Annotated in this window: 153 protein-coding genes, 4 tRNA genes and 9 pseudogenes (1 of these 166 cut by a window edge); 94 read left to right on the top strand and 72 right to left on the bottom strand. The window is 25.2% G+C overall.

Annotation, left to right across the window (positions count from 1 at the left end; translation table 4 throughout):
• On the top strand, positions 1–393 hold the 3' portion of the coding sequence (locus ACQH23_RS07535) for an acetyltransferase (RefSeq protein ID WP_425377841.1). 285 nt of this gene lie to the left of the window's left edge; the window shows 393 of its 678 coding nt (coding positions 286–678); the start codon falls outside the window, past its left edge; it ends in the stop codon at positions 391–393.
• A 95-nt stretch (positions 394–488) separates the two neighbouring features.
• Here ACQH23_RS07535 and ACQH23_RS07530 read toward each other — a convergent pair whose 3' ends face one another.
• Both ACQH23_RS07530 and ACQH23_RS07525 read right to left on the bottom strand, forming a co-directional pair.
• A complete protein-coding gene (locus ACQH23_RS07530; protein WP_425379327.1) occupies positions 489–989 on the bottom strand; it encodes an IS30 family transposase in 501 nt (166 codons plus the stop codon).
• 327 nt (positions 990–1,316) lie between these two features.
• Entirely contained in the window at positions 1,317–1,439 is a 123-nt protein-coding gene (locus tag ACQH23_RS07525) for a helix-turn-helix domain-containing protein (protein WP_425377840.1), read from the bottom strand.
• A 186-nt stretch (positions 1,440–1,625) separates the two neighbouring features.
• On the opposite strand from ACQH23_RS07525, the pseudogene ACQH23_RS07520 reads away from it, so the two are divergent.
• Positions 1,626–2,198, top strand: a pseudogene (locus ACQH23_RS07520) (aminoacyl--tRNA ligase-related protein); the annotation flags it as partial.
• 498 nt (positions 2,199–2,696) lie between these two features.
• Positions 2,697–4,187, top strand: a complete 1,491-nt coding sequence (locus ACQH23_RS07515) for a uracil-xanthine permease family protein (RefSeq protein ID WP_425377839.1) — start codon at positions 2,697–2,699, stop codon at positions 4,185–4,187.
• Between the two features lie 94 nt (positions 4,188–4,281).
• Here the strand turns inward: ACQH23_RS07515 and ACQH23_RS07510 are convergent, their stop codons facing one another.
• The 4 genes and pseudogenes from ACQH23_RS07510 to ACQH23_RS07495 form a co-directional block, all read right to left on the bottom strand.
• Positions 4,282–4,407 (bottom strand): hypothetical protein, encoded by a 126-nt coding sequence (locus tag ACQH23_RS07510; RefSeq protein WP_425377838.1) that lies wholly within the window; start codon positions 4,405–4,407, stop codon positions 4,282–4,284.
• A gap of 81 nt (positions 4,408–4,488) precedes the next feature.
• Positions 4,489–5,085, bottom strand: a complete 597-nt coding sequence (locus ACQH23_RS07505; RefSeq protein WP_425377837.1) for a DDE-type integrase/transposase/recombinase — start codon at positions 5,083–5,085, stop codon at positions 4,489–4,491.
• 21 nt (positions 5,086–5,106) lie between these two features.
• Positions 5,107–5,172: pseudogene (locus tag ACQH23_RS07500) on the bottom strand (hypothetical protein); the annotation flags it as partial.
• A gap of 173 nt (positions 5,173–5,345) precedes the next feature.
• Complete coding sequence (locus tag ACQH23_RS07495) at positions 5,346–5,609, bottom strand: hypothetical protein (RefSeq protein WP_425377836.1); 264 nt, start codon at positions 5,607–5,609, stop codon at positions 5,346–5,348.
• A gap of 57 nt (positions 5,610–5,666) precedes the next feature.
• Here ACQH23_RS07495 and ACQH23_RS07490 point away from each other — a divergent pair, with 57 nt between their 5' ends.
• The 12 genes from ACQH23_RS07490 (at position 5,667) to ACQH23_RS07435 (ending at position 14,937) form a co-directional block, all read left to right on the top strand.
• Complete coding sequence (locus ACQH23_RS07490) at positions 5,667–6,872, top strand: Mbov_0401 family ICE element transposase-like protein (RefSeq protein ID WP_425377835.1); 1,206 nt, start codon at positions 5,667–5,669, stop codon at positions 6,870–6,872.
• A gap of 130 nt (positions 6,873–7,002) precedes the next feature.
• Complete coding sequence (locus ACQH23_RS07485) at positions 7,003–7,350, top strand: transposase (protein ID WP_425377834.1); 348 nt, start codon at positions 7,003–7,005, stop codon at positions 7,348–7,350.
• Positions 7,351–7,685: 335 nt separating this feature from the next.
• Positions 7,686–7,826, top strand: a complete 141-nt coding sequence (locus ACQH23_RS07480) for a transposase family protein (RefSeq protein ID WP_425377833.1) — start codon at positions 7,686–7,688, stop codon at positions 7,824–7,826.
• A gap of 320 nt (positions 7,827–8,146) precedes the next feature.
• A complete protein-coding gene (locus ACQH23_RS07475) occupies positions 8,147–8,290 on the top strand; it encodes an IS3 family transposase (protein WP_425379326.1) in 144 nt (47 codons plus the stop codon).
• A 175-nt stretch (positions 8,291–8,465) separates the two neighbouring features.
• The gene (locus ACQH23_RS07470; protein ID WP_425377832.1) at positions 8,466–9,296 is read left to right on the top strand and encodes a hypothetical protein; all 831 of its coding nucleotides are present in this window, start codon (positions 8,466–8,468) and stop codon (positions 9,294–9,296) included.
• A gap of 3 nt (positions 9,297–9,299) precedes the next feature.
• On the top strand, positions 9,300–9,497 hold the full coding sequence (locus ACQH23_RS07465; protein ID WP_425377831.1) for a hypothetical protein: 198 nt from the start codon (positions 9,300–9,302) through the stop codon (positions 9,495–9,497).
• Positions 9,498–9,512: 15 nt separating this feature from the next.
• The gene (locus tag ACQH23_RS07460) at positions 9,513–10,406 is read left to right on the top strand and encodes a hypothetical protein (RefSeq protein WP_425377830.1); all 894 of its coding nucleotides are present in this window, start codon (positions 9,513–9,515) and stop codon (positions 10,404–10,406) included.
• An 89-nt stretch (positions 10,407–10,495) separates the two neighbouring features.
• Complete coding sequence (locus ACQH23_RS07455; RefSeq protein WP_425377829.1) at positions 10,496–10,678, top strand: helix-turn-helix domain-containing protein; 183 nt, start codon at positions 10,496–10,498, stop codon at positions 10,676–10,678.
• Positions 10,679–10,696: 18 nt separating this feature from the next.
• Positions 10,697–11,446 carry an IS30 family transposase gene (locus tag ACQH23_RS07450; protein ID WP_425379325.1) on the top strand — a complete coding sequence of 250 codons (750 nt, stop codon included), beginning with the start codon at positions 10,697–10,699 and terminating at the stop codon, positions 11,444–11,446.
• The gene (locus ACQH23_RS07445) at positions 11,447–13,615 is read left to right on the top strand and encodes a hypothetical protein (RefSeq protein WP_425377828.1); all 2,169 of its coding nucleotides are present in this window, start codon (positions 11,447–11,449) and stop codon (positions 13,613–13,615) included.
• A gap of 103 nt (positions 13,616–13,718) precedes the next feature.
• Entirely contained in the window at positions 13,719–14,294 is a 576-nt protein-coding gene (locus ACQH23_RS07440; RefSeq protein WP_425377816.1) for a transposase, read from the top strand.
• 1 nt (position 14,295) lies between these two features.
• Positions 14,296–14,937 carry an IS3 family transposase gene (locus ACQH23_RS07435; RefSeq protein ID WP_425377815.1) on the top strand — a complete coding sequence of 214 codons (642 nt, stop codon included), beginning with the start codon at positions 14,296–14,298 and terminating at the stop codon, positions 14,935–14,937.
• A 57-nt stretch (positions 14,938–14,994) separates the two neighbouring features.
• Here the strand turns inward: ACQH23_RS07435 and ACQH23_RS07430 are convergent, their stop codons facing one another.
• From ACQH23_RS07430 to ACQH23_RS07405, 6 genes are all read right to left on the bottom strand, one after another.
• Positions 14,995–15,555, bottom strand: a complete 561-nt coding sequence (locus tag ACQH23_RS07430; RefSeq protein WP_425377814.1) for a lipoprotein — start codon at positions 15,553–15,555, stop codon at positions 14,995–14,997.
• 106 nt (positions 15,556–15,661) lie between these two features.
• A complete protein-coding gene (locus tag ACQH23_RS07425) occupies positions 15,662–16,087 on the bottom strand; it encodes a hypothetical protein (protein ID WP_425377813.1) in 426 nt (141 codons plus the stop codon).
• Between the two features lie 150 nt (positions 16,088–16,237).
• Complete coding sequence (locus tag ACQH23_RS07420) at positions 16,238–16,381, bottom strand: hypothetical protein (protein ID WP_425377812.1); 144 nt, start codon at positions 16,379–16,381, stop codon at positions 16,238–16,240.
• Positions 16,382–16,505: 124 nt separating this feature from the next.
• A complete protein-coding gene (locus ACQH23_RS07415; RefSeq protein WP_425377811.1) occupies positions 16,506–17,456 on the bottom strand; it encodes an IS30 family transposase in 951 nt (316 codons plus the stop codon).
• A 79-nt stretch (positions 17,457–17,535) separates the two neighbouring features.
• Complete coding sequence (locus tag ACQH23_RS07410) at positions 17,536–17,874, bottom strand: hypothetical protein (protein ID WP_425377827.1); 339 nt, start codon at positions 17,872–17,874, stop codon at positions 17,536–17,538.
• Positions 17,875–18,134: 260 nt separating this feature from the next.
• On the bottom strand, positions 18,135–18,398 hold the full coding sequence (locus ACQH23_RS07405) for a hypothetical protein (RefSeq protein ID WP_425377809.1): 264 nt from the start codon (positions 18,396–18,398) through the stop codon (positions 18,135–18,137).
• A gap of 59 nt (positions 18,399–18,457) precedes the next feature.
• Between ACQH23_RS07405 and ACQH23_RS07400 the strand changes: the two genes are divergently transcribed.
• From ACQH23_RS07400 to ACQH23_RS07375, 6 genes are all read left to right on the top strand, one after another.
• Positions 18,458–18,652 carry a hypothetical protein gene (locus ACQH23_RS07400; protein WP_425377808.1) on the top strand — a complete coding sequence of 65 codons (195 nt, stop codon included), beginning with the start codon at positions 18,458–18,460 and terminating at the stop codon, positions 18,650–18,652.
• Positions 18,598–18,942 (top strand): hypothetical protein, encoded by a 345-nt coding sequence (locus ACQH23_RS07395; protein ID WP_425377807.1) that lies wholly within the window; start codon positions 18,598–18,600, stop codon positions 18,940–18,942. Before ACQH23_RS07400 ends, ACQH23_RS07395 begins: the two co-directional genes overlap by 55 nt.
• A 13-nt stretch (positions 18,943–18,955) precedes the next feature.
• Entirely contained in the window at positions 18,956–19,222 is a 267-nt protein-coding gene (locus ACQH23_RS07390) for a hypothetical protein (RefSeq protein ID WP_425377806.1), read from the top strand.
• Between the two features lie 96 nt (positions 19,223–19,318).
• Complete coding sequence (locus ACQH23_RS07385; RefSeq protein ID WP_425377805.1) at positions 19,319–19,894, top strand: hypothetical protein; 576 nt, start codon at positions 19,319–19,321, stop codon at positions 19,892–19,894.
• On the top strand, positions 19,884–20,504 hold the full coding sequence (locus ACQH23_RS07380; RefSeq protein WP_425377826.1) for a hypothetical protein: 621 nt from the start codon (positions 19,884–19,886) through the stop codon (positions 20,502–20,504). Before ACQH23_RS07385 ends, ACQH23_RS07380 begins: the two co-directional genes overlap by 11 nt.
• Before the next feature lie 163 nt (positions 20,505–20,667).
• Positions 20,668–21,321, top strand: a complete 654-nt coding sequence (locus ACQH23_RS07375) for a hypothetical protein (protein ID WP_425377803.1) — start codon at positions 20,668–20,670, stop codon at positions 21,319–21,321.
• A gap of 311 nt (positions 21,322–21,632) precedes the next feature.
• Here ACQH23_RS07375 and plsY (ACQH23_RS07370) read toward each other — a convergent pair whose 3' ends face one another.
• Positions 21,633–22,409, bottom strand: coding sequence for a glycerol-3-phosphate 1-O-acyltransferase PlsY (gene plsY, locus ACQH23_RS07370; RefSeq protein WP_425377802.1), 777 nt, complete (start codon positions 22,407–22,409; stop codon positions 21,633–21,635).
• Positions 22,410–22,527: 118 nt separating this feature from the next.
• A complete protein-coding gene (locus ACQH23_RS07365; RefSeq protein ID WP_425377801.1) occupies positions 22,528–22,743 on the bottom strand; it encodes a transposase in 216 nt (71 codons plus the stop codon).
• A gap of 191 nt (positions 22,744–22,934) precedes the next feature.
• Here ACQH23_RS07365 and ACQH23_RS07360 point away from each other — a divergent pair, with 191 nt between their 5' ends.
• From ACQH23_RS07360 to ACQH23_RS07310, 11 genes are all read left to right on the top strand, one after another.
• Entirely contained in the window at positions 22,935–23,198 is a 264-nt protein-coding gene (locus tag ACQH23_RS07360; protein ID WP_425377654.1) for a hypothetical protein, read from the top strand.
• Positions 23,199–23,371: 173 nt separating this feature from the next.
• Positions 23,372–23,563 (top strand): IS3 family transposase, encoded by a 192-nt coding sequence (locus ACQH23_RS07355; RefSeq protein WP_425377825.1) that lies wholly within the window; start codon positions 23,372–23,374, stop codon positions 23,561–23,563.
• A gap of 266 nt (positions 23,564–23,829) precedes the next feature.
• Entirely contained in the window at positions 23,830–24,069 is a 240-nt protein-coding gene (locus tag ACQH23_RS07350; protein ID WP_338955090.1) for a hypothetical protein, read from the top strand.
• A gap of 516 nt (positions 24,070–24,585) precedes the next feature.
• Positions 24,586–24,903 (top strand): hypothetical protein, encoded by a 318-nt coding sequence (locus ACQH23_RS07345; RefSeq protein ID WP_425377632.1) that lies wholly within the window; start codon positions 24,586–24,588, stop codon positions 24,901–24,903.
• A gap of 9 nt (positions 24,904–24,912) precedes the next feature.
• Complete coding sequence (locus ACQH23_RS07340; protein ID WP_425377633.1) at positions 24,913–25,080, top strand: hypothetical protein; 168 nt, start codon at positions 24,913–24,915, stop codon at positions 25,078–25,080.
• A 13-nt stretch (positions 25,081–25,093) separates the two neighbouring features.
• Positions 25,094–25,384, top strand: coding sequence for a hypothetical protein (locus tag ACQH23_RS07335; RefSeq protein WP_425377634.1), 291 nt, complete (start codon positions 25,094–25,096; stop codon positions 25,382–25,384).
• The gene (locus ACQH23_RS07330) at positions 25,377–25,523 is read left to right on the top strand and encodes a hypothetical protein (RefSeq protein ID WP_425377635.1); all 147 of its coding nucleotides are present in this window, start codon (positions 25,377–25,379) and stop codon (positions 25,521–25,523) included. Before ACQH23_RS07335 ends, ACQH23_RS07330 begins: the two co-directional genes overlap by 8 nt.
• 2 nt (positions 25,524–25,525) lie before the next feature.
• Entirely contained in the window at positions 25,526–26,302 is a 777-nt protein-coding gene (locus tag ACQH23_RS07325; protein ID WP_425377636.1) for a hypothetical protein, read from the top strand.
• 2 nt (positions 26,303–26,304) lie between these two features.
• A complete protein-coding gene (locus tag ACQH23_RS07320; protein ID WP_425377637.1) occupies positions 26,305–27,171 on the top strand; it encodes a recombinase RecT in 867 nt (288 codons plus the stop codon).
• Positions 27,156–27,626 (top strand): hypothetical protein, encoded by a 471-nt coding sequence (locus ACQH23_RS07315; RefSeq protein ID WP_425377671.1) that lies wholly within the window; start codon positions 27,156–27,158, stop codon positions 27,624–27,626. Before ACQH23_RS07320 ends, ACQH23_RS07315 begins: the two co-directional genes overlap by 16 nt.
• 4 nt (positions 27,627–27,630) lie before the next feature.
• A complete protein-coding gene (locus ACQH23_RS07310) occupies positions 27,631–27,810 on the top strand; it encodes a hypothetical protein (protein ID WP_425377672.1) in 180 nt (59 codons plus the stop codon).
• Between the two features lie 25 nt (positions 27,811–27,835).
• On the opposite strand, the gene ACQH23_RS07305 is transcribed toward ACQH23_RS07310, so the two are convergent.
• From ACQH23_RS07305 to ACQH23_RS07280, 6 genes are all read right to left on the bottom strand, one after another.
• Positions 27,836–28,168 (bottom strand): hypothetical protein, encoded by a 333-nt coding sequence (locus ACQH23_RS07305; protein ID WP_425377640.1) that lies wholly within the window; start codon positions 28,166–28,168, stop codon positions 27,836–27,838.
• Between the two features lie 87 nt (positions 28,169–28,255).
• Positions 28,256–28,909, bottom strand: coding sequence for a hypothetical protein (locus ACQH23_RS07300; protein WP_425377824.1), 654 nt, complete (start codon positions 28,907–28,909; stop codon positions 28,256–28,258).
• A 15-nt stretch (positions 28,910–28,924) separates the two neighbouring features.
• Positions 28,925–29,947: a hypothetical protein gene (locus tag ACQH23_RS07295; RefSeq protein WP_425377823.1), complete on the bottom strand. Its 1,023-nt coding sequence runs from the start codon at positions 29,945–29,947 to the stop codon at positions 28,925–28,927.
• The gene (locus ACQH23_RS07290) at positions 29,937–30,854 is read right to left on the bottom strand and encodes a hypothetical protein (RefSeq protein WP_425377643.1); all 918 of its coding nucleotides are present in this window, start codon (positions 30,852–30,854) and stop codon (positions 29,937–29,939) included. Before ACQH23_RS07290 ends, ACQH23_RS07295 begins: the two co-directional genes overlap by 11 nt.
• 6 nt (positions 30,855–30,860) lie before the next feature.
• Positions 30,861–32,267 carry a hypothetical protein gene (locus tag ACQH23_RS07285; protein ID WP_425377644.1) on the bottom strand — a complete coding sequence of 469 codons (1,407 nt, stop codon included), beginning with the start codon at positions 32,265–32,267 and terminating at the stop codon, positions 30,861–30,863.
• A gap of 16 nt (positions 32,268–32,283) precedes the next feature.
• Entirely contained in the window at positions 32,284–32,745 is a 462-nt protein-coding gene (locus ACQH23_RS07280) for a hypothetical protein (RefSeq protein ID WP_425377645.1), read from the bottom strand.
• 316 nt (positions 32,746–33,061) lie between these two features.
• On the opposite strand from ACQH23_RS07280, the gene ACQH23_RS07275 reads away from it, so the two are divergent.
• On the top strand, positions 33,062–34,006 hold the full coding sequence (locus tag ACQH23_RS07275) for a hypothetical protein (protein WP_425377822.1): 945 nt from the start codon (positions 33,062–33,064) through the stop codon (positions 34,004–34,006).
• A 72-nt stretch (positions 34,007–34,078) separates the two neighbouring features.
• Positions 34,079–34,534, top strand: coding sequence for a hypothetical protein (locus tag ACQH23_RS07270; RefSeq protein WP_425377821.1), 456 nt, complete (start codon positions 34,079–34,081; stop codon positions 34,532–34,534).
• 68 nt (positions 34,535–34,602) lie between these two features.
• Here ACQH23_RS07270 and ACQH23_RS07265 read toward each other — a convergent pair whose 3' ends face one another.
• Genes ACQH23_RS07265 through ACQH23_RS07245 form a run of 5 tightly spaced genes read right to left on the bottom strand, consistent with a single transcriptional unit; the run spans position 34,603 to position 41,344 of the window.
• Complete coding sequence (locus ACQH23_RS07265; protein WP_425377820.1) at positions 34,603–37,827, bottom strand: hypothetical protein; 3,225 nt, start codon at positions 37,825–37,827, stop codon at positions 34,603–34,605.
• A gap of 3 nt (positions 37,828–37,830) precedes the next feature.
• Positions 37,831–39,222 carry a hypothetical protein gene (locus ACQH23_RS07260; protein ID WP_425377819.1) on the bottom strand — a complete coding sequence of 464 codons (1,392 nt, stop codon included), beginning with the start codon at positions 39,220–39,222 and terminating at the stop codon, positions 37,831–37,833.
• Entirely contained in the window at positions 39,215–39,493 is a 279-nt protein-coding gene (locus tag ACQH23_RS07255; protein WP_253301740.1) for a hypothetical protein, read from the bottom strand. Before ACQH23_RS07255 ends, ACQH23_RS07260 begins: the two co-directional genes overlap by 8 nt.
• Positions 39,493–40,953, bottom strand: coding sequence for a PBSX family phage terminase large subunit (locus tag ACQH23_RS07250; RefSeq protein WP_425377650.1), 1,461 nt, complete (start codon positions 40,951–40,953; stop codon positions 39,493–39,495). Before ACQH23_RS07250 ends, ACQH23_RS07255 begins: the two co-directional genes overlap by 1 nt.
• A complete protein-coding gene (locus ACQH23_RS07245) occupies positions 40,946–41,344 on the bottom strand; it encodes a hypothetical protein (protein ID WP_425377651.1) in 399 nt (132 codons plus the stop codon). The genes ACQH23_RS07250 and ACQH23_RS07245 overlap by 8 nt, the downstream gene beginning before the upstream one ends.
• A gap of 302 nt (positions 41,345–41,646) precedes the next feature.
• Between ACQH23_RS07245 and ACQH23_RS07240 the strand changes: the two genes are divergently transcribed.
• Both ACQH23_RS07240 and ACQH23_RS07235 read left to right on the top strand, forming a co-directional pair.
• Complete coding sequence (locus ACQH23_RS07240) at positions 41,647–42,627, top strand: IS30 family transposase (RefSeq protein ID WP_425377652.1); 981 nt, start codon at positions 41,647–41,649, stop codon at positions 42,625–42,627.
• A 155-nt stretch (positions 42,628–42,782) separates the two neighbouring features.
• Complete coding sequence (locus ACQH23_RS07235; protein WP_425377818.1) at positions 42,783–43,337, top strand: DDE-type integrase/transposase/recombinase; 555 nt, start codon at positions 42,783–42,785, stop codon at positions 43,335–43,337.
• A gap of 9 nt (positions 43,338–43,346) precedes the next feature.
• On the opposite strand, the gene ACQH23_RS07230 is transcribed toward ACQH23_RS07235, so the two are convergent.
• Both ACQH23_RS07230 and uvrC (ACQH23_RS07225) read right to left on the bottom strand, forming a co-directional pair.
• Entirely contained in the window at positions 43,347–43,994 is a 648-nt protein-coding gene (locus tag ACQH23_RS07230; RefSeq protein ID WP_425377817.1) for an IS30 family transposase, read from the bottom strand.
• 166 nt (positions 43,995–44,160) lie between these two features.
• Positions 44,161–45,942 (bottom strand): excinuclease ABC subunit UvrC, encoded by a 1,782-nt coding sequence (gene uvrC / locus ACQH23_RS07225; RefSeq protein ID WP_425377798.1) that lies wholly within the window; start codon positions 45,940–45,942, stop codon positions 44,161–44,163.
• Between the two features lie 240 nt (positions 45,943–46,182).
• On the opposite strand from uvrC (ACQH23_RS07225), the gene ACQH23_RS07220 reads away from it, so the two are divergent.
• From ACQH23_RS07220 to ACQH23_RS07205, 4 genes are all read left to right on the top strand, one after another.
• Positions 46,183–46,259 (top strand) — tRNA-Ile (locus ACQH23_RS07220).
• Positions 46,260–46,276: 17 nt separating this feature from the next.
• Positions 46,277–46,352: transfer RNA gene (locus tag ACQH23_RS07215), tRNA-Ala, on the top strand.
• A 132-nt stretch (positions 46,353–46,484) separates the two neighbouring features.
• Entirely contained in the window at positions 46,485–47,060 is a 576-nt protein-coding gene (locus ACQH23_RS07210) for a transposase (protein ID WP_425377816.1), read from the top strand.
• A 1-nt stretch (position 47,061) separates the two neighbouring features.
• Complete coding sequence (locus ACQH23_RS07205; protein ID WP_425377815.1) at positions 47,062–47,703, top strand: IS3 family transposase; 642 nt, start codon at positions 47,062–47,064, stop codon at positions 47,701–47,703.
• Positions 47,704–47,760: 57 nt separating this feature from the next.
• Here ACQH23_RS07205 and ACQH23_RS07200 read toward each other — a convergent pair whose 3' ends face one another.
• The 6 genes from ACQH23_RS07200 to ACQH23_RS07175 all read right to left on the bottom strand — a co-directional run bounded on the left by ACQH23_RS07200 (position 47,761) and on the right by ACQH23_RS07175 (position 51,174).
• Complete coding sequence (locus tag ACQH23_RS07200) at positions 47,761–48,321, bottom strand: lipoprotein (protein ID WP_425377814.1); 561 nt, start codon at positions 48,319–48,321, stop codon at positions 47,761–47,763.
• A 106-nt stretch (positions 48,322–48,427) separates the two neighbouring features.
• Positions 48,428–48,853, bottom strand: a complete 426-nt coding sequence (locus ACQH23_RS07195) for a hypothetical protein (RefSeq protein WP_425377813.1) — start codon at positions 48,851–48,853, stop codon at positions 48,428–48,430.
• Positions 48,854–49,003: 150 nt separating this feature from the next.
• Positions 49,004–49,147: a hypothetical protein gene (locus tag ACQH23_RS07190; RefSeq protein WP_425377812.1), complete on the bottom strand. Its 144-nt coding sequence runs from the start codon at positions 49,145–49,147 to the stop codon at positions 49,004–49,006.
• Between the two features lie 134 nt (positions 49,148–49,281).
• On the bottom strand, positions 49,282–50,232 hold the full coding sequence (locus tag ACQH23_RS07185) for an IS30 family transposase (protein ID WP_425377811.1): 951 nt from the start codon (positions 50,230–50,232) through the stop codon (positions 49,282–49,284).
• A gap of 79 nt (positions 50,233–50,311) precedes the next feature.
• Positions 50,312–50,650, bottom strand: a complete 339-nt coding sequence (locus ACQH23_RS07180) for a hypothetical protein (RefSeq protein WP_425377810.1) — start codon at positions 50,648–50,650, stop codon at positions 50,312–50,314.
• 260 nt (positions 50,651–50,910) lie between these two features.
• On the bottom strand, positions 50,911–51,174 hold the full coding sequence (locus tag ACQH23_RS07175) for a hypothetical protein (protein ID WP_425377809.1): 264 nt from the start codon (positions 51,172–51,174) through the stop codon (positions 50,911–50,913).
• A 59-nt stretch (positions 51,175–51,233) separates the two neighbouring features.
• Between ACQH23_RS07175 and ACQH23_RS07170 the strand changes: the two genes are divergently transcribed.
• The 6 genes from ACQH23_RS07170 (at position 51,234) to ACQH23_RS07145 (ending at position 54,097) form a co-directional block, all read left to right on the top strand.
• Positions 51,234–51,428 carry a hypothetical protein gene (locus tag ACQH23_RS07170; protein ID WP_425377808.1) on the top strand — a complete coding sequence of 65 codons (195 nt, stop codon included), beginning with the start codon at positions 51,234–51,236 and terminating at the stop codon, positions 51,426–51,428.
• The gene (locus tag ACQH23_RS07165) at positions 51,374–51,718 is read left to right on the top strand and encodes a hypothetical protein (protein ID WP_425377807.1); all 345 of its coding nucleotides are present in this window, start codon (positions 51,374–51,376) and stop codon (positions 51,716–51,718) included. The genes ACQH23_RS07170 and ACQH23_RS07165 overlap by 55 nt, the downstream gene beginning before the upstream one ends.
• Positions 51,719–51,731: 13 nt before the next feature.
• On the top strand, positions 51,732–51,998 hold the full coding sequence (locus ACQH23_RS07160; protein WP_425377806.1) for a hypothetical protein: 267 nt from the start codon (positions 51,732–51,734) through the stop codon (positions 51,996–51,998).
• Between the two features lie 96 nt (positions 51,999–52,094).
• Positions 52,095–52,670 carry a hypothetical protein gene (locus tag ACQH23_RS07155; protein ID WP_425377805.1) on the top strand — a complete coding sequence of 192 codons (576 nt, stop codon included), beginning with the start codon at positions 52,095–52,097 and terminating at the stop codon, positions 52,668–52,670.
• Positions 52,660–53,280: a hypothetical protein gene (locus ACQH23_RS07150; protein ID WP_425377804.1), complete on the top strand. Its 621-nt coding sequence runs from the start codon at positions 52,660–52,662 to the stop codon at positions 53,278–53,280. The genes ACQH23_RS07155 and ACQH23_RS07150 overlap by 11 nt, the downstream gene beginning before the upstream one ends.
• A 163-nt stretch (positions 53,281–53,443) precedes the next feature.
• Positions 53,444–54,097 (top strand): hypothetical protein, encoded by a 654-nt coding sequence (locus ACQH23_RS07145; protein WP_425377803.1) that lies wholly within the window; start codon positions 53,444–53,446, stop codon positions 54,095–54,097.
• Between the two features lie 311 nt (positions 54,098–54,408).
• Here the strand turns inward: ACQH23_RS07145 and plsY (ACQH23_RS07140) are convergent, their stop codons facing one another.
• Both plsY (ACQH23_RS07140) and ACQH23_RS07135 read right to left on the bottom strand, forming a co-directional pair.
• Positions 54,409–55,185 (bottom strand): glycerol-3-phosphate 1-O-acyltransferase PlsY, encoded by a 777-nt coding sequence (gene plsY / locus ACQH23_RS07140; RefSeq protein ID WP_425377802.1) that lies wholly within the window; start codon positions 55,183–55,185, stop codon positions 54,409–54,411.
• 118 nt (positions 55,186–55,303) lie between these two features.
• Positions 55,304–55,519 (bottom strand): transposase, encoded by a 216-nt coding sequence (locus ACQH23_RS07135; RefSeq protein WP_425377801.1) that lies wholly within the window; start codon positions 55,517–55,519, stop codon positions 55,304–55,306.
• 191 nt (positions 55,520–55,710) lie between these two features.
• Between ACQH23_RS07135 and ACQH23_RS07130 the strand changes: the two genes are divergently transcribed.
• Both ACQH23_RS07130 and ACQH23_RS07125 read left to right on the top strand, forming a co-directional pair.
• Complete coding sequence (locus ACQH23_RS07130; RefSeq protein WP_425377654.1) at positions 55,711–55,974, top strand: hypothetical protein; 264 nt, start codon at positions 55,711–55,713, stop codon at positions 55,972–55,974.
• Positions 55,975–56,147: 173 nt separating this feature from the next.
• Positions 56,148–56,831 carry an IS3 family transposase gene (locus ACQH23_RS07125; RefSeq protein ID WP_425377800.1) on the top strand — a complete coding sequence of 228 codons (684 nt, stop codon included), beginning with the start codon at positions 56,148–56,150 and terminating at the stop codon, positions 56,829–56,831.
• 9 nt (positions 56,832–56,840) lie between these two features.
• Here ACQH23_RS07125 and ACQH23_RS07120 read toward each other — a convergent pair whose 3' ends face one another.
• Positions 56,841–57,488 (bottom strand): IS30 family transposase, encoded by a 648-nt coding sequence (locus ACQH23_RS07120; protein WP_425377799.1) that lies wholly within the window; start codon positions 57,486–57,488, stop codon positions 56,841–56,843.
• 166 nt (positions 57,489–57,654) lie between these two features.
• Positions 57,655–59,436, bottom strand: coding sequence for an excinuclease ABC subunit UvrC (gene uvrC / locus ACQH23_RS07115; RefSeq protein WP_425377798.1), 1,782 nt, complete (start codon positions 59,434–59,436; stop codon positions 57,655–57,657).
• 240 nt (positions 59,437–59,676) lie between these two features.
• Between uvrC (ACQH23_RS07115) and ACQH23_RS07110 the strand changes: the two genes are divergently transcribed.
• The 3 genes from ACQH23_RS07110 to ACQH23_RS07100 all read left to right on the top strand — a co-directional run bounded on the left by ACQH23_RS07110 (position 59,677) and on the right by ACQH23_RS07100 (position 60,119).
• Positions 59,677–59,753 (top strand) — tRNA-Ile (locus ACQH23_RS07110).
• Positions 59,754–59,770: 17 nt separating this feature from the next.
• Positions 59,771–59,846 (top strand) — tRNA-Ala (locus ACQH23_RS07105).
• 132 nt (positions 59,847–59,978) lie between these two features.
• A complete protein-coding gene (locus tag ACQH23_RS07100) occupies positions 59,979–60,119 on the top strand; it encodes a hypothetical protein (RefSeq protein ID WP_425377797.1) in 141 nt (46 codons plus the stop codon).
• A 9-nt stretch (positions 60,120–60,128) separates the two neighbouring features.
• On the opposite strand, the gene ACQH23_RS07095 is transcribed toward ACQH23_RS07100, so the two are convergent.
• Positions 60,129–61,001: an IS3 family transposase gene (locus tag ACQH23_RS07095; RefSeq protein ID WP_425377796.1), complete on the bottom strand. Its 873-nt coding sequence runs from the start codon at positions 60,999–61,001 to the stop codon at positions 60,129–60,131.
• Positions 60,970–61,113 carry a hypothetical protein gene (locus ACQH23_RS07090; RefSeq protein WP_425377795.1) on the bottom strand — a complete coding sequence of 48 codons (144 nt, stop codon included), beginning with the start codon at positions 61,111–61,113 and terminating at the stop codon, positions 60,970–60,972. Before ACQH23_RS07090 ends, ACQH23_RS07095 begins: the two co-directional genes overlap by 32 nt.
• Positions 61,114–61,446: 333 nt before the next feature.
• Here ACQH23_RS07090 and ACQH23_RS07085 point away from each other — a divergent pair, with 333 nt between their 5' ends.
• Complete coding sequence (locus tag ACQH23_RS07085; protein ID WP_425377794.1) at positions 61,447–62,250, top strand: IS3 family transposase; 804 nt, start codon at positions 61,447–61,449, stop codon at positions 62,248–62,250.
• Positions 62,251–62,387: 137 nt separating this feature from the next.
• Here the strand turns inward: ACQH23_RS07085 and rny are convergent, their stop codons facing one another.
• The gene (rny, locus tag ACQH23_RS07080) at positions 62,388–63,881 is read right to left on the bottom strand and encodes a ribonuclease Y (RefSeq protein WP_425377793.1); all 1,494 of its coding nucleotides are present in this window, start codon (positions 63,879–63,881) and stop codon (positions 62,388–62,390) included.
• A 326-nt stretch (positions 63,882–64,207) separates the two neighbouring features.
• On the opposite strand from rny, the gene ACQH23_RS07075 reads away from it, so the two are divergent.
• On the top strand, positions 64,208–64,888 hold the full coding sequence (locus tag ACQH23_RS07075) for an IS30 family transposase (RefSeq protein WP_425377792.1): 681 nt from the start codon (positions 64,208–64,210) through the stop codon (positions 64,886–64,888).
• A gap of 19 nt (positions 64,889–64,907) precedes the next feature.
• Here the strand turns inward: ACQH23_RS07075 and ACQH23_RS07070 are convergent, their stop codons facing one another.
• Together ACQH23_RS07070 and ACQH23_RS07065 are read right to left on the bottom strand one after the other, a co-directional pair.
• On the bottom strand, positions 64,908–65,504 hold the full coding sequence (locus ACQH23_RS07070) for a DDE-type integrase/transposase/recombinase (RefSeq protein ID WP_425377791.1): 597 nt from the start codon (positions 65,502–65,504) through the stop codon (positions 64,908–64,910).
• Between the two features lie 260 nt (positions 65,505–65,764).
• Positions 65,765–66,028: a hypothetical protein gene (locus ACQH23_RS07065; RefSeq protein WP_425377790.1), complete on the bottom strand. Its 264-nt coding sequence runs from the start codon at positions 66,026–66,028 to the stop codon at positions 65,765–65,767.
• Positions 66,029–66,369: 341 nt separating this feature from the next.
• On the opposite strand from ACQH23_RS07065, the gene rplI reads away from it, so the two are divergent.
• The 3 genes from rplI to ACQH23_RS07050 all read left to right on the top strand — a co-directional run bounded on the left by rplI (position 66,370) and on the right by ACQH23_RS07050 (position 69,638).
• Positions 66,370–66,819 carry a 50S ribosomal protein L9 gene (gene rplI / locus ACQH23_RS07060; protein WP_425377789.1) on the top strand — a complete coding sequence of 150 codons (450 nt, stop codon included), beginning with the start codon at positions 66,370–66,372 and terminating at the stop codon, positions 66,817–66,819.
• A gap of 3 nt (positions 66,820–66,822) precedes the next feature.
• Positions 66,823–68,208, top strand: coding sequence for a replicative DNA helicase (gene dnaB / locus ACQH23_RS07055; protein ID WP_425377788.1), 1,386 nt, complete (start codon positions 66,823–66,825; stop codon positions 68,206–68,208).
• A gap of 203 nt (positions 68,209–68,411) precedes the next feature.
• The gene (locus tag ACQH23_RS07050) at positions 68,412–69,638 is read left to right on the top strand and encodes a lipoprotein (protein ID WP_425377787.1); all 1,227 of its coding nucleotides are present in this window, start codon (positions 68,412–68,414) and stop codon (positions 69,636–69,638) included.
• A gap of 251 nt (positions 69,639–69,889) precedes the next feature.
• On the opposite strand, the pseudogene ACQH23_RS07045 reads toward ACQH23_RS07050, so the two are convergent.
• Positions 69,890–69,997, bottom strand: a pseudogene (locus ACQH23_RS07045) (IS5/IS1182 family transposase); the annotation flags it as partial.
• A gap of 362 nt (positions 69,998–70,359) precedes the next feature.
• Positions 70,360–70,560, bottom strand: coding sequence for a hypothetical protein (locus tag ACQH23_RS07040; RefSeq protein WP_425377786.1), 201 nt, complete (start codon positions 70,558–70,560; stop codon positions 70,360–70,362).
• 554 nt (positions 70,561–71,114) lie between these two features.
• Between ACQH23_RS07040 and ACQH23_RS07035 the strand changes: the two genes are divergently transcribed.
• From ACQH23_RS07035 to ACQH23_RS07015, 5 genes are all read left to right on the top strand, one after another.
• On the top strand, positions 71,115–71,474 hold the full coding sequence (locus ACQH23_RS07035; RefSeq protein ID WP_425377785.1) for a hypothetical protein: 360 nt from the start codon (positions 71,115–71,117) through the stop codon (positions 71,472–71,474).
• A 97-nt stretch (positions 71,475–71,571) separates the two neighbouring features.
• The gene (locus ACQH23_RS07030; protein WP_425377784.1) at positions 71,572–71,772 is read left to right on the top strand and encodes a hypothetical protein; all 201 of its coding nucleotides are present in this window, start codon (positions 71,572–71,574) and stop codon (positions 71,770–71,772) included.
• A 162-nt stretch (positions 71,773–71,934) separates the two neighbouring features.
• Positions 71,935–72,384 carry a hypothetical protein gene (locus ACQH23_RS07025; protein WP_425377783.1) on the top strand — a complete coding sequence of 150 codons (450 nt, stop codon included), beginning with the start codon at positions 71,935–71,937 and terminating at the stop codon, positions 72,382–72,384.
• A gap of 128 nt (positions 72,385–72,512) precedes the next feature.
• Positions 72,513–73,046 (top strand): lipoprotein, encoded by a 534-nt coding sequence (locus ACQH23_RS07020; protein WP_425377782.1) that lies wholly within the window; start codon positions 72,513–72,515, stop codon positions 73,044–73,046.
• A 612-nt stretch (positions 73,047–73,658) separates the two neighbouring features.
• A complete protein-coding gene (locus ACQH23_RS07015; protein ID WP_425377776.1) occupies positions 73,659–73,841 on the top strand; it encodes a hypothetical protein in 183 nt (60 codons plus the stop codon).
• A 19-nt stretch (positions 73,842–73,860) separates the two neighbouring features.
• On the opposite strand, the gene ACQH23_RS07010 is transcribed toward ACQH23_RS07015, so the two are convergent.
• Entirely contained in the window at positions 73,861–74,103 is a 243-nt protein-coding gene (locus ACQH23_RS07010) for an IS3 family transposase (protein ID WP_425377781.1), read from the bottom strand.
• A gap of 41 nt (positions 74,104–74,144) precedes the next feature.
• Positions 74,145–74,324 (bottom strand): transposase, encoded by a 180-nt coding sequence (locus ACQH23_RS07005; protein WP_425377780.1) that lies wholly within the window; start codon positions 74,322–74,324, stop codon positions 74,145–74,147.
• A 334-nt stretch (positions 74,325–74,658) separates the two neighbouring features.
• Here ACQH23_RS07005 and hisS point away from each other — a divergent pair, with 334 nt between their 5' ends.
• The 8 genes and pseudogenes from hisS (at position 74,659) to ACQH23_RS06965 (ending at position 80,745) form a co-directional block, all read left to right on the top strand.
• A complete protein-coding gene (gene hisS / locus ACQH23_RS07000; RefSeq protein ID WP_425377779.1) occupies positions 74,659–75,915 on the top strand; it encodes a histidine--tRNA ligase in 1,257 nt (418 codons plus the stop codon).
• A 240-nt stretch (positions 75,916–76,155) separates the two neighbouring features.
• The gene (locus ACQH23_RS06995) at positions 76,156–76,305 is read left to right on the top strand and encodes an OB-fold nucleic acid binding domain-containing protein (RefSeq protein ID WP_425377778.1); all 150 of its coding nucleotides are present in this window, start codon (positions 76,156–76,158) and stop codon (positions 76,303–76,305) included.
• Positions 76,306–76,517: 212 nt separating this feature from the next.
• A pseudogene (locus ACQH23_RS06990) lies at positions 76,518–76,910 on the top strand (transposase family protein).
• Between the two features lie 294 nt (positions 76,911–77,204).
• Entirely contained in the window at positions 77,205–78,161 is a 957-nt protein-coding gene (locus ACQH23_RS06985; protein ID WP_425377777.1) for a CPBP family glutamic-type intramembrane protease, read from the top strand.
• A 634-nt stretch (positions 78,162–78,795) separates the two neighbouring features.
• Positions 78,796–78,978 (top strand): hypothetical protein, encoded by a 183-nt coding sequence (locus ACQH23_RS06980; protein ID WP_425377776.1) that lies wholly within the window; start codon positions 78,796–78,798, stop codon positions 78,976–78,978.
• A 103-nt stretch (positions 78,979–79,081) separates the two neighbouring features.
• A complete protein-coding gene (locus ACQH23_RS06975; RefSeq protein WP_425377775.1) occupies positions 79,082–79,993 on the top strand; it encodes a hypothetical protein in 912 nt (303 codons plus the stop codon).
• 137 nt (positions 79,994–80,130) lie between these two features.
• A complete protein-coding gene (locus ACQH23_RS06970) occupies positions 80,131–80,409 on the top strand; it encodes a helix-turn-helix domain-containing protein (protein WP_425377774.1) in 279 nt (92 codons plus the stop codon).
• 69 nt (positions 80,410–80,478) lie between these two features.
• Positions 80,479–80,745, top strand: a complete 267-nt coding sequence (locus tag ACQH23_RS06965; protein ID WP_425377773.1) for a hypothetical protein — start codon at positions 80,479–80,481, stop codon at positions 80,743–80,745.
• Between the two features lie 77 nt (positions 80,746–80,822).
• Here ACQH23_RS06965 and ACQH23_RS06960 read toward each other — a convergent pair whose 3' ends face one another.
• Both ACQH23_RS06960 and ACQH23_RS06955 read right to left on the bottom strand, forming a co-directional pair.
• Positions 80,823–81,752 (bottom strand): UPF0236 family transposase-like protein, encoded by a 930-nt coding sequence (locus ACQH23_RS06960; protein ID WP_425377772.1) that lies wholly within the window; start codon positions 81,750–81,752, stop codon positions 80,823–80,825.
• A gap of 5 nt (positions 81,753–81,757) precedes the next feature.
• The gene (locus tag ACQH23_RS06955; RefSeq protein WP_425377771.1) at positions 81,758–82,276 is read right to left on the bottom strand and encodes a hypothetical protein; all 519 of its coding nucleotides are present in this window, start codon (positions 82,274–82,276) and stop codon (positions 81,758–81,760) included.
• A 229-nt stretch (positions 82,277–82,505) separates the two neighbouring features.
• Between ACQH23_RS06955 and ACQH23_RS06950 the strand changes: the two are divergent.
• The 5 genes and pseudogenes from ACQH23_RS06950 to ACQH23_RS06930 all read left to right on the top strand — a co-directional run.
• A pseudogene (locus tag ACQH23_RS06950) lies at positions 82,506–82,577 on the top strand (hypothetical protein); the annotation flags it as partial.
• A gap of 15 nt (positions 82,578–82,592) precedes the next feature.
• Entirely contained in the window at positions 82,593–83,126 is a 534-nt protein-coding gene (locus ACQH23_RS06945) for a DDE-type integrase/transposase/recombinase (RefSeq protein ID WP_425377770.1), read from the top strand.
• Positions 83,127–83,305: 179 nt separating this feature from the next.
• Entirely contained in the window at positions 83,306–84,268 is a 963-nt protein-coding gene (locus ACQH23_RS06940) for a Cof-type HAD-IIB family hydrolase (protein ID WP_425377769.1), read from the top strand.
• A gap of 54 nt (positions 84,269–84,322) precedes the next feature.
• Complete coding sequence (trxA, locus tag ACQH23_RS06935; protein ID WP_425377768.1) at positions 84,323–84,640, top strand: thioredoxin; 318 nt, start codon at positions 84,323–84,325, stop codon at positions 84,638–84,640.
• A gap of 272 nt (positions 84,641–84,912) precedes the next feature.
• Positions 84,913–85,176 (top strand): transposase family protein, encoded by a 264-nt coding sequence (locus ACQH23_RS06930; protein WP_425377767.1) that lies wholly within the window; start codon positions 84,913–84,915, stop codon positions 85,174–85,176.
• Positions 85,177–85,406: 230 nt separating this feature from the next.
• On the opposite strand, the gene ACQH23_RS06925 is transcribed toward ACQH23_RS06930, so the two are convergent.
• Together ACQH23_RS06925 and ACQH23_RS06920 are read right to left on the bottom strand one after the other, a co-directional pair.
• Positions 85,407–85,907: an IS30 family transposase gene (locus ACQH23_RS06925; protein WP_425379324.1), complete on the bottom strand. Its 501-nt coding sequence runs from the start codon at positions 85,905–85,907 to the stop codon at positions 85,407–85,409.
• Between the two features lie 27 nt (positions 85,908–85,934).
• The gene (locus ACQH23_RS06920; RefSeq protein WP_425377766.1) at positions 85,935–86,357 is read right to left on the bottom strand and encodes a transposase; all 423 of its coding nucleotides are present in this window, start codon (positions 86,355–86,357) and stop codon (positions 85,935–85,937) included.
• 143 nt (positions 86,358–86,500) lie between these two features.
• Between ACQH23_RS06920 and ACQH23_RS06915 the strand changes: the two are divergent.
• The 3 genes and pseudogenes from ACQH23_RS06915 to ACQH23_RS06905 all read left to right on the top strand — a co-directional run bounded on the left by ACQH23_RS06915 (position 86,501) and on the right by ACQH23_RS06905 (position 88,553).
• Positions 86,501–87,328, top strand: a pseudogene (locus ACQH23_RS06915) (IS5 family transposase).
• A gap of 249 nt (positions 87,329–87,577) precedes the next feature.
• Positions 87,578–88,036, top strand: a complete 459-nt coding sequence (gene ybeY / locus ACQH23_RS06910; RefSeq protein WP_425377765.1) for an rRNA maturation RNase YbeY — start codon at positions 87,578–87,580, stop codon at positions 88,034–88,036.
• 208 nt (positions 88,037–88,244) lie between these two features.
• Positions 88,245–88,553 carry an IS1/IS1595 family N-terminal zinc-binding domain-containing protein gene (locus tag ACQH23_RS06905; RefSeq protein ID WP_425377764.1) on the top strand — a complete coding sequence of 103 codons (309 nt, stop codon included), beginning with the start codon at positions 88,245–88,247 and terminating at the stop codon, positions 88,551–88,553.
• Between the two features lie 191 nt (positions 88,554–88,744).
• Here ACQH23_RS06905 and ACQH23_RS06900 read toward each other — a convergent pair.
• Positions 88,745–89,572 (bottom strand): annotated as a pseudogene (locus tag ACQH23_RS06900) (IS5 family transposase).
• Positions 89,573–89,839: 267 nt separating this feature from the next.
• Between ACQH23_RS06900 and ACQH23_RS06895 the strand changes: the two are divergent.
• Positions 89,840–90,145: a hypothetical protein gene (locus ACQH23_RS06895; RefSeq protein ID WP_425377763.1), complete on the top strand. Its 306-nt coding sequence runs from the start codon at positions 89,840–89,842 to the stop codon at positions 90,143–90,145.
• 103 nt (positions 90,146–90,248) lie between these two features.
• On the opposite strand, the gene ACQH23_RS06890 is transcribed toward ACQH23_RS06895, so the two are convergent.
• Positions 90,249–90,575 (bottom strand): DivIVA domain-containing protein, encoded by a 327-nt coding sequence (locus tag ACQH23_RS06890; RefSeq protein ID WP_425377762.1) that lies wholly within the window; start codon positions 90,573–90,575, stop codon positions 90,249–90,251.
• A gap of 508 nt (positions 90,576–91,083) precedes the next feature.
• On the opposite strand from ACQH23_RS06890, the gene ACQH23_RS06885 reads away from it, so the two are divergent.
• The gene (locus tag ACQH23_RS06885; protein ID WP_425377761.1) at positions 91,084–91,266 is read left to right on the top strand and encodes a hypothetical protein; all 183 of its coding nucleotides are present in this window, start codon (positions 91,084–91,086) and stop codon (positions 91,264–91,266) included.
• Between the two features lie 74 nt (positions 91,267–91,340).
• Positions 91,341–91,478, top strand: coding sequence for a YebC/PmpR family DNA-binding transcriptional regulator (locus ACQH23_RS06880; protein WP_425377760.1), 138 nt, complete (start codon positions 91,341–91,343; stop codon positions 91,476–91,478).
• Positions 91,479–91,549: 71 nt separating this feature from the next.
• Here the strand turns inward: ACQH23_RS06880 and ACQH23_RS06875 are convergent, their stop codons facing one another.
• From ACQH23_RS06875 to ACQH23_RS06865, 3 genes are read right to left on the bottom strand one after another with little or no spacing between them, the layout of a single operon-like run.
• Positions 91,550–92,479, bottom strand: a complete 930-nt coding sequence (locus ACQH23_RS06875; RefSeq protein ID WP_425377759.1) for a UPF0236 family transposase-like protein — start codon at positions 92,477–92,479, stop codon at positions 91,550–91,552.
• A 5-nt stretch (positions 92,480–92,484) separates the two neighbouring features.
• A complete protein-coding gene (locus ACQH23_RS06870; protein ID WP_425377758.1) occupies positions 92,485–92,697 on the bottom strand; it encodes a hypothetical protein in 213 nt (70 codons plus the stop codon).
• A gap of 6 nt (positions 92,698–92,703) precedes the next feature.
• The gene (locus tag ACQH23_RS06865) at positions 92,704–93,003 is read right to left on the bottom strand and encodes a hypothetical protein (RefSeq protein ID WP_425377757.1); all 300 of its coding nucleotides are present in this window, start codon (positions 93,001–93,003) and stop codon (positions 92,704–92,706) included.
• 171 nt (positions 93,004–93,174) lie between these two features.
• Here ACQH23_RS06865 and ACQH23_RS06860 point away from each other — a divergent pair, with 171 nt between their 5' ends.
• The 3 genes from ACQH23_RS06860 (at position 93,175) to fmt (ending at position 96,800) form a co-directional block, all read left to right on the top strand.
• Positions 93,175–93,783, top strand: coding sequence for a hypothetical protein (locus ACQH23_RS06860; RefSeq protein WP_425377756.1), 609 nt, complete (start codon positions 93,175–93,177; stop codon positions 93,781–93,783).
• A 64-nt stretch (positions 93,784–93,847) separates the two neighbouring features.
• Positions 93,848–95,854 carry a DUF2779 domain-containing protein gene (locus tag ACQH23_RS06855; RefSeq protein WP_425377755.1) on the top strand — a complete coding sequence of 669 codons (2,007 nt, stop codon included), beginning with the start codon at positions 93,848–93,850 and terminating at the stop codon, positions 95,852–95,854.
• Positions 95,841–96,800, top strand: coding sequence for a methionyl-tRNA formyltransferase (gene fmt / locus ACQH23_RS06850; RefSeq protein WP_425377754.1), 960 nt, complete (start codon positions 95,841–95,843; stop codon positions 96,798–96,800). Before ACQH23_RS06855 ends, fmt begins: the two co-directional genes overlap by 14 nt.
• 137 nt (positions 96,801–96,937) lie before the next feature.
• Here the strand turns inward: fmt and ACQH23_RS06845 are convergent, their stop codons facing one another.
• The 5 genes from ACQH23_RS06845 to deoD all read right to left on the bottom strand — a co-directional run bounded on the left by ACQH23_RS06845 (position 96,938) and on the right by deoD (position 101,574).
• Positions 96,938–97,297, bottom strand: coding sequence for an IS30 family transposase (locus ACQH23_RS06845; protein WP_425379323.1), 360 nt, complete (start codon positions 97,295–97,297; stop codon positions 96,938–96,940).
• Between the two features lie 91 nt (positions 97,298–97,388).
• Positions 97,389–97,889 (bottom strand): IS30 family transposase, encoded by a 501-nt coding sequence (locus ACQH23_RS06840; protein WP_425377753.1) that lies wholly within the window; start codon positions 97,887–97,889, stop codon positions 97,389–97,391.
• A gap of 202 nt (positions 97,890–98,091) precedes the next feature.
• A protein-coding gene (locus ACQH23_RS06835) for an IS3 family transposase (RefSeq protein ID WP_425377752.1) occupies positions 98,092–99,200 on the bottom strand; the annotation gives its coding sequence in 2 pieces (ribosomal slippage) (positions 98,092–98,960 and positions 98,960–99,200; 1,110 coding nt in all).
• 275 nt (positions 99,201–99,475) lie between these two features.
• Positions 99,476–100,843: an asparagine--tRNA ligase gene (gene asnS, locus ACQH23_RS06830; RefSeq protein WP_425377751.1), complete on the bottom strand. Its 1,368-nt coding sequence runs from the start codon at positions 100,841–100,843 to the stop codon at positions 99,476–99,478.
• A 20-nt stretch (positions 100,844–100,863) separates the two neighbouring features.
• Positions 100,864–101,574, bottom strand: coding sequence for a purine-nucleoside phosphorylase (deoD, locus tag ACQH23_RS06825; RefSeq protein ID WP_425377750.1), 711 nt, complete (start codon positions 101,572–101,574; stop codon positions 100,864–100,866).
• Between the two features lie 371 nt (positions 101,575–101,945).
• Here deoD and ACQH23_RS06820 point away from each other — a divergent pair, with 371 nt between their 5' ends.
• Entirely contained in the window at positions 101,946–102,479 is a 534-nt protein-coding gene (locus ACQH23_RS06820) for an IS30 family transposase (protein WP_425377749.1), read from the top strand.
• Between the two features lie 13 nt (positions 102,480–102,492).
• Positions 102,493–102,897, top strand: coding sequence for an IS30 family transposase (locus ACQH23_RS06815; RefSeq protein WP_425379322.1), 405 nt, complete (start codon positions 102,493–102,495; stop codon positions 102,895–102,897).
• Between the two features lie 568 nt (positions 102,898–103,465).
• Here ACQH23_RS06815 and ACQH23_RS06810 read toward each other — a convergent pair.
• Together ACQH23_RS06810 and ACQH23_RS06805 are read right to left on the bottom strand one after the other, a co-directional pair.
• Positions 103,466–104,395: an ISNCY family transposase gene (locus tag ACQH23_RS06810; protein ID WP_425377748.1), complete on the bottom strand. Its 930-nt coding sequence runs from the start codon at positions 104,393–104,395 to the stop codon at positions 103,466–103,468.
• A 15-nt stretch (positions 104,396–104,410) separates the two neighbouring features.
• A complete protein-coding gene (locus tag ACQH23_RS06805; protein WP_425377747.1) occupies positions 104,411–104,713 on the bottom strand; it encodes a hypothetical protein in 303 nt (100 codons plus the stop codon).
• Positions 104,714–104,960: 247 nt separating this feature from the next.
• On the opposite strand from ACQH23_RS06805, the pseudogene rplU reads away from it, so the two are divergent.
• From rplU to rpmA, 3 genes and pseudogenes are all read left to right on the top strand, one after another.
• Positions 104,961–105,251, top strand: a pseudogene (rplU, locus tag ACQH23_RS06800) (50S ribosomal protein L21); the annotation flags it as partial.
• A gap of 125 nt (positions 105,252–105,376) precedes the next feature.
• Positions 105,377–105,691: a ribosomal-processing cysteine protease Prp gene (locus ACQH23_RS06795; protein WP_425377746.1), complete on the top strand. Its 315-nt coding sequence runs from the start codon at positions 105,377–105,379 to the stop codon at positions 105,689–105,691.
• A 2-nt stretch (positions 105,692–105,693) separates the two neighbouring features.
• Positions 105,694–105,984 (top strand): 50S ribosomal protein L27, encoded by a 291-nt coding sequence (gene rpmA, locus ACQH23_RS06790; RefSeq protein ID WP_425379321.1) that lies wholly within the window; start codon positions 105,694–105,696, stop codon positions 105,982–105,984.
• Positions 105,985–106,863: 879 nt separating this feature from the next.
• Here rpmA and ACQH23_RS06785 read toward each other — a convergent pair.
• Both ACQH23_RS06785 and ACQH23_RS06780 read right to left on the bottom strand, forming a co-directional pair.
• Positions 106,864–107,547: an IS3 family transposase gene (locus tag ACQH23_RS06785; RefSeq protein ID WP_425377745.1), complete on the bottom strand. Its 684-nt coding sequence runs from the start codon at positions 107,545–107,547 to the stop codon at positions 106,864–106,866.
• Positions 107,548–107,720: 173 nt separating this feature from the next.
• Entirely contained in the window at positions 107,721–107,984 is a 264-nt protein-coding gene (locus ACQH23_RS06780; protein ID WP_425377654.1) for a hypothetical protein, read from the bottom strand.
• 261 nt (positions 107,985–108,245) lie between these two features.
• Here ACQH23_RS06780 and ACQH23_RS06775 point away from each other — a divergent pair, with 261 nt between their 5' ends.
• From ACQH23_RS06775 to ACQH23_RS06765, 3 genes are read left to right on the top strand one after another with little or no spacing between them, the layout of a single operon-like run.
• On the top strand, positions 108,246–108,392 hold the full coding sequence (locus ACQH23_RS06775) for a hypothetical protein (RefSeq protein WP_425377744.1): 147 nt from the start codon (positions 108,246–108,248) through the stop codon (positions 108,390–108,392).
• Entirely contained in the window at positions 108,377–108,847 is a 471-nt protein-coding gene (locus tag ACQH23_RS06770; RefSeq protein ID WP_425377743.1) for a hypothetical protein, read from the top strand. Before ACQH23_RS06775 ends, ACQH23_RS06770 begins: the two co-directional genes overlap by 16 nt.
• Before the next feature lie 4 nt (positions 108,848–108,851).
• Positions 108,852–109,031, top strand: a complete 180-nt coding sequence (locus ACQH23_RS06765; protein WP_425377742.1) for a hypothetical protein — start codon at positions 108,852–108,854, stop codon at positions 109,029–109,031.
• 134 nt (positions 109,032–109,165) lie between these two features.
• Here the strand turns inward: ACQH23_RS06765 and ACQH23_RS06760 are convergent, their stop codons facing one another.
• Positions 109,166–109,390: a hypothetical protein gene (locus tag ACQH23_RS06760; protein ID WP_425377741.1), complete on the bottom strand. Its 225-nt coding sequence runs from the start codon at positions 109,388–109,390 to the stop codon at positions 109,166–109,168.
• 127 nt (positions 109,391–109,517) lie between these two features.
• On the opposite strand from ACQH23_RS06760, the gene ACQH23_RS06755 reads away from it, so the two are divergent.
• The 3 genes and pseudogenes from ACQH23_RS06755 (at position 109,518) to ACQH23_RS06745 (ending at position 110,638) form a co-directional block, all read left to right on the top strand.
• Positions 109,518–109,781 carry a hypothetical protein gene (locus ACQH23_RS06755; protein ID WP_425377740.1) on the top strand — a complete coding sequence of 88 codons (264 nt, stop codon included), beginning with the start codon at positions 109,518–109,520 and terminating at the stop codon, positions 109,779–109,781.
• Positions 109,748–110,020: pseudogene (locus tag ACQH23_RS06750) on the top strand (hypothetical protein); the annotation flags it as partial. The gene ACQH23_RS06755 and the pseudogene ACQH23_RS06750, both read left to right, overlap by 34 nt.
• A 21-nt stretch (positions 110,021–110,041) precedes the next feature.
• Positions 110,042–110,638, top strand: a complete 597-nt coding sequence (locus ACQH23_RS06745; protein WP_425377606.1) for a DDE-type integrase/transposase/recombinase — start codon at positions 110,042–110,044, stop codon at positions 110,636–110,638.
• Between the two features lie 72 nt (positions 110,639–110,710).
• On the opposite strand, the gene ACQH23_RS06740 is transcribed toward ACQH23_RS06745, so the two are convergent.
• From ACQH23_RS06740 to ACQH23_RS06710, 7 genes are all read right to left on the bottom strand, one after another.
• Positions 110,711–111,364: a hypothetical protein gene (locus ACQH23_RS06740; protein ID WP_425377739.1), complete on the bottom strand. Its 654-nt coding sequence runs from the start codon at positions 111,362–111,364 to the stop codon at positions 110,711–110,713.
• Positions 111,365–111,379: 15 nt separating this feature from the next.
• Positions 111,380–112,348: a hypothetical protein gene (locus tag ACQH23_RS06735; protein WP_425377738.1), complete on the bottom strand. Its 969-nt coding sequence runs from the start codon at positions 112,346–112,348 to the stop codon at positions 111,380–111,382.
• Entirely contained in the window at positions 112,338–112,913 is a 576-nt protein-coding gene (locus ACQH23_RS06730) for a hypothetical protein (RefSeq protein WP_425377737.1), read from the bottom strand. Before ACQH23_RS06730 ends, ACQH23_RS06735 begins: the two co-directional genes overlap by 11 nt.
• Before the next feature lie 123 nt (positions 112,914–113,036).
• On the bottom strand, positions 113,037–113,255 hold the full coding sequence (locus ACQH23_RS06725) for a hypothetical protein (RefSeq protein ID WP_425377736.1): 219 nt from the start codon (positions 113,253–113,255) through the stop codon (positions 113,037–113,039).
• Between the two features lie 6 nt (positions 113,256–113,261).
• Positions 113,262–113,747, bottom strand: coding sequence for a hypothetical protein (locus ACQH23_RS06720; RefSeq protein WP_425377735.1), 486 nt, complete (start codon positions 113,745–113,747; stop codon positions 113,262–113,264).
• Positions 113,693–114,670 carry a hypothetical protein gene (locus ACQH23_RS06715; protein ID WP_425377734.1) on the bottom strand — a complete coding sequence of 326 codons (978 nt, stop codon included), beginning with the start codon at positions 114,668–114,670 and terminating at the stop codon, positions 113,693–113,695. The genes ACQH23_RS06720 and ACQH23_RS06715 overlap by 55 nt, the downstream gene beginning before the upstream one ends.
• 16 nt (positions 114,671–114,686) lie before the next feature.
• Positions 114,687–115,148, bottom strand: a complete 462-nt coding sequence (locus ACQH23_RS06710) for a hypothetical protein (RefSeq protein ID WP_425377733.1) — start codon at positions 115,146–115,148, stop codon at positions 114,687–114,689.
• Positions 115,149–115,343 lie beyond the last annotated feature (195 nt).

The raw sequence follows: 115,343 nt of genomic DNA, 5'->3' as shown, positions 1-115,343 counted from the left end.
ATTCAATTGGCAAAAGAAAGTGAATATATTGTTTGAACATATTTAGAAAAACCAGATCATTTAGAATTTGAATTAGATAATTCAACACGGCACTATTTTTGAAGTTGAGTTGCAGAGCAGAAAGTTGATCCAACTCAAATTGCGGTAATTGCAATTGATATTAAAAGTTTATTTGATTTAACAAAAAAAGATTGAGAATATGATGATGTTACGCGCCGCGTCAAAGTTTTTGAAGATGTTAAACCAGCGGCAATTCGATGAATATTAATGAAAAATAATCAGTATTTAAATCGAATTCAAACACATGTTAAAAGTAATCATTTAAAACTTAAAATTTTTCAAGGCGAAAAAGGGAATATTTCCAATGTTTTAACTGAAGATAGAAAGAAGTAAATAATTAATAGATTTCTTGCGATACTAACAAAAATAAAAAAAATTACAAATTAAAAAAATTAAATTAAATTGCCAAATTGTAAAGTTAAGTGCAACTAAATTATTTTTCTAACCAAATATTCGATTGGCGAAAAATAATTTAGTATTTTTCTTGGTCTTTGGTTTAAAGACAATATAAATTTATGAACTGCATTTTTAGTAGTATTTGAAAAATTAAATTTTTTAGGAAATTTTTCTCTAATTAAACCATTAGTATTTTCATTAGTACCTCTTTGTCAGGGTGAATATGCATTAGCAAAATAAATTTTCACATTTAAATTTTTTTCAAGTTGTTGTCAATTAGCAAATTCTTTACCACGATCAAATGTTATAGTCTTAACAAGATTATTTGGAAGAATTGATAAATAATGGCTAATATTTTCGTTAATAACTTTAGTAGTTCTATTTTCAACTAATATTGCTAAAGTAAATCTTGATGTTCTTTCAACTAAAGTTATTAAACATGATTTACTTTTACCTCGTGATGATACTACGGTATCACCTTCTCAATGACCAAGAGTTACGCGATTATTAACATTAGCATTTCGTTCTTTAATTTATTTACCATTAAATTTACCCCGATTTTATTGATATTTTCGTTTCTTACCTTTTCTTCTTAAATTTTTATTAGTAACTTTTTCAAGTAATCCAGAATAAATTCAATTGTAAATTGTTTTAAAACTAATAATTCATTCTTTATGAAAATTTTTAATTCTGCCATAAATTTGTTCGGGTGATCAACCTAATAATAATTTTTGTTGTACATATTTTACTAATTCTCTATTTTTAAACTTATGAAAATAAATATGTGATTGTTTTCTATTTTCTGCTTTATTTTGTGCAATTAATGAAAAATAATGATTATTATCTTTATTTCTATTAACTTATCGAATAATAGTACTAATACTTCGATTAAGATTTTTAGCTATTTCACTAATTTTTATTTTAAACTTCAATTGATTCTCAATATAAATTCTTTCATCTATGCCAAGATGTTTATATCCCATATAAAAACTCCTTGCTTTATTTTTTCTAAAATAAACTTAGCATCATAAAATTTTTATATGAGATTTTTTGCAATTTTATTTACTTGCACTTACAAGTATAATTCAGCAATTAAACTTTAAAATAATCATTTTTAAAAATTTTAATTGCTTTTTAAGCATAAATAATCAGGTATCGCAAGAAGTCTAATGAAGAGAAAGTTAGAGAAAATTACTCCTCGTGAAGTTGATTTTGCCCAGTGATATACTGATATTGTTTTAAATGCTGATTTAATTGCTTATGGGCCAGTTAAAGGAACAACGATTTTTAAACCCTATGGGTATGCAATTTGAGAAAATATTAAAAAAATTTGTGATGCGGAGTTTAAAAAAGTTGGTGTCAAAAATGTTTATTTTCCAGTACTAATTCCAAAGACTCTTTTTAATAAAGAGAAAGAACATATTGCTGGATTTTCCCCCGAAATTGCAACGGTAACAAAAGTTGGTGATAAGGTGATTGATGAAGAATTATACATTCGTCCAACATCCGAAGTTTTGTTTGGGACTTTCTTTAGTAAAGAAATTCAAGGGTATCGTGATTTACCATTGTTATATAATCAATGAGTTAATGTCTTACGATGAGAAAAAACAACTCGTCCTTTTTTACGAACTAGTGAATTTTTGTGGCAAGAAGGGCACACGATTCATGCTACAAAAAAAGAAGGGCAGCAGTTTACCCTAAAAATTTTAGATATTTATGCTAACTTTTCTGAAAAAAATTTAGGTCGCATAAATTATTTTGGGGTCTTAAATTAATACCTTAGAAATTGTAGAATAATATAACCACTTACTTAATTAAATTGTATTACTTTTAATTTTATTGTCAATATATTTTTGTATTTTTTGTCCTTATCTTGTGATAATTTCGTAATAGTTATCTAGCAAAAATTTCGCAACCATTTTTAATTTTAAATGGTTGCGAAATTTTTGCTAGATAACTATTACGAAATTATCACAAGATAAGGACAAAAAAATTATTTAATCCTTTACATTAACGTTAAGGAATGTTACTATTAATGGCAGGAATGTTGAGGTATAAAATGCAAATTGATTTGATGAAAGAATTTAAAATTTGTTTACAAAGAAATAAGATTCTTTTTGATATCTTTAATATTCTACAAAATAAAAAAATAATTAATATTAATAATATAATTTACTAGTTTGTAATATTACAAACTAGTTTTTTTATGCAATTTTAAGAAAAAAGGGAGAAACAAAATTATGGAAAAAGAACAAACTGGTTTAGTTGACAATAATATTAAATTATTATTAGGACCACATGATCGGCCAAAAAGTTTTTTACAATGATCAATCTTATCATTACAACATGTTTTTGCAATGTTTGGTTCAACAGTATTAGTGCCGTTAATTATTAATCAAACGGCTGGCATTGAAGTTATGAACATTGCAATGGCATTGTTTTGTTCAGGGGTTGGAACTTTAATTTATATCGCAATTACTGCCGCAAAAGTTCCAATGTATTTAGGGAGTTCTTTTGCATATATGGGAGCAATGGGTGTATGCTATCCATTATATGGAAATGCTGTTTTTATTGCCGTAATGATGGTTGGAGTTATTTATATTGCCTTTGGTGTATTAGTGTATTTTATTGGTAATAAATTTTTAGAACGAATTCTTCCAGCAGTAATTGTGGGACCGTTAATCATTATTATTGGAATGTCTGTTGCCCCAAGTGCAATTAATAATGCCGGTTTTAATCCAACGGCTTGAAAACAGCCTTATTCTCATTGAATTGGCATTGGTATTGCTGTCTTTACCTTTTTAGTAACAGCAATCATTGCATTAAAATGTAAAGGTTTTGTAAAAGTCGTACCAGTTATTATTGGTGTTGTCGCGGGATACTTACTGTGTGTAATTCTGCATTTTTCAATTGGACCGGAATATCAAATTTTAGATACATCGAAAATTACTGATTCAAGTCAATGACAATGATATCCATCTTTTAAAAAGATTTGAGATTTAAAAGGAAGTAATATTGGACCAGCTATTTTAGCAATTAGTCCCTTAGCAATTATTACAATTGCCGAACATATTGGTGATCATATTAGTATGGGACAAATGACCGGCAAAAATTTTGTAAAAGATCCAGGAATGGATCGAACATTAATTGCGGATGGAGTGTCAATTATTTTCGATGGGTTCGTTGGAGGACCCGCAAATACAACATATGGAGAAAATGCTTCTGTTATTGGAATAACCCGAATTGCTTCGGTCTGAGTAACCGGATTAGCTGCTTTGTTTGCAATTGGCTTATCATTTATTGCTCCAGTTAATCAATTAGTTCAAATGTTTCCTTCTCCAGTAATGGGTGGCATTAGTATGATTATGTTTGGTTTAATTGCGACAAACGGGATTCGGGTGTTAATTAATAATCAATTTGATTATACCAATATGAAAAATGTTTTTGTCACAGCGATTATGTTAGTGTTAGGATTAGGAGGTGCAATTTTTAATTTTAATGTCGGCAGTGGTAATTTACAATTTACGGGCGTAGCCTTAGCGGCTTTTGCCGGGATTTTCTTAAATTTACTATTACCAGATCATCAAAATAATGGCTTTCAATGATGAGAGAAATTAAAGTTATTAATTAAAACGCGAAAAGAAGAAAAACAAAAACGGAAAGCAAAAAATAATAAAAAAATTAAAAATAATCCTAAAAAGGAAATTAAAAAAAGAAGAAATTCGCTTTAATTTTGTCGAAAACTCTTGATAAAGTCAAAAAAATCATCAATATGACAATTTGAAAACAAATTTGGTGTAAAATCACCATTGTTCTTTAACTTTTTTAGATGTTAAAATATAATACCGTTGCTTGTTGGTTTGGTGTTAAACCTTTGTGTTGGTATTTTCATTTTCAGAGATTTAAATAATTTTGAATGTTAGTAAAACCTAAACCATGATAATGAACCAAGGCTTCTTTAAGACTTGCTTGTAATTTACTAAACTGGATAGGTTAGACTGCACCCAAAAAAGTAAGTATTAATAAAAAGGTTTACAAACTTTCATTTATTATATCTTTTTCTTTTTGGTTTGAATATAATTTATTTCATTTTTTAACATCATTAATATATTCATTATGAGATTTATAATTTTTATTATGGATTGTTCCTTTTTTAAGTAATGAATGAAAACTTTCAATAATAATGTTGTCTGCACAATGATAATTTTTACCCATTGAAATTATAATTTTGTTATCTAAACATTTACTATTATAATCTTTAGATGTATATTGATATCCGTGATCTGAATGAATTATTGTTTTATTTAGCTCTTTTTTTATTTTTTTAATTTTATTAATTGCAGCATTTAAATTATCAATTACAAGTTTGTTATTATTAAATTTTGATCATTTTACATCAATAATTTCTTTAGTATATCCATCAATTATTGTTGATTGATAATGTTTTTTACCATTTCAAATTAAATAAGTTACATCAGTAAATAAAATTGAAAATCTTTCTTTAATATCATTAAAATTACGATTTACTAAATCAGGATATTTAATGATATTTTTATTTCTATTTTGTTTTATTAATATTTTTCTACGCATACGCTTTACATATTCAGCTTGAATATTATTTTCTTTCATAATTCGTAATACTTTCTTAGCATTATAAACAATGCCATAATCTTCTTTTAAATATTTGGTAATTCGACGATAACCAAATTGTTTTAAATTTTCTTCATAGACTTTTACAATATTTTTTAATGATTCGCTATCCTTACCATTACTTGAATAATTTTTATATTTATCTCAATAACTACGCTTTAAATTTGTTATATCAAGTAATAAATTTAGTGGATATTTATTAAGGTTTTCTTTGATAAAAAATACAATTTTTCTTTTATTTAATTGTAAAAGTCATGAAGCTTTTTTAGTAATTCATACCTAACTTTGTAATAGTTTAAATCTCTTTTTTCAAATGATTCTTTTGGACCTTTATTGGTGTTTAAAATTCCTTTCTTAAAATTTTCATACCATGAAGCAACAGTTTTTTTATTAATTGCATATTTTTTTGCAATAAAACTTATACTATTATTTTTAACCTCTTGTCCTATCCTTTTTCGAAAATCTGCTGTATATTTATTAAATTTTTGTTCTTTTCTTGCCATATAAAAATGCACCTCCTTTAAAAGTTTAGCAAAGACTTTTTTTCTTTACTTACTTTTTTGGGTGCAGTCTATACTTTTAAACGACGAAAATATATCTTAAAACCAGAATTTCAAGTGGCAAAAAAACCAAAAACGGTTTTTTTACTTGATATTCAATTAGGGATTGGAAGTTATCAGCGACTTGATTATGATTTTTCGTTAGAAATAATCAGCAAATTAGGCATAAATTTTAGTTATCAAGATATTTGTAATATGTATCGGAATGCTAACATAACAAAAAAAACAATTTTTAACCTTATTAAACGGTTTGATATTAAACATTTGTTAGAACTAATGCTAGATGAACCAGACACAAAACTAAAACATGATGGGGTTATTTATATTGAAACCGATGAAGCATATCGCAATGCCATTAGTTATCAAATCAAAAAACGATTAAAAATTAAGAAAAGAATCCGTTTAACCGTCTTTCATACTGGTTATAAAGATCCTAAAACAATACGAAAAACAATGCATAATGTCAAATTTCTAGTAACAATGACTAATGAAGTTAAAAAAAATAACTCTAAAAAATACTGACAAGGAATTAAAGAATTTATTAACTTAAATTATGAATCACCCGAGACAGCTAAAATTATTGTGCTTGGTGATGGTACACAATATATTTCAACGGTTGAAAAACACATCAATGTTGAATTTATCATTGATCGTTTCCATGTTATTAAAAAAATTAAAAATTGTCTCCGTGGTCCACGATATTATAAACGTTATTTATTTAATAAAATTAGAAAATCAATTCTAAAATTAAACTGAAACAAGGTTACAAAATACCTTGAATGAGCTTATCAGCTTGTTAAAACCGAAGAAGCGAAAGGAAAGTTACAAGAAATATCTAATTATTTAAGAACATACTATGGAGCAATTCAAAAATGAGAATATCAAGAAAATATTGGTTGTCGCATTGAAAGTTATATTGCTCGAATTATTAAAGTAATGTTTCGTTCAAAACCAAAAATATTTAATGAAAAAACGATTTATAAAGTAATGTTATTAAAACAATTGACAGCTAATGGGATTAATCCCTTTCAAGAACTAACAGAAATTAAAAATCTTCAAGTAAAAAATGAACAAATTACTTGAAGATGAATATTTAAAAAGATGAATAATACAGAAGTTAAACAATATAACTTACCAATATTCACCGCTTCTACATTATCAAATACTAAAACTCTTTTAAAGAAAATAGTTTCTAATTATTATTAGAACTTAATGCTGAAAACTTTTCCCCAACATTTTACACGCTACCAAAATCTGGATAGGTTACAATAAGTTGGACCATATTTATGTGGATTTTCAAATAAAATATAATTATGAAGAAAGTAGGAATATAAAAATGGGAAGAAATTCATACACCGATGAATTAAAAAAACAAATTGTTTTACTTTATCAAAATGGTAAAATCATTCTTGAAATTTTTAAGGAATATGGGGTGTCAAAATCAGCCGTATATCAGTGAATTGAAAAATTAAATAATTCTGGATCTTTTAAAGCAAAAGATAACCGCACTGTTGAAGAAAATGAACTTGATTGCCTTGCGGAAAGAATTATTCCAATTACGAATGGAAAACGACATTTTAAAGCAAGCGGCACTGATAATCGGCAAAAAATAGAAATTATTAACAATAATAAAGAAAAATATTCCGTGCGAAAAATGGGTCAAATATTAAAGATAGCAAAATAAACATATTACTATCAAATTAATAAATATGCTACGGTTGATGTTAATAATTATGAACAAGAAGTTATCAGTGCATTAGACTTCTTGCGATACCGGCTTTTCTTATTAAGAATATTTCTATAAAATATAATTAAAAATAAAAAATATAAATTAGGAGGGTATAAAACTATGAAAAAGGATAACTTTAAATTTCTTAATGATAAAGAATTATTACGATTAACAGGAATAAAACAAAATACTTTTAATAAAATGTTAGATATTTTAAAATAGACTGCACCCAAAAAAGTAAGCAAAGAAAAAAAGTCTTTGCTAAACTTTTAAAGGAGGTGCATTTTTATATGGCAAGAAAAGGACAAAAATTTAATAAATATACAGCAGATTTTCGAAAAATGATAGGACAAGAGGTTAAAAATAATAGTATAAGTTTTATTGCAAAAAAATATGCAATTAATAAAAAAACTGTTGCTTCATGGTATTAAAATTTTAAGAAAGGAATTTTAAACACCAATAAAGGTCCAAAAGAATCATTTGAAAAAAGAGATTTAAACTATTACAAAGTTAGGTATGAATTATTAAAAAAGCTTCATGACTTTTACAATTAAATAAAATAAAAATTGTATTTTTTATCAAAGAAAACATTAATAAATATCCACTAAATTTATTACTTGATGTAACAGATTTAAAGCGTAGTTATTGAGATAAATATAAAAATTATTCAAGTAATGGTAAGGATAGCGAATCATTAAAAAATATTGTAAAAGTCTATGAAGAAAATTTAAAATAATTTGGTTATCGTCGAATTACCAAATATTTAAAAGAAGATTATGGCATTGTTTATAATGCTAAGAAAGTATTACGAATTATGAAAGAAAATAATATTAAAGCTGAATATGTAAAGCGTATGCGTAGAAAAATATTAATAAAAGCTGAATTATACTTGTAAGTGCAAGTATAATTCAGCAAATTTAATTTGTACCAAAGATAAAATAGTTATTAAAGGTTGACCAAAAAATAATGCGGTAGTTGTTGGGAAAAGTAAAACACAAATTAAAGATGATGTTAGACCTATTTTAGTCCAAGAATTTAAAAATAAATTAGGTATTGTACCTTTATGAGAAATGATAAATGAACCTAATCCATTATTCTTATCAACTTCAACTACATTAAATCCATGACCTACAATGGCGAATTGTTATAAATTACAATTTGATTTAGAAGATAGTTTTAATATTAAATCAAAAGAACGATGAGCTAATCGTACGCACTGATATGGGATATTAGATGATGGTTTAATGAATGCTTACAATATTGGAAATAAAAAAGCATTACAAGATGTATTTGATGATATTTTCATTCAATCAGGTCAAACGGCAGCAGATGGGACATCATCACAATCTTTACAATTAGTACAAGGTGCACCAACATTAGAAACATATACCGAAGATCAAAAATCAATTATTGAGCAAGTATATTTAGCATGTCATTTTTCTAGTCCATTTGGTGATAAATCAGATAATGACCAGAATAAAACACAGTCATTATTAACTAAAACAAAAGAGTTAGAAAAACAAGCATATTTACAAGCATATCGTAAGCAATATTATACTAAGATGTTTGATACTGTTTTAAAATATTATGGTTTATGATATGGTATTGGTGAACGGCCTTATGGTTTTGATTTTATTAGTGCTAGTTTAGTTGACCAAATGCGACAAAATGAATTAATTACTGCTAGATTAGATAATGGCACAATGGAACCAATAAGAGCTATAACTGAATATGACAATATTGATGAATTAGAAGCAACAAAATATTTTGAGAAAGTAGAAGCATGACAAGATAAAATGCAAGCTAAAGAAATAGAACATAATAATAAATTACTAGAATATGATGAAACTGGTAATAATCAAAATGCCTTACAAGGTAGAACAGAAATAAAGGAGAATTAAAAAATGAGTAGAATTAATCCGGGGGTTATCGAAGAACTAAGAAGACAGGCCCACGATACTTTAATAGATATAAGAGAAAATATACGAGATAATAGACATTGAATGGTATTTCCTTTTAATGTTTATAGTTCATATATTCCTGATACTGAAACAGGTTGAAAACCCAATAACGCAAAGCCTAGTGATTATGGTAGTTATTAAAGAATATTTGATAATATGGAAAGTACGATTGCTCAATGACAAGATAGTTTAAAAATAGCCCAAAAATATAAAGGTGAAGAAATTAAGATATTAACGATTGATGATTTTAGTAAACAACCCATTAACTCAACTATATGAGTCAATAATGAAACACCGTTCGCGATAAAATTAAAAGATGAAAATAATAATGTTTATTGAAAATTAATTGATGGGGAAAATATTTATGATATTAATAGAATGTTAGAATACTTAAAGCAATATAAATTAAGTTATTTTACTAATAATGATAATGAAGCAGATAACTTTTATAAAAAAGAATTTAAAGTTGGTAAATATTGAGATGCTTATATGATTGATGATAGAAGTTCAATTCAATTTGGTGAAGCTAAATTTGAACAAGTATTTACCCAACAATCAACTGAAAGACAATATACTTTATTAATTTTAGATGAAGATGCAAGTAAATTAAATATTAATGATTATTATAATTTTTATACGGTTTTTAATGACCATGGATTAAATATTGGTGGAGGTAATATAAATATTGCTCCCCAAGATAGACAATGATTATATCCATCAAATGTTATTAATTATTATTCACCATGAGATGGTAGTTTTTTATGACAAGAAATTACCTTTTCAAGTATTAATGACAAAATTAGTAATAGCGGTTTATCTGTTAGACAATTTATTCAAACAAGTGCCCCAGGTGAAGGTTATTGTTTTCCTAAAATAACTTATGATGAAAAACTAAATAAAGGTATTGTTGAATTAGATGAGATTTTATTAAAAGATCCTGGTGTTAGAGCAATGGCAGTTAAATTTTATGGTAATCCGATCTTTTTTGATATGCCAGTTATTGGTCGACCAATTATTAAAGGTCAGTTTAATGCTGAATTATACTTGTAAGTGCAAGTAAATAAAATTGCAAAAAATCTCATATAAAAATTTTATGATGCTAAGTTTATTTTAGAAAAAATAAAGCAAGGAGTTTTTATATGGGATATAAACATCTTGGCATAGATGAAAGAATTTATATTGAGAATCAATTGAAGTTTAAAATAAAAATTAGTGAAATAGCTAAAAATCTTAATCGAAGTATTAGTACTATTATTCGAGAAGTTAATAGAAATAAAGATAATAATCATTATTTTTCATTAATTGCACAAAATAAAGCATAAAATAGAAAACAATCACATATTTATTTTCATAAGTTTAAAAATAGAGAATTAGTAAAATATGTACAACAAAAATTATTATTAGGTTGATCACCCGAACAAATTTATGGCAGAATTAAAAATTTTCATAAAGAATGAATTATTAGTTTTAAAACAATTTACAATTGAATTTATTCTGGATTACTTGAAAAAGTTACTAATAAAAATTTAAGAAGAAAAGGTAAGAAACGAAAATATCAAGAAAATCGGGGTAAATTTAATGGTAAATCAATTAAAGAACGAAATGCTAATGTTAATAATCGCGTAACTCTTGGTCATTGAGAAGGTGATACCGTAGTATCATCACGAGGTAAAAGTAAATCATGTTTAATAACTTTAGTTGAAAGAACATCAAGATTTACTTTAGCAATATTAGTTGAAAATAGAACTACTAAAGTTATTAACGAAAATATTAGCCATTATTTATCAATTCTTCCAAATAATCTTGTTAAGACTATAACATTTGATCGTGGTAAAGAATTTGCTAATTGACAACAACTTGAAAAAAATTTAAATGTGAAAATTTATTTTGCTAATGCATATTCACCCTGACAAAGAGGTACTAATGAAAATACTAATGGTTTAATTAGAGAAAAATTTCCTAAAAAATTTAATTTTTCAAACACTACTAAAAATGCAGTTCATAAATTTATATTGTCTTTAAACCAAAGACCAAGAAAAATACTAAATTATCTTTCGCCAATCGAATATTTGGTTAGAAAAATAATTTAGTTGCACTTAACTTTACAATTTGGCAATAAAAAAGTAATTAATTCACGAGATTTATTAATGTATAATATGTATCCTACTGCCCCTGATAAAATAAACACTTATGCATCCCCTGATGTAAGTTGATATAATATTCAAGGTATTCAACCAACTATTATTACTGGTTATGAAAACTGAAAAAAAGATATGGAAAGTAGATATGACTTTTGAAAACAGAAAAATAGTGAAGGTATTGTTATAACTGACCAAGAAAAGTCAACAGCAACCAATCCCGCTGTTGGAACAACTATTAATGAAGAAAATAATGACTCTAAATTTTATTGGTCTAAAAATTGAAAAATAACGCCACCAAGTCAAATAAAAGTAAATAGTGGTGACGTTAATAATATTATTATTACCCAAGCATCATCATATTTTAGAAGAAAAGATGAATTTGGTAATACTGTTGGTAGTGTTAAAATTGAATACAATAAAATGGGTTCATGTAATGTTTGAGATATTTTAAATATGAATAATTTTATTAATCGCCAAATTACTGTCTTACCTTTAAACTATACACAAAAATTAGTGTTTAATCCTTTTACGATACCGGGTGGTGTTGGTAAATTCTTAAACTTTATTTCGTTTGGTATTCCATGAGGCTGAGTTATTAATCAAGATGAAAAAACTTGACCTAATTTTCAATGATTAAATGGATTTATGAGCGCTAATATTTATAGTTTTTATAATGATGCTTTTTGGTCTGAAAAATCAAATGGTAAATGTTATTTACCATTTGAAATATTTAGAGAACAAGGAAATGATAAAGTTGGTGCTATTTTTGGAGCAAATGCCACTAGCTTCGGGTTTACTACTTTATTAACTGATAAATTAGTAGGTACTGTTTTAACTAAGGATGGTAAACCAACAAATAATATAGTTTATTCAACATATAATCTAAAACAATTAAATCAAAAAACTAACCGAATTTATTTAATTAATGAACTTACAACAGCAGTAGATGCTCAAACACCAGTTAGTTATAGTGAAGAAGATAATGATTGTGAATTCTTACAAACACCAGATGGGACAAATTGTAGTTATATTATTGATATGTTTTCAATACAAGCATTATATAAAGGTAATTTTGAAATTATCTTTTATGCTGATAACCCATATACCAATAATGAAGAAGATTATTTAAGATTATCAGTATGGAGTTTCAGAGGTAAAACAAAAAGTACACTAAATAATTATTTACGAGATATGACAACTAATTATAAAACTAGTTTCTTATTACCACACGACTATGAAATACCTACATTTAATTATCCACAATATGTATTACCACCAGTTCCATATAACTATAAAACTTATACAAAAGATATATTAGATGCTAGTTCAATTTATCCATTAAAAACTAAAATTACAGCACCAGCACAATGTACCAATATCATTTCTTTACTTAGAGGAAATAATTTTATTAATTTATTTAATAATGAATTTAATCAAGGTTATTATGAAACTGAAATTGATTTAAAACAAATTGACCCAACAATTCAAAGCATTGATAAATTTATTAGTTCTTATAAAACAATAGAAATAAGTAATATTAATAATTTACAAATTGAATGTATAAAACCATATATAAAGAATTTTATTCCTAATAGAAATATTGATATTTTAGGAGGTGCTAATAGTTGTAAACATAATTTTGGTTCATTAAAAGACACAGTTTTAAGAAATATAGGTTTATCTCAAACTGATAAAGTTAATTTTTATAATACAATAACTTTATATACTAATAATATAATATTAAATGATATTCAAACATTTGCTACTGCATATACTAACGGTTTAACTGGTGATAATTTTTATAATAATACTTATGATTTTCATGGCTCTACCTTATTAATTTTATTGCAAATAACATCATTAGAAAATAAAATTAATAATAAAATTAAAGAAATATATTTACAAGCATATTATACTAATGATGTAAAACTAAAAATTAGATTTACAAAAGTACTATTTCCAGCATTATCAATAGCTTATTTAAATCATAATAGTATGAAATTTTATAAATATTTTGGTAACGATAAATACATAACAATAGATATTAATAACTCAAATGTATTAGGTATAAGAAATAGTAGTACTATTCCCGTTAAACTTACATTTAAACCAAGATAAAAATAGAAAAAAGATTAATGCAATGTTTCTTTTAACTGAGATATATAAATAAAAATTTTTCTAGATTATTATTAATATATAAAGTTAGGAGAAACATTTTTATATGGCTAAAGGTAAAATAAAAGGGTCTAAAGATCATTCTTTTGAATTTAAAGAAAAAATTGTTAATGAATACTCAATTAACAATAAATATTATAGTGAAATAGCAAAAGAATATCATATTAGTTTAGCAACTATTTCAAAATGAGTAAATCAATTTCAACAAAATAAAGAAATTCTAAAAGAACGAAAAAAGCGAAAAGATTTTGAATTAAATAAGTTTAAAAACCCCTTAGAACGTGAAAAGTATTTATTAAAAAAAGAAAATGAAAGAATAAAAGCTGAGAATGAAGTTTTAAAAAAGCTTGAAGCTCTTCCAAATATAAAAACAAAAACAAACATTAGAAAACAAATTGCTTTTATTAAATCAGAATTGCAAGTTTCAAAAATTACTTTATCATGATATTTAAAAGAATTAAGAATTTCATATGATACTTGAAATAAATATTCAAAAAATTGTGATGAATATCAACCAAATATTGATTATTCAATATATGAAATAATTAAAGCAATTCATAGAGAAAATAGTATTAAAGGACACAGACAAATTAAATTATCTTTGGAAGAGCAAAAAAATTAATGTGTCGAATTCAACAGTTTATCGTTATATGAAATTAGCTAATAGAATTTCTAGTGTAAGAATTAAAACAAGAAAAAAAATTAATCATTTCTTAAAAATGACAAATGAACATATTCGACATAAATATCTATTAAAACGTAATTTTAAAGCTGAAAAAACTAATCAAAAGTGATCAATTGATATTACGTATGTTAAAACAATCACAGAATGAGTATATTTATTTGCAATCAAGGATTTATTTAGTAATTTAATAGTAAATTATTCTTTAACAACAACTCCAACAGTAAATTGAGTAAATAATTGTATCAAAGAAGCAATTATTAAAAGAAAAATAATCAAAGGTGAATTAACTATTAATTCTGATCAAGGTATTCATTTCACTTCAAAAGCTTATGAAAAATTATTAAAAAAACACGGTATAAATATAAGTATGTCAAGAAGAGGCAATTGTTTAGATAATTCACCGATTGAAAATTGATTTTCAATTCTTAAAACCGAGAACTCAGAATTATCACACTGTAAAAATATTTTAGAAGTAAAAAATATTGTAGATAATTATATAATTCATTATAATGAAAAAAGAAAAATTTTAAATTTAAAAATGCCACCACTTCAATATGAAATGAAAGCATTTTTTAATTAAAATTCTCAGTTATCTGAAACTGTGCAGAAAAAAGATTTAATATCTTTTTTCCTATTTTTAATTAACTTTTATACTACCATCTTTATCAACAACTAAATATGGTGTTGAGGTATCTAAGTTTCAACGATAAACTGATTTAAAATAATTTTTGTATGGTGGCTTACTAAATTTTTTTATAAACTTACTAGACCCTTCTAAAACTGTCACTGCAACATCTTTTGAATATTTTTTAAATGTTCCTTTAAATGGTTCTTCCGTTTCCATTAATATAAATAATTTATCTAGACCATCTTCTGAAATAACAATTTTTCTTTTTCCATTTTCTTTTGATGTTTCTGTGTCATTTTTAAATTTTGTAATTATTCATTTACTACCGGAATTATTTCGTCATACAACAAAATAATATTTATCATCTATTTGATTAAATGGTTTTTCTTGTGGTGCTATTCATTCTAAATTGTCTTTAATATTTTTATTTGTTGTATTTATTTGGTTTTCTTTTTTTAAATGTTTTAATTCTTCTGGTGTGTATTCTGCTATGTTATCACAAGCAACTAAACTTGTTGCGCTTGTTCCAATTAAAGTGATTATTCCTAAAAAAGTTAATATTTTTTTCATATAATATCCTTTCTATTTTTTATAAAGTTTGTTATTTAATTAAAAATGGAAATAAATTATTGATTTTACTTCCATTATTTTTATATAGATTTAATAACAATATTAATTAACAATTAGGATTAACAACAACTTGATAACATTCATCAAGTGTTCTGTGTCTATTATTTCTAGATCTCGCATCTTCTCTAGCTTCTATGGAACTTAATCATTGATTGCTTGGGATATCATTTATATCTCCGATTTCAACTATCGTAACATTATTTGGATTTCTTCTAATTTCAACAGAATTAAATTCTCCATCAACTTGAACCCCAATTGAGACACCATTTTGATTTACATTCGCCTCTCTTATTCGTTGAGTAAGGTTAGTTGCATTACCGGCCGTTAGTCTTACAATAACAATTCCAGCAATAGTTGTTAAAGCATTATTTAAAGCATTACGACCCATATTTTCATAATCTGGGGCAGCAGTAATTGCAGCAATAATTGCTGCTGAAAGTGTTGAAGCAGCTAAAGCAGCATTATCAGACATTCTTATGTTTCCGATTATATTAGCTGCGGCATTTTTTATAGAAACAGCAAAATATCTTCATGTATTTCTTAGCGGAGTTAAAAAAACATCACTATAATTAAAATTATTTAAATTACTATTTTCATAGTGTCTTTTATCTCTTTTTAAATTTTATAAATTATTTGTTTGTGAATAAATAATACCATTATTTTCTAATTTAATTTCTTCTTCTTTATAAGGGCTGGCAGCAATTATTGTTGGCATAGCGCTTCCACTAATAGTTAATATACTTAATAAACTAAGTAACTTTTTCACACTTGTTTTTCTCCGTTTCTTAATCTTGAAACTTTTTATCAAGATCTATTCCCAGTATATATATATATATATATATATACAAGCAAAATTAGTAATTATTGCCAAATTGTAAAGTTAAGTGCAACTAAATTATTTTTCTAACCAAATATTCGATTGGCGAAAGATAATTTAGTATTTTTCTTGGTCTTTGGTTTAAAGACAATATAAATTTATGAACTGCATTTTTAGTAGTATTTGAAAAATTAAATTTTTTAGGAAATTTTTCTCTAATTAAACCATTAGTATTTTCATTAGTACCTCTTTGTCAGGGTGAATATGCATTAGCAAAATAAATTTTCACATTTAAATTTTTTTCAAGTTGTTGTCAATTAGCAAATTCTTTACCACGATCAAATGTTATAGTCTTAACAAGATTATTTGGAAGAATTGATAAATAATGGCTAATATTTTCGTTAATAACTTTAGTAGTTCTATTTTCAACTAATATTGCTAAAGTAAATCTTGATGTTCTTTCAACTAAAGTTATTAAACATGATTTACTTTTACCTCGTGATGATACTACGGTATCACCTTCTCAATGACCAAGAGTTACGCGATTATTAACATTAGCATTTCGTTCTTTAATTGATTTACCATTAAATTTACCCCGATTTTCTTGATATTTTCGTTTCTTACCTTTTCTTCTTAAATTTTTATTAGTAACTTTTTCAAGTAATCCAGAATAAATTCAATTGTAAATTGTTTTAAAACTAATAATTCATTCTTTATGAAAATTTTTAATTCTGCCATAAATTTGTTCGGGTGATCAACCTAATAATAATTTTTGTTGTACATATTTTACTAATTCTCTATTTTTAAACTTATGAAAATAAATATGTGATTGTTTTCTATTTTCTGCTTTATTTTGTGCAATTAATGAAAAATAATGATTATTATCTTTATTTCTATTAACTTCTCGAATAATAGTACTAATACTTCGATTAAGATTTTTAGCTATTTCACTAATTTTTATTTTAAACTTCAATTTATTCTCAATATAAATTCTTTCATCTATGCCAAGATGTTTATATCCCATATAAAAACTCCTTGCTTTATTTTTTTTAAAATAAACTTAGCATCATAAAATTTTTATATGAGATTTTTTGCAATTTTATTTACTTGCACTTACAAGTATAATTCAGCATTTTTTTAATTTTATTAATTGCAGCATTTAAATTATCAATTACAAGTTTGTTATTATTAAATTTTGATCATTTTACATCAATAATTTCTTTAGTATATCCATCAATTATTGTTGATTGATAATGTTTTTTACCATTTCAAATTAAATAAGTTACATCAGTAAATAAAATTGAAAATCTTTCTTTAATATCATTAAAATTACGATTTACTAAATCAGGATATTTAATTATATTTTTATTTCTATTTTGTTTTATTAATATTTTTCTACGCATACGCTTTACATATTCAGCTTGAATATTATTTTCTTTCATAATTCGCAATACTTTCTTAGCATTATAAACAATGCCATAATCTTCTTTTAAATATTTGGTAATTCGACGATAACCAAATTGTTTTAAATTTTCTTCATAGACTTTTACAATATTCTTTAATGGTTCACTATCCTTACCATTACTTGAATAATTTTTATATTTATCTCAATAACTACGCTTTAAATCTGTTACATCAAGTAATAAATTTAGTGGATATTTATTAATGTTTTCTTTGATAAAAAATACAATTTTTCTTTTATTTAATTGTAAAAGTCATGAAGCTTTTTTAGTAATTCATACCTAACTTTGTAATAGTTTAAATCTCTTTTTTCAAATGATTCTTTTGGACCTTTATTGGTGTTTAAAATCCCTTTCTTAAAATTTTCATACCATGAAGCAACAGTTTTTTTATTAATTGCATATTTTTTTGCAATAAAACTTATACTATTATTTTTAACCTCTTGTCCTATCATTTTTCGAAAATCTGCTGTATATTTATTAAATTTTTGTCCTTTTATTGCCATATAAAAATGCACCTCCTTTAAAGTTAGCAAAGACTTTTTTTCTTTACTTACTTTTTTGGGTGCAGTCTAAGGGTTATAATTTTACTAATATAAATGGTTTACTTATTAATAAACAAGTATGAGCATATCCAATTAATATGGATACCATTCAACAAGTTTTAGATAATGATACTGCTAACCCCCTAAATGAATTGGTAAAGTGCAATATGCAACACCAACTATTTTATATCCAAAAACATGTAAGATTATTTTAGAAAAACAACCAACACAAGAAGAAATTGATCAAGCAATTAATAACTTAAATAAAACTTATCGTTTACCTATTGATTATATTAGAACAATTATTACACAACCTAATTTAGGAAAAATTACAATGTCAGGAGAAACTCCTAATGTTTATGAATTAGAAACAGCAATTAAAGCAAAAAATCCTAGTTATCAAAATGGAGATGCAACATTTACTAATGTAACAGCTACTGGTGCATTAGTAACTGCTAACCCCAATAAATATAGTGAAACCGTTAATTTAACTTATTCAAAATAAGTAATATGTAATTATGAATTTATTAATATTACGAATTTTAACTTTATTAACAGAAAATTTAGGAAATAAACCTTTAATAAATAAGTTTGTTAATTTAATTAATAGAGTTAATCAAGTTCAAAATAAAGTATTAAAGCCAATTAATTATGTTACTGATAAATATAATAAAATTACAAATAAAATTGAAGATATTTATCAGCGATTAAATCCTTATACTTATTTAAATTTAATTAAAAAAGGTCATAAAAAAGAAATTCAACAAATATTAAGTAAATTATAAAAAGATAACAATATTAAAAATAGAGAACAATTTAAAAAAGAAAATTATCTAAACACTAATTGACAACCTTTAAATAGTAGTTGGCTTTATAGTGGTATGTTTAATATAACAAATAAATTAACTTTAACAGGCAATTTAACTATTTTAATATATACAAAAACAGCAAAACATCCGAAATTTTATGGCCCATATGTTTATCCTAGTGTTCCAGTTGAAATTTGAAAATTATTAAGTAATGCAGTATCTAATGCTGGAACTTTATTTTGGCGTTATTGATTAAGAAAATGATTACCTAGTCATTTAAGAGATTATATTAAAAAACGATTACCAAAAGAATTAAAAGAAAAATACCCAAAAGGAAATATTAAATTAACATTACCACATATTCAAAAATTACAACAAATTAAAAAGTTTATTAATAATTTAAAGATTGGGCATTTTAATTTTAATTTTGCTGGTGAAATTAATAATAAAAAATGATATCGAGAGCGAAAAAGTGATGTTAAAAATATTAAGAATTTATATAAAACACCAGTTAAAAGTATGTTTTATAAAATTAATCAAACTATTAAAAAAATTAAAAAAGTACAAAGAAAAGTTAATAGTTATAAACCATCTAATTTAAGAAATAAATATCATAATCAATTAAGGGGTGTGTTATATGGAAAATAATTTAAGTAATTTGTTATTTATAACAGTTGAAGATGTTAAAGAAAGTAAACTTTGACAACCTATTAATGACCGTAAGCAATCTGCTTATAATGATAATTTAATTTATAATGCTATCTTAAAAACTAGTTTATTAATGGATAGATTATCAGGTGGGACAATTTCAGATAAGATTAATAAAAAAGATTTATTTCCATGAGTAAAAAAAGATAATACAGGTTTAATTGAATATGATAAATGATTAAGTTATATTCAATCTGCTTGTTTATTAGCAGTTATGAATTGATATTTACCAAAAGGAGTTAATGATTTAACTGGTAGTGCTTCATTTTCACAAGGTGGAGTTGCTTATTCACAAACTAATGACCCCGAAGCAAATGAAAATATTACTAGAGATGTTAAAAATGCTTTAAAATTAGCTGGTGAAATAATTGATATTATATCTAGTAAAACAGTTACGAGACCACATAATTATCATTTAGGGAATTATGCTCATCCTTGAGAAGAAGAATATAAATATATTACTAAAAAAACATTTTATGACAGTTTATTATTTTATTGCTGAATTATACTTGTAAGTGCAAGTATAATTCAGCACATACAAAAATTTTAAGGGAAAAATAACTGTTGGATCATTTGAATTAGAAGACATTTTTTATCATCGTGTAGAATTGGAAGATGACGGAATTATTGCTATATATACCGGACAAAAAGATGGAACACTTTCTGATTTACACATTGAAAGAAAAAAAGTAAGTTAGAAAGGAATTTAATTAGTGAAACAAGATAAAACAAATTGATTAAAGGGTGTATTACCTTGAAATTGATTTAAAAAAGACCCTATTCCGACTTATAATTGAAATCATAAAGATATTAGAGAATGAGAAAGAAAATATAAAATTAGGAGTTGAGTAGTTAGTTTTTATACATTAATATTTTTAGCATTAAATTGTTGGTTAGAATATGGAATGATTAATGCAATTAATGATCAAATTAATTGATACAATTATGGTCAATATTGAGGCAATGGTATTGCCATTTTATTAACACCTTTATTTACACATGGAATTCAAGGTATATTTGTTGTTAGTAGTAAACCGAAAGTAGATACGAAAATTGATATTCCACGATTAAAAGTTTCTAAAATGGGATTAGTATTTACAATTTTGCCTTTAATTACTTTAATAATTTCTTTAATTATTATTGGAATTGATAAATCAAAATGAAAAAAAGACCATTTAAGACATTGTTTAGATTGTCGGATTAATTCTCGTGTTATTCAACCAAGAATAGCAAAACAATGAAATAATTTAGATGGTATAACAGAAGAAATATTTAAAAATATACAAAACGAAAATATTAAAAAACAAAAACAAGAAGAAAATAACAAAAAATTAAATATAAATAATAATTATGAAACTAATAATTAAATTTTATTAAAATAGACTATATATAGGGGTGGTAGATATTTTGGGTGGTTATATAGCTTAATTTATAAATTATTTTGTTCTGAAAGAATTGATGGCTACTGTTTGAGTAAGGATAAGAAAGGAAGCAAAAATATGAATGAAACATTAATGATTGCTTTACTTGTGTTAGCTGGTGCTGGTGGAATGCACAGTTTCTTTTAACTGAGAATTTTAATTAAAAAATGCTTTCATTTCATATTGAAGTGGTGGCATTTTTTAATTAAAATTCTCAGTTAAAAGAAACATTGCACAATTTAATTATTGCTTATTTTTTAATTATTTGTTGAAATATTTCCAGTTGCTAAATCAGATTTGCCCTTAAAATCATAAGATTTTTCGGTTCCTTTTAATAAACGAGCAATATTTTTATGATGTTTTAAGATTAGGAAGAATGCACTTAAAGTAACAATAATATTAATTAAAGCTAAACTATCATAGTAATTATCGTAATTAACATAATGCAAGTAATTGACTCAAACAAGATGAGAATCTTGGAGTAATTCACCATTGAAATTAATGACATCAATACCACTTAATTGGGGAATCCAACATAATGCTCCTGTCAACAACGCTGCTAAAATTGAAGAAACAGAGACTCGTTTTCAAATAAAAATTGTACTTCATCAAACAACTGTTGCAATTAAAAAGTAATATGGATTAGTCATCCATAATAATCCTAAAAAAGAAGAAACTATTTTACCACCTTTAAATTTATAATAAATTGGATAAGAATGACCAATTAAAACAAAAAAAACTGGAATATAATAACTAGTTGAATCAAAATTAACACCATTAATATTAATACAACTAATACCGAATGCAATAAACATTGTAATTGTAACTTTCAACATATCTAAAAACATAATTGCAAAACCCCACTTTTTCCCTAAGACACGGCTAGTATTTGTAGCACCAGCATTTTTCGAATGATAATCACGCACATCAATCTTATAAATTGTTTTACTAATAAAAATTGATCAACTAAAAGAACCAATTAAGTATCCGATTATTGCAGTAATAGCTGCTCCTAAATATCCATATAATGTCATTGCTTCACCTCTCTTTTACTATTATATAGTAATTAGAAATAATTTGGTCGCATAAAAAAGATTGGGGTATAAAAAATATTAATTTATATTAATTGCCAAATTGTAAAGTTAAGTGCAACTAAATTATTTTTCTAACCAAATATTCGATTGGCGAAAGATAATTTAGTATTTTTCTTGGTCTTTGGTTTAAAGACAATATAAATTTATGAACTGCATTTTTAGTAGTATTTGAAAAATTAAATTTTTTAGGAAATTTTTCTCTAATTAAACCATTAGTATTTTCATTAGTACCTCTTTGTCAGGGTGAATATGCATTAGCAAAATAAATTTTCACATTTAAATTTTTTTCAAGTTGTTGTCAATTAGTAAATTATTTATCCCGATCAAATGTTATAGTCTTAACAAGATTATTTGGCAGAATTGATAAATAATGGCTAATATTTTCGTTAATAACTAGACTGCACCCAAAAAAGTAAGTAAAGAAAAAAAGTCTTTGCTAAACTTTTAAAGGAGGTGCATTTTTATATGGCAAGAAAAGGACAAAAATTTAATAAATATACAGCAGATTTTCGAAAAAGGATAGGACAAGAGGTTAAAAATAATAGTATAAGTTTTATTGCAAAAAAATATGCAATTAATAAAAAAACTGTTGCTTCATGGTATGAAAATTTTAAGAAAGGAATTTTAAACACCAATAAAGGTCCAAAAGAATCATTTGAAAAAAGAGATTTAAACTATTACAAAGTTAGGTATGAATTACTAAAAAAGCTTCATGACTTTTACAATTAAATAAAAGAAAAATTGTATTTTTTATCAAAGAAAACATTAATAAATATCCACTAAATTTATTACTTGATGTAACAGATTTAAAGCGTAGTTATTGAGATAAATATAAAAATTATTCAAGTAATGGTAAGGATAGTGAACCATTAAAGAATATTGTAAAAGTCTATGAAGAAAATTTGAAACAATTTGGTTATCGTCGAATTACCAAATATTTAAAAGAAGATTATGGCATTGTTTATAATGCTAAGAAAGTATTACGAATTATGAAAGAAAATAATATTCAAGCTGAATATGTAAAGCGTATGCGTAGAAAAATATTAATAAAAGGCATCGTGTACGATGAACCTCCAAAAAACAACTCTTGTTAAATAAAAAGGGTTGTTTTTTTATTTGTAAACCCATAATTATTAATTAATTCAGAGAAAGGGCAGCATCTTAAATTCTTAAAATAGAAACTTTTTATCGCAACTTTTTCGTTAACTTAAAGTTGTTTACACATTTATTAAATATCTTATAAATCATTACAAAGTGTACCTTTTTTTTCTCCTAATTTAAGGTGTTGTCCTTTCTCTGTTTTAGTTAATTAATTTGGCTAATAAATAAAAAAACTTAATATCAAAGAAAGGAGTAAGTAATGGAAATTAATACGCAACAAACAATCTGTGATGTTGATAATTGCTATAAATCAATATCATTCATTACCGAAGAATTTTTATCAAATAAAGTTTTATGAACTTGTGATAAACACAAAGATTTATTAAATCGTACAAAAGATAAGAAACAAAAGCGATTTTATCAAAAAATAGAAAATTCAAAAATTATCTTTGATTGAGAAACTGGTTATTTTAAACTTTGATTTTATAAAACAACTTAATGCAGTGTGGGACGGTTATTTTAAATAACTAAGTGCTTCCATAAGAACATGAGTTTAAGCTCATTTCCACAGCCAGCCGAGGCAAGTACTGAAATAGTGTATGAGGAAATATGTAAATCGGCGCTGGTTATATTTAAACTAAGCGATAGTCGTGATAAGTGCAAGGTCAACATCGAACGACAATAAAAATAGAGATGGCCACTTTATAAATAAATTTGCGATATATATTGTCCCATCGAGGATGGCAGCGGTTCTACAAACCACAACGCCAGCACCAGGCTCTTCAAGGTGCAAGTGAATTTATTTTAAAAACTGAACGTTTTGACCTGAAATGGTGCGGATGAAGAGAGAGAATTCTCTGGCTTTACCTCATAAAAACAACTGTCTATTATCTAATAATAAACAAATATTAAATATATTATCGCCACCGCTCACCCCTAGTGAAGCGGATGGCGTAGTAAATAAATAGATAAATACTTATATAACTAATTCTCGCTTTGGCACTTTCACTTGGGAGTGAGTGCCAGCAAATTAAAAATAGGAGGAAATATAATGGAATATAAAAGTTTGTATATTAATAAAACTTGAAATGAAATAACAACATTATTTGATTGAGTGAATTGTCAACCTGTTAATTGTCGTATTTCTCATCATAAAAATCATTATGATTTACAGTGTTTAGAATGAGCAAAAATGTACTTAAATTTATTTGAAGATAAATGAGACGTTATTGCTTCTTATATGCAACATTACAAAATTAACGATATTTTAGATTTAGCATCAGATGGTTGAAAAATATTACAAATTGAGAAAAAAATCAATCAAATAATTTAGGATTTTTATATGAAAAAGTTAAATAAAATTTGTCTTAAACAAAGATATTGAGGTTATTGTTTTCATAAAGAATGCAATAAAGAAAATAAATTGAATGAATTAATGCTTAAAAGTTATTCAGTATCGCAAGAAGATATTACGGATGAACATTTAGCATTAAACAATAAAAATAATTAGGAGGAATAAGAAAATGTCATATTGTATTAGTGATTACTTAAATGAAAAATGAATTAATAATAACGCATTAAAAATTAGTAATAAAGATATTATTTATGCACAAATTGATAGTGACTATGATATGAGTTGAGAATTAAATTTATATCTTAAATTTGGTAATGAAGAGCGACATGTAGGTAATATTTCATTGCCAAAAGATTTTGATTTAAATTTAAAATGATATGAAATTGATGAGGTTAAAGGTTTAATAGATGATTATTTAGAAGATGAAGAAGCAGACTACGAAGTGATAAATTATGAATAATATGTGAAAAGATGAAAGTGGTTATGTTTATAGCGAAGAAGATTTATTTAATATCGCATTAGAAGAATGTTGTTCAGAAGAGACTGCTTACGAATATATTGATAATTTAATTATGGATATGAATTTGGAGGAAATTTAATTATGGCAGATTTAAAGTTAAATAATCAAATTAAAAATATTACCTATCCATTTTATTTAAAAGGTAATGATTTTAAAGAATTAAGTTTAAAAGCATTACCGATTAAAAATTGAATTGATAATCACGGTAAAGAATTAGCAGAGTTTATCTATCGTCATCTTAATCATTATGCATTAAATGGTTATCAAGATATACATTTAAAAGATATACCCAGTGCTATTAGTAAAATTGATTTTGTTTTTAGAGAACCATTAGAATTAATAAAAGATTTTAAAGATGAATTAAATCGAATTAGAGTTAATATTATTAATTTAGAAAAAGTACTTCAAAATAATAAAATTGAAATTAAAAATAGCCTAATACAAGTTCAATACTTAAAACAACAACAGTTTATTCAAACTAAAAAACAAGAACAAGAAAATAGGGTTGAATATGCTAATAACTTAACGCCTGATATGGGGTTAGACATGGACCAAATTGAAGATGAACAAGTTCGTGTTATGGAAGATGTAGCAAAAATAGAACAAGATTTAGAAAAAACTACTAGTAAATTTCGGAAAGAAAAAATATTAATTAAAGATATTGATATTTTGGGTGTTAATGATGATTTTTTACAAAATGCTGATAAATTAGAACTTATTAATTTAATTAAAAATTATTTAATTGTTGATGAACAAATTGTTAAAAACGAAATTAAAAAACAATGAGATAGTAATAAAAACATTAATACTATTGGTGTTAATGGAATTAAATTCAAAATAAATAAAGGAGAGAAATAATTATGAATAATCAAATGGGAATAAAAGAATTAGTAGCAACAGCAGTTAAAGCATATGAATTAAATGTTAATGCTAAATATTTACAAGAAAATTTAATTTCTTTACAAGAACTAAAATTAAAAAATAATCAAAGTTATATGAATTTAGTGGGTAATGCTGATAATGGAAAAATTACAGCCTTAGGAATTATTAATTTAAGTAATAAAGGTTTAATATTCGGAAAAGATTTTAATATTATTCCATTTAAAAATAAATTAACAACTATTATTGATAGTAGTGTGTTTCAAAAAAGAATGGAACAAGAAAATTGAATGTTAAAACGAGGAATTATTTATAAAAGTGAAAAATTTGTATGAGATACCGATTTACAAAAACCAAAATTACATGAAATAGATTTTATGACAAATACCAGTCAATATGAAAATATTATTGGTGCTTATGCTTTTGGAATTAATCGTTTAACTGGTGAAACAAAAGGAATTTTATTAAGAAAAGCCGATATTGACCGTTTAAAAAATAGTAGTCCAAGTGGAAATAGTGAATATTCGCCTTGAAATAAATGACCAAAAGAAATGGTTGAAGCAAAATTATATCGTAAATTAGCCCAAGAATTAGGTGTAGATATTACTGACATTGATTTAGATGAAAAAGAAATTAAAGAAGATGGTAATTTTGATTATATACCTTTTAATGATATTACTGTCGCCAAAAATAAGGGGCATATGAGCGATGAACCCTTATCAAACAATATAAATACCTCATCTTATATAGAAATAGCGGATACAAACAATAATGTAGTTAAAGAAGAAGATATCTCTAATGTAGTACCAACAGTTAATAATAATGATGAAGAATGAGCAACTTGATAAAAATAGGTATTGACCCATCAGGGACTGGTACTACTGCTATCGTTACTTTTAAAGATAATAAATTAATTGATAAATCCGAATATACACATTATGATTGAATTACACAACCCGATATTATTTTAGATGTATTAAGACCAGATGCAATTATTAATATTGAAGATTGTTTATATACATCTGCTAATGCAAGTAAAGATAGGGATGATTTATTAAAAGTAATTGGAACAGTTAAATACAATACAAAAAAAGTACACAATATTAATTGAGTATCACCAAAACACACTAAATCAATTGTTAAAAATATGGAAAATTTAAGTAAATATAATGACAGTTGTATATGAAAATTTGATAAAGATAGTAATTTAATTTATCAATATGGTAAAGGTTGAAAATATAATAATGAGAAAATAAGTAATCATTTACGAGATGCAATTATTATTGCTAATTATGAGGTTTAATATTATGAAAAAATCATATAATCAAAAAACAGGAAAATATTATTCTTGTAAAATTCGAAATGTTAATATTTACTTAAATGAAAATGAAGAAAAAGTTTGAAATAAATTATCTAACTTTGATACTTATTCACAACGAATAGAATATCTTATTAATTTTTATATAAGTCACAACAAAGAAAAATAAAAAATAACCTTAATTGGTTATTTTTTTAAATACTATTTGTTAGTTGTCTAATAGCATCTTTTTGTGCTTGTTTTTTGTCGTTTACTTTAACTTGTTTTTTAACATTTTTAATTTGACCTGTTTTAAGGGCTAATTCTGTTGCATAATCAGGTCCTCGTAAATGTTTTTCGTGGGCAATAACAGCCGTTCTCAATTCTCTAAGTTCTGCTTTATATTTTTTAATTTTTTTAGCAGATAATCCAAGAATACCAAGACTACCCATTCCACCAGCACCAGCTAACACAAGTAAAGCAATCATTAATGTTTCATTCATGTTTTTGTTTCCTTTCTTATCCTTACTCAAACAGTGGCCATCCATTTTTTCAGAACAAAATAATTTATAAATTAAGCTATATAACCACCCAAAATATCTACCACCCCTATATATAGTCTATTTTAATAAAATTTAATTATTAGTTTCATAATTATTATTTATATTTAATTTTTTGTTATTTTCTTCTTGTTTTCGTTTTTTAATATTTTCGTTTTGTATATTTTTAAATATTTCTTCTGTTATACCATCTAAATTATTTCATTGTTTTGCTATTCTTGGTTGAATAACACGCGGATTAATCCGACAATCTAAACAATGTCTTAAATGGTCTTTTTTTCATTTTAATTTATCAATTAAAATAATAATTAAAGAAATTATTAAAGTAATTAAAGGTAAAATTGTAAATAATAATCCCATTTTAGATAATTTTAATCGTGGAATATCAATTTTCATATCTACTTTTGGTTTACTACTAGCAACAAATATACCCTGAATTCCATGTGTAAATAAAGGTGTTAATAAAATGGCAATACCATTGCCTCAATATTGACCATAATTGTATCAATTAATTTGATCCTTAATACTATTAATCATCCCGTATTCCAATCAAAAATTTAATGCTAAAAACATTAAAGTATAAAAACTAACTACTCAACTCCTAATTTTATATTTTCTTTCTCATTCTCTAATATCTTTATGAGTTCAATTATAAGTTGGAATAGGATCTTTTTTAAATCAATTTCAAGGTAATGCACCCTTTAATCAAGTTGTTTTATCTTGCTTCATTAATTAAACCCCTTTCTAACTTACTTTTTTTCTTTCAATGTGTAAACCAGTAATTGTTCCATCTGTCCCACCAGTACGTATAGCAATAATTCCATCATCTTCTAATTCTACGCGATGAGAAAAAACGTTTTCTAATTCAAATGATCCAACAGTTATTTTTCCCCTAAAATTTTTGTATGTTGATAAATAATAATAATTTTGATTACTTGTTTTAATTCAAATATTGTATTTATAATTTTCTTTATCTCAATTTTGTATTTCATAATCAAACCTTGTATTATCTAAATCACTAGTGTCAACAATTTCTCAATCTGAAATATTTGTTTTTCAAACCCCATTATCATAATAAATCGTATCATTATCAAACGGAACAACAAGTTTAATATATTCATTATAATCAATTTTACTATAATCGATAATTGTTGGATGAGTAATATTAATAGTGTTATCAGTTTGAACGCGTTCTTTTAAATAAAATAATAAACTGTCATAAAATGTTTTTTTCGTAATATATTTATATTCTTCTTCTCAAGGATGAGCATAATTCCCTAAATGATAATTATATGGTCTATCAACCGTTTTACTAGATATAATATCAATTATTTCACCAGCTAATTTTAAAGCATTTTTAACATCACGAGTAATATTTTCATTTGCTTCGGGGTCATTTGTTTGTGAATATGCCACACCACCTTGTGAAAATGAAGCACTACCAGTTAAATCATTAACTCCTTTTGGCAAATATCAATTCATAACTGCTAATAAACAAGCAGATTGAATATAACTTAATCATTTATCATATTCAATTAAACCAGTATTATCTTTTTTAACTCAGGGAAATAAATCTTTTTTATTTATTTTATCTGAAATTGTCCCACCTGATAATCTATCCATTCATAAACTAGTTTTTAAAATAGCATTATAAATTAAATTATCATTATAAGCAGATTGCTTACGGTCATTAATAGGTTGTCAAAGTTTACTTTCTTTAACATCTTCAACTGTTATAAATAACAAATTACTTAAATTACTTTCCATATAATACACCCCTTAATTGATTTCGATATTTATTTCTTAAATTAGATAGTTTATAACCATTAACTTTTCTTTGTACTTTTTTAATTTTTTTAATAGTTTGATTAGTTTTATAAAACATACTTTTAACTGGTGTTTTATATAAATTATTAATATTTTTAACATCACTTTTTCGCTCTCGATATCATTTTTTATTATTAATTTCACCAGCAAAATTGAAATTAAAGTGTCCAATCTTTAAATTATTAATAAACCTTTTAATTTGTTGTAATTTTTGAATATGTGGTAATGTTAATTTGATATTTCCTTTTGGGTATTTTTCTTTTAATTCTTTTGGTAATCGTTTTTTAATATAATCTCTTAAATGACTAGGTAATCATTTTCTTAATCAATAACGCCAAAATAAAGTTCCTGCATTAGATACAGCATTACTTAATAATTTTCAAATTTCAACTGGAACACTAGGATAAACATATGGACCATAAAACTTCGGGTGTTTTGCTGTTTTTGTATATATTAAAATAGTTAAATTACCTGTTAAAGTTAACTTATTTGTTATATTAAACATACCACTATTAAGCCAACTACTATTTAAAGGTTGTCAATTAGTGTTTAGATAATTTTCTTTTTTAAATTGTTCTCTATTTTTAATATTGTTATCTTTTTCTAATTTACTTAATATTTGTTGAATTTCTTTTTTATGACCTTTTTTAATTAAATTTAAATAAGTAAATGGATTTAATCATTGATAAATATCTTCAATTTTATTTGTAATCTTTTGAAAAGGATTAGCATAATATGAAGCAAACTTATTAACCTTATTAATTAAATTAACAAACTTATTTATTAAAGGTTTATTTCCTAAATTTTCTGTTAATAAAGTTAAAATTCGTAATATTAATAAATTCATTGTTTATTAAGAATTTTTAATTACTACTTCAATTGACTTTGTTTTACCAGTTGCTTTGTTTTTACCTTCAATTAAAACTTCAACAATTTTATCATTTGTAATATCAATTGGTCAGTCTTCACCTTTAGGATTAATAGAATAATCAAAATCATTTTCAGTTAAAGAACTATCTACAGTTTTAACTGCTTTTAAAACAACGTCTTTAAATTGTGGTTTTAATCATCCATCACTAACATCTTTGGGATCTGGTAAATTAATGATTGGTTTATCTAATTTATTTATTTTACTAATATCTATTTTAGCAACATCTGGTGTTAAAATTACATTAGATTTTGTTGTATTTATTGGTGTAGAAATTTCATAATCAACCGGCACTCTAAATGTTTTATTTAAATTACTTTTAGCAGTATTTATTTCTTCTTGTGTTGGTTCTTTTTCTAAAATAATCTTACATGTTTTTGGATATAAAATTGTTGGTGTTGCATATTGTACTTTACCAATTCATTTAGGGTTAGCAGTATCATTATCTAAAACTTGTTGAATAGTATCCATATTAATTGGATATGCTCATACTTGTTTATTAATAAGTAAACCATTTATATTAGTAAAATTATAACCTTTATCTCGGTTAACTTGTCCTTTTGTATATGTTTTTTCTAAATGAAAACTTTTTGATACCGGAATACCCATTGCGGTATTTTCATATAATTCACCGTTAACCATTGCTTTTAATTGAGCTTGTGAACCAATTACTTTTAAATAAGCAGGTGTTAATCCTAAATAGGATCTTCGTCCTAAAACCATAAACATTTTATCGGTTGGTAAACCAAAATATAAATTACTAATTTGATTTGTTAATTCAATCAAAGTTTCATTTAATGTAAAGAATGCTTTATTTGCATCATCAGCATTATCTGCTGTATAACCACGAAATGGAATTACTTCATATTGACCATCTGCTAAACAATAATCATAAATAGCCTGAATTAATTCACATTCTAAATTAACAAATTTATTCTGTACAACACTAGCAATAGCATCAGCAATAACACCATTTTTAATATTTTGTTCTATCATTGCTAAGTCAAATGCTTCATTCATTAATTTTAAATTAAATCTTTTATTAATAGGCACCGGAATTCTTGTTAATCCCATTGTTTGAGTTGCCCCACCATTTGGTAATGAATAATCATCTTGTCATACCACACGATGAGTTAAATTATATAATGCTTGTCCTGCATTAGGTAATCAAGCAACTTGTTCAGCAGTTGCAGTTGCATATTGCATAATACTTGCATGCTCATTCATTAATGGTCCTCTTAGCATAGCGTTAACCATATCAACATAGGCTTTTTGACCTGTTGTATTACCTTGTAATGTAAAATGTACTTGCGGCAAATTAATTGTTGCCATAATATTCACTCCCTTATTATCTAAGGTTTTTAAGTGTATAATCAGTTAATTTCTTAATTTCTTCTGGAGTATATGCTCCTTTTTCTTTAATAGTTTCAATTTCATCATTTTTATTTTCAACCGAATTTTCAATCATATCTTTAATTAAATTAGTTGGTGAAACTGATGGTTGTTCTTCGACAAACAAATCAGGTTTTAATTCTTTTAAAGTTTGCATTTTTTCAAATAAAGAACTACCACTAACTTTTTCTAAATTAGTTTTAATATCTTCAATTTTAGTAGATGGAACATCTTTAAAGGCTTTTAATTCATCTAATTCATTAGATAATTTAATAAAGTCTTCTTTTGATATAACATCTTCGCGTTTTTGCACACTTTCTCTAATTTGCTTTGCTTCATTATTAAACTGATTTAAGATATTTTCTGCAATTTCTTCACTTAAACCTTGTTCGATTAATTGTTCTTTTATAAGTGCCATTTTATAAACTCCTCTTTTTTTATCCTTGTCCGATTAACAAGTCAGCGTAACTCTTTTTTACGGAAAAAGATTAAACCTATGCCTTCATTATATACTATTATTTTACTAATACAATACTTTTTATACATAAAATACTAAACTTAATATATTTTATTACTATTTTAGGTCTTAAAACGCGTAATAATAGCTTTTTAACAAGATAAAAGTTTTTAAAATAATTACTAATTTTGCTTGTATATATATATATACTGGGAGTAGATCTTGATAAAAAGTTTCAATAAAAAGTTTCAAGATTAAGAAAAGGAGAAAAACAAGTATGAAAAAATTACTTAGTTTATTAAGCTTATTAACAATTAGTGGAACTGCTATACCAACAACAATTGCCGCTAATCCTTATCAAAAAGGGAACAATAAATTAAATATTATAAAAAGAGGTATTAATTCACAAAAATTAAATAATTTAATAGATATCAAAAATAACCTATCTGAAAAAGTAAAAGATATGGGTGAAAAAGTTATTGAAGAATGTCAATTAATGATATTACTTGAACGTGATTTAACGCTAAAATTACAAGAATTAGGAAATTATCTTAAAGAAGATTTATCAAAAAATATTAAAAGTATTACTATAAATAAAAATAATATAAAACAAAGTATTCAAAATTTAGGACAAAATGTAAAAACTTTTGGAATAAAAATGAAAGCAGTTGGAGAATTAGTAAAACAAATAACTAATGGTTTAATTAAAAGTTTAATAAATGTAGAAGATTTAGGTAATGGTTCTATTTCTCAAGGAGAAATTTTAGAAAAATTAGGTGAAATTATTTATTTATATCAAAATGAAAATTTAACTACTGATGGTGTTAATATATCTAAAATAAAAGAAAATATTAATATTATTGGTCAAAACATTAATACTATAGGTATAAAATTAACAATAGATGAGAAACTTAAATATTATCCAGACGTATTACCGGGATTACCAGATTATAGAAATATTTTAAAACCATGATTAACAAATGAATTGAATGGATATGTTTTAGGTAATAAATTAAAAAAAATAGGCGCTAAAGTAGAAAATATTCAAAAATATAATAATCAAATATCTAATCAAAATATTGAAGATTTAGGACAAAATATTGAAGATTTAGGTGAAGAAATAAAAAATGTTTCTTTAATAATAGAACAAGGTTATAAATCTACAAAAGCTTTTGGTTTTTCATTGATTGAATTAGGAAAATTTATAAAATCATCAGTATAATTAAATTGATATAAATAGTTTTTAAATTAAATTAACAAACAAAATTATATAAGAATATAGAAATATTTTAAAATGAAAAAAATACTAACTATTTTATGATCAATCATTTTAATTGGAACAAGTACAACAAGTTTGTTTGCTTGTAATACACAATATACAGAAGAAGAATTAACACAATTAAAAGAAAAAAACAAAATAGATACAAATGATGAAAATATTAAAAATAATTTAGAATGAATAGCACCACAAGAAAAACCATTTAATAAAGTGGATAATAAATGATATTTTATAACTTTTTATTCAGATGGTTGAAAAATTAAAAAATTATCAAATAATGAAAATGGTAGAAAAATATATTTATTTAAAGACAAAATAGGAATTGAATATACTATGATGAATTGGCCTAATCCTAATAGCGAAGAAAGTGATAATGGTAATCATTTTAAATCAGTTTATCGTTGAAATGGAAAAGAACAAAATTTGCCTAATTTAGATAATGATGAAAATGGTAATATAAAAGTTAAATAAAAATAGAAAAAAGAGATATTATGAACTTGTCTACTTTATTTTAGATGTTCATTAAATCTTTTTTTTGTTTATCTTGGCTTCATTGTTATTTCAACAGGATTATTACTATTATTTTTAATACCTAATACATTTAGATTATTAACATCTATTGTTATATTTTTATCGTTACCAAAAAAAATAGTAAGTAAGTCTTTAAATGTAAACAATAAATAAGGTAATAAAGTTTTTGTAAATCTAATTTTTAATTTCATATCATTAGTATAATATGCTTGTAAATATGTTTCTTTAATTTTATTACTAATTAAATCATTATAATCTTCGTTGGGAAGATTTGTTATTTGAAGCAAAAAATTAATACCACAATTTCTATCATTTATATTGCTATTATAAGTATTTTTATAACCTTTTTCAGATAATCCATTAGTATATGCAGTAGAAGATGTTTTAATATTATTTATTTCTATATTATCAGTATATAAAATTATTCTATTATCAAAATTAACTTTATCAGTTTGCGAATAACCCTTCTGTTGTAAAGTTATATTTTCCAATGAAAATAAATTATTACTACATTTTTCACTTCCACCAATTATATTAATATCTCTATTAGGTATAAAATTTTCTATATTTGGTTGCCCACATTCAACTTGTAAATTAGCTAGATTATTTATTTCAATAGTTTTATAAGCATCTAGGAATTTACTGATACTTTGAATTGTTGGGTCAATTTTTTTTAAATCAATTTCTACTTCATAATAAGCATAATTAACTTCATTAGAAAATAAGTTAATATATGTACCTGTTCTTTTGCATTGTGCAGTTGCTATAATTTTAGTTAATAATGGTTGCACTGTATTAGCATCTCAGATATCTTTTGTATAAGGTTGATATTTATATGGTACTGGTGGTAATACATATTGTGGGTAATTAAATGTTGGTATTTCATAGTCATGTGGTAATAAGAAACTATTTTTATAATTAGTTGTCATGTCACGTAAATAATTATTTAATGTACTTTTTGTTTTACCACGAAAACTTCATACTGATAAACGTAAATAATCTTCTTCATTATTGGTATATGGGTTATCAGCATAAAAGATAATTTCAAAATTACCTTTATATAAAGCTTGTATTGAAAACATATCAATAATATAACTACAATTTGTCCCATCTGGTGTTTGTAAGAATTCACAATCATTATCTTCTTCACCATCACTAACTGGTGTTTGAGCATCAACTGCTGTTGTAAGTTCATTAATTAAATAAATTCGGTTAGTTTTTTCGTTTAATTGTTTTAGATTATATGTTGAATAAACTATATTGTTTGTTGGTTTACCATCCTTAGTTAAAACAGTACCTACTAATTTATCAGTTAATAAAGTAGTAAACCCGAAACTAGTAGCATTTGCTCCAAAAATAGCACCAACTTTATCATTGCCTTGTTCTCTAAATATTTCAAAAGGTAAATAACATTTACCTTTTGAGTTTTCAGACCAAAAAGCATCATTATAAAAACTATAAATATTAGCACTCATAAATCCATTTAATCATTGAAAATTAGGTCAAGTTTTTTCATCTTGATTAATAACTCAGCCCCAAGGAATACCAAACGAAATAAAGTTTAAGAATTTACCAACTCCGCCTGGTATCGTAAAAGGATTAAAAACTAACTTTTGAGTATAATTTAAAGGTAAGACAGTAATTTGGCGATTAATAAAATTATTCATATTTAAAATATCTCAAACATTACATGAACCCATTTTATTGTATTCAATTTGAACACTACCAACAGTATTACCAAATTCATCTTTTCTTCTAAAATATGATGATGCTTGGGTACTAATAATATTATTAACGTCACCACTATTTACTTTTATTTGACTTGGTGGTGTTATTTTTCAATTTTTAGACCAATAAAATTTAGAGTCCTTATTTTCTTCATTAATAGTTGTTCCAACAGCGGGATTAGTTGCTGTCGAACTTTCTTGGTCAGTTATAACAATACCCTCACTATTTTTTTGCTTTCAAAAATCATATCTACTTTCCATATCTTTTTTTCAGTTTTCATAACCGGTTATCATTGTTGGTTGAATCCCTTGAATGTTATATCAACTTACTTCTGGTGATGCATAAGTATTTACTTTATCAGGCGGACACGGATACATGTTATACATTAATAAATCTCGTGAATTCATTACTTTTGGATTAAACTGACCTTTAATAATTGGTCGACCAATAACAGGCATATCAAAAAAGATCGGATTACCATAAAATTTAACGGCCATTGCTCTAACACCGGGGTCTTTTAATAACATATCATCTAATTCAATAGTTGATGTATTTGTTTTCTCATTATAAGTTATTTTAGGAAAACAATAACCCTCGCCTGGTGCTGATGTTTGAATAAATTGTCGTACTGATAAACCACTATTACTAATTTTGTCATTAATACTTGAAAAGGTAATTTCTTGTCATAAAAAACTACCATCATATGGTGAATAATAATTAATAACATTTGATGGATATAATCATTGTCTATCTTGGGGCGCAATATTTATATTACCTCCACCAATATTTAATCCATGGTCATTAAAAACCGTATAAAAATTATAATAATCATTAATATTTAATTTACTTGCATCTTCATCTAAAATTAATAAAGTATATTGTCTTTCAGTTGATTGTTGGGTAAATACTTGTTCAAATTTAGCTTCTCCAAATTGAATTGAACTTCTATCATCAATCATATAAGCATCTCAATATTTACCAACCTTAACATCTTTTGTATAAAAATTATCGGCTTTATTATCATTATTAATAAAATAACTTAATTTATATTGCTTTAAGTATGCTAACATTCTATTAATATCATAAATGTTTTCACCATCAATTAATTTTCAATAAACATTATTATTTTCATCTTTTAATTTTATCGCGAAAAGTGTTTCATTATTTGCTCATATAGTTGAGTTAACTGGCTGATTTTTAAAATCATCAATTGTTAAGATATTGATTTCTTCACCTTTATATTTTTGTACTATTTTTAAACTATCTTGTCATTGTGCAATAGTACTTTCCATATTATCAAATATTCTTGAATAACTACCATAATCACTAGGTTTTGCGTTATTAGGTTTTCAACCTGTTTCAGTATCAGGAATATATGAACTATAAACATTAAAAGGAAATACCATTCAATGTCTATTATCTTTTATATTTTCTCTGATATCTATTAAAGTATCGTGGGCTTGTCTTCTTAATTCTTCGATAACTCCTGGGTTAATTCTACTCATTTTTTAATTCTCCTTTATTTCCGTTCTACCTTGTAAGGCGTTTTGATTATTACCAGTTTCATCATATTCTAGTAATTTATTATTATGTTCGATTTCTTTGGCTTGCATTTTATCTTGTCATTCTTCTACTTTCTCAAAATATTTTGTTGCTTCTAATTCATCAATATTGTCATATTCAGTTATAGCTCTTATTGGTTCCATTGTGCCATTATCTAATCTAGCAGTAATTAATTCATTTTGTCGCATTTGGTCAACTAAACTAGCACTAATAAAATCAAAACCATAAGGTCGTTCACCAATACCATCTCATAAACCATAATATTTTAAAACAGTATCAAACATCTTAGTATAATATTGCTTACGATATGCTTGTAAATATGCTTGTTTTTCTAAGTCTTTTGTTTTAGTTAATAATGACTGTGTTTTATTTTGGTCATTATCTGATTTATCACCAAATGGACTAGAAAAATGACATGCTAAATATACTTGCTCAATAATTGATTTTTGATCTTCGGTATATGTTTCTAATGTTGGTGCACCTTGTACTACTTGTAAAGATTGTGATGATGTCCCATCTGCTGCCGTTTGACCTGATTGAATGAAAATATCATCAAATACATCTTGTAATGCTTTTTTATTTCCCATATTGTAAGCATTCATTAAACCATCATCTAATACCCCATATCAGTGCGTACGATTAGCTCATCGTTCTTTTGATTTAATATTAAAACTATCTTCTAAATCAAATTGTAATTTATAACAATTTGCCATCGTAGGTCATGGATTTAATGTAGTTGAAGTTGATAAGAACAACGGATTAGGTTCATTAATCATTTCTCAAAAAGGTACTATACCTAATTTATTTTTAAATTCTTGAACTAAAATAGGTCTAACATCATCTTTAATTTGTGTTTTACTTTGTCCAACAACTACCTCATTATTTTTTGGTCAACCTTTAATAACTATTTTATCTTTGGTACAAATTAAATTTAAAATAAAACCACTGTCTGATTGATGATAATTTAATCAAATGTCGGCCCCTTGTTCAATTTCATTTATTTTACTTACACGTGATGTAAAGTTAAAAGGATTAATTCATAAATCAATATTACCATCACTAGTTTCTAATAAACCAAAAATAGTTTTACCCATTAAACTTGCTGTTAATTCGTTTTTATCTAACTTTTCTTTTATTTTATAATTTTCATATCATCAATTTAATTTTTCTAAAATGTCTTTACGATGAGACTTAAATAAAATATCTTTACCATTTATTAATCGCATTTGATGACGAGCAATAATATTTGCTAAATTAATTGTTCAATCATAATTATAAAATTTTAAAACACTATTAATATCACTTAAGTTTGGTAAACTAGGGAAAGTATTATTCATGGTTATTTTGCTCCTTTAATTTTAAGATAAGTGCATAATTAATAATATTTACTGTTAATAAATTTGGCTCATTTGCTAAAACTTGAACACATACTTTAACTTTTTGATATTTTTTAATATATTCGTTATATAAATTTAATTTACATATTGCGATATTATCTTTTTTTAATTCTTGACAAAGTCTTTTTTTAACTTGTCCACAAACAGACATATAAGGTCTTTTTGCATTTATTACACGTTCATCATGGATTACATAAATATCTTTTTTCATTAAGTTATTCACTCCCTTTGTTGTCATAATTTATAATCTGCTGAATTATTATGTTTAACCATTGGTATTAATTCAAAATGTAAAGCATAAAAATCACTATCAAATGTATCATCATATAAGTCTAACATTCGTTCTTCTCTGGCATCTGGTTTATCTTCTCATTGAATTAATTCATATTGGGTTTTACTGACAGGACATTTTTCTCATAATCATTTTAATTGGTTTGTATTTATTAACATTGTAAATGCTTCAATCCGATGTCTTATTTTAAATTTCTGTTTTTGTGCTGGTTTAAATGTCATATATTGCCCAAAAGTATAATTATATTTTTCTCTATTTAAACTTTGTAATGTTGAATATGCACTATCATCAACATTTATTGATATACCTTGTTGTATTAAATTAAAATATTGATTTAATTGATTGTTATAAAACTCTAAAATATCTTTTACTTGTTCTAACTCTGTTTTAAATTGGTGTGTAGCATTTGAATGCGTATACTCAGAAGCTTTATAAGCTTTTTTATCAAATGAATTATATAGTCAAAAACTAGCTGATGTTGTATGTCCCTTAGGACTGGTCGCGTTAGCAATATCAACACCACCTAATAATTTCGTTGGTTGAATAATATCTGTTGCTTGCATAATATCAATATATCTTGCAAAAATTGAACCACTAGTATTACCGGGCAATCCTCAACTCCATACTCTTGCTCTTTCAATATCTAATTGTTCTAATCTTAATTGTTCATTAACTTTATCTTGTGGTAATTTATAATTAAGTCTTCAACTAGAATAATGAATAATAATTTTCATATTTCATTTTTCAATATATTTAATTTGTTCATATTTACTACGCATTATTTCTTCATTAAAAGATAATAATTCATTACAATAACCAACAATATATCTTTTTAAACTTTCAGGATTACACGTATTAATTGTTATTTTATTTTGATAACCACGAATAGCAAACTCTAAATCACTTAAATCTTTTTGTTGAAATTGGTCACATTCTTCTCTTCAATCAATTACTAATTTATACTTATTCAAATCAGCAAAGGCTTTTAATTTTTCTTTTCGACTTGGTGAATGTAAACCTTTACAATATATTTTGCTACCATTTGATAAAGTAAAAGTAAAATTTGATAAATTAATACTATAAGGAATATTATTTTCATCTAACATATTTCATATATTTTGAAATACACTATCTTTTAAATCTTTACTCCAATACATACTAGCAATTATACAAATTGGTTCTTTAATTAATAAACTAATTTTTAATAATTCACCAAACATTTTAATATTTGATATAGTCTTACCGCTATATCGTGTTCCAATTTGATTAATTTCATTAACTAATTCATATTTCTTAACAAATGGATATTTATTACCAATATTACTATTTTGTAATAACCAATAAGGCGTTTCTAATAAATAAGTAAAATGATTAAGCATTATTTTCAGTTTCTTTTTTAATATCTCTAATATCCGTTTGTAAATTAACAATTATTGGTTGTTGATTATTTAAGTTTAATTCTTTTTCAAGTTCTTTTTCTTGCAGTGAATATTTATAATTAAATGCACGCTGTCAATATAACCTAGTACCTTCTGGCGTTTTAACCATTTGTTTAATAAGCTCACTTTCTATTTTATCAACTTGTTTTTCAAGTAAAGGAACTATCTTCTCGCTCGCGTAACTATCATATCTTCACTTGCGAGAAAGATTTAATTTATTGGTTAAATCATTCAAAGTATAGGGGATATTAGGTGATTTATCACGTCAAAACTGCTCTATTTTACGATAAAATGTTCGTAAACTTGCTGTTTTTGGATTAAATTCTTTCATTTTTACTCCTTTTTGCATACTAAAATTGCTATTATTTAATGAATATGATTAAATAAAAGAGTAATTAATAACTATAAAATGTAACAAAGAACCATCGCGGTTCTTTTTTATTATTTATATTTTACATCAAAATAAAAAAAAGTAAAGTAATTTACTTTTTATTTTAGTATACAAGCATAAAGAGATACAAATTCGATACTTGTTACATTATAATAATATATCTTTAAAATTATTTGTCAATACCTTTTTTTAAAAATTCGTGTATAAATGAATTTAAACAAAAGAAATGGATGTACAAATATATGCAAGATTATACACATGTAAAATTTGACGAACGAAGATTTATTAAGGATTTATTGTTATCTGATAGTTGCAAAAAGAAAAATGGAACGATTAATTTATCTGAAATATCAAGGCAAACGGGAAGAGATATTAATACTGTTAAAAGAGAAATTAATAGATTTAAAAATATAGAAGATTATGATGTTGGTAAAGCACATAATGATTATTTAAAAAAACGAAAAAAATCTATTAAAAAGCCCCCCAAATTCACAGAAGAACAAAAAGAATGACTAAATTTACGATTTAATATTCTTCATAATTCACCAGCACAAATTATTCATCGATATTTTATAAAGTTTGGTGTTAAATTTCCTGCTTGTGTTAAAACTTTTTATAAATGAATTGACTTAAAATTATTCGGTTTAAATAAACAAAATTTACGCCATCATGGTAAAAAATATAAGAAAAAGGGGGAATATGATAATCGTGGTAAATTAAATAATTTTAAATCAATATTAGATATTGAAAATAAGCAATCTAATGTTGGCTGATTTGAAATGGATACCGTAGTTGGAAAAGACCATCAATCTAGTTGTTTAGTTTTAGTAGAACAATCAAGTAAAAATTACTTTGTAATGAAATTAAAAAATAATACCGCTAATGAGGTTTTAACAAAATTTAAAGATATGATTGTAAGTAATAATTTAATGGGTAAAATGAAAGGAATAATAACAGACCGTGGGAAAGAATTTAGTAAATGAAGAGAAATGGAAATATTTGCTGAAACACAAGTTTATTTTTGTGACCCTGCTTCACCACAACAAAAACCATTAATTGAATATATGAATGGTGAATTTAGACATTGATTTAAAAAAGGAACTGATTTTAATAATGTTAGTCAACAAAAAATAGATTGAGTAGTTGATGTTATAAATGATAAACTTCGACCGTGTTTAAACTGAGTAAGTGCAAAAGAAATATTTTTACAAAATATTAAGTAAATTTTTATTAATTAAATTTAATAAATTATTTTTTAGTGTGTCAAAATATGTTCAAAATAATAACAATTTATAAATAATTTATTTTTTTTAAAAAATAGTTGCATTTATTTTAAATAATGTTATTATCAATTTAACAAGAGATACAAATTTGGAGCTTGTATCTACACAATGCCAAACAAAATAGAAATAAAAATATAATTAAATATCCTGATTTAGTAAATCGTAATTTTAATGATATTAAAGAAAGATTTTCAATTTTATTTACTGATGTAACTTATTTAATTTGAAATGGTAAAAAACATTATCAATCAACAATAATTGATGGATATACTAAAGAAATTATTGATGTAAAATGATCAAAATTTAATAATAACAAACTTGTAATTGATAATTTAAATGCTGCAATTAATAAAATTAAAAAAATAAAAAAAGAGCTAAATAAAACAATAATTCATTCAGATCACGGATATCAATATACATCTAGAGATTATAATAGTAAATGTTTAGATAACAAAATTATAATTTCAATGGGTAAAAATTATCATTGTGCAGACAACATTATTATTGAAAGTTTTCATTCATTACTTAAAAAAGGAACAATCCATAATGAAAATTATAAATCTCATAATGAATATATTAATGATGTTAAAAAATGAAATAAATGATATTCAAACCAAAAAGAAAAATATATAATAAATGAAAGTTTGTAAACCTTTTTATTAATACTTACTAAACGGGGTGCAGTCTAAACCTTTAGTAGTTCTATTTTCAACTAATATTGCTAAAGTAAATCTTGATGTTCTTTCAACTAAAGTTATTAAACATGATTTACTTTTACCTCGTGATGATACTACGGTATCACCTTCTCAATGACCAAGAGTTACGCGATTATTAACATTAGCATTTCGTTCTTTAATTGATTTACCATTAAATTTACCCCGATTTTCTTGATATTTTCGTTTCTTACCTTTTCTTCTTAAATTTTTATTAGTAACTTTTTCAAGTAATCCAGAATAAATTCAATTGTAAATTGTTTTAAAACTAATAATTCATTCTTTATGAAAATTTTTAATTCTGCCATAAATTTGTTCGGGTGATCAACCTAATAATAATTTTTGTTGTACATATTTTACTAATTCTCTATTTTTAAACTTATGAAAATAAATATGTGATTGTTTTCTATTTTCTGCTTTATTTTGTGCAATTAATGAAAAATAATGATTATTATCTTTATTTCTATTAACTTCTCGAATAATAGTACTAATACTTCGATTAAGATTTTTAGCTATTTCACTAATTTTTATTTTAAACTTCAATTGATTCTCAATATAAATTCTTTCATCTATGCCAAGATGTTTATATCCCATATAAAAACTCCTTGCTTTATTTTTTCTAAAATAAACTTAGCATCATAAAATTTTTATATGAGATTTTTTGCAATTTTATTTACTTGCACTTACAAGTATAATTCAGCAATTTGTAATTTTTTTTATTTTTGTTAGTATCGCAAGAAGTATATTATACCCAAAAATATTATTTGCCAAAATATTCCAAAAATTTTCGGAGATTTTCAACAAGTTTTTTATTATGTAATATTTGGTACAATTCATCAGAACTTGTTTTTTGCATTGCCCCTATACTTTCAAAGTGCCGGTTTAATAATGTAATCCGTTGCTTGCTTAACCCCGGAACTGTTTCTAAAATGCTTGTTGTTAAAGCTTTTGTTTGGCGGCGACGAAAACTAGTAATAGCATAATGATGAACATCATCTTGCATTCTTGTTAAAAACAAAAATAACCGGCTACTTTTATCTAACGATACTTTTTCTTTCTTTAAATTTAACAAATGGTCCGTTTTATGCTGATTATTTTTAACTAAACCAATAACGGGAACCATTAAATTTAACGCTGCTAATTCTTTTAAACAAACATTAACTTGTTGAATCCCACCATCCATAATAATTAAATTAGGCAGGGGTTGTTCTTCTTTAATAATTTTTCTATAACGTCGCGCCACAACTGCCGCAATCCGATGGGTATCATCTTGATAAGGAATGTTTAAATTATATTTCCGATAATCATTCCGAGATGGGAGACCATTTTTATAAACAATTACACCCCCCGTAACAAATTCATCATTAATGTTTGCGATATCAATCATTTCAATCAAATATGGTAACTCTTTTAATCCTAAGAGGGTTTGTAATTCTTTTAAAACTTCCGCATTATTTAATTCACGTTGCGCTGTTGTTTGATATTGTAAATAAGACTCATAACTATTGGTGGTTGCTAATTGCATAATCGTTTTTTCAACTGGTGTTTTTGGATGAGAAACACGATTATCAAATAATAAATTTAACTCTGGTAAAGCAATCGTTTCATTAACAATAATTTTTGTTGGTAAGATATTTTTTTGATAAATATTTTGTAAATATAACCGATATAATTTTTGACAATCTTCGGGAAAATCAAGGTGATAATATTCATAATCTTTATAGCTTAATTTACCCGCTCGATAAAATAAGGTTGTTAAAACTAAGTGTTTTTCCGTTTGATACAAACTAATCACATTTAAATCATCCCTTTGATTTAACATTTCCACCGTTTGTGATGATAAGGTTCAATCTAAATTACGAATTAACACTTTTAACTTTTGCGCTTCTTCAAATTGTAAATTATCTGCCGCTTGTAACATTCGTTTTTCTAATAATTTTTTTGTTTCGGTAAAATTACCCTTAAAAAAAGTATGAACTTTTTTTATCATCTTGGTGTAATATTCCAGCGGAACTACTTTAAAACAAGCACCAGAACATTGATTAATATGATAATAAAGACAAGGTTTCCCCAGATTCCCTTTACAACGGCGTAACGGATATAATCGCTCTAAAACTTTAATAATTTCCCGGGCATGGCTGCCTTCTGGGAATGGTCCATAAGAACGAGCATACTTTTGATGAACATTACGGACATATAAATATTGGAGATCTTTTTCTTTCGTAATAACAATGTATGGGTAGTGTTTATCATCATTTAACAAAATATTATATTTTGGTTTATATTGTTTAATTAAGTTATGTTCTAAAATTAACGCTTCTTTTTCCGTTTTGGTAATGATTGTTTCTAAGCGCACAGTTTCTTGCACTAGGCGAGTTGTTTTGTAATTATAAACTTTATTAAAATAAGAACTAACCCGACTTCGTAAATTTTTTGCTTTGCCAACATATAATACTTGATGATAACTATTGTAAAATAAATAGCACCCTGGTTTGGTTGGCAAAATTTCAACTTGTTCTTTTAACGATAATTTTGTTGCCATTTTTCATTCTTCCCCTTATGTTTGTTAATATTTTATGCTTAATTATCATAATTAGCAACTTATCTTAATTGATAGCGAATAGTTTCCCTAATTTTGTAATGCTGAATTATACTTGTAAGTGCAAGTATAATTCAGCGGTTATAAAAATAATTTAGTTGCACTTAACTTTACAATTTGGCAAATATTTTAAATTTATGGTTGTTTTTTGAACAAATTTAATGTTATAATGATTTAGATTTTCGGGCTATAGCTCAGTTGGTTAGAGCGCACCCCTGATAAGGGTGAGGTCGATGGTTCAAGTCCATTTAGCCCGACCATTTTTTATACTATTTTTGGGCCCGTAGCTCAGCTGGGAGAGCACCTGCCTTGCACGCAGGGGGTCGACGGTTCGATCCCGTTCGGGTCCACCATTTAAAAGAAATTTAAACAATTAAAAAACATATTAATAATAGTTAATTGCAATGTTTCTTTTAACTGAGATATATAAATAAAAATTTTTCTAGATTATTATTAATATATAAAGTTAGGAGAAACATTTTTATATGGCTAAAGGTAAAATAAAAGGGTCTAAAGATCATTCTTTTGAATTTAAAGAAAAAATTGTTAATGAATACTCAATTAACAATAAATATTATAGTGAAATAGCAAAAGAATATCATATTAGTTTAGCAACTATTTCAAAATGAGTAAATCAATTTCAACAAAATAAAGAAATTCTAAAAGAACGAAAAAAGCGAAAAGATTTTGAATTAAATAAGTTTAAAAACCCCTTAGAACGTGAAAAGTATTTATTAAAAAAAGAAAATGAAAGAATAAAAGCTGAGAATGAAGTTTTAAAAAAGCTTGAAGCTCTTCCAAATATAAAAACAAAAACAAACATTAGAAAACAAATTGCTTTTATTAAATCAGAATTGCAAGTTTCAAAAATTACTTTATCATGATATTTAAAAGAATTAAGAATTTCATATGATACTTGAAATAAATATTCAAAAAATTGTGATGAATATCAACCAAATATTGATTATTCAATATATGAAATAATTAAAGCAATTCATAGAGAAAATAGTATTAAAGGACACAGACAAATTAAATTATCTTTGGAAGAGCAAAAAAATTAATGTGTCGAATTCAACAGTTTATCGTTATATGAAATTAGCTAATAGAATTTCTAGTGTAAGAATTAAAACAAGAAAAAAAATTAATCATTTCTTAAAAATGACAAATGAACATATTCGACATAAATATCTATTAAAACGTAATTTTAAAGCTGAAAAAACTAATCAAAAGTGATCAATTGATATTACGTATGTTAAAACAATCACAGAATGAGTATATTTATTTGCAATCAAGGATTTATTTAGTAATTTAATAGTAAATTATTCTTTAACAACAACTCCAACAGTAAATTGAGTAAATAATTGTATCAAAGAAGCAATTATTAAAAGAAAAATAATCAAAGGTGAATTAACTATTAATTCTGATCAAGGTATTCATTTCACTTCAAAAGCTTATGAAAAATTATTAAAAAAACACGGTATAAATATAAGTATGTCAAGAAGAGGCAATTGTTTAGATAATTCACCGATTGAAAATTGATTTTCAATTCTTAAAACCGAGAACTCAGAATTATCACACTGTAAAAATATTTTAGAAGTAAAAAATATTGTAGATAATTATATAATTCATTATAATGAAAAAAGAAAAATTTTAAATTTAAAAATGCCACCACTTCAATATGAAATGAAAGCATTTTTTAATTAAAATTCTCAGTTATCTGAAACTGTGCAGAAAAAAGATTTAATATCTTTTTTCCTATTTTTAATTAACTTTTATACTACCATCTTTATCAACAACTAAATATGGTGTTGAGGTATCTAAGTTTCAACGATAAACTGATTTAAAATAATTTTTGTATGGTGGCTTACTAAATTTTTTTATAAACTTACTAGACCCTTCTAAAACTGTCACTGCAACATCTTTTGAATATTTTTTAAATGTTCCTTTAAATGGTTCTTCCGTTTCCATTAATATAAATAATTTATCTAGACCATCTTCTGAAATAACAATTTTTCTTTTTCCATTTTCTTTTGATGTTTCTGTGTCATTTTTAAATTTTGTAATTATTCATTTACTACCGGAATTATTTCGTCATACAACAAAATAATATTTATCATCTATTTGATTAAATGGTTTTTCTTGTGGTGCTATTCATTCTAAATTGTCTTTAATATTTTTATTTGTTGTATTTATTTGGTTTTCTTTTTTTAAATGTTTTAATTCTTCTGGTGTGTATTCTGCTATGTTATCACAAGCAACTAAACTTGTTGCGCTTGTTCCAATTAAAGTGATTATTCCTAAAAAAGTTAATATTTTTTTCATATAATATCCTTTCTATTTTTTATAAAGTTTGTTATTTAATTAAAAATGGAAATAAATTATTGATTTTACTTCCATTATTTTTATATAGATTTAATAACAATATTAATTAACAATTAGGATTAACAACAACTTGATAACATTCATCAAGTGTTCTGTGTCTATTATTTCTAGATCTCGCATCTTCTCTAGCTTCTATGGAACTTAATCATTGATTGCTTGGGATATCATTTATATCTCCGATTTCAACTATCGTAACATTATTTGGATTTCTTCTAATTTCAACAGAATTAAATTCTCCATCAACTTGAACCCCAATTGAGACACCATTTTGATTTACATTCGCCTCTCTTATTCGTTGAGTAAGGTTAGTTGCATTACCGGCCGTTAGTCTTACAATAACAATTCCAGCAATAGTTGTTAAAGCATTATTTAAAGCATTACGACCCATATTTTCATAATCTGGGGCAGCAGTAATTGCAGCAATAATTGCTGCTGAAAGTGTTGAAGCAGCTAAAGCAGCATTATCAGACATTCTTATGTTTCCGATTATATTAGCTGCGGCATTTTTTATAGAAACAGCAAAATATCTTCATGTATTTCTTAGCGGAGTTAAAAAAACATCACTATAATTAAAATTATTTAAATTACTATTTTCATAGTGTCTTTTATCTCTTTTTAAATTTTATAAATTATTTGTTTGTGAATAAATAATACCATTATTTTCTAATTTAATTTCTTCTTCTTTATAAGGGCTGGCAGCAATTATTGTTGGCATAGCGCTTCCACTAATAGTTAATATACTTAATAAACTAAGTAACTTTTTCACACTTGTTTTTCTCCGTTTCTTAATCTTGAAACTTTTTATCAAGATCTATTCCCAGTATATATATATATATATATATATATATATATATACAAGCAAAATTAGTAATTATTGCCAAATTGTAAAGTTAAGTGCAACTAAATTATTTTTCTAACCAAATATTCGATTGGCGAAAGATAATTTAGTATTTTTCTTGGTCTTTGGTTTAAAGACAATATAAATTTATGAACTGCATTTTTAGTAGTATTTGAAAAATTAAATTTTTTAGGAAATTTTTCTCTAATTAAACCATTAGTATTTTCATTAGTACCTCTTTGTCAGGGTGAATATGCATTAGCAAAATAAATTTTCACATTTAAATTTTTTTCAAGTTGTTGTCAATTAGCAAATTCTTTACCACGATCAAATGTTATAGTCTTAACAAGATTATTTGGAAGAATTGATAAATAATGGCTAATATTTTCGTTAATAACTTTAGTAGTTCTATTTTCAACTAATATTGCTAAAGTAAATCTTGATGTTCTTTCAACTAAAGTTATTAAACATGATTTACTTTTACCTCGTGATGATACTACGGTATCACCTTCTCAATGACCAAGAGTTACGCGATTATTAACATTAGCATTTCGTTCTTTAATTGATTTACCATTAAATTTACCCCGATTTTCTTGATATTTTCGTTTCTTACCTTTTCTTCTTAAATTTTTATTAGTAACTTTTTCAAGTAATCCAGAATAAATTCAATTGTAAATTGTTTTAAAACTAATAATTCATTCTTTATGAAAATTTTTAATTCTGCCATAAATTTGTTCGGGTGATCAACCTAATAATAATTTTTGTTGTACATATTTTACTAATTCTCTATTTTTAAACTTATGAAAATAAATATGTGATTGTTTTCTATTTTCTGCTTTATTTTGTGCAATTAATGAAAAATAATGATTATTATCTTTATTTCTATTAACTTCTCGAATAATAGTACTAATACTTCGATTAAGATTTTTAGCTATTTCACTAATTTTTATTTTAAACTTCAATTTATTCTCAATATAAATTCTTTCATCTATGCCAAGATGTTTATATCCCATATAAAAACTCCTTGCTTTATTTTTTTTAAAATAAACTTAGCATCATAAAATTTTTATATGAGATTTTTTGCAATTTTATTTACTTGCACTTACAAGTATAATTCAGCATTTTTTTAATTTTATTAATTGCAGCATTTAAATTATCAATTACAAGTTTGTTATTATTAAATTTTGATCATTTTACATCAATAATTTCTTTAGTATATCCATCAATTATTGTTGATTGATAATGTTTTTTACCATTTCAAATTAAATAAGTTACATCAGTAAATAAAATTGAAAATCTTTCTTTAATATCATTAAAATTACGATTTACTAAATAAGGATATTTAATTATATTTTTATTTCTATTTTGTTTTATTAATATTTTTCTACGCATACGCTTTACATATTCAGCTTGAATATTATTTTCTTTCATAATTCGCAATACTTTCTTAGCATTATAAACAATGCCATAATCTTCTTTTAAATATTTGGTAATTCGACGATAACCAAATTGTTTTAAATTTTCTTCATAGACTTTTACAATATTCTTTAATGGTTCACTATCCTTACCATTACTTGAATAATTTTTATATTTATCTCAATAACTACGCTTTAAATCTGTTACATCAAGTAATAAATTTAGTGGATATTTATTAATGTTTTCTTTGATAAAAAATACAATTTTTCTTTTATTTAATTGTAAAAGTCATGAAGCTTTTTTAGTAATTCATACCTAACTTTGTAATAGTTTAAATCTCTTTTTTCAAATGATTCTTTTGGACCTTTATTGGTGTTTAAAATCCCTTTCTTAAAATTTTCATACCATGAAGCAACAGTTTTTTTATTAATTGCATATTTTTTTGCAATAAAACTTATACTATTATTTTTAACCTCTTGTCCTATCATTTTTCGAAAATCTGCTGTATATTTATTAAATTTTTGTCCTTTTATTGCCATATAAAAATGCACCTCCTTTAAAGTTAGCAAAGACTTTTTTTCTTTACTTACTTTTTTGGGTGCAGTCTAAGGGTTATAATTTTACTAATATAAATGGTTTACTTATTAATAAACAAGTATGAGCATATCCAATTAATATGGATACCATTCAACAAGTTTTAGATAATGATACTGCTAACCCCCTAAATGAATTGGTAAAGTGCAATATGCAACACCAACTATTTTATATCCAAAAACATGTAAGATTATTTTAGAAAAACAACCAACACAAGAAGAAATTGATCAAGCAATTAATAACTTAAATAAAACTTATCGTTTACCTATTGATTATATTAGAACAATTATTACACAACCTAATTTAGGAAAAATTACAATGTCAGGAGAAACTCCTAATGTTTATGAATTAGAAACAGCAATTAAAGCAAAAAATCCTAGTTATCAAAATGGAGATGCAACATTTACTAATGTAACAGCTACTGGTGCATTAGTAACTGCTAACCCCAATAAATATAGTGAAACCGTTAATTTAACTTATTCAAAATAAGTAATATGTAATTATGAATTTATTAATATTACGAATTTTAACTTTATTAACAGAAAATTTAGGAAATAAACCTTTAATAAATAAGTTTGTTAATTTAATTAATAGAGTTAATCAAGTTCAAAATAAAGTATTAAAGCCAATTAATTATGTTACTGATAAATATAATAAAATTACAAATAAAATTGAAGATATTTATCAGCGATTAAATCCTTATACTTATTTAAATTTAATTAAAAAAGGTCATAAAAAAGAAATTCAACAAATATTAAGTAAATTATAAAAAGATAACAATATTAAAAATAGAGAACAATTTAAAAAAGAAAATTATCTAAACACTAATTGACAACCTTTAAATAGTAGTTGGCTTTATAGTGGTATGTTTAATATAACAAATAAATTAACTTTAACAGGCAATTTAACTATTTTAATATATACAAAAACAGCAAAACATCCGAAATTTTATGGCCCATATGTTTATCCTAGTGTTCCAGTTGAAATTTGAAAATTATTAAGTAATGCAGTATCTAATGCTGGAACTTTATTTTGGCGTTATTGATTAAGAAAATGATTACCTAGTCATTTAAGAGATTATATTAAAAAACGATTACCAAAAGAATTAAAAGAAAAATACCCAAAAGGAAATATTAAATTAACATTACCACATATTCAAAAATTACAACAAATTAAAAAGTTTATTAATAATTTAAAGATTGGGCATTTTAATTTTAATTTTGCTGGTGAAATTAATAATAAAAAATGATATCGAGAGCGAAAAAGTGATGTTAAAAATATTAAGAATTTATATAAAACACCAGTTAAAAGTATGTTTTATAAAATTAATCAAACTATTAAAAAAATTAAAAAAGTACAAAGAAAAGTTAATAGTTATAAACCATCTAATTTAAGAAATAAATATCATAATCAATTAAGGGGTGTGTTATATGGAAAATAATTTAAGTAATTTGTTATTTATAACAGTTGAAGATGTTAAAGAAAGTAAACTTTGACAACCTATTAATGACCGTAAGCAATCTGCTTATAATGATAATTTAATTTATAATGCTATCTTAAAAACTAGTTTATGAATGGATAGATTATCAGGTGGGACAATTTCAGATAAGATTAATAAAAAAGATTTATTTCCATGAGTAAAAAAAGATAATACAGGTTTAATTGAATATGATAAATGATTAAGTTATATTCAATCTGCTTGTTTATTAGCAGTTATGAATTGATATTTACCAAAAGGAGTTAATGATTTAACTGGTAGTGCTTCATTTTCACAAGGTGGAGTTGCTTATTCACAAACTAATGACCCCGAAGCAAATGAAAATATTACTAGAGATGTTAAAAATGCTTTAAAATTAGCTGGTGAAATAATTGATATTATATCTAGTAAAACAGTTACGAGACCACATAATTATCATTTAGGGAATTATGCTCATCCTTGAGAAGAAGAATATAAATATATTACTAAAAAAACATTTTATGACAGTTTATTATTTTATTGCTGAATTATACTTGTAAGTGCAAGTATAATTCAGCACATACAAAAATTTTAAGGGAAAAATAACTGTTGGATCATTTGAATTAGAAGACATTTTTTATCATCGTGTAGAATTGGAAGATGACGGAATTATTGCTATATATACCGGACAAAAAGATGGAACACTTTCTGATTTACACATTGAAAGAAAAAAAGTAAGTTAGAAAGGAATTTAATTAGTGAAACAAGATAAAACAAATTGATTAAAGGGTGTATTACCTTGAAATTGATTTAAAAAAGACCCTATTCCGACTTATAATTGAAATCATAAAGATATTAGAGAATGAGAAAGAAAATATAAAATTAGGAGTTGAGTAGTTAGTTTTTATACATTAATATTTTTAGCATTAAATTGTTGGTTAGAATATGGAATGATTAATGCAATTAATGATCAAATTAATTGATACAATTATGGTCAATATTGAGGCAATGGTATTGCCATTTTATTAACACCTTTATTTACACATGGAATTCAAGGTATATTTGTTGTTAGTAGTAAACCGAAAGTAGATACGAAAATTGATATTCCACGATTAAAAGTTTCTAAAATGGGATTAGTATTTACAATTTTGCCTTTAATTACTTTAATAATTTCTTTAATTATTATTGGAATTGATAAATCAAAATGAAAAAAAGACCATTTAAGACATTGTTTAGATTGTCGGATTAATTCTCGTGTTATTCAACCAAGAATAGCAAAACAATGAAATAATTTAGATGGTATAACAGAAGAAATATTTAAAAATATACAAAACGAAAATATTAAAAAACAAAAACAAGAAGAAAATAACAAAAAATTAAATATAAATAATAATTATGAAACTAATAATTAAATTTTATTAAAATAGACTATATATAGGGGTGGTAGATATTTTGGGTGGTTATATAGCTTAATTTATAAATTATTTTGTTCTGAAAGAATTGATGGCTACTGTTTGAGTAAGGATAAGAAAGGAAGCAAAAATATGAATGAAACATTAATGATTGCTTTACTTGTGTTAGCTGGTGCTGGTGGAATGCACAGTTTCTTTTAACTGAGAATTTTAATTAAAAAATGCTTTCATTTCATATTGAAGTGGTGGCATTTTTTAATTAAAATTCTCAGTTAAAAGAAACATTGCACAATTTAATTATTGCTTATTTTTTAATTATTTGTTGAAATATTTCCAGTTGCTAAATCAGATTTGCCCTTAAAATCATAAGATTTTTCGGTTCCTTTTAATAAACGAGCAATATTTTTATGATGTTTTAAGATTAGGAAGAATGCACTTAAAGTAACAATAATATTAATTAAAGCTAAACTATCATAGTAATTATCGTAATTAACATAATGCAAGTAATTGACTCAAACAAGATGAGAATCTTGGAGTAATTCACCATTGAAATTAATGACATCAATACCACTTAATTGGGGAATCCAACATAATGCTCCTGTCAACAACGCTGCTAAAATTGAAGAAACAGAGACTCGTTTTCAAATAAAAATTGTACTTCATCAAACAACTGTTGCAATTAAAAAGTAATATGGATTAGTCATCCATAATAATCCTAAAAAAGAAGAAACTATTTTACCACCTTTAAATTTATAATAAATTGGATAAGAATGACCAATTAAAACAAAAAAAACTGGAATATAATAACTAGTTGAATCAAAATTAACACCATTAATATTAATACAACTAATACCGAATGCAATAAACATTGTAATTGTAACTTTCAACATATCTAAAAACATAATTGCAAAACCCCACTTTTTCCCTAAGACACGGCTAGTATTTGTAGCACCAGCATTTTTCGAATGATAATCACGCACATCAATCTTATAAATTGTTTTACTAATAAAAATTGATCAACTAAAAGAACCAATTAAGTATCCGATTATTGCAGTAATAGCTGCTCCTAAATATCCATATAATGTCATTGCTTCACCTCTCTTTTACTATTATATAGTAATTAGAAATAATTTGGTCGCATAAAAAAGATTGGGGTATAAAAAATATTAATTTATATTAATTGCCAAATTGTAAAGTTAAGTGCAACTAAATTATTTTTCTAACCAAATATTCGATTGGCGAAAGATAATTTAGTATTTTTCTTGGTCTTTGGTTTAAAGACAATATAAATTTATGAACTGCATTTTTAGTAGTATTTGAAAAATTAAATTTTTTAGGAAATTTTTCTCTAATTAAACCATTAGTATTTTCATTAGTACCTCTTTGTCAGGGTGAATATGCATTAGCAAAATAAATTTTCACATTTAAATTTTTTTCAAGTTGTTGTCAATTAGTAAATTATTTATCCCGATCAAATGTTATAGTCTTAACAAGATTATTTGGCAGAATTGATAAATAATGGCTAATATTTTCGTTAATAACTAGACTGCACCCAAAAAAGTAAGTAAAGAAAAAAAGTCTTTGCTAAACTTTTAAAGGAGGTGCATTTTTATATGGCAAGAAAAGGACAAAAATTTAATAAATATACAGCAGATTTTCGAAAAAGGATAGGACAAGAGGTTAAAAATAATAGTATAAGTTTTATTGCAAAAAAATATGCAATTAATAAAAAAACTGTTGCTTCATGGTATGAAAATTTTAAGAAAGGAATTTTAAACACCAATAAAGGTCCAAAAGAATCATTTGAAAAAAGAGATTTAAACTATTACAAAGTTAGGTATGAATTACTAAAAAAGCTTCATGACTTTTACAATTAAATAAAAGAAAAATTGTATTTTTTATCAAAGAAAACATTAATAAATATCCACTAAATTTATTACTTGATGTAACAGATTTAAAGCGTAGTTATTGAGATAAATATAAAAATTATTCAAGTAATGGTAAGGATAGTGAACCATTAAAGAATATTGTAAAAGTCTATGAAGAAAATTTGAAACAATTTGGTTATCGTCGAATTACCAAATATTTAAAAGAAGATTATGGCATTGTTTATAATGCTAAGAAAGTATTACGAATTATGAAAGAAAATAATATTCAAGCTGAATATGTAAAGCGTATGCGTAGAAAAATATTAATAAAACAAAATAGAAATAAAAATATAATTAAATATCCTGATTTAGTAAATCGTAATTTTAATGATATTAAAGAAAGATTTTCAATTTTATTTACTGATGTAACTTATTTAATTTGAAATGGTAAAAAACATTATCAATCAACAATAATTGATGGATATACTAAAGAAATTATTGATGTAAAATGATCAAAATTTAATAATAACAAACTTGTAATTGATAATTTAAATGCTGCAATTAATAAAATTAAAAAAATAAAAAAAGAGCTAAATAAAACAATAATTCATTCAGATCACGGATATCAATATACATCTAGAGATTATAATAGTAAATGTTTAGATAACAAAATTATAATTTCAATGGGTAAAAATTATCATTGTGCAGACAACATTATTATTGAAAGTTTTCATTCATTACTTAAAAAAGGAACAATCCATAATGAAAATTATAAATCTCATAATGAATATATTAATGATGTTAAAAAATGAAATAAATGATATTCAAACCAAAAAGAAAAAGATATAATAAATAAAAGTTTGTAAACCTTTTTATTAATACTTACTAAACAGGGTGCAGTCTAAACCTTTAGTAGTTCTATTTTCAACTAATATTGCTAAAGTAAATCTTGATGTTCTTTCAACTAAAGTTATTAAACATGATTTACTTTTACCTCGTGATGATACTACGGTATCACCTTCTCAATGACCAAGAGTTACGCGATTATTAACATTAGCATTTCGTTCTTTAATTGATTTACCATTAAATTTACCCCGATTTTCTTGATATTTTCGTTTCTTACCTTTTCTTCTTAAATTTTTATTAGTAACTTTTTCAAGTAATCCAGAATAAATTCAATTGTAAATTGTTTTAAAACTAATAATTCATTCTTTATGAAAATTTTTAATTCTGCCATAAATTTGTTCGGGTGATCAACCTAATAATAATTTTTGTTGTACATATTTTACTAATTCTCTATTTTTAAACTTATGAAAATAAATATGTGATTGTTTTCTATTTTCTGCTTTATTTTGTGCAATTAATGAAAAATAATGATTATTATCTTTATTTCTATTAACTTCTCGAATAATAGTACTAATACTTCGATTAAGATTTTTAGCTATTTCACTAATTTTTATTTTAAACTTCAATTGATTCTCAATATAAATTCTTTCATCTATGCCAAGATGTTTATATCCCATATAAAAACTCCTTGCTTTATTTTTTCTAAAATAAACTTAGCATCATAAAATTTTTATATGAGATTTTTTGCAATTTTATTTACTTGCACTTACAAGTATAATTCAGCAATTTGTAATTTTTTTTATTTTTGTTAGTATCGCAAGAAGTATATTATACCCAAAAATATTATTTGCCAAAATATTCCAAAAATTTTCGGAGATTTTCAACAAGTTTTTTATTATGTAATATTTGGTACAATTCATCAGAACTTGTTTTTTGCATTGCCCCTATACTTTCAAAGTGCCGGTTTAATAATGTAATCCGTTGCTTGCTTAACCCCGGAACTGTTTCTAAAATGCTTGTTGTTAAAGCTTTTGTTTGGCGGCGACGAAAACTAGTAATAGCATAATGATGAACATCATCTTGCATTCTTGTTAAAAACAAAAATAACCGGCTACTTTTATCTAACGATACTTTTTCTTTCTTTAAATTTAACAAATGGTCCGTTTTATGCTGATTATTTTTAACTAAACCAATAACGGGAACCATTAAATTTAACGCTGCTAATTCTTTTAAACAAACATTAACTTGTTGAATCCCACCATCCATAATAATTAAATTAGGCAGGGGTTGTTCTTCTTTAATAATTTTTCTATAACGTCGCGCCACAACTGCCGCAATCCGATGGGTATCATCTTGATAAGGAATGTTTAAATTATATTTCCGATAATCATTCCGAGATGGGAGACCATTTTTATAAACAATTACACCCCCCGTAACAAATTCATCATTAATGTTTGCGATATCAATCATTTCAATCAAATATGGTAACTCTTTTAATCCTAAGAGGGTTTGTAATTCTTTTAAAACTTCCGCATTATTTAATTCACGTTGCGCTGTTGTTTGATATTGTAAATAAGACTCATAACTATTGGTGGTTGCTAATTGCATAATCGTTTTTTCAACTGGTGTTTTTGGATGAGAAACACGATTATCAAATAATAAATTTAACTCTGGTAAAGCAATCGTTTCATTAACAATAATTTTTGTTGGTAAGATATTTTTTTGATAAATATTTTGTAAATATAACCGATATAATTTTTGACAATCTTCGGGAAAATCAAGGTGATAATATTCATAATCTTTATAGCTTAATTTACCCGCTCGATAAAATAAGGTTGTTAAAACTAAGTGTTTTTCCGTTTGATACAAACTAATCACATTTAAATCATCCCTTTGATTTAACATTTCCACCGTTTGTGATGATAAGGTTCAATCTAAATTACGAATTAACACTTTTAACTTTTGCGCTTCTTCAAATTGTAAATTATCTGCCGCTTGTAACATTCGTTTTTCTAATAATTTTTTTGTTTCGGTAAAATTACCCTTAAAAAAAGTATGAACTTTTTTTATCATCTTGGTGTAATATTCCAGCGGAACTACTTTAAAACAAGCACCAGAACATTGATTAATATGATAATAAAGACAAGGTTTCCCCAGATTCCCTTTACAACGGCGTAACGGATATAATCGCTCTAAAACTTTAATAATTTCCCGGGCATGGCTGCCTTCTGGGAATGGTCCATAAGAACGAGCATACTTTTGATGAACATTACGGACATATAAATATTGGAGATCTTTTTCTTTCGTAATAACAATGTATGGGTAGTGTTTATCATCATTTAACAAAATATTATATTTTGGTTTATATTGTTTAATTAAGTTATGTTCTAAAATTAACGCTTCTTTTTCCGTTTTGGTAATGATTGTTTCTAAGCGCACAGTTTCTTGCACTAGGCGAGTTGTTTTGTAATTATAAACTTTATTAAAATAAGAACTAACCCGACTTCGTAAATTTTTTGCTTTGCCAACATATAATACTTGATGATAACTATTGTAAAATAAATAGCACCCTGGTTTGGTTGGCAAAATTTCAACTTGTTCTTTTAACGATAATTTTGTTGCCATTTTTCATTCTTCCCCTTATGTTTGTTAATATTTTATGCTTAATTATCATAATTAGCAACTTATCTTAATTGATAGCGAATAGTTTCCCTAATTTTGTAATGCTGAATTATACTTGTAAGTGCAAGTATAATTCAGCGGTTATAAAAATAATTTAGTTGCACTTAACTTTACAATTTGGCAAATATTTTAAATTTATGGTTGTTTTTTGAACAAATTTAATGTTATAATGATTTAGATTTTCGGGCTATAGCTCAGTTGGTTAGAGCGCACCCCTGATAAGGGTGAGGTCGATGGTTCAAGTCCATTTAGCCCGACCATTTTTTATACTATTTTTGGGCCCGTAGCTCAGCTGGGAGAGCACCTGCCTTGCACGCAGGGGGTCGACGGTTCGATCCCGTTCGGGTCCACCATTTAAAAGAAATTTAAACAATTAAAAAACATATTAATAATAGTTAATTGCAATGTTTCTTTTAACTGAGATATATAAATAAAAATTTTTCTAGATTATTATTAATATATAAAGTTAGGAGAAACATTTTTATATGGCTAAAGGTAAAATAAAAGGGTCTAAAGATCATTTTTTTGAATTTAAAGAAAAAATTGTTAATGAATATTCAATTAACAATAAATCTTATAGTGAAATAGCAAAAGGAATAGACTGCACCCTGTTTAGTAAGTGTTAATAAAAAGGTTTACAAACTTTCATTTATTATATCTTTTTCTTTTTGGTTTGAATATCATTTATTTCATTTTTTAACATCATTAATATATTCATTATGAGATTTATAATTTTCATTATGGATTGTTCCTTTTTTAAGTAATGAATGAAAACTTTCAATAATAATGTTGTCTGCACAATGATAATTTTTACCCATTGAAATTATAATTTTGTTATCTAAACATTTACTATTATAATCTTTAGATGTATATTGATATCCGTGATCTGAATGAATTATTGTTTTATTTAGATCTTTTTTTATTTTTTTAATTTTATTAATTGCAGCATTTAAATTATCAATTACAAGTTTGTTATTATTAAATTTTGATCATTTTACATCAATAATTTCTTTAGTATATCCATCAATTATTGTTGATTGATAATGTTTTTTACCATTTCAAATTAAATAAGTTACATCAGTAAATAAAATTGAAAATCTTTCTTTAATATCATTAAAATTACGATTTACTAAATCAGGATATTTAATTATATTTTTATTTCTATTTTGTTTTATTAATATTTTTCTACGCATACGCTTTACATATTCAGCTTGAATATTATTTTCTTTCATAATTCGTAATACTTTCTTAGCATTATAAACAATGCCATAATCTTCTTTTCAATATTTGGTAATTCGACGATAACCAAATTGTTTTAAATTTTCTTCATAGACTTTTACAATATTTTTTAATGGTTCACTATCCTTACCAGTACTTGAATAATTTTTATATTTATCTCAATAACTACGCTTTAAATCTGTTACATCAAGTAATAAATTTAGTGGATATTTATTAATGTTTTCTTTGATAGCTGAATTATACTTGTAAGTGCAAGTATAATTCAGCATTAATTGCATATTTTTTTGCAATAAAACTTATACTATTATTTTTAACCTCTTGTCCTATCCTTTTTCGAAAATCTGCTGTATATTTATTAAATTTTTGTCCTTTTCTTGCCATATAAAAATGCACCTCCTTTAAAAGTTTAGCAAAGACTTTTTTTTCTTTACTTACTTTTTTGGGTGCAGTCTAGAATATCATATTAGTTTAGCAACTATTTCAAAATGAGTAAATCAATTTCAACAAAATAAAGAAATTCTAAAAGAACGAAAAAAGCGAAAAGATTTTGAATTAAATAAGTTTAAAAAACCCTTAGAACGTGAAAACTATTTATTAAAAAAAGAAAATGAAAGAATAAAAGTTGAGAATGAGGTTTTAAAAAAGTTTGAAGCTCTTCCAAAGATAAAAACAAAAACAAACATTAGAAAACAAATTGCTTTTATTAAATCAGAATTGCAAGTTTCAAAAATTACTTTATCATGATATTTAAAAGAATTAAGAATTTCATATGATACTTGAAATAAATATTCAAAAAATTGTGATGAATATCAACCAAATATTGATTATTCAATATATGAAATAATTAAAGCAATTCATAGAGAAAATAGTATTAAAGGACACAGACAAATTAAATTATCTTTGGAAGAGCAAAAAATTAATGTGTCGAATTCAACAGTTTATCGTTATATGAAATTAGCTAATAGAATTTCTAGTGTAAGAATTAAAACAATAAAAAAAATTAATCATTTCTTAAAAATGACAAATGAACATATTCGACATAAATATCTATTAAAACGTAATTTTAAAGCTGAAAAAACTAATCAAAAGTGATCAATTGATATTACGTATGTTAAAACAATCACAGAATGAGTATATTTATTTGCAATCAAGGATTTATTTAGTAATTTAATAGTAAATTATTCTTTAACAACAACTCCAACAGTAAATTGAGTAAATAATTGTATCAAAGAAGCAATTATTAAAAGAAAAATAATCAAAGGTGAATTAACTATTAATTCTGATCAAGGTATTCATTTCACTTCAAAAGCTTATGAAAAATTATTAAAAAAACACGGCATAAATATAAGTATGTCAATAAGAGGCAATTGTTTAGATAATTCACCGATTGAAAATTGATTTTCAATTCTTAAAACCGAGAACTCAGAATTATCACACTGTAAAAATATTTTAGAAGTAAAAAATATTGTAGATAATTATATAATTCATTATAATGAAAAAAGAAAAATTTTTAATTAAAAAATGCCACCACTTCAATATGAAGTGGTGGCATTTTTTAATTAAAATTCTCAGTTATCTGAAACTGTGCAACATAATTTTAGATATATTTTATAAATATCAATAGTTTTCGACAAAATTAAAGAAAATTTTATTCTTTAAACCACCATTTCTGTTACGCGTAATTCACGAATAACAGTAATCACAATATCTCCTGGAATTACTTTTGCTTTTTTAACTTTTTCCTTAATATCAAGCGCAATTTTATGGGTACGAGCATCATCACTAATAACTGAATTAACAATAATCCGAATTTGACGTCCAGCTTGTAAAACATAAACTGATTGAACTCCTGGTACTATTTGACAAATTTTTTCCAACTCATTCATCCGCGCAATATAATTTTCAATAGTATTATTACGGCTACCTGGTCGCGCAGCAGATAATGTATCAGCGGCGGAAACTAGAACCGAATACGAATTAGTTGCGAAACCTTCACCATGATGGTAAGCAATCGCATTAATAATGATTGGATGTTCATTACATTTTGTCGCAATTTTAACTCCTAATGTCACATGACTTCCTTCCGTTTCAAAATCAACGGCTTTCCCAATATCATGTAATAACCCCGCACGCATTGCCACGGTAGGATCTAATCCTAGTTCACTCGCCATTATTGCGGCTAATTTTGCTACTTCAACAGAATGTAATAAAACATTTTGGCCATAACTAGTTCGATATTTTAAAATTCCAAGGTGTCGAATTAATTCAATATCTAAATTATCAATCGCCAATTCAGCAACAACTTCTTTTCCCGCTTCAAGAATTGTCATTTCAATTTCTTCTTGCTCTAATTTAATTGTTTCTTCAATGCGATTTGGATGAATACGACCATCAAGCAATAATTTTTCTAAAGTTTTTTTCGCAATTTCCCGACGAATAGGATTAAAAGATGAAATTTGCAAAACATTTGGCGTGTCATCAATAATTAAATCAACCCCCGCTGCAATTTCAAATGTTCGAATATTACGACCATCTTTCCCAATAATTCGTCCTTTCATATTATCATCTTCTAAATAAATTGAAGCTGTTGTTTTTTCTGCCACAACTTTCGCCGCATAACGTTCAATCGCCGTTGTAATAATATTAAGGGCTGTTTCTTTGGCATTAATTTTCGCATTATTTTCAGCATTTCGTAAGAATTCACCAATTTCCTTTTGATAACGATCACTTATTTCTTTAAAAAGAACATCTTTTGCTTCTTCAAGTGAATATCCAGCAACTTTCTCAAGTTGATGAAGATTGCGTTTTACCATCTCTTGATAATAGTTAATCTTTCCATGCAATTCTTCTTTCTTGCGAAACACTTCTTGCTCTTTACCATTTAATACTTCTTCTCGCTCAACAATTAAACGTTCTCTATTTACTAAGAATTTTTCGGTTTCGAAAAATTCTTCACGTTTGCGAATTAATTCATCTTTCATTTCTTGTCTAATTTGTGCTGCTTCAACCCGTCCATCGGCTTTAACAACATTAATAATTTTTTTTGCTTTTTCTTCTGCTTGTTTAATTTTTAATTTTGTTTTTTTGTTTAATTTAAATCTAAGATATTTTTCAACTAAATACCCAAGAAAGTAGGAACCTATTGCCACAGCAATGACGATTACTACTCATAAGTGTGTATGAATAATTATTTCTCCTTTACTTAAAAGAATAAGTAAGAAGTATTAATTTTAAATATATAAGTGGAATACTAGCAATGAAATCATTACCATATATCATTATACTCTTTTTTAGAAAAAATTTCGTAAACATTACCTTTAAGATTGCGTTGCCAAAGTTGGGGAAAATAAAAAAGAAAGTTTTCAATAGCTGAATTATACTTGTAAGTGCAAGTAAATAAAATTGCAAAAAATCTCATATAAAAATTTTATGATGCTAAGTTTATTTTAGAAAAAATAAAGAAAGGAGTTTTTATATGGGATATAAACATCTTGGCATAGATGAAAGAATTTATATTGAGAATCAATTGAAGTTTAAAATAAAAATTAGTGAAATAGCTAAAAATCTTAATCGAAGTATTAGTACTATTATTCGAGAAGTTAATAGAAATAAAGATAATAATCATTATTTTTCATTAATTGCACAAAATAAAGCAGAAAATAGAAAACAATCACATATTTATTTTCATAAGTTTAAAAATAGAGAATTAGTAAAATATGTACAACAAAAATTATTATTAGGTTGATCACCCGAACAAATTTATGGCAGAATTAAAAATTTTCATAAAGAATGAATTATTAGTTTTAAAACAATTTACAATTGAATTTATTCTGGATTACTTGAAAAAGTTACTAATAAAAATTTAAGAAGAAAAGGTAAGAAACGAAAATATCAAGAAAATCGGGGTAAATTTAATGGTAAATCAATTAAAGAACGAAATGCTAATGTTAATAATCGCGTAACTCTTGGTCATTGAGAAGGTGATACCGTAGTATCATCACGAGGTAAAAGTAAATCATGTTTAATAACTTTAGTTGAAAGAACATCAAGATTTACTTTAGCAATATTAGTTGAAAATAGAACTACTAAAGTTATTAACGAAAATATTAGCCATTATTTATCAATTCTTCCAAATAATAGACTGCACCCTGTTTAGTAAGTATTAATAAAAAGGTTTACAAACTTTCATTTATTATATATTTTTCTTTTTGGTTTGAATATCATTTATTTCATTTTTTAACATCATTAATATATTCATTATGAGATTTATAATTTTTATTATGGATTGTTCCTTTTTTAAGTAATGAATGAAAACTTTCAATAATAATGTTGTCTGCACAATGATAATTTTTACCCATTGAAATTATAATTTTGTTATCTAAACATTTACTATTATAATCTTTAGATGTATATTGATATCCGTGATCTGAATGAATTATTGTTTTATTTAGCTCTTTTTTTATTTTTTTAATTTTATTAATTGCAGCATTTAAATTATCAATTACAAGTTTGTTATTATTAAATTTTGATCATTTTACATCAATAATTTCTTTAGTATATCCATCAATTATTGTTGATTGATAATGTTTTTTACCATTTCAAATTAAATAAGTTACATCAGTAAATAAAATTGAAAATCTTTCTTTAATATCATTAAAATTACGATTTACTAAATCAGGATATTTAATTATATTTTTATTTCTATTTTGTTTTATTAATATTTTTCTACGCATACGCTTTACATATTCAGCTTGAATATTATTTTCTTTCATAATTCGTAATACTTTCTTAGCATTATAAACAATGCCATAATCTTCTTTTAAATATTTGGTAATTCGACGATAACCAAATTGTTTTAAATTTTCTTCATAGACTTTTACAATATTCTTTAATGGTTCACTATCCTTACCATTACTTGAATAATTTTTATATTTATCTTAATAACTACGCTTTAAATCTGTTACATCAAGTAATAAATTTAGTGGATATTTATTAATGTTTTCTTTGATAAAAAATACAATTTTTCTTTTATTTAATTGTAAAAGTCATGAAGCTTTTTTAGTAATTCATACCTAACTTTGTAATAGTTTAAATCTCTTTTTTCAAATGATTCTTTTGGACCTTTATTGGTGTTTAAAATCCCTTTCTTAAAATTTTCATACCATGAAGCAACAGTTTTTTTATTAATTGCATATTTTTTTGCAATAAAACTTATACTATTATTTTTAACCTCTTGTCCTATCCTTTTTCGAAAATATGCTGTATATTTATTAAATTTTTGTTCTTTTCTTGCCATATAAAAATGCACCTCCTTTAAAAGTTTAGCAAAGACTTTTTTTCTTTACTTACTTTTTTGGGTGCAGTCTAGTTTTTCGACAAAATTAAAGAAATTCTTTAAAAATATCCATATAAAAACCCATAAGTTAAAAAAGCAAAAGCTAAGATAGCAATTATTACTTTATAATATCAAAAATAATCTTTGTATCAAATTCGATAATTTCAACGTTTCATAATCCCTCCGTGATATATTTACATATTATCATAAAATTCTTTTTTATTTTCCCCAACTTTGGCAACGCAATCAATTATAATTATTTTGCGAAGTTTTTCCGTTATAATTTGTAGTAGGTGATTAGGATGAAAGTTATTTTAGTGAAAGATGTTAAAGATAAAGGCAAAGTCAACGACGTGATTGAAGTTTCTGATGGCTATGCTAAAAATTACTTAATTAAAGAGGGATTTGCCATTCCAACAACTCCGACTAATTTGGCGAAGTTAAATGTCGTGTTATCGCAACAAGCAGCTCAAGCAGCAGCGACAAAAGCAACTTTAGAGGAATTAAAAACTGCCTTAGAACAATTAACATTAAATTTTAAATTAAAAGTACATGATAACAAAACATTTGGAAGCGTTTCTTTAACACAAATTGAAGATCGTTTAGCAAAAGAATTTAATTTAAAATTTGATAAAAAGAAATTTATTGATAATAATAATTTGACAAGTTTTGGTCTGCATTATTTAAAAATTAAATTAGCTCCAAATATTATCGCAACATTAAAAGTAATGATTGAAAAAAAGGAGAGTTAATTGATGGAAACTTTAAATAAAATAGAAATAAATAAAACTGAGATAAATAAAATTAATGTTATTAATGATGCCGAAAAAAATGTTTTAGCAATTATTGCCCATTCAATTAATGCTGCTGAAGAAGTCTTTTCGATTTTAAACGAAGATGATTTTACTGTGATGAATTATAAAGTGATTTTTAAAGCTTTACAAGAACAATTTTTAGCAAAGGTTGCGATTAATGTTACAACATTGAGTAATTATATGTTAAAAAATAATATTTTAAATAAAATTGGCGGAATTGAATTTTTAACGGATTTATTTCAGTCATATACAACGGATGCTAATTTATCAGAGTATTTAGATATTATTATTAAAAATACAACATCACGGTGTTTAAAAGCAGTTGTTAATAAGATTAACCGGTACATTGATGCTCATCAACCAATTGATGAAGTTGTTAGTCAGGCCGAAAAAGAAATTTTAGATGTTAAAAAAGAACGGAAAGGCAATTTATTTAAAACATCTTATGATGAAGTGGACAAAGTGTTACACAAAATTGAATTATTGGAAAATTCCGGGGAAATGTTAACAGGAAGTCCAAGTGGTTTTCGTGATTTAGACCGGATGACTTCGGGATTTCAAAAAGGGGATTTTATTATTTTAGCAGCGCGACCATCAATGGGGAAAACTGCTTTAGCATTAAATTTTGCTGTTAAATCAGCTTCTCAATCAAAGAAAGCTGTTGCAATTTTTTCTGTTGAGATGCCAGCGGAACAATTAATTCAAAGAATGTTAGGGAGTTATTCAACGGTAGATTCGGTTAAAGTTCGAACAGGAAAAGGTTTACAAAGTCGGGATTGAGAAAATATTACCAAGGCGGCAGATTTTTTAAAACAGACAAAGTTATTTATTAATGATACGCCTGGTTTAAAAGTTATTGAGTTGCAATCAAAGTTACGAAAATTATGCCGGGAAAATGAAGTTGGCTTAGTTGTGATTGATTACTTACAATTATTAAGCACCGGAACGTATTTTGGTGATTCACGGCAACAAGAAGTTTCCACAATTTCACGACAACTTAAAGCTTTAGCACGTGAGTTAGAAGTACCAATTATTTGTTTATCACAATTATCACGGTTAGTTGAAAAACGAGAAGATAAAAGACCAATTATGTCTGATTTACGTGATTCAGGGGCAATTGAACAAGATGCCGATATTATTATGTTTTTATTTCGAGAAGAATATTATACTGTCCATGATTCAGATAAGTTAGAATTAGCAGGGCCAGAAACTGAAAAAGCACAATTAATTTTATCAAAGCATCGAAATGGACCAACTGGTAACGTTGAATTATTGTTTGTAAAAAAACATGGATCGTTTGCTGATTTTGGTTTGCAAAATACATAAATTTAAGATAATATACTTCTTGCGATACTAACAAAAATAAAAAAAATTACAAATAAAAAAAATTAAATTAAACTTTAAAATAAGCATTTTTAAAAATTTTAATTGCTTTTTAAGCATAAATAATCAGGTATCGCAAGAAGTCTAATATATTACTCAGTGAAAAGAATAATTATTAAATTAGTGTTTTAGAAAAGAGGTTTATAATGCGTAAGTTACTATCAATTTTTACAGCATCAGTGTTATGTTTAACATCAGTATCATCGCTTGTTGCATGTAGTGAAACCCCACAAGGGAATCCAGTTTCTGTTTTTATATATAATGGGAATCAAAAATTTAGTCATGCTCCAACAGCAAATAATAAATCAACAAATGGAATAGACGATGCCACTAAGTCAGGAAAAGATGAAACTGATGTTCCTTTTGATTATAGTTTACAAGGAGGCCAAATGGGCTTAGTTAATAATGTCCTTAATCCTTTTTTACATGGAATAAATTTAACAAAAGATAATAGTGTAACAACTGGGAAAGGGACAAAATGAAGTGATGAACAAGTTGCCGCTGGGTTACAAGGGCAAAAAGATAACTTAATTGCCAAGGCGAAAAGTGATACGACAGATCCTCTTGATAGTAGTAAGAAAATTAAACAAAAAGAAATATGAGAAGCTTTTTATAATGATTATTCAACTAGTTATGATTCAACTTATGTGCAAGTAGCCTTACTTGCCAATGAAAATCAAACAATTCAGGATTCAACAAATAAAAATTTAGTGACAACAACTGGAAATCCAGAAAAAACAAATGAAAAAGATTGAGTTAAAGAGTATACTTGACCTACTACTAGTAAAAAAACCTTTTTTACCCCACCATCATTAAAAACATTTTCACCAGTAGCATCAATTATTGAATGATTAAATAATCCTAAAAATGGATATAATGAAGATTATGACAAAATTGAACAAAATCGTGGTTATCAATCAACCCGTTATGTTGCAATTGTTATTCCAAATGTCACAATTCGTTTAGAATTCCAAGGGAAACATCATCGTTTTACCTTTACTGCAACGATTGATAAATTAGTCGTTTATGCTAATTACTTAGTTTATCTTACTCCAAATAGTAAGAATGATGAAGCAACTTATGGTCATCAATGATTCTTCATTAGTTATGGTTTTTATGACTTTGATGATTTAAAGGATGATGATTATCACCGTTATAATTTAAGTGATATTCCAAATGATGTTAAAATTAATCCCGATATTCAAGTAGCCTTAGGATTTGTTAAAAAAGCGGATGAAAAAGGAACCTTAACAGCAGATGAAGATAAAGAGGTTGGCAAAAATGGCCAATTTCCAACGCAAACATCAGATTATACTTTCCCAGCTTTAAAATGAAAAATTAATGTTGATTCGATTACTAATCAATATAAATAATGGACATTAAAATTCTTGTCATTGGAGCCTTAGATAAAAAATATTTAGTAATTGGTTGTGAAACCTTTATTAGACTTCTTGCGATACTAAGATAATCATTGCAAATTAATTCATAAAGAAAAAATACAGATAGGAATTTATACCTTTTATTAATTTAATTCTTATAGTCTTTATAAGAGATGCGTTATTTTGGCACAACAAAAAATGATTTTATTATTTAAAGTTAATTTTCATTCAACTTCTTGTCTTATTTATAATAACAATTGAAAATTATAGATTGAAGCAATTAAATTAAATCTTAAAGCAAAGCTTTTTCTACGATTGCGATATTTTTCAGTAATAATTTTAAATTTTTTAAGGATAGCAAAAACATTTTAAATAACGATTCTCATTTGTAAAATTAGTTTATTATGCTGTTTTTGTTCGTTATTTAAAGGTTTTTGCTTTGTTTTTTTATGCGTAATCAAAACATTCCGATTCACTTTTTGCAAACTTTGATAACCTGTATCAACTATTACTTTGGTATCTTTTAAAAGCGGTATTTTTTCTTTATGAATTAATTTGCAATGATTATCATAGTATCGCAAGAAGTCTATTATATAAAGGTCCACACAATAAAGCGTTAACCATATCAACATAGGTTTTTTGCCCTGTTGTATTACCTTGCAATGCAAAAGGTATTTATGACAAATTGATTGTTGCCATAATATTCACTCCCTTATTATCTAATGTTTTTAAGTGTATAATCAGTTAATTTTTTAATATCTTCCGGAATATATGCTCCTTTTTCTTTAATAGTTTCAATTTCATCATTTTTATTTTCAACCGAATTTTCAATCATATCTTTAATAAAATTAGTTGGTGAAAATGATGGTTGTTCTTGTACAAATAAATCAGGTTTTAATTCTTTTAAAGTTTTCATTTTTTCAGATAAAGAACTACCACTAACTTTTTCTAAATTAGTTTTAATATCTTCAATTTTAGTAGATGGAACATCTTTAAAGGCTTTTAATTCATTAGATAATTTAATAAAGTTTTCTTTTAATATAACATCTTCGCGTTTTTGAACACTTTCTCTAATTTATTTTGCTTCATTATTAAACTGATTTAAGATATTTTCTGCAATATCTTCGCTTAAACCTTGTTCTATTAATTGTTCTTTTGTAAGTGCCATTTTTATAAACTCCTCTTTTTTTATCCTTGTCCGATTAAGAAGTCAGCATAACTCTTTTTTACGGAAAAAGATTAAACCTATTCCCTCATTATATACTATTATTTTACTAATACAACACTTTATGTAAAAATAAATAAACTTAATATATTTCATTGCTAATTCATCCCTTAAAAAACGCGTAATAAGAAGTATTTAACAAGATAAAATTTTTTAAAATAATTACTAATTTTACTTATATATATATATACTGGGAGTAGTTCTTGATAAAAAGTTTCAAGATTAATAAAAGGAGAAAAACAAGTATGAAAAAATTACTTAGTTTATTAAGTGTGTTAACAATTGGAGTAAGTGCTTTACCAACAACAATTGCTTGTAGTAGTTACGAAAAAGAAGAAAAATTAAATGTTATTAACCATTTACTTGCAAATAATTTAGAAAATTTAAAAAGAAGTAAAAGAGAAAAAATTAATTATAAAAAAATAATTATTGATTTAAATGATATAGATGATAAATCTCAAATTAGGTCCCTTCTTGTATTAAATAATAAGATATACTTTACTACAATAAATGGAAAAATGTATGAATATGAACCCCAAACAGAAAAAAATAGATTTGTTGTAGACATGGGGTGTAGAACATTGGTCTACTGGTATCATTTTTAATAATAAGATATATATTGCATCAGGAGCAAAATCATTAAATAATCAAAAAGTTTATGAAGTAGATCCAGCAAAAAATTATAAAAAAGCAGTTATAAATATGACTAATATTTCTCATTCACAAGGAATTTTATTTAACAATAAATTATATTTTGGTTCAGGAGATCAAAATGTCTATGAATATGACCCGATAACAAAACAACAAAAAATAATTCAAAATTTAGATAAAATCCGCACTTCTGGACTGGTGTTAAATAATAAAATATATTTTTGTTCAAATAATGAAGGCACTATATATTAATATAATCCACAAACAGAACAGAATAGACTTGTTGTTAAAATAGGAAATACGAATAGTATATGATCTGATGGTGCTGTATTAAATAATAAATTATATTTTGTATCTGATAGTAAAGTTCACGAAATAGATCCAATAGCAAATTTTAAAAAAACAGTTATAAATATGAAAGGTGAATCTCATTTAAGAGGATTAACATTTAATAATAAAGTATACTTCGCTTCAACTGGTGGCAACGTTTATGAGTATGATCATATATCAGGATATCAAAAAATTATTATGAACAATGAAAATGTTGGTTTTATATCTAATGGTATTGAACTTAATAATAAGTTATATTTTGGTACAGTAGATGGGAAAATATATGAATATTTTGATTTTTATAATGAAAACATAAATAATTTAAAAAAAGATTTAAATGAAAAACAAAATAAAATCACTAAACTTAAAACGGAATTAGAAAATTATAAAAATGAATTTAAAAAAATTTCTATGAAGTATGTTTCATTAGATCAGGATCAATTTTTAAAAAATATGGATAGAACAATAAAAAATATTGAAAAAACACAAAATTTGTATGTATCAAAAATTAATATTGATATTAGAAATAATTAATTTAATAGTAATAAGTAAATTAAAAAAATTTATTAAACTATAAATAAATGAAAATAAACAAATTTTATTTTCATTTTTAATTAAATTAACAAACAAAATTATATATAAAACAAAAAGGAATTAAAAATATGAAAAAAATATTAAGCATTTTAGGAACAATCACTTTAATAGGAACAAGTACAACCAGTTTAGTTGCTTGTAATAAACCACAAGAATATACACCCGAAGAATTAGCAAAATTAAAAGAAGAAAATAAAATAGATACAAAAGATGAAAATATTAAAAACAATTTAGAATGAATAACACCGCAAGAAAAACCATTTAATGAAGTTGAAAAGAGATACTATTATATAGTATGAAAAAAAGATAAATGAGAAATAAGTAAGATTTTAAAAAATTTTCCTATTGAGGTAGGCAAAGAATATTATATATATAAAGATAATAATTATGAATTAAAATTTTTTAAAGGTATTACTAGCACAAATAAAATAAAAGATACATTTTTATTTTATAGTAGTAATAATCCTTTTTCTTTTAGAAGATGAGGAGAAAGAAATTATGATTATATAAATTATATTAAATCAGTTTATCGTTGGAATTTAGATACTAAGGGACCTGACTTAATTGTTGATGAAAATGGTAATGTAAAAGTTAATGAATAATAGGAAAAAAGATGTAAATCTCTTTTTATTTTTTTATCTTGGTTTAATAGTTATTTTAATGGGATTATTACTTTTATTTCTAATTCCCAAGACATTTGGGTTAGAAACATCTATTATTATATTTTTATCATTTCCCGAATAAAGTCAATCAAACCCTGTTAATAATTGGTTAAATATTACTTTTGAAAATCTAATTTTAAATTTTACATCATTAGTATAATAGACTTCTTGCGATACATGATTATTTATGCTTAAAAAGCAATTAAAATTTTTAAAAATGATTATTTTTAAGTTTAATTTAATTTTTTTAATTTGTAATTTTTTTTATTTTTGTTAATATCGCAAGAAGTCTAATTACTAATTTATACTTATTCAAATCAGCAAAGGCTTTTAATTTTTCTTTTCGACTTGGTGAATGTAAACCTTTACAATATATTTTGCTACCATTTGATAAAGTAAAAGCTGAATTATACTTGCATTTACAAGTATAATTCAGCAATTAAAAAAATAAAAAAAGATCTAAATAAAACAATAATTCATTCAGATCACGGATATCAATATACATCTAAAGATTATAATAGTAAATGTTTAGATAACAAAATTATAATTTCAATGGGTAAAAATTATCATTGTGCAGACAACATTATTATTGAAAGTTTTCATTCATTACTTAAAAAAGGAACAATCCATAATAAAAATTATAAATCTCATAATGAATATATTAATGATGTTAAAAAATGAAATAAATGATATTCAAACCAAAAAGAAAAAGATATAATAAATGAAAGTTTGTAAACCTTTTTATTAATACTTACTAAACGGGGTGCAGTCTATAGAATACTAACTGATTTTTAATCATAATTTGGCGAATTTTTCTTCGCGATAAGATAATATCTTTTCTGGTTAAAATAGCTTTAATTTTACGAGCTCCATAAATTTTGCGACTAGCATTAAATGCACTGATAACTTCTTGTTCATAATTATTAACATCAACCGTAGCGTATTTATTAATTTGATAGTAATATGTTGATTTTGCTATCTTTAATATTTGACCCATTTTTCGCACGAAATATTTTTCTTTATTATTGTTAATAATTTCTATTTTTTGCCGATTATCAGTGCCGCTTGCTTTAAAATGTCGTTTTCCATTCGTAATTGGATTAATTCTTTCCGCAAGGCAATCAGTTCATTTTCTTCAACAGTGTGGTTATCTTTTGCTTTAAAAGATCCAGAATTATTTAATTTTTTAATTCACTGATATACGGTTGATTTTGACACCCCATATTACTTAAAAATTTCAAGAATGGTTTTACCATTTTGATAAAGTAAAACAATTTGTTTTTTTAATTCATCGGTGTATTAATTTCTTCCCATTTTTATATTCCTACTTTCTTCATAATTATATTTTATTTGAAAGTCCACATAAATATGGTCCAACTTATTGTAACATATCCACTATTATAATTTTTAAAGTGTTTTGACAACATTATGATAAAATTTAATAGATTTTTACAATAAAGTGCATTAACTAAAAGATAATGAAATAGGATGGCACCGCGATTTTTCGTTCCTAAGCATTCTTTTAATTTTTTATTTAGAAGGGAAATTAGTTATGAATATTCAAAAACCACGTGGAACCGAAGACATCTATTATGAAAAAACAAGGGAATTAAGTGCCTTAGAATTAATGCTGCGTAGTATTGCGATGCAATATAATTATCATGAAATTAGAACGCCAATTTTTGAAGCGAAAGATTTATTTGTTCGGTCGGTCGGAGCTGAAACAGATATTGTTAGTAAAGAAATGTTTTATTTATTAGACAAAAAAGAACGAGAATTTGTTTTACGACCAGAAGGAACAGTCCCCGTAATTCGTAGTATTATTGAAGATAAATTATATGGGAAATATGAATTACCATTAAAATTATTTTATATTGGCAATATGTTTCGTTATGAACGACCACAACATGGCCGTTTACGTCAATTTAATCAGTTTGGTGTTGAAGTTGTTGGGGCAAAGAACTATTTATTAGATGTTGAAGTGATTTTACTTGGGTATACACTTTTAAAAACAATTGGATTAAATTATTTAACCTTAAAATTAAATTATTTAACCGTTGGTGCTGCACGAACAAAGTATCTTGTTGTTTTAACAGCTTTCTTCCAACAACAAGAATTATGTGCTGATTGTAAAATTCGTGTTAAAAAGAATCCTTTACGTGTCTTGGATTGTAAGATTGACCAAAATAAATTTGATATAGCGCCTAAAATTTATGATTATTTAACAGAAGAAGAAAATAATGAATTTAAAGCCTTACAAAGTCTTTTAACAAAATTAGAAGTCCCTTTTGTTTTAGATTATAAACTAGTTCGCGGATTAGATTATTATACAGGGGTTGTTTTTGAAATTGTTATTGATAAACAAGAACGAGAACTAACCTTATTAGGCGGGGGGAAATATGATCAATTGGTTCATACCTTTGAACCAAGTTTGGATTATCCCGCTGTTGGGTTTGCCTTGGGTTTAGAACGATTATTGTTAACATTATCAGAACAGAACATTACTTTGGCTGATGAACCGTATCTTGATGCTTATTTAATTTGTTTATCAGATCATGCGCGTCATTTCGCAGTTTCTCTTTTATTAATGTTACGTGCTAGTGGTTTACGTGTGGATTGCGATTATTTAGCACGCAGTGTTAAAGCACAGTTTAAATCTTTAGAACGGTTAAAAGCGAAGCATGCAATTATTATTGGTGATGAAGAATTGAAAAAAAATGTTATTAAAATTAAAAATCAAAAAACTGGCAAAGAACAAGAAGTTAAATTTAAAAAAATTATTGCCTTTTTAAATAAGGAGAATAAATAATAGACTTCTTGCGATACTAACAAAAATAAAAAAATTACAAATTAAAAAAATTAAATTAAACTTTAAAATAAGTATTTTTAAAAATTTTAATTGCTTTTTAAGCATAAATAATAAGGTATAGCAAGAAGTCTGATAAAAAGAACACATACCTGCGGAGAATTAACATTACAAGATGTTAAAAAGAAAGTAGTTTTAAATGGTTGAGTAGCGAAGAATCGGCGCTTAGGTGGTATTATTTTCTTGGATTTACGTGATCGTGAGGGGATTACCCAAATTGTTGTCCAACCAGAGCACCAACAATATGAAATGATTAATACCATTCGTAATGAATTTGTTATTAGCGTGGAAGGGGTTGTTATTGAACGTAAAAATAAAAACCATGAAATTTAGCAACGGGAGCAATTGAAATCGTTGCGAATAAGATTACCATTTTATCAAAAACACAAACCCCACCATTGTAACCTATCCAACTTGCTGGGCAAAAAACATTAATAAATAAATATTTTAATGATAAAATAATTATTATTGATGCAACCGAAACAGCCATCCAACGCCCAAAAAAACAAAAACAATAATATTCCGAAAAAAAGAAAAAGCATACTATCAAAACACAAATAATCATCGAAAAAGAAAGCAAAACTATTATTGTAACAAATTTTGCTTGTGGTAAAACCGATGATTTTCGTTTATTTAAAGAATCAAAAATACCGCTTTTAAAAGCTAGCAAAGTAATAGTTGATACAGGTTATCAAGGCTTGCAAAAAATGCATCGGAATGTTTTGATTCCGCATAAAAAAACAAAGCAAAAACCTTTAAATAACGAATAAAAACAGCATAATAAACTAATTTCACAAATGAGAATCGTTATTGAAAATGTTTTTGCTATCCTTAAAAAATTTAAAATTATTACTGAAAAATATCGCAATCGTAGAAAAATCTTTGCTTTAAGATTTAATTTAATTGCTTCAATCTATAATTTTCAATTGTTATTATAAATAAGACAAGAAGTTGAATGAAAATTAACTTTAAATAATAAAATCATTTTTTATTGTGCCAAAATAATGCATCGCTTATAAAGACTATAAAAATTAAATTAATAAGAGGTATAAATTCCTATTTGCAATGTTTCTTTATGAATTAATTTGCAATGATTATCATAGTATCGCAAGAAGTATATTGATTATTTTTTTATTTCATCAAGAGTTTTCTAAAAAATTAAAGCAATTTTGAATGCATTTTTATTTGATTCATTATATAATGAAGGATATGATTTAAAGGAGTCGTAGAAAATGCGTAGTAATAAAAATATTTATAATGCTATAAAATGATATGAATTAAATCCAACCTTAATTGATCAAACATTACCTTTTGATTTTAATTTAGTTAAACTTAGAAATATTGGTTATATATTTTTAGGAACAGCGATCTTTGCTCCCTTTTTTATTAGTATTTTAATTTCATATTTGTTTGCTCATAATGAATATGTCTTTGCTGGAATGAATTTTCTTAGTTGAATTATTGTGGCAGTTGGTTCATATTTTGTTATTGGTGGGGCGCAAAATAAAATTATGCGGTCAGGAGCCATTGCCTTTTATTATTATTATTTTATTCCCAATCTTGTAGGGTTAGTAATTGGGATGATTACGAATCAGTTTCACCCAACAAATAGTGTTAGAACAACGATTAATTTATTGACAGCAATAATTTCAAGACTTATAACGATTATAGTTCTTTTCAAAACATCGCAGTTACTTTTTGAAAAAATTAAACTAACTTTTAAAAAAGATTATATTAGGCTGTTGCTAGTTTCAATAATCGCCATTATTGTTGTTATTTTCGTCTATTTGTTTTTTGCTTATATTCAAACATTTATAACAACATTGAAATCAAAAAATCAAGATGCCTTGGTTAAGGGATTGGATAAATGATGAAATATTATTATTTTATTAATTTTTTCAATTATTTTTGCTCCTATTACTGAAGAGTTAGCAACTCGGCATGGAATTTTTAGTTTAACTGGCAATAAGTGAATTGGATATGTCGCTTCAATTATTTTCTTTACGGGAATGCATGTTGCAGGTACTGGTGATTGAGAACACTTTATTGTTTATTTTGGGGGAGGATTAGCATTAAGTTCGTTATTTATTGTTGTTAACGGGAATGTGACCTATACCATAATTGCACATAGTGGTTTTAATTTCATTGTAGCGATGTTAATGTTGTTAGCCCCAAATTTCTTAGCCTAAGTAATTTAAAAAAGTGCCCTAGGGGCACTTTTTTATTTAGTATACAGTAATAATTAATTCATTAATTTTATGTTGTGATTCTGTTAGTTCCATTTCCAAATTAGCTTTCTTCTGTTCAATAATATTTACTTTTTTTATAATTCTTTAACCAAATTAGTATTTTCTAAATTATTTTGTAATTTTGTAATTTTGGATTGCAATTCTGTTAGTTCTGCATTTAAACTAATTTTTATGTGATCAAGTTCTTCAATTTTTAGGGTTAAAATTTCTAATTGTTCGTCTGATGAATAATATGGACTTATGACTGTTAATGTTGAAAGTGGGGCACCAGCAATTGTTAATACATTAGACTTCTTGTGATACTATGATAATCATTGCAAATTAATTCATAAAGAAAAAATACAGATAGGAATTTATACTGCACAGTTTCAGATAACTGAGATATATAAATAAAAATTTTTCTAGATTATTATTAATATATGCTGAATTATACTTGTAAGTGCAAGTATAATTCAGCAAAATTAAAAAAATAAAAAAAGATCTAAATAAAACAATAATTCATTCAGATCACGGATATCAATATACATCTAAAGATTATAATAGTAAATGTTTAGATAACAAAATTATAATTTCAATGGGTAAAAATTATCATTGTGCAGACAACATTATTATTGAAAGTTTTCATTCATTACTTAAAAAAGGAACAATCCATAATAAAAATTATAAATCTCATAATGAATATATTAATGATGTTAAAAAATGAAATAAATGATATTCAAACCAAAAAGAAAAAGATATAATAAATGAAAGTTTGTAAACCTTTTTATTAATACTTACTTTTTTGGGTGCAGTCTAATATTTGAATTTGACTTTTTTTTAAAAATAAATTATAATTTTTATAAATAATAAAGGAAAAAATAATGAAAAAAAATACTAACGGTAATTTAACAGTGCAAAATGATAAGATTTGAGCACGAATTAAAAAATCAGTTTTTCATAAAGAATTATATAATCAAAGTTCAATTACTTTTAAAATTGCGACTTCTGCTATTTTTTTAGCAATGGCGGTTGGGTTAAGCTTATTAGAATTTTTTAATGTTCCAACTCCTTGGGGAGCAACTTTTGGGTTACGTTTTTTTGATACTTTAGTAATTATTTATTCAATTTCAATTGTTGGGTTAGGATTTGCTTTATTAGAGGGAATAGCCTTACCATGAATTCATAACTTAATTGATGGGTATCATACATGAATTGAAATGGCGTTTTTTATGATTTATAATATTTTAGTTGTGTTTATAACATGATTTGTTTATTATATTTTATTCAATGCTTGTGCAAAAACTACGGTGCCAGAAAATGTGACCGATCACAATATTCATGAGTATCATCATGTTAAAAAAGCTCATAATCATCATCATAAAATTAATAATATTAATTGCGTAAAGAAAATTTTAGCATTTATTATTATTATTCCAATATGTGCTTTAATTGAAGCAATTTCATTTTTAATTGTTGCCAAAATTTTATTAAATATGGGTCATACTGATGTTGGCCATGAACATCACCATTTTCTTCATAATGGTTTAACAATCTTAGAAAATAGCTCAAGTAATGTGGCGGATTGAACGAATGGAGTTAGTCTTGCGCATGCTAGCCATGATCATGATATTGACGGAATAACTTCGATTTTTGAATCATGACAGCATACTTTAATTTTTATCGGAATTTTCTTTGGAATTTTTACCGGGAAATATATTGTCAATGCTACTTTATTTTTATTATTAGAACGACGAACAAGACAGTTGGTTGATCGCTATGGAATATATGTCTAAAACTTTTTTAAAACCTGAATTGTAAATATATTTAGGACACTTTATTAGACTTCTTGCGATACCGGCTTTTCTTATTAAGAATATTTCTATAAAATATAATTAGAAATAAAAAATATAAATTAGGAGGGTATAAAACTATGAAAAATGATAACTTTAAATTTCTTACTGATAAAGAATTATTACGATTAACAGGAATAAAACAAAATACTTTTAATAAAATGTTAGATATTTTAAAAGAAGCCGAGTTAAAAAAATTTAAAAAAGGCGGAAAAGCTAATAAATTATCATTAGAAAATCGTTTATTAATGACTTTATCATATTGAAGAGAATACCGTACTTATTTTCATCTTGGCAAAAGTTTTGGCATTAGTGAGAGTAATTGTTATCGTAATATCAAATGAATTGAAAAAAAATAGACTGCACCCAAAAAAGTAAGTAAAGAAAAAAAAGTCTTTGCTAAACTTTTAAAGGAGGTGCATTTTTATATGGCAAGAAAAGGACAAAAATTTAATAAATATACAGCAGATTTTCGAAAAAGGATAGGACAAGAGGTTAAAAATAATAGTATAAGTTTTATTGCAAAAAAATATGCAATTAATAAAAAAACTGTTGCTTCATGGTATGAAAATTTTAAGAAAGGAATTTTAAACACCAATAAAGGTCAAAAAGAATCAATTGAAAAAAGAGATTTAAACTATTACAAAGTTAGGTATGAATTACTAAAAAAGCTTCATGACTTTACAATTAAATAAAAGAAAAATTGTATTTTTTATCAAATAAAATATTGGTAGCGTGTAAAATGTTGGGGAAAAGTTTTCAGCATTAAGTTCTAATAATAATTAGAAACTATTTTCTTTAAAAGAGTTTTAGTATTTGATAATGTAGAAGCGGTGAATATTGGTAAGTTATATTGTTTAACTTCTGGATTATTAATCTTTTTAAATATTCATCTTCAAGTAATTTGTTCATTTTTTACTTGAAGATTTTTAATTTCTGTTAGTTCTTGAAAGGGATTAATCCCATTAGCTGTCAATTGTTTTAATAACATTACTTTGTAAATCGTTTTTTCATTAAATATTTTTGGTTTTGAACGAAACATTACTTTAATAATTCGAGCAATATAACTTTCAATGCGACAACCAATATTTTCTTGATATTCTCATTTTTGAATTGCTCCATAGTATGTTCTTAAATAATTAGATATTTCTTGTAACTTTCCTTTCGCTTCTTCGGTTTTAACAAGCTGATAAGCTCATTCAAGGTATTTTGTAACCTTGTTTCAGTTTAATTTTAAAATTGCTTTTCTAATTTTATTAAATAAATAACGTTTATAATATCGTGGACCACGGAGACAATCTTTAATTTTTTTAATAACATGGAAACGATCAATGATAAATTCAACATTGATGTGTTTTTCAACCGTTGAAATATATTGTGCACCATCACCAAGCACAATAATTTTAGCTGTCTCGGGTGATTCATAATTTAAGTTAATAAATTCTTTAATTCCTTGTCAGTATTTTTTAGAGTTAATTTTTTTAACTTCATTAGTCATTGTTACTAGAAATTTGACATTATGCATTGTTTTTCGTATTGTTTTAGGATCTTTATAACCAGTATGAAAGACGGTTAAACGGATTCTTTTCTTAATTTTTAATCGTTTTTTGATTTGATAACTAATGGCATTGCGATATGCTTCATCGGTTTCAATATAAATAACCCCATCATGTTTTAGTTTTGTATCTGGTTCATCTAGCATTAGTTCTAACAAATGTTTAATATCAAACCGTTTAATAAGGTTAAAAATTGTTTTTTTGTTATGTTAGCATTCCGATACATATTACAAATATCTTGATAACTAAAATTTATGCCTAATTTGCTGATTATTTCTAACGAAAAATCATAATCAAGTCGCTGATAACTTTCAATCCCTAATTGAATATCAAGTAAAAAGACCGTTTTTGGTTTTTTTGCCCCTTGAAATTCTGGTTTTAAGATATATTTTCCTCGTTTAAAAGTAACTTCACCATTACGAAAAACCAAAGTTCGTTGATAAAATCCTTTTGGAATATAACGTGCTTTGCGTCAGTCCTTATTAAAAATATAGTTATCAATATATTCAAAAATATTTTTAAATAGTATTCAAGCTTCAGAACTAATTTCATTGTTTAAATAGGATAATAGTGCTGTAATAGGGATATTGGGGCTAATTTCATTAATTAAATCAATAAAAGAGTTATTATTTTCGTTTAAAAACTCTTGGATTCTAGTTATAATATTCATAGGATAGTTTTCTTTCTAATTTTTTTCAAACTTAATTATACTGAAAACTTTCTTTTTTATTTTACCCAACTTTGGCAACGCAATCGAAAACATTAATAAATATCCACTAAATTTATTACTTGATATAATAGATTTAAAGCGTAGTTATTGAGATAAATATAAAAATTATTCAAGTAATGGTAAGGATAGCGAATCATTAAAAAATATTGTAAAAGTCTATTAAGAAAATTTAAAACAATTTGGTTATCGTCGAATTACCAAATATTTAAAAGAAGATTATGGCATTGTTTATAATGCTAAGAAAGTATTACGAATTATGAAAGAAAATAATATTCAAGCTGAATATGTAAAGCGTATGCGTAGAAAAATATTAATAAAACAAAATAGAAATAAAAATATAATTAAATATCCTGATTTAATAAATCGTAATTTTAATGATATTAAAGAAAGATTTTCAATTTTATTTACTGATTTAACTTATTTAATTTGAAATGGTAAAAAACATTATCAATCAACAATAATTGATGGATATACTAAAGAAATTATTGATGTAAAATGATCAAAATTTAATAATAACAAACTTGTAATTGATAATTTAAATGCTGCAATTAATAAAATTAAAAAAATAAAAAAAGATCTAAATAAAACAATAATTCATTCAGATCACGGATATCAATATACATCTAAAGATTATAATAGTAAATGTTTAGATAACAAAATTATAATTTCAATGGGTAAAAATTATCATTGTGCAGACAACATTATTATTGAAAGTTTTCATTCATTACTTAAAAAAGGAACAATCCATAATAAAAATTATAAATATCATAATGAATATGCCAAATTGTAAAGTTAAGTGCAACTAAATTATCTTTCGCCAATCGAATATTTGGTTAGAAAAATAATTTAGTTGCACTTAACTTTACAATTTGGCATTTGTAATTTTTTTATTTTTGTTAGTATCGCAAGGAGTCTAATGTACTTAAAATGAAATGAAATAACAAAAAAATATTTTTTTTGAAAAAATGGTTGCAATTTATTAAAAATATTTTATTATTAATTTGACAAGATATAAATTTGCCGTTTGTATCTACACAGCGCCAACATAAAATTAATGTTTGAACAATATTTTTAAATAATGTAATCATACAAATTTTACGGAAAACGAAAGGAGCAAAGGATATGAAAAAAGCAGTTTTTTCTGATTTGGATGGAACTTTATTAGATGATAAACATCGGTTTAGTAAATTAACCAAAAAAACGGTTAATTCAGTTCAAAAAAAAGGGATTCCTTTTGTTGTGACGACTGGACGATTGGCTAATGATGCAATTCGTCAAGCCCGAAAATTAAAAGTTCATAAGTATGATGGTTATGTTTTAGCAAATAATGGGGCGAGTGCTTACTCTTTTAAAACTAATAGTTTTTTGTGAATGATGATTTTTACAACAGCAGAAATTAATAAAATTTTTGACTTTACTTACCGGAAATATAAGGTGCACTTTTTTAGTAAAAATAGTACTTATGTTTATGAATATGGGGAAAATTCATATTATTGATCAAAAATAATGCGAACAAGATATCAAATTATTACCAAGATAACTGATATTATCGAAGACATTACCCATGCTAGTGTTATTGTTCATCAATTGTTAGATGACAATGCTGCTAATAAATTAATGCAAAAATTACGCCAATTATTACCGCAATTAGATATTACACAATATAATAATCGTGTTTTTGAAATTGCTTGTAAAGGGATTTCAAAAGGTAGCGCGCTACAATTTTTATCGCATCATATTGGGATTGACATTAGTCAAACTTATTCATTTGGAGATTCTTATAATGATTTTGAATTAATTCGCCAAGCGGGAGTTGGGATTGCTGTTGGTAATGCTATTGATGAATTAAAAAAAATGGCCAATGAAGTAACATTATCGAATCGTGAAGATGGCCCAGCAAAATATTTGCAACGGTTTTTTTTAAAAAAATAACACTTTTATGATATGATAGAAAAGCAAGAGAGTTGAATAAAGGAGAAAATGAAGATGGCTATAAAAGAAATAAAAGATATTGATGAATTAAAAAAAGCAATTAGTGATACAAAGTTAACATTAGTTGATTTTTATGCTGATTGATGTGGACCATGTAAAATGATTGCTCCAATAATTGATGAGTTAGCAAAAACCCGTGATGATGTTAATTTTATTAAAGTTAATGTTGATGTTCTACAAGATCTTGCTCAGGATCATGGGATTTTATCAATTCCGACATTAATTGTTTTTCAAAGTGGAAATGAATTAAAACGTAAGATAGGATTTGTAACTGCTAATGAAATTGAACAAGATTTATTAAGTCAAAATTAAATTAAAGTTTTATTAATAAAGTTAAAAAGAAGAAGGTGAATAATAAAATGGCAATGTCAATGAAAAAACGTCGTCGTTTAATGGCGGAGAAAAAAACGGCGAAAATCTTAGCTCGCAAAGAAGCAGCAAAAAAAGAAAAAGTCGTTGGGAAAGATTCAAAATAAAAAAAAGAAAATATGATAAATAGACTCACTAGACTGTATAGACTGCACCCAAAAAAGTAAGTAAAGAAAAAAAGTCTTTGCTAAACTTTAAAGGAGGTGCATTTTTATATGGCAAGAAAAGGACAAAAATTTAATAAATATACAGCAGATTTTCGAAAAATGATAGGACAAGAGGTTAAAAATAATAGTATAAGTTTTATTGCAAAAAAATATGCAATTAATAAAAAAACTGTTGCTTCATGGTATGAAAATTTTAAGAAAGGAATTTTAAACACCAATAAAGGTCCAAAAGAATCATTTGAAAAAAGAGATTTAAACTATTACAAAGTTAGGTATGAATTACTAAAAAAGCTTCATGACTTTTACAATTAAATAAAAGAAAAATTGTATTTTTTATCAAAGAAAACATTAATAAATATCCACTAAATTTATTACTTGATATAACAGATTTAAAGCGTAGTTTAGACTGCACCCCGTTTAGTAAGTATTAATAAAAAGGTTTACAAACTTTTATTTATTAGACTTCTTGCGATACCGGTTTTTCTTATTAAGAATATTTCTATAAAATATAATTAAAAGCCAAATTGTAAAGTTAAGTGCAACTAAATTATTTTTCTAACCAAATATTCGATTGGCGAAAGATAATTTAGTATTTTTCTTGGTCTTTGGTTTAAAGACAATATAAATTTATGAACTGCATTTTTAGTAGTATTTGAAAAATTAAATTTTTTAGGAAATTTTTCTCTAATTAAACCATTAGTATTTTCATTAGTACCTCTTTGTCAGGGTGAATATGCATTAGCAAAATAAATTTTCACATTTAAATTTTTTTCAAGTTGTTGTCAATTAGCAAATTCTTTACCACGATCAAATGTTATAGTCTTAACAAGATTATTTGGAAGAATTGATAAATAATGGCTAATATTTTCGTTAATAACTTTAGTAGTTTTATTTTCAACTAATATTGCTAAAGTAAATCTTGATGTTCTTTCAACTAAAGTTATTAAACATGATTTACTTTTACCTCGTGATGATACTACGGTATCACCTTCTCAATGACCAAGAGTTACGCGATTATTAACATTAGCATTTCGTTCTTTAATTGATTTACCATTAAATTTACCCCGATTTTATTGATATTTTCGTTTCTTACCTTTTCTTCTTAAATTTTTATTAGTAACTTTTTCAAGTAATCCAGAATAAATTCAATTGTAAATTGTTTTAAAACTAATAATTCATTCTTTATGAAAATTTTTAATTCTGCCATAAATTTGTTCGGGTGATCAACCTAATAATAATTTTTGTTGTACATATTTTACTAATTCTCTATTTTTAAACTTATGAAAATAAATATGTGATTGTTTTCTATTTTCTGCTTTATTTTGTGCAATTAATGAAAAATAATGATTATTATCTTTATTTCTATTAACTTCTCGAATAATAGTACTAATACTTCGATTAAGATTTTTAGCTATTTCACTAATTTTTATTTTAAACTTCAATTGATTCTCAATATAAATTCTTTCATCTATGCCAAGATGTTTATATCCCATATAAAAACTCCTTGCTTTATTTTTTCTAAAATAAACTTAGCATCATAAAATTTTTATATGAGATTTTTTGCAATTTTATTTACTTGCACTTACAAGTATAATTCAGCAAAAATAAAAAATATAAATTAGGCGGATATAAAACTATTAAAAATGATAACTTTAAATTTCTTAATGATAAAGAATTATTACGATTAACAGGAATAAAACAAAATACTTTTAATAAAATGTTAGATATTTTAAAAGAAGCCGAGTTAAAAAAATTAAAAAAGAAGGAAAAGATAATAAATTATCATTAGAAAATCGTTTATTAATGACTTTATCATATTGAAGAGAATACCGCACTTATTTTCATCTTGGCAAAATTTTTGGCATTAGTGAGATTAATTGTTATCGTAATATCAAATGAATTGAAAACACTTTAATTAAACACCCTGACTTTCAACAACTTGCTGGGCAAAAAACATTAATAAATAAATATTTTAATGATAAAACAATTATTATTGATGCAACCGAAACAGCCATCCAACGCCCAAAAAAAGACAAAAAAAATACTATTCCGGAAAAAAGAAAAAGCATACTATCAAAACACAAATAATCATCGAAAAAGAAAGCAAAACTATTATTGCAACAAATTTTGCTTGTGGTAAAACCGATGATTTTCGTTTATTTAAAGAATCAAAAATACCGCTTTTAAAGCTAGCAAAGTAATAGTTGATACAGGTTATCAAGGCTTGCAAAAAATGCATCGGAATGTTTTGATTCCGCATAAAAAAACAAAGCAAAAACCTTTAAACAACGAACAAAAACAGCATAATAAACTAATTTCACAAATGAGAATCGTTATTGAAAATGTTTTTGCTATCCTTAAAAAATTTAAAATTATTACTGAAAAATATCGCAATCGTAGAAAAATCTTTGCTTTAAGATTTAATTTAATTGCTTCAATCTATAATTTTCAATTGTTATTATAAATAAGACAAGAAGTTGAATGAAAATTAACTTTAAATAATAAAATCATTTTTTATTGTGCCAAAATAATGCATCTCTTATAAAGACTATAAAAATTAAATTAATAAGAGGTATAAATTCCTATTTGCAATGTTTCTTTATGAATTAATTTGCAATGATTATCATAGTATCGAAAGAAGTATATTAGATTATTTGCTGAAGATAATGATTTAATTTGTTATAATAAAAAAAGAGAAGGGTCCGGTGAGGAAATGAATGATGATTTTGTAATTTACAATGAGACAAATTTTGATATTAAACCACATCAAGATGATTTTAATGCCATTTTTCAGAAAATTAAAACAACATTAGCAATAACTGAACCATTAGAATTATCATTAATTATTGTTGATGAGCAAAAGCAACTGAAACTTAATCGGCAATATCGGCAAAAAGATTATGTTGCTGATGTTATTACCTTTGCCTTAGAAGAGGAGAATAAGGTTGATTTATTTAAATTAACAGGATTACGTAGTTTAGGGGATATTTTCATTTGTTATGAAAAAGCACTTGCGCAAGCTACGGAATATAACCATTCTCCTCGGCGTGAATTTGCTTTTTTATTTACCCATGGAATGTTGCATATTTTAGGTTATGATCATCAAAAACCACCTGATGAAGAAAAAATGTTTAATTTACAACGAAAAGTATTAGACTTCTTGCGATACTAACAAAAATAAAAAAATTACAAATTAAAAAAATTAAATTAAACTTTAAAATAAGCATTTTTAAAAATTTTAATTGCTTTTTAAGCATAAATAATAAGATACCGCAAGAGGCCTATTAAATGATTTCTTTAATTTTGTCGAAAACTCTTGATATTTATAAAATATATATAAAATTAGGTATATTTTTAATATAAAGAGAGGTAAATAATTGATGGAAAAAATACTTGCAGAATTAATAAATAGTTTAACAAATAATCAATTTTTAGAATTTTATGAAAAAGTTAAAAAAGAAGCAGAATTAATCAAAAAACAAAAACGCTTAAATGAAATTGATCAAAAATTTAGAGATAAAGGTGTTAAATGTCCTAATTGCAAATCTTATCATTGTGTTAAAAATGGCCATAATCCCGAAGGAAAACAAAAATATTTATGCAAAAAATGTCGGGCTAGTTTTGATGCTTTTCGTCATCATTTTACTTATTGAAGTCATTTAAATTATGAACAATGAAATTTGAATTAATAAATTTCATTAGACTTCTTGCGATATTATGATAATCATTGCAAATTAATTCATAAAGAAACATTGCAAATAGGAATTTATACCTCTTATTAATTTAATTTTTATAGTCTTTATAAGAGATGCATTATTTTGGCACAATAAAAAATGATTTTATTATTTAAAGTTAATTTTCATTCAACTTCTTGTCTTATTTATAATAACAATTGAAAATTATAGATTGAAGCAATTAAATTAAATCTTAAAGCAAAGATTTTTCTACGATTGCGATATTTTTCAGTAATAATTTTAAATTTTTTAAGGATAGCAAAAACATTTTCAATAACGATTCTCATTTGTGAAATTAGTTTATTATGCTGTTTTTGTTCGTTGTTTAAAGGTTTTTGCTTTGTTTTTTTATGCGGAATCAAAACATTCCGATGCATTTTTTGCAAGCCTTGATAACCTGTATCAACTATTACTTTGCTAGCTTTAAAAGCGGTATTTTTGCTTCTTTAAATAAACGAAAATCATCGGTTTTACCACAAGCAAAATTTGTTGCAATAATAGTTTTGCTTTCTTTTTCGATGATTATTTGTGTTTTGATAGTATGCTTTTTCTTTTTTCCGGAATAGTATTTTTTTTGTCTTTTTTTGGGCGTTGGATGGCTGTTTCGGTTGCATCAATAATAATTGTTTTATCATTAAAATATTTATTTATTAATGTTTTTTGCCCAGCAAGTTGTTGAAAGTCAGGGTGTTTAATTAAAGTGTTTTCAATTCATTTGATATTACGATAACAATTAATCTCACTAATGCCAAAAATTTTGCCAAGATGAAAATAAGTGCGGTATTCTCTTCAATATGATAAAGTCATTAATAAACGATTTTCTAATGATAATTTATTATCTTTTCCGCCTTTTTTAATTTTTTTAACTCGGCTTCTTTTAAAATATCTAACATTTTATTAAAAGTATTTTGTTTTATTCCTGTTAATCGTAATAATTCTTTATCATTAAGAAATTTAAAGTTATCATTTTTAATAGTTTTATATCCGCCTAATTTATATTTTTTATTTTTAATTATATTTTATAGAAATATTCTTAATAAGAAAAACCGGTATCGCAAGAAGTCTATTAAAGAAATCCATAAAGGTAATTTTAAAAATAAATTTGATAAACGAAAAACTCATCTTGATCCATTTTCCACTAACACTAAATGTTGTATTCAAATGGCGGTTGATACTAATAATAATATTTTGTTCAATCCACTAATACCAAACGATTACAAAAACAGTGAATTATTGAAAATATGAATACAAAATTAATTAACAAAAATTCCATTATTATTTCTGATATGCAACCATTATATTTATTAGTAGCAAAACAAAAAAGTTCTACTTTATATGCCACTAAAACTAGGACAAATCCTGATGCCAGTTATCGAAAATTAAATAAAATTAGTAAATTACAAGCAATCCTTAAAGAAGCCTTAATTCATTATCATGGTTTAGGTTTTACTAACATTCAAAATTATTTAAATCTCTGAAAATGAAAATACCAACACAAAGATTTAACACCAAACCAACAAGCAACGGTATTATATTTTAACATCTAAAAAAGTTAAAGAACAATAATAATCTTCCATCAAATTCGTTTTCAAATTGTCATATTGATGATTTTTTTTATTTTATCAAGAGTTTTCGACAAAATTAAAGAATCTAATCGTTATTTATTTTACCCTCTAAATTATGAATTCGTTTAATTAAATCCGCTTTTGAATATCCTTCTTCTTCTAAGCGCACTTTTTGTGCTTTTGTTTCATCAAGTTGAGCGCGTAACACATCATTTTTATCTTGCAACTCATTTAATTGTTGACGCAAATACTTGATTTCTTTATTAAAATCATTTGTAATGTACTCAAAAATTCGATAATCAATGGCAATCATATCCAAAAACATATCAACATCATTTGGATCATACCCCTGATAATCAACTTGAAATTCTTTATTAATAATATCGGTTGCTCGTAATTTAATTGCTTTCATTTTTACACCTCATTTGCAAGGAACAAATTCCCCTTTTTGATAATTATATTATTGAAGGAGAAAAACAACAATGCCCCTACTCAATAATCGTGGAATGTTTCTTTAATTTTGTCGAAAACTCTTGATAAAATAAAAAAAATAATCAATATGACAATTTGAAAACGAATTTGATGTAAGATTAATTTAGACTGCACCCCAAAAAGTAAGTAAAGAAAAAAAGTCTTTGCTAAACTTTTAAAGGAGGTGCAGTCTAGACTATTTAATTTGAAATGGTAAAAAACATTATCAATCAACAATAATTGATGGATATACTAAAGAAATTATTGATGTAAAATGATAAAAATTTAATAATAACAAACTTTTAATTGATAATTTAAATAATGCAATTAATAAAATTAAAAAAATAAAAAAAGATCTAAATAAAACAATAATTCATTCAGATCACGGATATCAATATACATCTAAAGATTATAATAGTAAATGTTTAGATAACAAAATTATAATTTCAATGGGTAAAAATTATCATTGTGCAGACAACATTATTATTGAAAGTTTTCATTCATTACTTAAAAAAGGAACAATCCATAATAAAAATTATAAATCTCATAATGAATATATTAATGATGTTAAAAAATGAAATAAATGATATTCAAACCAAAAAGAAAAATATATAATAAATAAAAGTTTGTAAACCTTTTTATTAATACTTACTAAACAGGGTGCAGTCTACTTTTTTTAGACGAGGCGGGAATTATAACCTTTCAAATGGTCGGAATCATAATGCTGCCACATGAACGTATTACTTTGCAAGGAAATGACAGTGAACAATTTGAAAAAATTCTAAATATGTTAGATGAAATTGATGATCTCCAAGATGTTTATCACAATGTTGTTCTTGCTTAAATTTATGGGAAAAAAGATAAAATACCTTGGTAGCGTGTAAAATGTTGGGGAAAAGTTTTCAGCATTAAGTTCTAATAATAATTATAAACTATTTTCTTTAAAAGAGTTTTAGTATTTGATAATGTAGAAGCGGTGAATATTGGTAAGTTATATTGTTTAACTTCTGGATTATTCATCTTTTTAAATATTCATCTTCAAGTAATTTGTTCATTTTTTACTTGAAGTTTTTTAATTTCTGTTAGTTCTTGAAAGGGATTAATCCCATTAGCTGTCAATTGTTTTAATAACATTACTTTGTAAATCGTTTTTTCATTAAATATTTTTGGTTTTGAACGAAACATTACTTTAATAATTCGAGAAATATAACTTTCAATGCGACAACCAATATTTTCTTGATATTCTCATTTTTGAATTGCTCCATAGTATGTTCTTAAATAATTAGATATTTCTTGTAACTTTCCTTTCGCTTCTTCGGTTTTAACAAGCTGATAAGCTCATTCAAGGTATTTTGTAACCTTGTTTCAGTTTAATTTTAGAATTGCTTTTCTAATTTTATTAAATAAATAACGTTTATAATATCGTGGACCACGGAGACAATCTTTAATTTTTTTAATAACATGGAAACGATCAATGATAAATTCAACATTGATGTGTTTTTCAACCGTTGAAATATATTGTGCACCATCACCAAGCACAATAATTTTAGCTGTCTCGGGTGATTCATAATTTAAGTTAATAAATTCTTTAATTCCTTGTCAGTATTTTTTAGAGTTAATTTTTTTAACTTCATTAGTCATTGTTACTAGAAATTTGACATTATGCATTGTTTTTCGTATTGTTTTAGGATCTTTATAACCAGTATGAAAGACGGTTAAACGTATTCTTTTCTTAATTTTTAATCGTTTTTTGATTTGATAACTAATGGCATTGCGATATGCTTCATCGGTTTCAATATAAATAACCCCATCATGTTTTAGTTTTGTATCTGGTTCATCTAGCATTAGTTCTAACAAATGTTTAATATCAAACCGTTTAATAAGGTTAAAAATTGTTTTTTTGTTATGTTAGCATTCCGATACATATTACAAATATCTTGATAACTAAAATTTATGCCTAATTTGCTGATTATTTCTAACGAAAAATCATAATCAAGTCGCTGATAACTTTCAATCCCTAATTGAATATCAAGTAAAAAGACCGTTTTTGGTTTTTTTGCCACTTGAAATTATGGTTTTAAGATATATTTTCGTCGTTTAAAAGTAACTTCACCATTACGAAAAACCAAAGTTCGTTGATAAAATCCTTTTGAAATATAACGTGCTTTCCGTCAGTCCTTATTAAAAATATAGTTATCAATATATTCAAAAATATTTTTAAATAGTATTCAAGCTTCAGAACTAATTTCATTGTTTAAATAGGATAATAGTGCTGTAATAGGGATATTGGGGCTAATTTCATTAATTAAATCAATAAAAGAGTTATTATTTTCGTTTAAAAACTCTTGGATTCTAGTTATAATATTCATAGGATAGTTTTCTTTCTAATTTTTTTCAAACTTAATTATACTGAAAACTTTCTTTTTTATTTTCCCCAACTTTGGCAACGCAATCAAATACCTTGTAAAACAAGAAACAATTGAAAAAAGTGCCTTAATAGTGCATAATAATAGTAAAGTAAAAAAGGAGTTTAGATAACAATGTCAAATATTTTGGGTGGTAGTATGACAATGAACGTGATTTTAGTATTAATTGTATTTGCAGTTATTATTTTTGCCGTTGTTTCTTCCATTATGGGGCAAAAAGCCCAACGAATTGAGCGTGAAAAAAGAAAAAAACAAGTTAAAGATAAAATTAAACGATATATTAAAGATACTGATAATTGTAAAAATTTAAGACTAGAATATAAGAAAGTTATTGCCCGTAAAGGAAAAGAATTTAAATATCGGGATATTTTTGATGTTATTGTTGATATTTATGAAGCAAAGACTAATACTTTTTTAGAACAGAAAGCTTTTGAAATTGAAGGAATTTCAAATAAAATTAGTAAGAAACAATATGAAACAACTTGAATTGTTAATCAAGAAATTAATTTAGAAGAAACAAAACACCGAATTGAAATTAGTGAGAAAAAAGTTAAGTTAACAAAAGAAGAAAAAAAAGCAGCAAAAATTGCCGCAAAAAAAGAATATGAAACACACCGTGATGAAATGATTAAAAAGCGTGAAGAAGAAAGAAAAATGCGTAAAGTTGGCCACCGTCCGGTTGAAGAACGCCCAAAAGCAGAGAAATTTGTCCCTAGAAAATAAATGTCATCTTATTTTCTTTGTCTTTCTAATGATAAATATGAGATAACGAAAGTGAAGTGCAACAATGGATTTAGAAATCACTTTAAAAAAAGAAGATTTTAAACGATTTAAGAAATGTTTAAAAATTGCTTGAACATTAGCGTCGCGGGATAATTTAAAAACAGTGCAAGATTGAGTAACAGCGCAAAAGATTTCTGTCTTTTTTGATTTACAAGATAATATTAATAATGCCAAAGTAGATGAGAGTACTTTTTTTGATGATAATAACGATGATGATACAAAAGGATTATTTACCCCGCATTTATATGATTTAGCGTTAGAAACTTATTGACCAGCTGATGAAACAACAAGCAATGATGATGTGAGAAAGTTACCAGATGATGTTAAAATTGATTTTTATCCGGGTGAAACAATTGCCGATGGAAATGAAGTTGGCCAACGGGCACGCGAATACTTTATGCGTAATCATAATTATTTTAATTTAGAACATTACAGTAAGAAAATTGCTTTTGCCAAAACAACCGCTGTTTTAGCAGACCCTAATTATGATGTTTATTTTGAACCATCGTTTGTTTACAACAATTGCATTACGAAATGTGATATTTTACAGAAACTACCAGATGGAACGTATCATTTAATAGAGGTTAAAGCATCAACGGGACGGAAATATGCTAAAGATACCCAAATGTATGTGGATAAAGAAATTAAAGATGAATATGGCTATGATGTAGCTTATCAGTATTATGTTTTAACAGGGGCTGGTTTAACAATTAGTCGAGTTTCCTTAATGTTATTAAATTCGGAATATTCTCGTGTTGGCGATATTGATGATGACCAGTTGTTTATGTTTCAAGATCTTTATAAATTGCCAACCAAAACATTACCACCATTTAGTTTATTAGAATTTTGTCAGCAAATGATGACTGGTCAATTTGCGAAACGAGTTGTCAATAATTGCCTTATTACCAATGATTTAGCTTTAGTTAAAAGTTATTTTATGCAACCAGCAACTGAAATTTTTCCATTATTTAGTAATGAACAATGTTTTAACGGTAAGGGTGATCGGTATGGTTATTGCCAGCATATTACGAGTTATTTACCAACCCATCATAGTGTTTTTGAATTAACGCGGGGAATGGAAAAAAAGACATTATTAAAGTATCAAGAGAACATTGATTTATTAAAAGATATTGTCTTACCTTTTGCCTTTCACCAATCAGCCCGGCAAAAAACTCCCGTTTTATTTTCCGAAAAACAACAGCGTCAAATTCTTGCCGTTCAAGATAATGCGCCTGTTCTTAATCCACAAAAAATTTCGGAAATTAAACAAGTTTTATCCCAATATCAGTATCCATTATATATGTATGATTTTGAAACGATGAAGGCCGCTGTTCCGCGGTTTGATTATTCTTATTCTTATCAACAAATTCCGTTTCAATACTCAGTTCATATTATTAAAGATAGTAATTTTGATTATCAAGATGAGACAACGATGACACATTATGCCTTCTTAGCGGATGGGGAAGGTGATCCACGGTTAGCATTAATTGAACATTTAGTTACTGATTTATTTAGTGCTGGGTTAGGGGTTTATGTTGCTTATTATAAAAGTTTTGAATGTAAAGTTTTAGCAGAATTAATTAATTACTTAGCAATCTTAATTAATCAGACGCGAAATGAAGAAACTATTGTGATATATCAGGATTGGCAACAAAAACTAAGAATAATTCGTAATAAAACAATTGATTTAATAGACTTTTTTCAAGATTTTATGATTTATAAAAAGGAATTTTATGGTTCGACTTCCATTAAAAAAATTCAGCCAGCATTTGATAACCAATTTACTTATCAAGTCTTAAAGGTCCAGAAAGGGGATATGGCAAGTGAAATCTTTCGTCGGTGTGCGGAAAATAACATTTCATTACCAATTTGGAATAAATTCTTTCGCTCGGAAATGTTAAAATATTGTAACCGTGATACGTTAGCAATGGTAGTAATTTATCAACATATTGTTCGTTTAATGACACCTTTAAAAAAAATTGAGGGAGGAAAAAAAGATGCAAAAATATAGAGTAGTTTTTATGGGGACACCAATCTTTGCCACAGTGGTGCTAGCGGCCTTACAAAAATTGGCCCCAGAAATTGAAATAATTGGAATTGTGACCCAACCTGATCAAAAAATAGGGCGAAAACAAATAGTGCAATTTTCACCCGTCAAAGAATCTGCTTTAGCGAAGCAGATTCCGGTTTTTCAACCAGAAAAAATTAATGATCTTTATCAAGAATTAGTTACCTTACAACCAGATGTTATTGTTACTTGTGCGTATGGTCAGTTTATTCCGGAACGAATTTTAAAATTGGTCCGAATTAATTGTATTAACGTTCATGGCTCTTTATTGTCAAAATTACGGGGAGGGGCTCCGATTCATAAGGCAATTATTTATGGGGAAAAAGAAACCGGAATCACCCTAATGAAAATGATTAAACAAATGGATGCTGGGGAAGTGTATGTTCAAACAGCAATTCCAATTATGTCAACGGATACTGCTTCATCCTTGCATGACCGGCTAATGGTTTTAGCAGGAACAATGATTGAAAAATATTTATTAGATATTATTACCGGCAAGATTAAAGGAACCCCCCAAGATGATAGCAAAGCAACATTTGCTTATAATATTACACGGGATGAAGAAAAAGTTAATTGATTTTTACCAAAGCAAAAAATTGTTGATCAAATTAGGGGCTTATGGGCTTGGCCAATTGCTTATACCATAGTTAATAATGTGCATTATAAATTACACCAAGCAATGATTGCTAATGAACCATTAGCTGAAAAAGATGCTGATTTTGTTAATGGAACAATTATTGGTGTGTTAAAAAATGGGATTAAAGTTAAAGTTGAAGATGGTTATTTATTAATTACTCGTTTACAACGAGAAGGTAAGAAAGTAACCGATGCTAAAAATTATTACCACAGCGCGTCACCAGAAATTATGGTTGGAAATATTTTCATTTAATAATATACTTCTTGCGATACTATGATAATCATTGCAAATTAATTCATAAAGAAAAAATACAAATAGGAATTTATACCTCTTATTAATTTAATTCTTATAGCCTTTATAAGATTGCCAAATTGTAAAGTTAAGTGCAACTAAATTATTTTTCTAACCAAATATTCGATTGGCGAAAGATAATTTAGTATTTTTCTTGGTCTTTGGTTTAAAGACAATATAAATTTATGAACTGCATTTTTAGTAGTATTTGAAAAATTAAATTTTTTAGGAAATTTTTCTCTAATTAAACCATTAGTATTTTCATTAGTACCTCTTTGTCAGGGTGAATATGCATTAGCAAAATAAATTTTCACATTTAAATTTTTTTCAAGTTGTTGTCAATTAGCAAATTCTTTACCACGATCAAATGTTATAGTCTTAACAAGATTATTTGGAAGAATTGATAAATAATGGCTAATATTTTCGTTAATAACTTTAGTAGTTCTATTTTCAACTAATATTGCTAAAGTAAATCTTGATGTTCTTTCAACTAAAGTTATTAAACATGATTTACTTTTACCTCGTGATGATACTTACGGTATCACCTTCTTAATGACCAAGAGTTACGCGATTATTAACATTAGCATTTCGTTCTTTAATTGATTTACCATTAAATTTACCCCGATTTTCTTGATATTTTCGTTTCTTACCTTTTCTTCTTAAATTTTTATTAGTAACTTTTTCAAGTAATCCAGAATAAATTCAATTGTAAATTGTTTTAAAACTAATAATTCATTCTTTATGAAAATTTTTAATTCTGCCATAAATTTGTTCGGGTGATCAACCTAATAATAATTTTTGTTGTACATATTTTACTAATTCTCTATTTTTAAACTTATGAAAATAAATATGTGATTGTTTTCTATTTTCTGCTTTATTTTGTGCAATTAATGAAAAATAATGATTATTATCTTTATTTCTATTAACTTCTCGAATAATAGTACTAATACTTCGATTAATATTTTTAGCTATTTCACTAATTTTTATTTTAAACTTCAATTGATTCTCAATATAAATTCTTTCATCTATGCCAAGATGTTTATATCCCATATAAAAACTCCTTGCTTTATTTTTTCTAAAATAAACTTAGCATCATAAAATTTTTATATGAGATTTTTTGCAATTTTATTTACTTGCACTTACAAGTATAATTCAGCAATTAAATTAATAAGAGGTATAAATTCCTATTTGTATTTTTTCTTTATGAATTAATTTGCAATGATTGGATTGATAACCCTTTTTAGGACACTTTTTATATGGACTGTTGTTTTCTAAATTCAACAGGTGTTAAATAATTTAAACTACCATGAATTCGAATATTGTTATATCAATCCACAAAGTCAAATAATTTGTATTTTAATTGGGTTAAATTTATAAATTTTTGCCCCTTGATAAATTCCGTTTTAAAACTTTTGTAAGTTGTTTCAGCCACAGCATTATCGTATGGACAGCCTTTATTGCTTAATGATCGTTTGATGTTAAAAGTATTTAAGATATTATCAATGATTTTATTTTTAAATTCATTACCCCGGTCAGTATGAAATAACGTAATTTGATTTAATGGTCTTGTAATTGAATAAAAGGCTTCTTGTCCTAGTTGGGATGTTTTGTTTGTCCCGGTACTATAGCCAATTATTTCACGATTAAACAAGTCAATTAATAAACAAATATAATGTCATTTAGCACCAACTTGAACATATGTTAAATCACTAACAACAACTTCATTTGGTTGTTTATTATTAAATTCACGGTTTAAAACCTTGCTAATTTCGTCGTTATTAACCATTGACTTATGATTACGATATTTTAATTTGGTATATTTAGATACTAACTGATTTTTAATCATAATTTGGCGAATTTTTCTTCGCGATAAGATAATATCTTTTCTGGTTAAAATAGCTTTAATTTTACGAGCTCCATAAATTTTGCGACTAGCATTAAATGCACTGATAAATTCTTGTTCATAATTATTAACATCAACCGTAGCGTATTTATTAATTTGATAGTAATATGTTGATTTTGCTATCTTTAATATTTGACCCATTTTTCGCACGGAATATTTTTCTTTATTATTGTTAATAATTTCTATTTTTTGCCGATTATCAGTGCCGCTTGCTTTAAAATGTCGTTTTCCATTCGTAATTGGATTAATTCTTTCCGTAAGGCAATCAGTTCATTTTCTTCAACAGTGTGGTTATCTTTTGCTTTAAAAGATCCAGAATTATTTAATTTTTTAATTCACTGATATACGGTTGATTTTGACACCCCATATTCCTTAAAAATTTCAAGAATGGTTTTACCATTTTGATAAAGTAAAACAATTTGTTTTTTAAATTCATCGGTGTATGAATTTCTTCCCATTTTTATATTCCTACTTTCTTCATAATTATATTTTATTTGAAAGTCCACATAAATATGGTCCAACTTATTGTAACCTATCCAGATTATCATAGTATCGCAAGAAGTATAATAAAGTTTTTTTAATTTTGTAGAAAACTCTTAATAAAGTCAAAAACCATTATAAAATATAGAAATTTGCAAGAAATACATTTTATCAAAAAACCAATAAAATCAGGGTTTTATTAAAATATCAAGAGTTTTCGACAAAATTAAAAAATTTTTTTATATGCATCAAATTAAAATAGTAAGTTGCGTGGTGTGCGGGGGAAAGGAATCACATCCCGAATATTAGTTGCTCCGGTAACATACATCACAAAGCGTTCAAATCCTAAGCCAAAACCAGAACTTTTATAATACCCATATTTTCGTAAATCAAGATATCATTGTAAGTCTGCCACAGGAATTTTTAATTCATGACAACGGTTAACAATTTTGTCATAATCATTTTCCCGAACACCACCTCCGACTAATTCACCAATTCCTGGCACTAATAAATCACAAGCCGCTACTGTTTTATTATCATCTTGGGCCTTCATATAAAATGCTTTAATTTCTTTTGGATAATCAAATAGAAAGGTTGGTTTCTTGGTTTCTTGTTCACATAAATATCTTTCGTGTTCAGTTTGTAATTCCATTCCTCAAAAAATATTAGGATTCTCAAATTGTTGTCCGTTTGCGACCGCTTTTTGTAAAATTTCAATTGCTGTTGTATATGATAACCGCACAAATTCCTCATCAATGACATTTTGTAATCTTGCCAATAATTTATCATCAACATTATTATTTAAAAATCTTAACTCATGCCGATTATTAGCAAATAAATAATTAATAATATGTTTAATCATTGTTTCAATTAAGGTCATATTTTCCGAAAGGTCAATAAAAGCAACTTCTGGTTCAATCATTCAAAACTCGGCAGCATGTCTTGTTGTATTCGAATTTTCCGCACGAAAAGTTGGCCCAAAAGTATAAACTTGGCGAAATGCTTGGGCAAATCCCTCGGTATGTAATTGCCCAGAAACAGTTAAACTAGCTTTTTTGCCAAAAAAATCTTCGGCATAATTATTATCCGTTCTTGTTGTCACAACAAATGATTCACCAGCTCCCTCAGCATCATTCCCCGTAATAATTGGCGGATGAACATAAATAAAATTATTTTTATTAAAAAACTGATGAATGGCAAAAGCACTACTACTACGAATTCGAAAAATAGCATTAAAAGTATTAGTCTTTGCGCGTAAATGGGCAATTTCGCGTAAATATTCATATGAATGTTCTTTTTTTTGTAACGGGTAATCTTCACTTGCTTGATCAAGAATTTCAATCATTGTTGATTGAATCTCAAAGGTTTGTTTCGCTGATGGTGTTAAACAAAACTTACCAACCACTTTAATGGCGGATGAAATTCGTAAACTACTAATTTCTAAAAAATTAGGAAGTTGTTCCGCTTTATAAACAATTTGCACATTGTCAAAAACAGTTCCATCGTTCACAACTAAAAAACCTAGTTTACCACTACTACGATTAGAACGAACTCATCCCAAAATTGTAACTTCATCTTGATTTTTAACTTGATTTTGATATAACTGTAAAACTGTTGTCATATTTTTTTCTCCTTTTGCTTTTATAATTTAAGCGCACTTTCTAATGCTAACTCGACCATTTGGCAAAAATTATTTTGTCGTTCCGCAGCAGTTGTAACATCACCAGTAATAAATGAATCAGAAATTGTTAATAATGTTGCGGCCTGTTTCTTTAAAGTTAAAGCATTGGCAAATAAGGCAAATGCTTCCATTTCAACACAAATAGCATTATATTCAGATTTAATTTTTTTTCAATCATCCTCGTCTTTCCGATAAAAGACATCTGATGAATGAACGATCCCTGGTAAAGTTTTAATTTGTTGTTCTTTTGCCACTGCTTCAATTGTTTCAAAAAGATGCGGTGAAGAACTTAACACTTTATCATCAATACCGGCTACAATTTTAACATAATTATTTTCTCCATAAGCGCCTGTCACATTGACAATATCATAAATATTTAATTTTGTATCATAACTCCCGGCTGAACCAATCCGAATAATATTATCAACATTATAAAATTTAAATAACTCATATGAATAAATTCCAATACTAGGACATCCCATCCCACTACCAGCAATGGTAATTGTCTTATTCTTATAAGTTCCTGTATACATATACATATTACGAATCTCATTTACTAATTTTACATTTTCTAAAAAGGTTTCCGCAATAAATTTTGCTCGTAGCGGATCACCTGGCATTAAAACTGTTGGTGCAATATCTTCTTTTTTGGCATTAATATGTGGTGTCATTTTAATTCCCTCTTAACATTTTCTATCTTAGGCGCTGTGTAGATACAAACGGCAAATTTATATCTTGTTAAATTAATAATAAAATATTTTTAATAAATTGCAACCATTTTCTTTAATTTTGTCGAAAACTCTTGATATTTATAAAATATACCTAAAATTAGGTATATTTTATAAATATCAAGAGAGGTAAATAATTGATGGAAAAAATACTTGCAGAATTAATAGACTTCTTGCGATACTAACAAAAATAAAAAAATTACAAATGCTGAATTATACTTGTAAGTGCAAGTAAATAAAATTGCAAAAAATCTCATATAAAAATTTTATGATGCTAAGTTTATTTTAGAAAAAATAAAGCAAGGAGTTTTTATATGGGATATAAACATCTTGGCATAGATGAAAGAATTTATATTGATAATCAATTGAAGTTTAAAATAAAAATTAGTGAAATAGCTAAAAATCTTAATCGAAGTATTAGTACTATTATTCGAGAAGTTAATAGAAATAAAGATAATAATCATTATTTTTCATTAATTGCACAAAATAAAGCAGAAAATAGAAAACAATCACATATTTATTTTCATAAGTTTAAAAATAGAGAATTAGTAAAATATGTACAACAAAAATTATTATTAGGTTGATCACCCGAACAAATTTATGGCAGAATTAAAAATTTTCATAAAGAATGAATTATTAGTTTTAAAACAATTTACAATTGAATTTATTCTGGATTACTTGAAAAAGTTACTAATAAAAATTTAAGAAGAAAAGGTAAGAAACGAAAATATCAAGAAAATCGGGGTAAATTTAATGGTAAATCAATTAAAGAACGAAATGCTAATGTTAATAATCGCGTAACTCTTGGTCATTGAGAAGGTGATACCGTAAGTATCATCACGAGGTAAAAGTAAATCATGTTTAATAACTTTAGTTGAAAGAACATCAAGATTTACTTTAGCAATATTAGTTGAAAATAGAACTACTAAAGTTATTAACGAAAATATTAGCCATTATTTATCAATTCTTCAAAATAATCTTGTTAAGACTATAACATTTGATCGTGGTAAAGAATTTGCTAATTGACAACAACTTGAAAAAAATTTAAATGTGAAAATTTATTTTGCTAATGCATATTCACCCTGACAAAGAGGTACTAATGAAAATACTAATGGTTTAATTAGAGAAAAATTTCCTAAAAAATTTAATTTTTCAAATACTACTAAAAATGCAGTTCATAAATTTATATTGTCTTTAAACCAAAGACCAAGAAAAATACTAAATTATCTTTCGCCAATCGAATATTTGGTTAGAAAAATAATTTAGTTGCACTTAACTTTACAATTTGGCATAAAGAGTTTTCTACAAAATTAAAGTAATAAATTAAAAAATATATTTACAATTCAGGTTATGCAATGTTTCTTTTAACTGAGATATATAAATAAAAATTTTTCTAGATTATTATTAATATATAAAGTTAGGAGAAACATTTTTATATGGCTAAAGGTAAAATAAAAGGGTCTAAAGATCATTCTTTTGAATTTAAAGAAAAAATTGTTAATGAATATTCAATTAACAATAAATCTTATAGTGAAATAGCAAAAGAATATCATATTAGTTTAGCAACTATTTCAAAATGAGTAAATCAATTTCAACAAAATAAAGAAATTCTAAAAGAACGAAAAAAGCGAAAAGATTTTGAATTAAATAAGTTTAAAAAACCCTTAGAACGTGAAAACTATTTATTAAAAAAAGAAAATGAAAGAATAAAAGCTGAGAATGAGGTTTTAAAAAAGCTTGAAGCTCTTCCAAAGATAAAAACAAAAACAAACATTAGAAAACAAATTGCTTTTATTAAATCAGAATGTCAATATCTAGCAAAAATTTCGCAAAATTATTTAATTGATAATGTTTGTAATGTATATTGATTATTTCAAGGATGATTTGGTTTTGGTTTATGTGCTTTAGATTTGGGAACTTTGTTTTCAATATTTTTAATAGGAACCGTAATGTATTCTAATAAATTATATATTTGATTGTTATATTTTAAATATAATGTTTCATCAAATGCTTTAATTACTGTAATTTTTGTTTTTGAATTAAAGACTTTTAACTTTTTATTATTATAAGCCATATATTTTTTATTGTTATAACTAATTGATGAACCATTGTCTGTTTGTCGCGTTGAAGTGATTGATAAAAATAAATTAATTTTGTCATTATTAGGAGCGTCAACAAAGACAGAATTGTTATAATCAATAGGAATGGCAAATTGTTTATTGAATTTGGTTATAAATTCTTTTAAGAATGTATTTGCTTCTTCAATAGTGGTTACTCCTGCGAGAATTAATTCATTTTTCAAGCGATCTTGTAGAGCGCTTCATAAACGTTCAATTCGTCCCTTTGCTTGGGGAATTGAAGTAGTTATGATTTTGACACCTAATTCATCACAGCATCGGCTGAATTGAGTAAAGGTGTCTTTTTCTTCGGTTTTATCACTATTTTTTTGATATGTAAAGATTGTTCGTTTATCGGTATAAAATGTCATAGGAATTCCATAATTTCGTAAAATTTGATGTAAAACATTATAATAACCTTGTAATGTTTCTTGATAAGCAAAATATAATCCAACAACCGTATTTGTTGTATCATCAATTGCGCCATGTAAAAATCATTTTGGACCATTTGGTCCTAATCAATGATGTTCACTGGCATCAGCTTGTAATAGTTCGCCGAAACATTTTCGACGTTCTCTTAAAGGGTGGGTTTTATCTTTTTTCTTTATTTTTTGTTTTCGAGGTGTTTTAATTTGATTTAAGGACATTAATTTGTATAAAACTTAATATGAAATGTTTATTCCTTCATTTTCGATTAATTTTTCTTTGAAATGAGTAAAATTAAAGCCAATATATTTAGTTTTATATAAATTTATAATCTTTTCACAAATTTGTGGATTTGTTTTATTGTTAGCTATCCTTCCACGAGAATGGTGAGCAAATGATTGACTATTTTGTGGATCATAAAGTTTTATAAGTTGTTCAATGCGACGAATTGATAAGTGTAAAATATTTGCAGCTCTTTGCTTTGATATTTTATTGTTAATAATTTTTTCAATTGTTTTGTATTTATGTTGTTCTTTCATTGTTAGTTTTCTTTCCATTGTTATCACCATTTTTAATTTTAAATGGTTGCGAGATTTTTGCTAGATAACTATTACGAAATTATCACAAGATAAGGACAATTAAAGAAAAAATTTATTGATTTTTTTTTAGATGACGATATAATTAATTATGGTTGTTTCAGTTTCAACCGCTCTTTGACTTTTAAGTACCTAAAGGATATGCAATATTTATCTACTTACAAGGCGAGTATAAACTGGAGGTGTAAAAATGTTTGCAATAATTAAAACTGGAGGGAAACAACTTCGTGTTTCTCAAGGTGATGAAATATTTGTTGAGATGTTAAATGGCAATGAAGGTGAAAAAGTTAATTTCACTGAAATTTTAATGATTGATGGTGAAGTAGGGACTCCTTTTATTAAAGGGGCATCCATAACAGGAACAATTTTAAAGCAAGGAAAACAAAAGAAAATTGTTGTTTTCCATTATAAACCAAAGAAAACACAACATAAAAAATATGGGCATCGTCAACCATATACAAAAGTTAAAATTGATGAAATCTTGTTATCAGAAACTACGAAAGCATCTACAACAGCAACAGCGGCTAAACCAGCTGCTAAAAGTTCATCAACAATATCAGCAAAAAAACCAACATCAAAAACAAAAAAAGTAACGAGTAATACATTATGATTAAAATTATAATTACTAAAACTGAACAAAAAATTAAAAAGGTTGAAATTACTGGTCATGCGAAAGCATCTGAATATGGCAAAGACCTTGTTTGTGCGGCAATAGCAGGAATTGCAACGGGTGGTTTAAATGCAATTGATCAAATTAAACCAGATAATTGTGAGTTTCTTGTTAAGGAAGGACTAATTAATATTATTGTCAAAAATGATAGTGCTGACTTACAAGTTATGTTACAAACAATTTATTATCAATTTTTAACAATTTATCAGCAATATCAAAAATTTATTAGTGTAAAGGAGGTTAAAGAATAATGATGAAGTTCTTATTAGGGTTACAATTATTTGCTTCAAAAAAAGGAGTAGGGTCGACTAAAAATGGTCGTGATTCACATTCAAAACGATTAGGCGCAAAAAGAGCTGATGGCCAATTAATTAGGGCAGGATCAATCATTTATCGTCAACGCGGAACAAAAGTTCACCCAGGAGTAAATATTGGGCGTGGTGGAGATGATACCTTATTTGCCTTAATTGATGGAATTGTTAAGTTTGAAAAATTTGGACGAAATAAAACAAAAGCATCAGTTTATCAAAAACAAGTTAAATAAATACTTTAATTTTGTCGAAAACTCTTAATATTTTAATAAAATCAGGATTTTATTGGGTTTTTAATAAAATGGACTTTTTACAAATTTCTATATTTTATAGGGGTTTTTAACTTTATCAAGAGTTTTCGACAAAATTAAAAAAGATTTTTATAAAAATTATTTTAAATGACATAACTATATTATATTATGTTTTTTAAAATGAGGTGAATTAATGAAGTATATTGTTAATGATTTTAATTTAAGCGATTTACAAGCAAAATTGCAAGATTTTTTAAGTAAAAATTATCAAAATAAATATTATAAAAGAATAAAAAAAATATTTGCATATATTAATTTATGTAAGGATTTTTTTCTTAAAATTAAGTCGTTATTAAAAGATTTAATTAAAAAATATTTTAAAAATAAATTTTCAACTTTTTATTACTGAGAAAATAAAATTATTATTAAAATCAACAGTTCCTAATAATATTAATTATCAATATAGTGAAGATATTCGCAAAAATATCTGTAATTTATATTTTGAATATTGTAATAAACACGCTGGTGGTGTTTTATCTTTACTTTATAATTTAAAAAAGGGAATTCATGGTGAAGAATTAAAAAATAAAGCACCTAAAAATTTAAAAACATTTCTTCGTTGACTTAAAAAAGATGAACGATGATTAAAAATGCCAAATTGTAAAGTTAAGTGCAACTAAATTATTTTTCTAACCAAATATTCGATTGGCGAAAGATAATTTAGTATTTTTCTTGGTCTTTGGTTTAAAGACAATATAAATTTATGAACTGCATTTTTAGTAGTATTTGAAAAATTAAATTTTTTAGGAAATTTTTCTCTAATTAGACTGCACCCCGTTTAGTAAGTATTAATAAAAAGGTTTACAAACTTTCATTTATTATATCTTTTTCTTTTTGGTTTGAATATCATTTATTTCATTTTTTAACATCATTAATATATTCATTATGAGATTTATAATTTTTATTATGGATTGTTCCTTTTTTAAGTAATGAATGAAAACTTTCAATAATAATGTTGTCTGCACAATTATAATTTTTACCCATTGAAATTATAATTTTGTTATCTAAACATTTACTATTATAATCTTTAGATGTATATTGATATCCGTGATCTGAATGAATTATTGTTTTATTTAGATCTTTTTTTATTTTTTTAATTTTATTAATTGCAGCATTTAAATTATCAATTACAAGTTTGTTATTATTAAATTTTGATCATTTTACATCAATAATTTCTTTAGTATATCCATCAATTATTGTTGATTGATAATGTTTTTTACCATTTCAAATTAAATAAGTTACATCAGTAAATAAAATTGAAAATCTTTCTTTAATATCATTAAAATTACGATTTACTAAATCAGGATATTTAATTATATTTTTATTTCTATTTTGTTTTATTAATATTTTTCTACGCATACGCTTTACATATTCAGCTTGAATATTATTTTCTTTCATAATTCGTAATACTTTCTTAGCATTATAAACAATGCCATAATCTTCTTTTAAATATTTGGTAATTCGACGATAACCAAATTGTTTCAAATTTTCTTCATAGACTTTTACAATATTCTTTAATGATTCGCTATCCTTACCATTACTTGAATAATTTTTATATTTATCTCAATAACTACGCTTTAAATTTGTTATATCAAGTAATAAATTTAGTGGATATTTATTAATGTTTTCTTTGATAAAAAATACAATTTTTCTTTTATTTAATTGTAAAAGTCATGAAGCTTTTTTAGTAATTCATACCTAACTTTGTAATAGTTTAAATCTCTTTTTTCAAATGATTCTTTTGGACCTTTATTGGTGTTTAAAATTCCTTTCTTAAAATTTTCATACCATGAAGCAACAGTTTTTTTATTAATTGCATATTTTTTTGCAATAAAACTTATACTATTATTTTTAACCTCTTGTCCTATCCTTTTTCGAAAATCTGCTGTATATTTATTAAATTTTTGTCCTTTTCTTGCCATATAAAAATGCACCTCCTTTAAAAGTTTAGCAAAGACTTTTTTTCTTTACTTACTTTTTTGGGTGCAGTCTAAAATAGTGAATATTCGCCTTGAAATAAATGACCAAAAGAAATGGTTGAAGCAAAATTATATCGTAAATTAGCCCAATAATTAGGTGTAGATATTACTGACATTGATTTAGATGAAAAAGAAATTAAAGAAGATGGTAATTTTGATTATATACCTTTTAATGATATTACTGTCGCCAAAAATAAGGGGCATATGAGCGATGAACCCTTATCAAACAATATAAATACCTCATCTTATATAGAAATAGCGGATACAAACAATAATGTAGTTAAAGAAGAAGATATTTCTAATGTAGTACCAACAGTTAATAATAATGATGAAGAATGAGCAACTTGATAAAAATAGGTATTGACCCATCAGGGACTGGTACTACTGCTATCGTTACTTTTAAAGATAATAAATTAATTGATAAATCCGAATATACACATTATGATTGAATTACACAACCCGATATTATTTTAGATGTATTAAGACCAGATGCAATTATTAATATTGAAGATTGTTTATATACATCTGCTAACGCAAGTAAAGATAGGGATGATTTATTAAAAGTAATTGGAACAGTTAAATACAATACAAAAAAAGTACTCAATATTAATTGAGTATCACCAAAACACACTAAATCAATTGTTAAAAATATGGAAAATTTAAGTAAATATAATGACAGTTGTATATGAGAATTTGATAAAGATAGTAATTTAATTTATCAATATGATAAAGGTTGAAAATATAATAATGATAAGATAAGTAATCATTTACGAGATGCCATTATTATTGATAATTATGAGGTTTAATATTATGAAAGAATCATATAATCAAAAAACAGGAAAATATTATTCTTGTAAAATTCGAAATGTTAATATTTACTTAAATGAAAATGAAGAAAAAATTTGAAATAAATTATCTAACTTTGATACTTATTCACAACGAATAGAATATCTTATTAATTTTTATATAATTCACAACAAAGAAAAATAAAAAATAACCTTAATTGATTATTTTTTTTAAATACTATTTGTTAGTTGTCTAATAGCATCTTTTTGTGCTTGTTTTTTGTCGTTTACTTTAACTTGTTTTTTAACATTTTTAATTTGACCTGTTTTTAGGGCTAATTATGTTGCATAATCAGGTCCTCGTAAATGTTTTTCGTGGGCAATAACAGCCGTTCTTAATTCTCTAAGTTCTGCTTTATATTTTTTAATTTTTTTAGCAGATAATCCAAGAATACCAAGACTACCCATTCCACCAGCACCAACTAACACAAGTAAAGCAATCATTAATGTTTCATTCATGTTTTTGCTTCCTTTCTTATCCTTACTCAAACAGTAGCCATCCATTCTTTCAGAACAAAATAATTTATAAATTAAGCTATATAACCACCCAAAATATCTACTAGACTGCACCCAAAAAAGTAAGTAAAGAAAAAAAGTCTTTGCTAAACTTTTAAAGGAGGTGCATTTTTATATGGCAAGAAAAGGACAAAAATTTAATAAATATACAGCAGATTTTCGAAAAAGGATAGGACAAGAGGTTAAAAATAATAGTATAAGTTTTATTGCAAAAAAATATGCAATTAATAAAAAAACTGTTGCTTCATGGTATGAAAATTTTAAGAAAGGAATTTTAAACACCAATAAAGGTCCAAAAGAAAAAAGAGGAAAAAGAGATTTAAACTATTACAAAGTTAGGTATGAATTACTAAAAAAGCTTCATGACTTTTACAATTAAATAAAAGAAAAATTGTATTTTTTATCAAAGAAAACATTAATAAATATCCACTAAATTTATTACTTGATATAACAAATTTAAAGCGTAGTTATTGAGATAAATATAAAAATTATTCAAGTAATGGTAAGGATAGTGAACCGTTAAAGAATATTGTAAAAGTCTATGAAGAAAATTTAAAACAATTTGGTTATCGTCGAATTACCAAATATTTAAAAGAAGATTATGGCATTGTTTATAATGCTAAGAAAGTATTACGAATTATGAAAGAAAATAATATTCAAGCTGAATATGTAAAGCGTATGCGTAGAAAAATATTAATAAAACAAAATAGAAATAAAAATATAATTAAATATCCTGATTTAGTAAATCGTAATTTTAATGATATTAAAGAAAGATTTTCAATTTTATTTACTGATGTAACTTATTTAATTTGAAATGGTAAAAAACATTATCAATCAACAATAATTGATGGATATACTAAAGAAATTATTGATGTAAAATGATCAAAATTTAATAATAACAAACTTGTAATTGATAATTTAAATGCTGCAATTAATAAAATTAAAAAAATAAAAAAAGATCTAAATAAAACAATAATTCATTCAGATCATGGATATCAATATACATCTAAAGATTATAATAGTAAATGTTTAGATAACAAAATTATAATTTCAATGGGTAAAAATTATCATTGTGCAGACAACATTATTATTGAAAGTTTTCATTCATTACTTAAAAAAGGAACAATCCATAATAAAAATTATAAATCTCATAATGAATATATTAATGATGTTAAAAAATGAAATAAATGATATTCAAACCAAAAAGAAAAAGATATAATAAATGAAAGTTTGTAAACCTTTTTATTAATACTTACTAAACAGGGTGCAGTCTATACCACCCCTATATATAGTCTATTTTAATAAAATTTAATTATTAGTTTCATAATTATTATTTATATTTAATTTTTTGTTATTTTCTTCTTGTTTTTGTTTTTTAATATTTTCGTTTTGTATATTTTTAAATATTTCTTCTGTTATACCATCTAAATTATTTCATTGTTTTGCTATTCTTGGTTGAATAACGCGCGGATTAATCCGACAATCTAAGCAATATCTTAAATGGTCTTTTTTTCATTTTGATTTATCAATTAAAATAATAATTAAAGAAATTATTAAAGTAATTAAAGGTAAAATTGTAAATACTAATCCCATTTTAGAAACTTTTAATCGTGGAATATCAATTTTCATATCTACTTTTGGTTTACTACTAGCAACAAATATACCCTGAATCCCATGTGTAAATAAAGGTGTTAATAAAATAGCGATGCCATTACCTCAATATTGACCATAATTATATCAATCAATTTTTACTTTAATTGCATCAATCATTCCATATTCTAACCAACAATTTAATGCTAAAAATATTAATGTATAAAAACTAACTACTAAACTACGAATTTTATATTTTCTTTCTCATTCTCTAATATCTTTATGATTTCAATTATAAGTCGGAATAGGGTCTTTTTTAAATCAATTTCAAGGTAAGGCACCCTTTAACCAAGTTGTTTTATCTTGTTTCACTAATTAAATTCCTTTCTAACTTACTTTTTTTCTTTCAATGTGTAAATCAGAAAGTGTTCCATCTTTTTGTCCGGTATATATAGCAATAATTCCGTCATCTTCCAATTCTACACGATGAGAAAAAACGTTTTCTAATTCAAATGATCCAACAGTTATTTTTCCCCTAAAATTTTTGTATGTTGATAAATAATAATGATTTTGATTACTTGTTTTAATTCAAATATTGTATTTATAATTTTCTTTATCTCAATTTTGTATTTCATAATCAAACCTTGTATTATCTAAATCACTAGTGTCAACAATTTCTCAATCATTTATATTAATTTTAATATATTCGTTATAATCAATTTTAGAAAAATCATTAATAGTTGGATAAGTTATACTTATTGAATTATCAGTTTGTACTCGTTCTTTTAAATAAAATAATAAAGTTTCATAAAATGTTTTTTTAGTAATATATTTATATTCTTCTTCTCAAGGATGAGCATAATTCCCTAAATGATAATTATATGGTCTCGTAACTGTTTTACTAGATATAATATCAATTATTTCACCAGCTAATTTTAAAGCATTTTTAACGTCACGAGTAATATTTTCATTTGCTTCGGGGTCATTTGTTTGTGAATATGCCACACCACCTTGTGAAAATGAAGCACTACCAGTTAAATCATTAACTCCTTTTGGTAAATATCAATTCATAACTGCTAATAAACAAGCAGATTGAATATAACTTAATCATTTATCATATTCAATTAAACCTGTATTATCTTTTTTTACTCATGGAAATAAATCTTTTTTATTAATCTTATCTGAAATTGTCCCACCTGATAATCTATCCATTCATAAACTAGTTTTTAAGATAGCATTATAAATTAAATTATCATTATAAGCAGATTGCTTACGATCATTAATAGGTTGTCAAAGTTTACTTTTTTTAACATCTTCAACTGTTATAAATAATAAATTATTTAAATTACTTTCCATATAATACACCCCTTAATTGATTACGATATTTATTTCTTAAATTAGATAGTTTATAACTATTAACTTTTCTTTGTACTTTTTTAATTTTTCAAATAGTTTGATTAGTTTTATAAAACATACTTTTAACTGGTGTTTTATATAAATTATTAATATTTTTAACATCACTTTTTCGCTCTCGATATCATTTTTTGTTATTAATTTCACCAGCAAAATTGAAATTAAAGTGTCCAATCTTTAAATTATTAATAAACGTTTTAATTTGTTGTAATTTTTGAATATGTGGTAATGTTAATTTAATATTTCCTTTTGGGTATTTTTCTTTTAATTCTTTTGGTAATCTTTTTTTAATATAATCTCTTAAATGACTAGGTAATCATTTTCTTAATCAATAACGCCAAAATAAAGTTCCTGCATTAGATACAGCATTACTTAATAATTTTCAAATTTTAAATGGAACACTAGGATAAACATATGGACCATAAAACTTCGGGTGTTTTGCTGTTTTTGTATATATTAAAATAGTTAAATTACCTGTTAAAGTTAACTTATTTGTTATATTAAACATACCACTATTAAGCCAACTACTATTTAAAGGTTGTCAATTAGTGTTTAGATAATTTTATTTTTTAAATTGTTCTCTATTTTTAATATTGTTATCTTTTTCTAATTTACTTAATATTTGTTGAATTTATTTTTTATGACCTTTTTTAATTAAATTTAAATAAGTATAAGGATCTAATCACTGATAAATATCTTCAATTTTATTTGTAATCTTTTGAAAAGGATTAGCATAATATGAAGCAAACTTATTAACCTTATTAATTAAATTAACAAACTTATTTATTAAAGGTTTATTTCCTAAATTTTCTGTTAATAAAGTTAAAATTCGTAATATTAATAAATTCATTGTTTATTAAGAATTTTTAATTACTACTTCAATTGACTTTGTTTTACCAGTTGCTTTGTTTTTACCTTCAATTAAAACTTCAACAATTTTATCATTTGTAATATCAATTGGTCAGTCTTCACCTTTAGGATTAATAGAATAATCAAAATCATTTTCAGTTAAAGAACTATCTACAGTTTTAACTGCTTTTAAAACAACGTCTTTAAATTGTGGTTTTAATCATCCATCACTAACATCTTTGGGATCTGGTAAATTAATGATTGGTTTATCTAATTTATTTATTTTACTAATATCTATTTTAGCAACATCTGGTGTTAAAATTACATTAGATTTTGTTGTATTTATTGGTGTAGAAATTTCATAATCAACCGGCACTCTAAATGTTTTATTTAAATTACTTTTAGCAGTATCAATTTCTTTTTGTGTTGGTTGTTTTTCTAAAATAATCTTACATGTTTTTGGATATAAAATAGTTGCAGTTGCATATTGCACTTTACCAATTCATTTAGGGGGTTAGCAGTATCATTATCTAAAACTTGTTGAATGGTATCCATATTAATTGGATATGCTCATACTTGTTTATTAATAAGTAAACCATTTATATTAGTAAAATTATAACCTTTATCTCGGTTAACTTGTCCTTTTGTATATGTTTTTTCTAAATGAAAACTTTTTGATACCGGAATACCCATTACGGTATTTTCATATAATTCACCGTTAACCATTGCTTTTAATTGAGCTTGTGAACCAATTACTTTTAAATAAGCAGGTGTTAATCCTAAATAGGATCTTCGTCCTAAAACCATAAACATTTTATCGGTTGGTAAACCAAAATATAAATTACTAATTTGATTTGTTAATTCAATCAAAGTTTCATTTAATGTAAAGAATGCTTTATTTGCATCATCGGCACTATCGGCTGTATAACCACGAAATGGAATTACTTCATATTGACCATCTGCTAAACAATAATCATAAATCCCCTGAATTAATTCACATTCTAAATTAACAAATTTATTCTGGACAACACTAGCAATAGCATCAGCAATAATACCATTTTTAATATTTTGTTCTATCATTGCTAAATCAAATGCTTCATTCATTAATTTTAAATTAAATCTTTTATTAATAGGCACCGGAATTCTTGTTAATCCCATAGTTTGAGTTGCCCCACCATTTGGTAACGCATAATCATCTTGTCATACCACACGATGAGTTAAATTATATAACGCTTGTCCTGCATTAGGTAATCAAGCAACTTGTTCTGCTGTTGCAGTTGCATATTGCATAATACTTGCATGCTCATTCATTAATGGTCCTCTTAGCATAGCGTTAACCATATCAACATAGGCTTTTTGACCTGTTGTATTACCTTGTAATGTAAAATGTACTTGCGGCAAATTAATTGTTGCCATAATATTCACTCCCTTATTATCTAAGGTTTTTAAGTGTATAATCAGTTAATTTCTTAATTTCTTCTGGATTATATGCTCCTTTTTCTTTAATAGTTTCAATTTCATCATTTTTATTTTCAACCGAATTTTCAATCATATCTTTAATAAAATTAGTTGGTGAAACTGATGGTTGTTCTTGCACAAACAAATCAGGTTTTAATTCTTTTAAAGTTTGCATTTTTTCAGATAAAGAATTGCCACTAACTTTTTCTAAATTAGTTTTAATATCTTCAATTTTAGTAGATGGAACATCTTTAAAGGCTTTTAATTCATCTAATTCATTATATAATTTAATAAAGTCTTCTTTTGATATAACATCTTCGCGTTTTTGCACACTTTCTCTAATTTGTTTTGCTTCATTATTAAAATGATTTAAGATATTTTCTGCAATCTCTTCACTTAAACCTTGTTCGATTAATTGTTCTTTTGTAAGTGCCATTTTTATAAACTCCTCTTTTTTTATCCTTGTCCGATTAACAAGTCAGCGTAACTCTTTTTTACGGAAAAAGATTAAACCTATGCCTTCATTATATACTATTATTTTACTAATACAACACTTTATGTAAAAATATAAAACTTAATATATTTCATTGCTAATTTACCCCTTAAAACGTGTATTAATAGCTTTTTAACA

This window comes from Spiroplasma endosymbiont of Polydrusus pterygomalis (genome assembly GCF_964030635.1).
Taxonomy (GTDB): domain Bacteria; phylum Bacillota_I; class Bacilli_A; order Mycoplasmatales; family Mycoplasmataceae; genus Spiroplasma.
Note: the sequence above shows the minus strand (reverse complement) of the source record. Positions and strands in the feature narration are given on the sequence as shown.